The organism is Streptomyces zhaozhouensis, from assembly GCF_900230195.1.
GTDB classification, from domain to species: domain Bacteria; phylum Actinomycetota; class Actinomycetes; order Streptomycetales; family Streptomycetaceae; genus Streptomyces; species Streptomyces zhaozhouensis.
On the sequence record NZ_OCNE01000012.1, the window covers coordinates 1 to 115343 of the forward strand.

104 protein-coding genes, 6 tRNA genes and 2 pseudogenes (1 of these 112 running past the window's edge) are annotated in these 115343 nt (G+C 72.3%); 62 read left to right on the forward strand and 50 right to left on the reverse strand.

What is annotated here, in order from left to right:
• A partial coding sequence (locus tag CRP51_RS17170) for an RHS repeat-associated core domain-containing protein (RefSeq protein ID WP_141514620.1) occupies positions 1-2491 on the forward strand: 2491 nt, incomplete at its 5' end.
• Between the two features lie 59 nt (positions 2492-2550).
• A complete protein-coding gene (locus CRP51_RS17175) occupies positions 2551-3039 on the forward strand; it encodes a CDI toxin immunity protein (RefSeq protein WP_097232116.1) in 489 nt (162 codons plus the stop codon).
• A 279-nt stretch (positions 3040-3318) separates the two neighbouring features.
• Here the strand turns inward: CRP51_RS17175 and CRP51_RS17180 are convergent, their stop codons facing one another.
• Together CRP51_RS17180 and CRP51_RS17185 are read right to left on the reverse strand one after the other, a co-directional pair.
• Positions 3319-5409, reverse strand: a complete 2091-nt coding sequence (locus CRP51_RS17180) for a nuclease-related domain-containing DEAD/DEAH box helicase (RefSeq protein ID WP_097232117.1) — start codon at positions 5407-5409, stop codon at positions 3319-3321.
• Between the two features lie 368 nt (positions 5410-5777).
• Complete coding sequence (locus tag CRP51_RS17185) at positions 5778-6515, reverse strand: GntR family transcriptional regulator (protein WP_097232118.1); 738 nt, start codon at positions 6513-6515, stop codon at positions 5778-5780.
• A 193-nt stretch (positions 6516-6708) separates the two neighbouring features.
• Here CRP51_RS17185 and CRP51_RS17190 point away from each other — a divergent pair, with 193 nt between their 5' ends.
• From CRP51_RS17190 to CRP51_RS17240, 11 genes are all read left to right on the forward strand, one after another.
• Positions 6709-7179: a helix-turn-helix domain-containing protein gene (locus CRP51_RS17190; protein ID WP_342749062.1), complete on the forward strand. Its 471-nt coding sequence runs from the start codon at positions 6709-6711 to the stop codon at positions 7177-7179.
• Entirely contained in the window at positions 7176-7790 is a 615-nt protein-coding gene (locus tag CRP51_RS17195; protein WP_097232120.1) for a DUF6907 domain-containing protein, read from the forward strand. The genes CRP51_RS17190 and CRP51_RS17195 overlap by 4 nt, the downstream gene beginning before the upstream one ends.
• An 11-nt stretch (positions 7791-7801) precedes the next feature.
• The gene (locus tag CRP51_RS17200) at positions 7802-7984 is read left to right on the forward strand and encodes a hypothetical protein (RefSeq protein WP_245880644.1); all 183 of its coding nucleotides are present in this window, start codon (positions 7802-7804) and stop codon (positions 7982-7984) included.
• Positions 7981-8295, forward strand: a complete 315-nt coding sequence (locus CRP51_RS17205) for a hypothetical protein (RefSeq protein ID WP_141514621.1) — start codon at positions 7981-7983, stop codon at positions 8293-8295. The genes CRP51_RS17200 and CRP51_RS17205 overlap by 4 nt, the downstream gene beginning before the upstream one ends.
• A complete protein-coding gene (locus CRP51_RS17210) occupies positions 8292-8597 on the forward strand; it encodes an HNH endonuclease (protein WP_097232123.1) in 306 nt (101 codons plus the stop codon). Before CRP51_RS17205 ends, CRP51_RS17210 begins: the two co-directional genes overlap by 4 nt.
• Before the next feature lie 71 nt (positions 8598-8668).
• Positions 8669-9049 carry a hypothetical protein gene (locus tag CRP51_RS17215; protein WP_097232124.1) on the forward strand — a complete coding sequence of 127 codons (381 nt, stop codon included), beginning with the start codon at positions 8669-8671 and terminating at the stop codon, positions 9047-9049.
• Complete coding sequence (locus CRP51_RS17220; protein ID WP_097232125.1) at positions 9049-9375, forward strand: hypothetical protein; 327 nt, start codon at positions 9049-9051, stop codon at positions 9373-9375. The genes CRP51_RS17215 and CRP51_RS17220 overlap by 1 nt, the downstream gene beginning before the upstream one ends.
• A gap of 89 nt (positions 9376-9464) precedes the next feature.
• On the forward strand, positions 9465-9842 hold the full coding sequence (locus CRP51_RS17225; RefSeq protein ID WP_097232126.1) for a hypothetical protein: 378 nt from the start codon (positions 9465-9467) through the stop codon (positions 9840-9842).
• Positions 9839-10354, forward strand: coding sequence for a hypothetical protein (locus CRP51_RS17230; RefSeq protein ID WP_097232127.1), 516 nt, complete (start codon positions 9839-9841; stop codon positions 10352-10354). The genes CRP51_RS17225 and CRP51_RS17230 overlap by 4 nt, the downstream gene beginning before the upstream one ends.
• Positions 10351-10758, forward strand: coding sequence for a DUF6907 domain-containing protein (locus tag CRP51_RS17235; protein ID WP_097232128.1), 408 nt, complete (start codon positions 10351-10353; stop codon positions 10756-10758). Before CRP51_RS17230 ends, CRP51_RS17235 begins: the two co-directional genes overlap by 4 nt.
• Positions 10759-11486: 728 nt before the next feature.
• A complete protein-coding gene (locus CRP51_RS17240) occupies positions 11487-11780 on the forward strand; it encodes a hypothetical protein (protein ID WP_141514622.1) in 294 nt (97 codons plus the stop codon).
• 1268 nt (positions 11781-13048) lie between these two features.
• Here CRP51_RS17240 and CRP51_RS17245 read toward each other — a convergent pair.
• From CRP51_RS17245 to CRP51_RS17275, 8 genes are all read right to left on the reverse strand, one after another.
• On the reverse strand, positions 13049-14497 hold the full coding sequence (locus CRP51_RS17245; protein WP_097232130.1) for a phage major capsid protein: 1449 nt from the start codon (positions 14495-14497) through the stop codon (positions 13049-13051).
• Between the two features lie 446 nt (positions 14498-14943).
• The gene (locus CRP51_RS28900; protein WP_170970588.1) at positions 14944-15084 is read right to left on the reverse strand and encodes a hypothetical protein; all 141 of its coding nucleotides are present in this window, start codon (positions 15082-15084) and stop codon (positions 14944-14946) included.
• 86 nt (positions 15085-15170) lie between these two features.
• Positions 15171-15605 carry a hypothetical protein gene (locus tag CRP51_RS17250; RefSeq protein WP_097232131.1) on the reverse strand — a complete coding sequence of 145 codons (435 nt, stop codon included), beginning with the start codon at positions 15603-15605 and terminating at the stop codon, positions 15171-15173.
• Positions 15606-15794: 189 nt separating this feature from the next.
• Complete coding sequence (locus CRP51_RS17255; protein WP_097232132.1) at positions 15795-17090, reverse strand: DUF3987 domain-containing protein; 1296 nt, start codon at positions 17088-17090, stop codon at positions 15795-15797.
• A complete protein-coding gene (locus CRP51_RS17260) occupies positions 17087-17587 on the reverse strand; it encodes a DUF2742 domain-containing protein (protein WP_245880645.1) in 501 nt (166 codons plus the stop codon). Before CRP51_RS17260 ends, CRP51_RS17255 begins: the two co-directional genes overlap by 4 nt.
• Positions 17584-17748, reverse strand: a complete 165-nt coding sequence (locus CRP51_RS28905) for a hypothetical protein (protein WP_170970589.1) — start codon at positions 17746-17748, stop codon at positions 17584-17586. Before CRP51_RS28905 ends, CRP51_RS17260 begins: the two co-directional genes overlap by 4 nt.
• Positions 17749-17819: 71 nt before the next feature.
• Positions 17820-18059, reverse strand: a complete 240-nt coding sequence (locus tag CRP51_RS17270) for a hypothetical protein (RefSeq protein WP_097232134.1) — start codon at positions 18057-18059, stop codon at positions 17820-17822.
• Complete coding sequence (locus CRP51_RS17275) at positions 18056-18280, reverse strand: helix-turn-helix transcriptional regulator (protein ID WP_097232135.1); 225 nt, start codon at positions 18278-18280, stop codon at positions 18056-18058. The genes CRP51_RS17270 and CRP51_RS17275 overlap by 4 nt, the downstream gene beginning before the upstream one ends.
• Before the next feature lie 127 nt (positions 18281-18407).
• Between CRP51_RS17275 and CRP51_RS17280 the strand changes: the two genes are divergently transcribed.
• Positions 18408-19112, forward strand: coding sequence for a helix-turn-helix domain-containing protein (locus tag CRP51_RS17280; protein ID WP_097232136.1), 705 nt, complete (start codon positions 18408-18410; stop codon positions 19110-19112).
• Entirely contained in the window at positions 19105-20307 is a 1203-nt protein-coding gene (locus tag CRP51_RS17285; protein ID WP_097232137.1) for a tyrosine-type recombinase/integrase, read from the forward strand. The genes CRP51_RS17280 and CRP51_RS17285 overlap by 8 nt, the downstream gene beginning before the upstream one ends.
• 63 nt (positions 20308-20370) lie before the next feature.
• On the opposite strand, the gene CRP51_RS17290 is transcribed toward CRP51_RS17285, so the two are convergent.
• A tRNA-Arg gene (locus CRP51_RS17290) sits at positions 20371-20443 on the reverse strand.
• Positions 20444-20590: 147 nt separating this feature from the next.
• A tRNA-Ser gene (locus CRP51_RS17295) sits at positions 20591-20680 on the reverse strand.
• Positions 20681-20887: 207 nt separating this feature from the next.
• Here CRP51_RS17295 and CRP51_RS17300 point away from each other — a divergent pair.
• Both CRP51_RS17300 and CRP51_RS17305 read left to right on the forward strand, forming a co-directional pair.
• Complete coding sequence (locus CRP51_RS17300; protein WP_097232138.1) at positions 20888-21313, forward strand: SSI family serine proteinase inhibitor; 426 nt, start codon at positions 20888-20890, stop codon at positions 21311-21313.
• Between the two features lie 114 nt (positions 21314-21427).
• Positions 21428-25300 carry a hybrid sensor histidine kinase/response regulator gene (locus CRP51_RS17305; protein WP_097232139.1) on the forward strand — a complete coding sequence of 1291 codons (3873 nt, stop codon included), beginning with the start codon at positions 21428-21430 and terminating at the stop codon, positions 25298-25300.
• A gap of 106 nt (positions 25301-25406) precedes the next feature.
• Here the strand turns inward: CRP51_RS17305 and CRP51_RS17310 are convergent, their stop codons facing one another.
• The 6 genes from CRP51_RS17310 to CRP51_RS17335 all read right to left on the reverse strand — a co-directional run bounded on the left by CRP51_RS17310 (position 25407) and on the right by CRP51_RS17335 (position 30405).
• Entirely contained in the window at positions 25407-26003 is a 597-nt protein-coding gene (locus tag CRP51_RS17310; protein ID WP_097232140.1) for a SigE family RNA polymerase sigma factor, read from the reverse strand.
• Between the two features lie 386 nt (positions 26004-26389).
• Positions 26390-26677: a hypothetical protein gene (locus CRP51_RS17315; protein WP_097232141.1), complete on the reverse strand. Its 288-nt coding sequence runs from the start codon at positions 26675-26677 to the stop codon at positions 26390-26392.
• A gap of 311 nt (positions 26678-26988) precedes the next feature.
• Positions 26989-27693 carry a hypothetical protein gene (locus tag CRP51_RS17320; RefSeq protein ID WP_097232142.1) on the reverse strand — a complete coding sequence of 235 codons (705 nt, stop codon included), beginning with the start codon at positions 27691-27693 and terminating at the stop codon, positions 26989-26991.
• 25 nt (positions 27694-27718) lie between these two features.
• Positions 27719-28279: a sigma-70 family RNA polymerase sigma factor gene (locus tag CRP51_RS17325; protein ID WP_097232143.1), complete on the reverse strand. Its 561-nt coding sequence runs from the start codon at positions 28277-28279 to the stop codon at positions 27719-27721.
• A gap of 548 nt (positions 28280-28827) precedes the next feature.
• Positions 28828-28915, reverse strand: a tRNA-Ser gene (locus tag CRP51_RS17330).
• Positions 28916-28959: 44 nt separating this feature from the next.
• Positions 28960-30405: a S1C family serine protease gene (locus tag CRP51_RS17335; protein WP_245880646.1), complete on the reverse strand. Its 1446-nt coding sequence runs from the start codon at positions 30403-30405 to the stop codon at positions 28960-28962.
• Positions 30406-30685: 280 nt separating this feature from the next.
• Here CRP51_RS17335 and CRP51_RS17340 point away from each other — a divergent pair, with 280 nt between their 5' ends.
• The 3 genes from CRP51_RS17340 (at position 30686) to CRP51_RS17350 (ending at position 33313) form a co-directional block, all read left to right on the forward strand.
• A complete protein-coding gene (locus tag CRP51_RS17340; RefSeq protein WP_097232145.1) occupies positions 30686-31489 on the forward strand; it encodes a glycerophosphodiester phosphodiesterase family protein in 804 nt (267 codons plus the stop codon).
• A gap of 406 nt (positions 31490-31895) precedes the next feature.
• A complete protein-coding gene (locus CRP51_RS17345; protein WP_342749066.1) occupies positions 31896-32288 on the forward strand; it encodes an ATP-binding protein in 393 nt (130 codons plus the stop codon).
• Between the two features lie 47 nt (positions 32289-32335).
• Complete coding sequence (locus CRP51_RS17350) at positions 32336-33313, forward strand: DUF5926 family protein (RefSeq protein WP_097232146.1); 978 nt, start codon at positions 32336-32338, stop codon at positions 33311-33313.
• A 210-nt stretch (positions 33314-33523) separates the two neighbouring features.
• Here the strand turns inward: CRP51_RS17350 and CRP51_RS17355 are convergent, their stop codons facing one another.
• On the reverse strand, positions 33524-34213 hold the full coding sequence (locus tag CRP51_RS17355; RefSeq protein WP_097232147.1) for a bifunctional DNA primase/polymerase: 690 nt from the start codon (positions 34211-34213) through the stop codon (positions 33524-33526).
• Positions 34214-34658: 445 nt separating this feature from the next.
• Here CRP51_RS17355 and CRP51_RS17360 point away from each other — a divergent pair, with 445 nt between their 5' ends.
• The 4 genes from CRP51_RS17360 (at position 34659) to CRP51_RS17375 (ending at position 40348) form a co-directional block, all read left to right on the forward strand.
• On the forward strand, positions 34659-36062 hold the full coding sequence (locus CRP51_RS17360; protein ID WP_097232148.1) for a PP2C family protein-serine/threonine phosphatase: 1404 nt from the start codon (positions 34659-34661) through the stop codon (positions 36060-36062).
• 124 nt (positions 36063-36186) lie between these two features.
• Entirely contained in the window at positions 36187-37668 is a 1482-nt protein-coding gene (locus CRP51_RS17365; protein WP_097232149.1) for an aminopeptidase P family protein, read from the forward strand.
• A gap of 260 nt (positions 37669-37928) precedes the next feature.
• Positions 37929-39329: a hemolysin family protein gene (locus CRP51_RS17370; RefSeq protein WP_097232150.1), complete on the forward strand. Its 1401-nt coding sequence runs from the start codon at positions 37929-37931 to the stop codon at positions 39327-39329.
• Positions 39326-40348 carry a hemolysin family protein gene (locus CRP51_RS17375; RefSeq protein WP_097232151.1) on the forward strand — a complete coding sequence of 341 codons (1023 nt, stop codon included), beginning with the start codon at positions 39326-39328 and terminating at the stop codon, positions 40346-40348. The genes CRP51_RS17370 and CRP51_RS17375 overlap by 4 nt, the downstream gene beginning before the upstream one ends.
• Positions 40349-40439: 91 nt before the next feature.
• Here the strand turns inward: CRP51_RS17375 and CRP51_RS17380 are convergent, their stop codons facing one another.
• From CRP51_RS17380 to CRP51_RS17390, 3 genes are all read right to left on the reverse strand, one after another.
• Positions 40440-40922, reverse strand: a complete 483-nt coding sequence (locus CRP51_RS17380) for a peptidylprolyl isomerase (protein ID WP_245880655.1) — start codon at positions 40920-40922, stop codon at positions 40440-40442.
• A 438-nt stretch (positions 40923-41360) separates the two neighbouring features.
• Complete coding sequence (gene tatA, locus CRP51_RS17385) at positions 41361-41648, reverse strand: Sec-independent protein translocase subunit TatA (RefSeq protein ID WP_097232153.1); 288 nt, start codon at positions 41646-41648, stop codon at positions 41361-41363.
• A 115-nt stretch (positions 41649-41763) separates the two neighbouring features.
• Entirely contained in the window at positions 41764-42339 is a 576-nt protein-coding gene (locus CRP51_RS17390; protein WP_097232154.1) for a TerD family protein, read from the reverse strand.
• A gap of 123 nt (positions 42340-42462) precedes the next feature.
• Between CRP51_RS17390 and CRP51_RS17395 the strand changes: the two genes are divergently transcribed.
• On the forward strand, positions 42463-42963 hold the full coding sequence (locus tag CRP51_RS17395; protein WP_097232155.1) for a BlaI/MecI/CopY family transcriptional regulator: 501 nt from the start codon (positions 42463-42465) through the stop codon (positions 42961-42963).
• A gap of 7 nt (positions 42964-42970) precedes the next feature.
• Positions 42971-43906 (forward strand): M56 family metallopeptidase, encoded by a 936-nt coding sequence (locus CRP51_RS17400; protein ID WP_097232156.1) that lies wholly within the window; start codon positions 42971-42973, stop codon positions 43904-43906.
• Positions 43907-43942: 36 nt separating this feature from the next.
• Here the strand turns inward: CRP51_RS17400 and CRP51_RS17405 are convergent, their stop codons facing one another.
• Positions 43943-44398, reverse strand: a complete 456-nt coding sequence (locus tag CRP51_RS17405; RefSeq protein ID WP_097232157.1) for a tellurite resistance TerB family protein — start codon at positions 44396-44398, stop codon at positions 43943-43945.
• Between the two features lie 171 nt (positions 44399-44569).
• Entirely contained in the window at positions 44570-45034 is a 465-nt protein-coding gene (locus tag CRP51_RS17410; RefSeq protein ID WP_097232158.1) for an ATP-binding protein, read from the reverse strand.
• Positions 45035-45266: 232 nt separating this feature from the next.
• Between CRP51_RS17410 and CRP51_RS17415 the strand changes: the two genes are divergently transcribed.
• The 10 genes from CRP51_RS17415 (at position 45267) to CRP51_RS17460 (ending at position 57227) form a co-directional block, all read left to right on the forward strand.
• Positions 45267-46073: a hypothetical protein gene (locus CRP51_RS17415; protein ID WP_097232159.1), complete on the forward strand. Its 807-nt coding sequence runs from the start codon at positions 45267-45269 to the stop codon at positions 46071-46073.
• Positions 46074-46218: 145 nt separating this feature from the next.
• The gene (locus tag CRP51_RS17420; RefSeq protein ID WP_097232160.1) at positions 46219-46944 is read left to right on the forward strand and encodes a YcnI family copper-binding membrane protein; all 726 of its coding nucleotides are present in this window, start codon (positions 46219-46221) and stop codon (positions 46942-46944) included.
• A 71-nt stretch (positions 46945-47015) separates the two neighbouring features.
• On the forward strand, positions 47016-47681 hold the full coding sequence (locus CRP51_RS17425) for an SCO family protein (protein WP_097232161.1): 666 nt from the start codon (positions 47016-47018) through the stop codon (positions 47679-47681).
• Positions 47678-48229 (forward strand): copper chaperone PCu(A)C, encoded by a 552-nt coding sequence (locus CRP51_RS17430; protein WP_170970590.1) that lies wholly within the window; start codon positions 47678-47680, stop codon positions 48227-48229. Before CRP51_RS17425 ends, CRP51_RS17430 begins: the two co-directional genes overlap by 4 nt.
• Positions 48226-50088 (forward strand): copper resistance CopC/CopD family protein, encoded by a 1863-nt coding sequence (locus CRP51_RS17435; protein WP_097232162.1) that lies wholly within the window; start codon positions 48226-48228, stop codon positions 50086-50088. The genes CRP51_RS17430 and CRP51_RS17435 overlap by 4 nt, the downstream gene beginning before the upstream one ends.
• A 74-nt stretch (positions 50089-50162) precedes the next feature.
• Positions 50163-51389 carry an iron uptake transporter deferrochelatase/peroxidase subunit gene (gene efeB, locus CRP51_RS17440; protein WP_097232294.1) on the forward strand — a complete coding sequence of 409 codons (1227 nt, stop codon included), beginning with the start codon at positions 50163-50165 and terminating at the stop codon, positions 51387-51389.
• Positions 51390-51432: 43 nt separating this feature from the next.
• Entirely contained in the window at positions 51433-52371 is a 939-nt protein-coding gene (gene pheA, locus CRP51_RS17445; RefSeq protein ID WP_097232163.1) for a prephenate dehydratase, read from the forward strand.
• A 540-nt stretch (positions 52372-52911) separates the two neighbouring features.
• Positions 52912-54189: a serine--tRNA ligase gene (serS, locus tag CRP51_RS17450; RefSeq protein WP_097232164.1), complete on the forward strand. Its 1278-nt coding sequence runs from the start codon at positions 52912-52914 to the stop codon at positions 54187-54189.
• Positions 54186-55103 (forward strand): HAD family hydrolase, encoded by a 918-nt coding sequence (locus CRP51_RS17455; RefSeq protein WP_097232165.1) that lies wholly within the window; start codon positions 54186-54188, stop codon positions 55101-55103. Before serS ends, CRP51_RS17455 begins: the two co-directional genes overlap by 4 nt.
• Positions 55104-55202: 99 nt before the next feature.
• The gene (locus tag CRP51_RS17460; protein WP_097232166.1) at positions 55203-57227 is read left to right on the forward strand and encodes a glycosyltransferase; all 2025 of its coding nucleotides are present in this window, start codon (positions 55203-55205) and stop codon (positions 57225-57227) included.
• A gap of 183 nt (positions 57228-57410) precedes the next feature.
• Here CRP51_RS17460 and CRP51_RS17465 read toward each other — a convergent pair whose 3' ends face one another.
• The 5 genes from CRP51_RS17465 to CRP51_RS17485 form a co-directional block, all read right to left on the reverse strand.
• On the reverse strand, positions 57411-58130 hold the full coding sequence (locus tag CRP51_RS17465) for an ABC transporter permease subunit (RefSeq protein ID WP_097232167.1): 720 nt from the start codon (positions 58128-58130) through the stop codon (positions 57411-57413).
• Between the two features lie 67 nt (positions 58131-58197).
• Positions 58198-59115 carry an ABC transporter ATP-binding protein gene (locus tag CRP51_RS17470; protein ID WP_097232168.1) on the reverse strand — a complete coding sequence of 306 codons (918 nt, stop codon included), beginning with the start codon at positions 59113-59115 and terminating at the stop codon, positions 58198-58200.
• The gene (locus tag CRP51_RS17475) at positions 59112-59996 is read right to left on the reverse strand and encodes an ABC-2 transporter permease (protein ID WP_097232169.1); all 885 of its coding nucleotides are present in this window, start codon (positions 59994-59996) and stop codon (positions 59112-59114) included. Before CRP51_RS17475 ends, CRP51_RS17470 begins: the two co-directional genes overlap by 4 nt.
• A complete protein-coding gene (locus CRP51_RS17480) occupies positions 59993-60988 on the reverse strand; it encodes an ABC transporter ATP-binding protein (protein ID WP_097232170.1) in 996 nt (331 codons plus the stop codon). Before CRP51_RS17480 ends, CRP51_RS17475 begins: the two co-directional genes overlap by 4 nt.
• 45 nt (positions 60989-61033) lie before the next feature.
• A complete protein-coding gene (locus tag CRP51_RS17485) occupies positions 61034-62041 on the reverse strand; it encodes an LLM class flavin-dependent oxidoreductase (RefSeq protein WP_097232171.1) in 1008 nt (335 codons plus the stop codon).
• Between CRP51_RS17485 and CRP51_RS17490 the strand changes: the two genes are divergently transcribed.
• Positions 62040-63017 carry an HAD family hydrolase gene (locus tag CRP51_RS17490; protein ID WP_097232172.1) on the forward strand — a complete coding sequence of 326 codons (978 nt, stop codon included), beginning with the start codon at positions 62040-62042 and terminating at the stop codon, positions 63015-63017. The genes CRP51_RS17485 and CRP51_RS17490 overlap by 2 nt on opposite strands.
• 21 nt (positions 63018-63038) lie before the next feature.
• On the opposite strand, the gene CRP51_RS17495 is transcribed toward CRP51_RS17490, so the two are convergent.
• The 3 genes from CRP51_RS17495 to CRP51_RS17505 form a co-directional block, all read right to left on the reverse strand.
• Positions 63039-63878, reverse strand: coding sequence for a hypothetical protein (locus CRP51_RS17495; RefSeq protein ID WP_097232173.1), 840 nt, complete (start codon positions 63876-63878; stop codon positions 63039-63041).
• 276 nt (positions 63879-64154) lie between these two features.
• Positions 64155-65108 (reverse strand): metallophosphoesterase, encoded by a 954-nt coding sequence (locus CRP51_RS17500; protein WP_097232174.1) that lies wholly within the window; start codon positions 65106-65108, stop codon positions 64155-64157.
• Between the two features lie 152 nt (positions 65109-65260).
• A complete protein-coding gene (locus CRP51_RS17505; protein WP_097232175.1) occupies positions 65261-66385 on the reverse strand; it encodes a LacI family DNA-binding transcriptional regulator in 1125 nt (374 codons plus the stop codon).
• A 299-nt stretch (positions 66386-66684) separates the two neighbouring features.
• Between CRP51_RS17505 and hisC the strand changes: the two genes are divergently transcribed.
• The 5 genes from hisC to CRP51_RS17530 all read left to right on the forward strand — a co-directional run bounded on the left by hisC (position 66685) and on the right by CRP51_RS17530 (position 75710).
• Positions 66685-67809: a histidinol-phosphate transaminase gene (hisC, locus tag CRP51_RS17510; protein ID WP_097232176.1), complete on the forward strand. Its 1125-nt coding sequence runs from the start codon at positions 66685-66687 to the stop codon at positions 67807-67809.
• 188 nt (positions 67810-67997) lie between these two features.
• Positions 67998-69533 carry a cytochrome ubiquinol oxidase subunit I gene (locus CRP51_RS17515; RefSeq protein ID WP_097232177.1) on the forward strand — a complete coding sequence of 512 codons (1536 nt, stop codon included), beginning with the start codon at positions 67998-68000 and terminating at the stop codon, positions 69531-69533.
• Between the two features lie 45 nt (positions 69534-69578).
• Positions 69579-70610: a cytochrome d ubiquinol oxidase subunit II gene (gene cydB / locus CRP51_RS17520; protein ID WP_097232178.1), complete on the forward strand. Its 1032-nt coding sequence runs from the start codon at positions 69579-69581 to the stop codon at positions 70608-70610.
• Positions 70607-74092 carry a thiol reductant ABC exporter subunit CydD gene (gene cydD / locus CRP51_RS17525; RefSeq protein WP_097232179.1) on the forward strand — a complete coding sequence of 1162 codons (3486 nt, stop codon included), beginning with the start codon at positions 70607-70609 and terminating at the stop codon, positions 74090-74092. Before cydB ends, cydD begins: the two co-directional genes overlap by 4 nt.
• Positions 74093-74174: 82 nt before the next feature.
• Entirely contained in the window at positions 74175-75710 is a 1536-nt protein-coding gene (locus CRP51_RS17530; protein WP_097232180.1) for a GAF domain-containing sensor histidine kinase, read from the forward strand.
• A gap of 217 nt (positions 75711-75927) precedes the next feature.
• Here CRP51_RS17530 and CRP51_RS17535 read toward each other — a convergent pair whose 3' ends face one another.
• Positions 75928-77082, reverse strand: coding sequence for a glycosyltransferase family 4 protein (locus CRP51_RS17535; protein ID WP_097232181.1), 1155 nt, complete (start codon positions 77080-77082; stop codon positions 75928-75930).
• A 273-nt stretch (positions 77083-77355) separates the two neighbouring features.
• Between CRP51_RS17535 and CRP51_RS17540 the strand changes: the two genes are divergently transcribed.
• The gene (locus CRP51_RS17540; protein WP_245880649.1) at positions 77356-79290 is read left to right on the forward strand and encodes a polysaccharide lyase family 7 protein; all 1935 of its coding nucleotides are present in this window, start codon (positions 77356-77358) and stop codon (positions 79288-79290) included.
• 58 nt (positions 79291-79348) lie between these two features.
• On the opposite strand, the pseudogene CRP51_RS29585 reads toward CRP51_RS17540, so the two are convergent.
• Positions 79349-79480 (reverse strand): annotated as a pseudogene (locus tag CRP51_RS29585) (aminotransferase class V-fold PLP-dependent enzyme); the annotation flags it as partial.
• 342 nt (positions 79481-79822) lie between these two features.
• Positions 79823-79909: transfer RNA gene (locus CRP51_RS17550), tRNA-Leu, on the reverse strand.
• A 325-nt stretch (positions 79910-80234) separates the two neighbouring features.
• Here CRP51_RS17550 and CRP51_RS17555 point away from each other — a divergent pair.
• The 6 genes from CRP51_RS17555 (at position 80235) to pknB (ending at position 88301) form a co-directional block, all read left to right on the forward strand.
• Positions 80235-81083 carry an FHA domain-containing protein gene (locus tag CRP51_RS17555; RefSeq protein WP_097232184.1) on the forward strand — a complete coding sequence of 283 codons (849 nt, stop codon included), beginning with the start codon at positions 80235-80237 and terminating at the stop codon, positions 81081-81083.
• 10 nt (positions 81084-81093) lie between these two features.
• On the forward strand, positions 81094-81609 hold the full coding sequence (locus CRP51_RS17560; RefSeq protein WP_097232185.1) for an FHA domain-containing protein FhaB/FipA: 516 nt from the start codon (positions 81094-81096) through the stop codon (positions 81607-81609).
• A gap of 40 nt (positions 81610-81649) precedes the next feature.
• Positions 81650-83131, forward strand: a complete 1482-nt coding sequence (locus CRP51_RS17565) for a PP2C family protein-serine/threonine phosphatase (protein WP_097232186.1) — start codon at positions 81650-81652, stop codon at positions 83129-83131.
• 44 nt (positions 83132-83175) lie between these two features.
• Positions 83176-84576, forward strand: coding sequence for an FtsW/RodA/SpoVE family cell cycle protein (locus CRP51_RS17570; protein WP_097232187.1), 1401 nt, complete (start codon positions 83176-83178; stop codon positions 84574-84576).
• On the forward strand, positions 84573-86039 hold the full coding sequence (locus tag CRP51_RS17575) for a peptidoglycan D,D-transpeptidase FtsI family protein (protein ID WP_097232188.1): 1467 nt from the start codon (positions 84573-84575) through the stop codon (positions 86037-86039). Before CRP51_RS17570 ends, CRP51_RS17575 begins: the two co-directional genes overlap by 4 nt.
• Positions 86040-86297: 258 nt before the next feature.
• The gene (gene pknB / locus CRP51_RS17580) at positions 86298-88301 is read left to right on the forward strand and encodes a Stk1 family PASTA domain-containing Ser/Thr kinase (RefSeq protein ID WP_097232189.1); all 2004 of its coding nucleotides are present in this window, start codon (positions 86298-86300) and stop codon (positions 88299-88301) included.
• A 160-nt stretch (positions 88302-88461) separates the two neighbouring features.
• Here the strand turns inward: pknB and CRP51_RS28540 are convergent, their stop codons facing one another.
• Entirely contained in the window at positions 88462-88944 is a 483-nt protein-coding gene (locus CRP51_RS28540; protein ID WP_141514623.1) for a DUF5324 family protein, read from the reverse strand.
• 185 nt (positions 88945-89129) lie between these two features.
• On the opposite strand from CRP51_RS28540, the gene CRP51_RS17590 reads away from it, so the two are divergent.
• Positions 89130-89657, forward strand: a complete 528-nt coding sequence (locus CRP51_RS17590; RefSeq protein WP_097232191.1) for a peptidylprolyl isomerase — start codon at positions 89130-89132, stop codon at positions 89655-89657.
• A 100-nt stretch (positions 89658-89757) separates the two neighbouring features.
• Entirely contained in the window at positions 89758-90636 is an 879-nt protein-coding gene (locus CRP51_RS17595; RefSeq protein WP_097232192.1) for a rhomboid family intramembrane serine protease, read from the forward strand.
• 226 nt (positions 90637-90862) lie between these two features.
• Here CRP51_RS17595 and crgA read toward each other — a convergent pair whose 3' ends face one another.
• On the reverse strand, positions 90863-91126 hold the full coding sequence (gene crgA, locus CRP51_RS17600) for a cell division protein CrgA (protein ID WP_097232193.1): 264 nt from the start codon (positions 91124-91126) through the stop codon (positions 90863-90865).
• Between the two features lie 121 nt (positions 91127-91247).
• Here crgA and CRP51_RS17605 point away from each other — a divergent pair, with 121 nt between their 5' ends.
• From CRP51_RS17605 to CRP51_RS29590, 5 genes and pseudogenes are all read left to right on the forward strand, one after another.
• A complete protein-coding gene (locus CRP51_RS17605) occupies positions 91248-91994 on the forward strand; it encodes a DUF881 domain-containing protein (protein WP_097232194.1) in 747 nt (248 codons plus the stop codon).
• Positions 91995-92093: 99 nt separating this feature from the next.
• Positions 92094-92273, forward strand: coding sequence for a hypothetical protein (locus CRP51_RS17610; RefSeq protein ID WP_097232195.1), 180 nt, complete (start codon positions 92094-92096; stop codon positions 92271-92273).
• Positions 92270-92926, forward strand: a complete 657-nt coding sequence (locus CRP51_RS17615) for an aminodeoxychorismate/anthranilate synthase component II (RefSeq protein ID WP_097232196.1) — start codon at positions 92270-92272, stop codon at positions 92924-92926. The genes CRP51_RS17610 and CRP51_RS17615 overlap by 4 nt, the downstream gene beginning before the upstream one ends.
• Positions 92923-94395: a class E sortase gene (locus tag CRP51_RS17620; RefSeq protein WP_097232197.1), complete on the forward strand. Its 1473-nt coding sequence runs from the start codon at positions 92923-92925 to the stop codon at positions 94393-94395. Before CRP51_RS17615 ends, CRP51_RS17620 begins: the two co-directional genes overlap by 4 nt.
• A 366-nt stretch (positions 94396-94761) precedes the next feature.
• Positions 94762-95511, forward strand: a pseudogene (locus CRP51_RS29590) (class E sortase); the annotation flags it as partial.
• A 6-nt stretch (positions 95512-95517) separates the two neighbouring features.
• On the opposite strand, the gene CRP51_RS17630 reads toward CRP51_RS29590, so the two are convergent.
• Both CRP51_RS17630 and CRP51_RS17635 read right to left on the reverse strand, forming a co-directional pair.
• Positions 95518-96306 (reverse strand): hypothetical protein, encoded by a 789-nt coding sequence (locus CRP51_RS17630; protein ID WP_097232199.1) that lies wholly within the window; start codon positions 96304-96306, stop codon positions 95518-95520.
• A gap of 158 nt (positions 96307-96464) precedes the next feature.
• Positions 96465-96537, reverse strand: a tRNA-Ala gene (locus CRP51_RS17635).
• Positions 96538-96683: 146 nt separating this feature from the next.
• On the opposite strand from CRP51_RS17635, the gene CRP51_RS17640 reads away from it, so the two are divergent.
• Both CRP51_RS17640 and CRP51_RS17645 read left to right on the forward strand, forming a co-directional pair.
• Positions 96684-97247, forward strand: a complete 564-nt coding sequence (locus tag CRP51_RS17640; protein WP_097232200.1) for a helix-turn-helix domain-containing protein — start codon at positions 96684-96686, stop codon at positions 97245-97247.
• Positions 97248-97313: 66 nt separating this feature from the next.
• Positions 97314-98546 (forward strand): serine/threonine-protein kinase, encoded by a 1233-nt coding sequence (locus CRP51_RS17645; protein ID WP_097232201.1) that lies wholly within the window; start codon positions 97314-97316, stop codon positions 98544-98546.
• A 103-nt stretch (positions 98547-98649) separates the two neighbouring features.
• Here CRP51_RS17645 and CRP51_RS17650 read toward each other — a convergent pair whose 3' ends face one another.
• The 11 genes from CRP51_RS17650 to dnaA all read right to left on the reverse strand — a co-directional run bounded on the left by CRP51_RS17650 (position 98650) and on the right by dnaA (position 113099).
• Positions 98650-99915: a hypothetical protein gene (locus tag CRP51_RS17650; RefSeq protein ID WP_097232202.1), complete on the reverse strand. Its 1266-nt coding sequence runs from the start codon at positions 99913-99915 to the stop codon at positions 98650-98652.
• Between the two features lie 290 nt (positions 99916-100205).
• Positions 100206-100343, reverse strand: coding sequence for a DLW-39 family protein (locus CRP51_RS17655; RefSeq protein ID WP_170184714.1), 138 nt, complete (start codon positions 100341-100343; stop codon positions 100206-100208).
• 126 nt (positions 100344-100469) lie between these two features.
• Positions 100470-100543: transfer RNA gene (locus CRP51_RS17660), tRNA-Ile, on the reverse strand.
• A gap of 82 nt (positions 100544-100625) precedes the next feature.
• Complete coding sequence (locus CRP51_RS17665) at positions 100626-101261, reverse strand: DUF3566 domain-containing protein (protein WP_097232203.1); 636 nt, start codon at positions 101259-101261, stop codon at positions 100626-100628.
• A 158-nt stretch (positions 101262-101419) separates the two neighbouring features.
• Complete coding sequence (gene gyrA / locus CRP51_RS17670) at positions 101420-104035, reverse strand: DNA gyrase subunit A (RefSeq protein WP_097232204.1); 2616 nt, start codon at positions 104033-104035, stop codon at positions 101420-101422.
• Between the two features lie 52 nt (positions 104036-104087).
• The gene (gene gyrB / locus CRP51_RS17675; protein ID WP_097232205.1) at positions 104088-106142 is read right to left on the reverse strand and encodes a DNA topoisomerase (ATP-hydrolyzing) subunit B; all 2055 of its coding nucleotides are present in this window, start codon (positions 106140-106142) and stop codon (positions 104088-104090) included.
• Positions 106143-106401: 259 nt separating this feature from the next.
• A complete protein-coding gene (locus tag CRP51_RS17680) occupies positions 106402-106971 on the reverse strand; it encodes a DciA family protein (protein WP_097232206.1) in 570 nt (189 codons plus the stop codon).
• A 40-nt stretch (positions 106972-107011) separates the two neighbouring features.
• Positions 107012-108175, reverse strand: a complete 1164-nt coding sequence (gene recF / locus CRP51_RS17685) for a DNA replication/repair protein RecF (protein WP_097232207.1) — start codon at positions 108173-108175, stop codon at positions 107012-107014.
• Between the two features lie 46 nt (positions 108176-108221).
• The gene (gnd, locus tag CRP51_RS17690; RefSeq protein ID WP_097232208.1) at positions 108222-109100 is read right to left on the reverse strand and encodes a phosphogluconate dehydrogenase (NAD(+)-dependent, decarboxylating); all 879 of its coding nucleotides are present in this window, start codon (positions 109098-109100) and stop codon (positions 108222-108224) included.
• Between the two features lie 97 nt (positions 109101-109197).
• On the reverse strand, positions 109198-110328 hold the full coding sequence (gene dnaN / locus CRP51_RS17695; protein WP_097232209.1) for a DNA polymerase III subunit beta: 1131 nt from the start codon (positions 110326-110328) through the stop codon (positions 109198-109200).
• A gap of 1010 nt (positions 110329-111338) precedes the next feature.
• Positions 111339-113099: a chromosomal replication initiator protein DnaA gene (dnaA, locus tag CRP51_RS17700; protein ID WP_097232210.1), complete on the reverse strand. Its 1761-nt coding sequence runs from the start codon at positions 113097-113099 to the stop codon at positions 111339-111341.
• A 395-nt stretch (positions 113100-113494) separates the two neighbouring features.
• Here dnaA and rpmH point away from each other — a divergent pair, with 395 nt between their 5' ends.
• The 4 genes in view from rpmH to yidC are tightly spaced (at most 25 nt apart) and all read left to right on the forward strand, a layout consistent with a single transcriptional unit that may run on beyond the window.
• Complete coding sequence (rpmH, locus tag CRP51_RS17705) at positions 113495-113632, forward strand: 50S ribosomal protein L34 (RefSeq protein ID WP_097232211.1); 138 nt, start codon at positions 113495-113497, stop codon at positions 113630-113632.
• Between the two features lie 25 nt (positions 113633-113657).
• The gene (gene rnpA, locus CRP51_RS17710; RefSeq protein WP_097232212.1) at positions 113658-114026 is read left to right on the forward strand and encodes a ribonuclease P protein component; all 369 of its coding nucleotides are present in this window, start codon (positions 113658-113660) and stop codon (positions 114024-114026) included.
• A complete protein-coding gene (gene yidD, locus CRP51_RS17715) occupies positions 114023-114340 on the forward strand; it encodes a membrane protein insertion efficiency factor YidD (protein WP_097232213.1) in 318 nt (105 codons plus the stop codon). The genes rnpA and yidD overlap by 4 nt, the downstream gene beginning before the upstream one ends.
• Before the next feature lie 12 nt (positions 114341-114352).
• Positions 114353-115343, forward strand: partial view of a membrane protein insertase YidC gene (yidC, locus tag CRP51_RS17720; RefSeq protein ID WP_097232295.1) — the 5' portion only. 146 nt of this gene lie beyond the right edge of the window; the window shows 991 of its 1137 coding nt (coding positions 1-991); its start codon is at positions 114353-114355; its stop codon lies beyond the right edge, outside the window.

Here is a 115343-nt window from a genome sequence, read left to right on the forward strand (position 1 = left end):
CAACGACAGCTACCAACTCACCGCCGAAACCAACCCCCTCGGCCACACCACCACCCACACCTGGGACCGCTACGACCACACCCTCACCACCACCAACCCCCTCGGCCACACCACCCGCTACGAATACGACGAGCACGGGAATGTGACCGCTGTCGTCCGCCCCGACGGTAGAGAGATACGGGCCGAGTACAACGAGTTCGGTCAGACAACGGAGCTCGTCCACGCAGACGGATCGGTGTGGCGACAGGCATACGACACCGCTGGAAATCGCGTCGCGCTGCTGGATCCCGCCGGGCGTCGCACTCGGTACACCTTCGACGACCACGGAGGTCTGGCGAGTGTCGTCGATGCTGCTGGCAACATCAACAGGATCCACTGCGACGCGGCAGGCCTTCCTCGCTCCTTGACGAACGCGATGGAAAGAGCGACCCGCTATGACCGTGATGCATTCGGCCGGCTGACACGTGTCACCGACCCGCTCGGGGCGACGAGCCACACGGAGTACACCACAGAAGGGAAGCCCCTTCGACGAAGTGACCCGCTAAACGGTGTCCAGACCTGGGCATGGGACGCCGAGGGGAACTGCCTGTCCCACACGGACGAGAACGGCGGGACCACTCATTTCGAGTACGGGGTGTTCGACCAGCTCAAGGTCCAGACCGATCCAGACGGGGCCCGATACGAGTTCATTCACGACACCGAATTGAATGTCATCCGTGTTGCGAATCCCCAGGGGCACACCTGGGACTACACGTACGACGCAGCCGGTCGGTTGATCGCGGAGTCCGACTTCGACAACCGCAGTGTCACCTACGCACTCGATGCTAACGGCGAGTTGCTAGAGCGCACCAACGCGTTGGGTCAAAGCGTGCGGTTTCGGCACGACGTGTGTGGAAATCTGATCACGAAGGCCTCAGCGAGCGAAACCTCCACCTTCGCCTACGATCCGCTCGGTCGTTTGGTTCGCGCCTCGAATACGCACGCGGAGGTAGTGATCGAACGTGACCCAGGGGGCCACATCGTTTCGGAGAGCATCAACGGTCTCAACGTGACCTACTCGCGCGACCGGCTGGGTCGTATGCGCACCCGTACCACTCCTAGCGGTCACACCAGCACCTGGGACTACAACGCATCGGGAATGCCGACGTCCTTGAAGACCGCTGATCAAAATTTGGTATTCAGCTATGATGCAGCGGATCGTGAGATTGCACGCGCCCTCCCGTCCGGGATCTCGCTGAACCACACCTGGGACCCATCTGGCCGTATGGCCAACCAGGTCGTCACCTCCGAAAACCGCGTCATACTGCGCCGTGCGTTCACCTACCGCCCCGACCACTACCTGACCGGCGTCACTGATACGACCGACTCGATAACGCGGTACTCACTGGACGCGGTGGGACGTATCACCGCTGTCACCACTCCCGTAGCGACAGAACGATACGTCTACGACGCGGCGGGTAATCAGCTGGTGAGCCCTCAGGGCGAACACGACTATGACGGTTCGCGCGTTGCACAGGCGGGCGCCACACGATTCAGCTACGACGGTGCCGGACGCACGGTTCTCCGCGTCAAGACCAGAATCTCGAGAAAGCCGGACACCTGGCAGTACACCTGGGACGAGGAGGATCGGCTCACCGCGGTCAGAACCCCCGATGGCGCGATCTGGCGATATCGCTACGACCCACTGGGGCGTCGGATCGAGAAGGAACAGCTCAATGAACAGGGGGAGAGAACCGCTCGGGTCAGCTTTGCGTGGTCGGGCACTGAACTCGTCGAACAGTCCGGCACCCATGGCTGTTCTGACCGCGAAACCGTCCTGACTTGGGACTACCTCGGCCAACGGCCCGTCACCCAGTCGGAAACCTCAACAGAAAGGGAATCAGACAAGCGATTCTACGCAATCGTCACTGACCTGATCGGCACGCCCACTGAGCTCGTTGACACGACAGGAAATGTCGCGTGGCGTTCACAGAATTGCGTACTGGGAACCGACTTTCAGTACGCGCGGGGAGAAGCAGCGAACACACCGCTTCGCTTCCCTGGGCAGTACGCAGATCCGGAGTCAGGTTGGCACTACAATTTCCTGCGCCATTATGACCCGGAAACGGCGCGCTACACGTCCCCGGATCCCCTCGGACTCGGCCCCGCCCCGAACCACTACGCCTATGTACACAACCCTCACACGTGGACGGACCCCCTCGGCCTGGCCGCCCACCCGGCGCGACCTCGCCGCCAACCCGAGCAGGTCACCGAAACGTATGCCGATATCAACCAAGCCCGAAACCGCGCCTTGGAACTCCTGGGCGACATCAACCCACACACGCGGCAACCGTACGTTGGGCGACTTGAGTCCGCCGCGACGCACGGACAGGTGGTCGGGTTCGAAACCGTCGTCGACGGCACCTGGAAGCGCTTTCGCATGGATTACGATCCGGGGAAGGGACCGCACTTCAACGTGGAGATCGGCAGGGGTGCTGAAGGGCAGCGTTGAGCCGTCCCTTGGGAGGGAACCGAACAGGGGATGCTCAACGCGCTGAGTAGGATGAACCGATGACGCCGGCAACCGACCAATACGGCACCTTTCGTCAACGTCTGGATGACCTCCTCGGGAGCCTCAGCGCCGAGGAGCGGGCGGAGGCGATGCTTCTCACTCGCGCCGAAAGCGACCACTTCTACGATATGGGCGTCGCTCGCTTTCCTGTGACTCGCTGGCAGGGCCTGGACTGGGACAACTGCGCACACCTCGCGCAGTATGTGCTCGCCGACCAGGCCGACCCGGAGGATATTCTGCTCGCACGATCTGTCCGGAAGTACATGTCGAGGGATTCCCTCGTCGTCCTCACATGGGGAAACCTCACTATCCCCTCAGTCGCCCTTCCGGCACGAAGCGTTGCCCGGCACGCCGACGAAGTGATCGCGACAAGCGATGACATCTGGCTGTTCGCGATCGACGAGATGATTCTGATCGAGTACTGGCATCACGACCGTGTGACGATCGCCCGAGTTCCTGAATCCGCTGCTCCCCCAGCGCGGCGGTGAGTACGGTCCCACGGGGGAAGCACGTGGTCACCACCGCCGAAGGAGACATCAGCCGCGGTGGGCCGACCGTTCGACGACGGAGTAAACGGTCCCCGACTCACGGCGACGCGGTCGGGCCGTCGAAAGAACTTCGTGCGCCGCAACGAGCCCTCGCTTCCGACGGACTCCGCGCACGACGGTCGAGACGAACTGGTGGTCGCGTCCCACGGAACGACTCCCGACGGCCCGGGCGAGCGATCTCCTCATCCGTCCAGGGCGACGGCAAGAATCGTCCCCCCGTCACCCCGCCGGGTGTCGTCGCACGCTGCCCAGCCAGAGCACGTCCCGCGCCCGCGTCATGGCCACGAAGAGGCGGCTGCGGGAGAGTTCGCGTCGCTCGCGTACCGTGTCCGAGATTTCCTCCTGGGAATCCCGGACACCCACGTGGGCGGTCGCGTCGTGGTCGGGCAGGAACACCCGCTTGAACTCCAGCCCCTTGGCGCGGTGGTAGCTTCCGAGCTTGACGGCCTCGACGGGATTGCCGTCGTAGTGCTCCAGCAGGCACACCCGCATCCCGGCCCGATCGAGAAGCCGCTGGTAGTGGCTGATGGCCCGCACCGAGGCGCAGAGCACCGCGCTGTCGCGGCGGGCGTCGGGCGGCAGGGCCCGCAGCGCGTCCAGAAGGGCTTGGTCGTGCTCGGCCGTTGACGCCTTCACGACGCGAACCACCTGACCGTCGTGGTAGGTCAGGTCGACGTCCCGACGCCCGGGAGTGCGCAGGCCGTCGATGTCCTCGAAGGGGTCGTCGGCGACCACGGCCAGCGCGGCGTCGAGGATCTCCTTGCTGTTGCGGTAGTTGGTGCGCAGCACCTGCCCACGGTCACCGCGGATGTCGATACCCGCTTCGGACAGGCGGAACCCACCCGGATACACGGCCTGTTGCCCGTCCCCCACCAGCAGAAGCCCGTTCGGCGCGTCCCCGACGAGCGCGTGCAGAAGACGGACGCCGACCAGTGTCAGATCCTGCACCTCGTCCACGATGACCGCCGCGTAGGGGCGTTGACCCGTTTCGCGACGGGCTTCTGCCAGGGCGAGCGCGAGCACGTCCTGGAAATCGTGGACCCCGCGTTCGGCGAGCCGGGACTGGTACTCCTCGAAGAGGTTCCACACCGCCCGCCGGTGTTCCCGCCCGAGTCGCGCGCGTCGGCGACGGCGGGACACACCGGCGTACTCCTCGAACGAGGTGATGCCCCGCCCCTTGATGACGTAGTCGATCTCCTCGCGCCAGTATCCGGGGGCGTCGTCGATTTCGGCGAGACAGCTGTCCCTGCCCACGTTCTTCCAGGCGAAGCCGAAGGCGGTATCAACCTTCTCGCCGTTGAGACGCACCCGGACGCCACGGTCCTGGAGGAACTCCTGCGCCCAGGCGTGCAGTCCGCGGAAGTCGACCCTGCCGGCGACCGCCGGCGACATCGTTCTGAGAAAGGTGGCCTGCACCCGGTGCAGATTCCTGGCGAAGGTGATGTAGAGAACGCGGCCGCTGCCGCGCTGGGCGAGATGAGCGGCGCGGTGCAGACCGACGACGGTCTTTCCGGTACCGGCCGGCCCACTGATGCGAGCGGGACCTGACCAGTTGCGCCGCACCAGGGCCACCTGGTCCGGGTGGAGAAACGTCATCCACTGCTCGATCGGGGCGCGCAACGCCTCCTCCATGGCCGCCTCGGTCAGCCCTCGGATGTCGAACAGGCCATCGGCGGGCTCCGGTGCGAACATCCGCCGTTCCGACGCCGGGGGCGCCACGCCCGAGACCTCGTACTCGGGGAAGGCGCGCTCCAGGTGGTCGGCTATGGCACGGACGGAGTCGGCCGGCAGCCGAAGGCGTTCCGACAACAGCGCGGGGCCGACCTCGCGCTCGCCCAGCAGCCGGACGCGCCCCAGTTCGGCGTCGAGCCCGCGCCCGGCGAAGACCATCAGCGGCCGCACCGCGACCGGCGACATCCCGAGCGAAGCCACCGCCGCCTCGGCGCTCCTGGTCACCGCCAGGAGCTTGGCGACGTGCTCGTCGCGGTTGTGACCACCCGCGCGGAGGGTCCCCTGGGCGACCTCGGGGGCGGAACGCCAGTTCTTCACGTCCAGCACGAACACGCCACCGGGACCGACCAGGATCATGTCCACGTTGGCGGCCCGGGTCCCCGGCCACTTCCGGTCCACCAGCAGCCGCCAGCCGCGCTCCGTCAGCAACAGAAGCTGTGCGGCCACGGCCTGCTCACCCTCGCTGGCGGCCTCCCACCTGTACGCCTCCCGCCGAGCCGCCTGCCACTGCTCCCGCAGCAACCGCTCCTGGCGACGCGCTTCCTGAGCCCGTCGCGACGCAGATCCCCCCGCGGCCATGCCCCACCCCTCGTACGTGGAGTAGCGATCATAGGACGGTCAGCGACGGTCCGACAGGGGTGCGTTCCAGGAGGCTCACGGGACGGCAGAGATCCGGGCGACGGGCGCCCGCGCCGTGAACCACTCCCGCGAGTGACGGTTGGCGTCAACCGTGGGCGTCAAGGCCCATGCAAAAAGCCCCGTCGATCACTCGACAGGGCCTTTGAGCTGGTGCGCGCTCGGCAGGATTCGAACCTGCAACCTTCTGATCCGTAGTGAACCTAAAACCGTGCTCACCGTGCATGTGGAGCATGTGAGGCGGCATACGTGCTGGTCAGGGGCCCGTTCGGTGGGCCCCTGACTCATGCGTGTGAGATGAGCGTGAGACGTCAGCTCACGTCGTACTCGGCGGACAGTTGCCGACCGGGGCCGTGGTAGTCGATGGCGAACTCGGTCGGCTCACCGTGCTGGTCCCAGTAGCAGTTCACCAGCGTGAGCACCTCGGTGCCGGCTTCCACTTCCAGGTGCTCCGCGATGTCCTCTGGGACGCGTCGGTTGCCCACGGTGTCCCGCCGCCGGGCCACGCGCCTCCCCGTGCGTTCCTCGATCAGCCCGAAGGTCATCTTGGGGAGCGGCCCGTCGTTCAGCAGTTCCGGCGCGACTTCGGCGATGCCGCCAGCGATCCACGTCGTCGAGACGGCCGCCACGCCCGATGCGTCGAGGTATCGGCGGCGGCGGCGCACAACGTCTTCGCCGGGAACCAGGCCGAGAGCGTCCGCGACTTCCTGGTTGGCGGGCTCCATCTGGGCGCCGAGGATCTCGACTTGCTCGTCGTCTTCGAGGCTCGGGCCGCCGGCTTGCTGGCGGGTCAGGCGCTCCGCACCGACTCGGGCCTTCTTTCGCTCGCTCACGATGGTGCCGACGCCGGGTGTCGCGACGGCGTACCCCTCAGCTCGCAGCACTCCGGGGACACGGGCGGCGGTGCCCCGGCTAACCCCCTCGGTGGCCATGATCTCCGCCACCGAGGGCACGCGGTCCCCGGGCTGAAGCTCGCCGTTCTCGATCCTCGCGATGATCGCGTCCGAGATGCGCCGGTACGGAGCCTGCCCCGAAGGATCGGGAACCATCAAATCATCACCCTTCTAGAATATTCTGGGAAGCCTGTTGACTCTGCGGGGTCTTCTAGAACATCCTAGATGCGTGCCCACCTCCCGGACAGGGAGGAACGGGTCAAACATGTCAATGGCCCCGGCGGGGGCTCGCGGTGTTGCGACCACCGCGCCCGCCAGGGCCGACGCATCTACGAGATGGGACTCTTCGATGCACACCAAGGTTACCGCCCTAAGGGCCCGAGAGGTGGCCGACATTATCGGCACCTCCACCGGGTCCGTGTACGCGGCCGTGGCCGCTGGCGAACTGGACTCCTACCGTGTCGGCACGGGCCGGGGCACCCTTCGTATCCCGCTCTCCTCGCTCCGCTCCTATGCCGAGGCCCGCGGTATCCCGCTCGGTGAGCTGACCGGTGAGCCCCGGTGCCGCCTGGCCAACTGCAACGGGACCATGCACCACGAGGGCACGTGCACCGTGGACTTGGCCGCCACGTCCCTCGGGTACCTGACGCTGGTGTCGTACCCGGACAGCGACCGGCGCGACCTGGACGTGTACAGCCTGATCCAGGACACCATCACCGACTCGGCCGAGGTCCGCGCCTTCGCCACCCAGGTCCGGGAGTTCGCCGACGCGCTGGACCGGGGCGCCGACGAGCTGGAGAAGGCGGGGGCGGCGGCATGAGCCTCACGATCCCGAACCCCACCTTCAGCGACGACGAGCCGGAGCGCCGGCCGTCCGCTACCGAGGGCCTGTCGCTCAGCTTGGCGGAGATCCGGGCCCGCATCACGGGCCGCCGGGTTGCGTACCGCCCGCTCGCGCGGAACACCCCGCCCTGCTACGACCGGAGCCCGGTCGACGCCCTGACCCCGCCGCACGGCTGGCCCTGCCAGCTGCCGATGAACCACACCGGGGACCACCTGCACTGGCACAGCCGTACCGAGTGGCCCAACCCCCAGCCGGAGCCCACCCCGTGCTTCTCATGGTGCGACCACGGCGACGACGCGGTGAGCCCGCAGGAGCACGAGAGCCGCGCGGTGCGCCTGCTCTTCCCCGGCAAGCCCATCAACCTGACCGAGCCCATCTCGATCGCTTCCTTCCACCTGTACGCCGACGACGACTACGGCGAGCCGGCGGGGCTGTCCGCCGACCTGGGGGACGGGACGGACGGCGGGGTGTTGACGCTGGATGAGGCCGAGGAGTTCGCCGCCTCGATGGAGACGGTCGCGGCCGAGGTGCGGCGCCTGGTCGCCGAGGGTCGGAACGGCCGGCGCGAGACGGGCGCGGACCGGTGAGGGCCGGGTACGTGGCGCGGCCGACGGAGGGGGCCGCCGTGGCGGCGGTCTCCCGCTCGGTGCGGCCGGCGCCGGCGCTGCTGGACCTGTTCGAGGCCCTGCGGGTGGCCCACGCCATGCGGGACCGGCACGGGATGCGGCTGGTACGCGCCGCCATCGCCCGGAACGTGAGCACGGTCGGGGGTGCGTCGTGAGGATGTCCCGGCCGGCCGCCCACTTCGTGGGTCTGACCGTCGAGAAGTTGTGGTCCATCGAGGAGGAGCTGGGCGAGCCGGATGACGTGCAGGAGTACTTCGACGACCTGTTGAAGATCCTCGCTCAGTGGCGCAACAACCTGATGGCCGACGAGTGGCGACTGAGGCACTACGGGCGCGACTACGAGAAGGCGCTGAAGGTCGTCTCGGACGTCTGGCTTCAGTGGAACTTCCGACACAAGGGCAACGAGGTGTGGTTGCCGGAGTCGTTCGACCTTCCCGGCGTGCCCCAGAAGGGGGCGGACCGGTGAGCGCGAAGAAGCGCAAGGGCTACCCGCGTCTGACCGGTGACACCCGGCGGCAGATCAGGGCCTACCTGGTCGAGCGGGACGGGTCGCAGTGCTTCTACTGCGGTCACCGGTTCGCCGAGGACTTGTCGGACGTGACGCTGGACCACTTCATCCCCTACCGGCTGTGGCCGGTGAACAAGCCGCGGAACCTGCGGCTGGCGTGCGAGCCGTGCAACAACGCGAAGGCCGACGCCCTGCCGTGGCCGGTGGTGTGGGCGGTGCTGTCCACCTTCCGCCCGGAGAACTTCGAGCCCGCGGCCTGACGGCTGCCTGGCCGTCCCCTCGGGGGCGGCTGGGGAGCCGGGACAGGCCCGGCCGAAGGAAGGAGCCCACAGTGCCCACCCCCAACGAGCAGCAGATCCCCGAGGGCTGGAACCAGCCCCACCTCTCCCCGGCGGCCGTGTTCGCGCCGGACCGCATCACCATCTGCACCACCTACCAGGTGGCCGTGATGGACGCCGGGCAGTCCGCCCGTGACGCGCACCTGGAGGCCGCGCTGCGGCACCTGCGGGCCGCCACGAAGGACGCGGGGACCTCGGCCCCGACCAGCCGCCAGAACCAGGTGCTGGCCGCCATCGAGCGGGAGGCCAGCTACGGCCAGCGGGCCGCCGCCCGCCACGCGGAGACCCTGAGGAAGGCCGAGCGGAAGGACGCGCGCGCCAGCTCCCGGCGGTCCAGCTACCGGCTGACGCTCCCCCGGACTCGGGGGGTCTGATGCTGTTCTTCCCGAAGAAGCGCCCGGCGCGGAAGGACCCCTACGCCGACCCGATCGGCCGAGAGTCCCGCGAGAAGGGCTGGTGCGTCGACTGCCACAGCAGCATCAAGGACGAGTTCTTCATGGTGCACGACCCGGTGTGGGCCAAGGCCCGCATGGAGAACTACGGCGGGTTCCTGTGCGTCGGCTGCTTGGAGAAGCGGATCGGCCGCCGACTGCGGCGGGGTGACTTCACCGACTGCCCGATGAACAAGCCCGACTTCACCTACTTGGACGGCCGGCCCGTCCCGAAGTCCCGCCGGTTGCGGAACCGGCTGGGCATCTGAACGACCGGTGCCCGCCCCAGGGGTGCGATCCCTGGGGCGGGTGGCGGCCCCAACGATCCACGACCACACCAGATCAGGAAGTGGGAGCCATGACCATGTTCTACACCCCCGAAGGCGGGGAGACGACCCTCATTCCCGCCGAGCACGAGAAGGTGCTGGCCCTGTACCGGGACTCCATGCCGCTGGTGTGGGAGCCCCAGTACGTCGGCGACGACATGCTCTACCCGCTCATCGAGGCCGAGGAGAGCGAGGAGCGCGCCCCGAGCCTGCCGGAGCTGGAGCGGGCGGTGCGCGCCTTCATCACCGACGCCCACACCTTCGTGTTCGAGGCCCTGCGCGGGGACAGCGCGGCCGGCCGACTGGCCGCGAAGGACGCTCGCGGCGCCGCCGAGGCCATCCGCACGGCCGTGGAGCGCGCCCTCGGCGCGGTGCTGGCCGCCGACGAGCGGCAGGGGGTGGCGGCATGACGACCCACATCGAGCCGAGCACCGAGGCGTTGCCGGCGGCCTACGGGCCGACGTCGGTCAACGGCTGGTCCGAGCGCGGGCCGCTGCGGGCGGTCGTGCGCGTGGCGCTGGCGCTGGATCGCGACCAGCTGCTCGCCGCGCTCCTCAACCGGCTGTCCGAGCTGGGCGGCCTGGACCTGGAGGCGATGAGCGCCGAGATGATCCGGGACCAGGTCGAGGTGTGGCTGTCCGAGGCGTCCGGCGCCGAGCGGGACGACCAGGCCGACCTGGTGTGGAAGGGCTTCACCGAGCGGCCCGCCGACGAGCGGGCCCTGATCCTGCGGGCCGCCGACGCCATCGACCGCACCTACCCCGGACTGGCCACGCCCGTCGTGGTCGAGGGCGAGGGCGCCGGCCGGACGGTGCGCTGCACCGCCCCCGGGTGCGGCTGGCGGGCCGGAGGCGTCCCGGTCGAGCTGCTGATGAACGACGGCCTGACCCACTTCGAGGACACCCACAGGAGCACGCGATGAAGAAGACCTACACCGGCCGCACCCTGGGCGGCGGCAGGATGACGGTGGAGTGCCCCGACTGGTGCGTCACCGACCACGCCTACTGGGACGACCCGGCCGACGACATGTTCCACTCCACGGAACCCGTCGAGCTGGAGTTGCCCAAGGACCGCGCCGGCTACCGACCGGCGAGCCGGTGGCCGCTGCTCACGGCGGAACTGCGCCAGCACTCCACCACCCCGGGCCCGGCCGGGGTGAGCGTCTGGCTCCTGCCCCAAGACGGGCACACCGACAACTCCGTCGAGGTGGACGCCCGGGGCCTGGACGCCTTCATCGCGCAGTTGGACGCCACCCGCGAGCGCCTGGTCGAGGCCCGCGGACTGCTGGCCCGGATCGACGCCGAGAGCCGCCAGCCGGCCGCCTGAGCCGACCGCCCCCTGACGGGCCGTCCGCACCCTGCCCCTCCCCCAGGGGGCCGGTCGCGGGCGGCCCGTTCGTCGTCCCCGGCACCGCCCACCCCCTTTTGGGAATCGACCTGCGACAACCCACCCCGGATACCGTCGCCCCGGGCGACGGAAACACCCGGGGGACTTGAGGAACGACCTGCGGGAACACGACCCGCTCCGGGGGCGGGCATTTGCGATGCGACCAGCACCGACACTGGCCCGCCAGCGGGCCGAGCACCGCCTCAGGAGAGCGGGTCTCACCCGGCCATCGCCGACCGCCCGCGAACCCGTTCCCGCCCTTTGCCCCCAAGGTCTCCGAGGCGTTCCCGACCCCTCCCCGGCAGACCCCGCGAGAGGCCCACACCCCAATTCCCGACTGGGCTCCACGCCCCTCGGCGACACCCAGCCAGCCGGCCCCGAACCACCCCGCCAGCATCCCGCCCGCTTCCCTTTCCGCCCAAGGGGTGTGCGCCCCACGCAGACCCCTCAGCGACCGCACACCGAGGCGCCCAGAGCCCTTGGGCGTAAAGGGCTCCACGCCCCTCCGGCAGGCGACCGGAACAGCGTGCCGCCCACCCCTCGGCGAACCCCGGCCCCCTGGGCGGAAAGGGCCCCGAGGCTCTACGGCGACCGGTAGCCTGAGCCAGTCAACGTGTCAGCGTGTGGGGCGAGGGGGCGCGGTGCGGAGAGCAGCCGCAGGGTTGGCGTTGAGCGCGGTCTTACTGGGCGCCTGCTCCTCGGGGGAGGAGGAGCCGGAACGCGAGGACATCTCGACCGAAGAACGCGGCTGGCAACTCGCCCAGCTGGAGCTGCAACTCATGACCCCCTCAGAGTTGAGGGAGCTGTGTCGGGTCTACAGGGACGAAGGGGCAGCAGGGCTCCGCGCCCTGCCGCGGGCCTTCGAGGGCGAAGTGATGGACGCCGTGGTTGAGGTCTTCGTGGATGAGGCGGTAGAGAACTGCCCGCCCCCCTCCGACCCGACCGAGGCGGTCTTCCCCTGACAACCGACCTCCGGATGTCCAAGCTGTGAACTCCCCTGTGGCCGGCACCTACGAGGTCTCGCAACCTCGCTGACCAGGCTTTTTGCCAGGTCCGGCAAGAAGGGTGCGGGCTCAGTCCGCACCCTTGAGGCTGTCCGGTTCACCCCGTGATGCCTGCCGGTACGGGGTCGGTACGCCGAACTTCGCCGCAGGTCGCAGACGGGACGAGACCGGTACGCCGTCCCCGGTGGTCGGTACGCGTACCGACCAGACCGCCAGCCGTACCGACCTCGTAGCGGCGAACGTAACGGGACAAGGCGGGCAAGCTGTCGAGGCGATGGCGTGGGGACGCGTGGCGATGCCGCAGGTCAGCGTGGCGACGCCGAGGCGATGAACCCGCCCATCGAGGCGATGCCATCGCCTCGAACACCCCCTCCATCGCCACGCCATCACCTCTCTGACCTGCACCGTCGCCTCTCATCGCCACGCCATCGCCTCGGAGGAATCGGGGCGAAGCGGACCTCGGAGCCGTGGGCCCACACTCGTTCGTCACGTTCGGCTACGGGCGGCATATCGGGGCAAAGCAGGTGCTCGAAGGGGTGCTCGGCGGTGCTCCGTCGCAGGTCAGCGACTGCTCAGCAGGTGCTCAGCGGGTGCTAGGGCGCTCGGGTTGAGCACCCGCTGAGCACCTGCTTGAGCGGCTGTGACCTGCGGTGATCGTTTTCTGAGCACCCCTTGAGCACCCCTTCGAGCGGGGGTCATACCGGGGCATTCCTGGCTGCTATGGGGGTGCTAACGCGCTGCTACCGGGCGCTAAGCCGCAGGTCGCGAGGTGCTACACCCCTGCTAAGGGATCTTGGTTCGCTGCTGCCATAGCAGCGGCATAGCACCTGCCGACCTGGGCTTTAGCACCGGGTAGCACCGCCATAGCAGGACTGCTGCTGCCCGGTATGCCCCGGGATGCACCCCGGACACCTGTCCGGTTTGCCCCGGTCTGCCCCTCGGACAGGGGGGTGGTCAGGGGGTGGACGCGACAGGGACCGTCCGGGCGCCTGTCCGCCCCGCATACCGGGGCATTACGGGCGATGTCCGGGTGACTGTCCGGGGCAAACCGGACAGGTATCCGGGGGGGCGATACGTGCCCGCGTGTGCAGGCCCGCCCGTTGAGCGTGCGCGGCCAGCGCGTTGAACCATGGTCCATGCCCGCGTGTGCGGGCAGGTGGCGGCGGGCGCGCGACGCGAACGCTATCAGTCCAGCGCGCGGGCCCGCCAACCGGCGTCCCCGGGGGTCAGGAGCCCTGCGACAGGTCCACCTCGACGATGGCGGACGGGCGCAGGATCTCCAGTCCGAAGCGGCCTTCGAAGCGGAAGCGGATCATGTTGCGCTCGAAGTCCGAGGCGCCCCGGGTCTGGGGGTCGGTCTCGTCGGGGAAGGCGTTGGGGTCGTACATGTTCTCCGACCAGTCCAGGACGCCTTCCTGGCGGGACTGAAGGCGCGTCTGGGCGAAGTCGGCGAGGAAGGCCGTGCCGGTCGGTGCGGCCTCGGAGACGACGACGGGCACGCCCCACAGGCGGCGGGAGGCGGCGTTGACCGCGGCGACGGGGCCGCCGAAGTAGAAGCGCGCCTCGTTGTCCTGGGTCAGCTCGAACGCCTCCCAGTCGTCGGGGGACATCAGCCAGCCGGCCGTTGCGGCGTAGCCGTAGCGCTCCAAGCGAGTCACGGCCTTCCGGGCGGTCACCAGGATGTCGGTCACGAACTCCTGGTCCTGGTGGCCGGGGACGTTGCTCAGGCCCATGAAGTGTTCGCCCGTGCCGTCCCCGTTGACGATCTCGTCTTCGAGGGCCAGCTCCAGTCCGAGGCGCATCTCCTGGTCGATGAAGGTGCGCAGCATGGCCGCGTCGTCCAAGTCCTGTCGCGGGATCGGCTCCGACAGGTGGGCGATGACCCGCACCCGGTCGTCGATGCGCTCCAGGGTGTAGGAGCTGGTCGGCTTCCTGGCACCCTTGGCCACGACCGAGGCGTTGTTGTCGCGCACGGTCTGCCGCATGTAGGCGAAGTAGCCGGTGCTGTTGTTGACCGGCGGGATGAGCTGACGCAGGGCCAGCACCGGCACGTCCAGGCGCACCGGGTCGGGGTTGAGCGGGACCGTCACCGGCACCGAGCCGGCTTGGACGAGCGCCTTGAAGTCGCCGAACGGGCCGGCAAGGTGCTTGAGTACCTGCTCGCCCCACATCGAGCCGCCGGCCGCCTTCACCCGCGGGTTCAGGTTCGCCTTCGCCCCGCCGCCGTGGGGCTGGCCGGCCGGGACGGTGAACGCCTGGTCGAAGGTGGCCTTGGCCTGCTGCGCCTCGGCGATGTGCTGGTCGAAGCGGTCGACGTCGGCCAGTGCCGACTTAGCGTCGGCTTGCTCCTCGGCGGTCAGCTGCCGGCCGGCGTCCTTGGCCGCCATGACGACATCGTGGGCGTGCTGCCAAGCGCTCTGGCGGCGCTCGTGCAGGTTGCCGCCCTTCCACTCCCTCGGCTGGCTCTTAGCCTCCCTCACGGCCGCCATGTCCTTGGCGCGCGCCTGGATGTTCTTCGTCAGCTCTTGCGCGATCTCGGTTGCCTTGGTCACGGTCTCCAGCTCCATCTCGGTCAGGTCGCGGCCACCCTTGACCGCCTCGGATTCGATCCGGTCGATCGCGGCAATCAGCGCGATGATGTCCGCGCGCGTCTTCCGCAGGAACTCGGGGGTCATCAGCGCCCCCCGTGTGCACGCATAGGCCCTCCAGGGGCGTAGCGGTAGGACAGGGCCCGGGAGCCGTGCGGCTCAACCGGGGGCGCGATTCACACCTCGCTGCCGGGGGGCGGACCTGATCCGTATGGTCTGTCGCGTCGCGATGCGCGCAGACGGCCCGTTCAGGCTGGCCCACCCATTCTACCTCGGATGGGTGACATTCCGTGGCGGTCGTGACGCCGGGTCACAAAAGATAGAAACTCCCCGCAATGTGTGTCTCACCACCTGGGCGGTCTCCATCGCCGCAGGTCAGAGCGATGCGAACGCCCCTACCCCGCCAGAAGTGCTCAGCGCGACGGCGCCGGCGGCCGACCGGTACTGCACCCTGAGGCCGACCTCGGCGCGCGACGACGATACGCAGCTTCCGCCAGCTCGCCCCCCAGCCCCGGGAGTTCGCTCCCGGGGCTTCATCGCGCGCGGCTGGTGCGGCGGCGCGTGGCCCACGCGCGAGCGCGCGCCAGCTCGGCGCGGTGCTGCCGCTGTCGCGCTCGTCGCGCGCGCTCCCGCACGGTGCGGCGCTTGATGGTGTCCTCTTCGTCATGCCACATGTGCTCGTCCTCCTTCCGTTCGCGACGGTGCGATGGGCATGGGGGTGGGTGGGGGCGAGGAGCGGTCCCCCGCCCCCACTCGGGGGTCAGGCCGCGCGCACGGCCGGGTCGGCGTCGGGCAGCTCCCGCCCCGGGGGTAGCAGCTCGACACCCTCGATCTCCCCGGGCAGCCCGGTGATGGCGTCGCCGTACATCTCCCCGGCGTCCACACCGATCGGGTAGGCGCACCCGTCGCCCGTGACGACCCATCCGGCGATGGGCTCCACCACGGCCTGGGCGCCGTCCCGCCACCACACCGCGCGCCAGCCCTCGGCGGGCAGCGTCCCGACGATGGTGTCCACGGCATCGAGGCGAACGAACCCGCGCACGCCACCGGCCGCCCTCAGCTGACCAGTAGCGGTGTCGACCACGAGGGCGTCACCGGTCTCCGGGTGCCAGCCGACGACATCCAACGTGGTGTCGGGCTTGCCCTTCTCGCGGGTGAACCGGGCGACGTACCCGGTCTGGTTGAAGCGGCTCACTGCTCCTCCTTCGGTAACGGTGCGTGTGCACCACGGGGATTGAGGGGGATGGTGGGGGCTGACCTACGAAGGAAGGCGAAGTAACGAACTATGCAGGTCAGCCCCCATCTACTTCTGGGGCTTCTTTCGTCGGGACGAACTAAGGCGAAGAAAGCCCCGCACGAACATGCAGGTCACGGACTTCCTTCGTTACTTAGCCTTCCTTCGTCGTAGCCCCACCACTGCCCTGCCTGCCGTCGGCTTCCGCCACTCCTCGTAACCACCGAGGGTCAGCAGATCGGCCCACAGGGAATCGATCTGAGCCTTCGTCCGGTTGCGTCCGAAGCACTCGGCCACCACCCCGGTCCGGCTCACCCCGGCGTCTCCGGCCGCGTCGACGAACGCCTTCAACCGGTCCAGGTCCGGGTTGCCCGAGCTGTTGCCGAACACCCACCAGGCGGAGTCCTCGGCGTAGGACCACATGGCCTCGGCCGCCTGAAGGTGGGGCAGGTCGATCCGGTCCGAGCCGTCCAACAGCGCGGCCGTGACCGACAGCCGAAGCACCTGGGGCGCGGCGCGCGCGACGACCTGGGCGACGGGGCCATCCCCGGCGTGGTCGGCCGCCAGCCGTGCGTACAGGGCGCGCCAGTGCTTCGCTGCCGCCGGGGTGCGGGTCATGCGGCCGATGTGCCGGGCCTTGTCGAGCGCGGCGCGCAACGTGGCGCCCATGGAGCGCAGTTCGTCGTCCCCGAGGTCCCCGCCGTCCGGCAGGAGCTTCGAGCGGCGGGAGAGCACCGGCAGGTAGCGGTTCATCGTGCCGCCGGCGCGCTCGGCCTCGTTCAGCTTGGCCCGCAGCTCCGTTGGGGTGATGTGGCCGACGATCCCGATGTGCGGGTCGGTGGCGACCTTCGGCCGCATGGTCATCGTGCGCAGCGTCCCGCCGTCCCACGCCTGCCGGATCGTCGGCAGCAGCGTGTTGCCTTTCCGCTTGCCCTGGGCCAGCACGGAGGCGAACTCCGACTCCATGACCAACAGCCGCTTGTCCGGCACGCCTTCGTCGAAGTCCGACCCGTCCGGGTCATCCCCCGCACCGTCCCGAACCTGCTGGATCAGACCCTCAGCCGACGACAGGCCACCCATGATCTTCTCGCCGCAGAACTCGGGGTCGGCCTCCTTCAGCACGCGCCGGACCTCGGCGAAGGAGGTGCCCTTCATCCCGCCAGCCGTCCGGCCGATCACCAGCGTCCACACCCGCGCCCCGTGCTCCACACCACCGGTCAGCACGTGCGGCCGGGCGCCGATCATCGCCCCGGCGGCGGTGTAAAGGGTGAACAGCATCGCCGCCGGATCGGCCTCGGTGTGGGGGAGAATCGCCTGCACGATCTCCCCCGGCGTGCCGTGGAGCGCGGCCGGCGGCAGCGTCGGCCACGGGCGGCCGGACTCCGAACGCTCCGGCTCCTCGGGCTCGGGCGGCATCAGCAGCCGCACCGTCGGATCGAGGCTCACGCGGCCTCCCGCATCTGCTTGGGGACTTCACGGCTGGGCAGGTCGACCTGCCCTCCGTCGATCAGGTGGCGCCACCACCCGGGCCGCCCCGGAATCGCGATCGGCGACCACCCCGGGGTGGCCACCACCTCGCGGATCGGCCCGTACCGGCGCCGGCCGACGATCTCCGCGAACGTCGGCCACCGGGACAGCTGCTCACGCCGCAGGAACCGCGCCGCCTCAGCATCCGCCGGCCCGAACACCGCGCCGTACCAGGCGTGCAGGTCGCTCTCCGCCAGCTCATCAAGGCGGGCCTGGTCGTCGACGTGCCGGCGCCACGCCTCGGCCGCCACGATCAGCGCCGCCGCGCGCCGCGGGTCCTCCCCCGCCAGCCGCAACCACTCCGGGGAGCCGTACTCCGGCAACCCGGCGCCCTCGGGCAGTTCGGCGAGAAGCCGCGTCACCTGCGCCTGCGCCCACAGCGCGGCAACGTCCGCCGGGCGCGTCCGCGCGCTCACCGCGGCTCACCCCCCTCGGGGTAGAACCGGGTACGGATCTCCCACAACTGCCAGCCCCGGGCGGCGCACCGCGCGGCCTCCGCCCGCACCTCGGCCAGCGACAACCCGAAGGGGTTCGCCGCGAGCTGCTGACGCGCCGCCCGCCGGGGCGGTACGCTCACACCAGACCCACCCGCCAAGTGGTCGCCGAGAACGCCCGGGGTAGCCGCCCCGGGCTTCTCCATGTCTCGGGTCATGCCGCCGCCCGCCTCTCGCCAGAGAGCACGGCCACCAGGTCGGCCGTGATGACTCGGCGCGTCTTTCCGAACGGCAGGAACTCCACGGGCGAGGCGTCGTTGCGCATGAGGGTGTGCAGGTGGGATGGGGACACCCCGAGCGCCCGCGCGGCTTGAGTCACGCTCACGGTGGCCGGCCACTTCCTCACCTCGGCGAGCGTCGGCGCCTTCTGGATGTGCTGCTTCCCGGTGGTCATGCGGCAGCACCCCCGAGCACGGTCTGGTCGTCGAGCCACGCTTCGATCGCGCCACGCCGGTAGTAGACGCGCCCGGCTCGGCTCGGCGAGGTCTTGATGTAGGCGGGGCCAGTTCCACGCCAGCGCCGCTCGGCGAGCGACTGGGGGTTGATGAACAGGGCGGGGTACTCCTCGCACACCTGCTTGGGGGTCAGCAGCTCGGCCGCCGCTTCCTTGGGCATTGGGGCTCCATTCCGTCTCATGCGTTCCCATCGTGCAGCAATTAATACTATGCTGCATCGCATGAGACGGATGGTAGCCGACAACAAGGCAGATAGAAGCACCCAACGACGACTTAGTCTGTTGCCCATGAGCGAGCAGCAGCGCGGACGCCGCGCCATCGAGGCGGGACCGACCGGCAAGACCGTGGCCGCGAACATCGCGCGCCTACGGAAGGCTCGGGGACTGACGACCCGACAGCTGTCCGCAGCGCTGGAACGAGCTGGGCGACACATCCCTGCCTCGGGCATCACACGCATGGAGAAGGCCGAACGTCAGGTCACCGCCGATGACTTGACTGCGTTCGCAACCGTGTTCTACGTCTCACCGGCCGCGTTGCTGCTCCCGCCGGTGGACGACCCTGCGAGGATCACGGAGATCACGGGTGCTGGGGAAGTCCCGGCAGACGTGGCTTGGGCGTGGGCCTTCAACGAGCGCCCTCTGCGTCTCCCGGACGGAGACACGCGAACTGTCCTGCTGGAATACGAGCTATACGGGCTCCCTCCCGGGCGCCGCTCCTTCACTCCGGCCGCTGGCGCCCGCGATGTCGTCGAGGTTGGGGCAACGGCTTATGGCCTCCAGCCCGCACCGGGCCCCGGCGCGCGCCCCATCGCTGCACTCGGGCGGAAGCGCCTCCAGTTCGAGGACTGGATGACCCGCGCCGATCAAGGGGATCGGGGTGAGCTGCTGCGCACCTTCAGAGAGAGCGACCCCGAGGTATTCGAGCCGCAGGTGACGGAGTGGCTGGAGGAGCGCGGGCTTCTGTCCACCCGAGAGGTGAACACGGATGGGTGACCCGATCAAGAAGGTCGTGCTGAAGGACGGGACGGTGCGCTGGCGGTTCGTGGTGGACGTCGGCCAGGGTGAGGACGGGAAGCGGAAGCAGCTCACCATCACCAGGGACAACAAGACCGAGGCGAAGAACGAGCGGGCCCGCATCCTGCACCAGCGCGCCACGGGGACGTTCGTCATCCCGACGAAGACGACGGTCGCCGAGTGGGTCGACGTGTGGCTCGCCACGGCGACCCGCGACGTCGAGGCGAACACCAAGCGCTCCTACGAGGACGCCATGCGGTACGTGCGCACCCACCTCGGACACAAACCCCTTCAGCAGCTCACCGAAGAGGACGTCGAGGGCCTGGTCGACTGGATGCTGACCAGCGCCCGCCGGATCGGTGGCAAGCCGGGGACCGGCGTCGGGGTGCGCACCGTGCAGCTCACCCTCGGCCGGCTGAGGGCCGCCCTCAACCTCGCGATCCGGCGGCAGCTCGTCGCGCGGAACGTCGCCGAGTTCGTCACGATCCCCCGGCAGGCCCGGAAGGAGCACCGGGCGAAGCAGAAGGCGCGGAAGCCCTGGACGCAGGCCGAGGTGCAGGCGTTCCTCACCGGGGTGCAGGACGACCGCCTGTACGCCGTGATGCTGCTGTCCCTGATCGGGCTCCGGCCGGCCGAGGTGTGCGGCCTTCGGTGGATCGACGTGGACCTGGGCGGCGGGGCGCTGTCGGTGGAGATCACGCGGACGCTGGCCGCCGGGCAGGTGGTGGAGAAGGACGCCAAGTCCGAGGCGGGCGAGCGGCCGTTGCCGATCCCCGCCCCGGTGCTCACCGCGTTGAGGGTGTTCCGGCTGCGCCAGTTGGTCGAGGAGAAGGAGGCGGGTGCCGGGTACGAGGGTTCGGGCCTGGTGGCCGTCGATGAGCTGGGGCGCCCCTTCAAGACGGACAAGCTGCGGCGTGAGGCGTACAAGCTCATGGCGCGGGTCGGTGTGCGGAAGGTGCGCCTGTACGACGCCCGGCACGCCTGCCTGTCGTGGATGGCGAACAACGGCGTACCCGACACGGTGGTGTCGGCCTGGGCCGGCCATGCGGACCTCGGGTTCACCAAGCGGGTCTACGTCCACCCCGACCCCGAGAGCCTTCGGGCGGGCGCGGACAAGCTCTCAGAGCTGCTGTCGCGGCCGGCTCTCCCAGTCGCCGATTCGGACCCTGTGTGAGAAAACGTGAGATGAAACGGCGAGAGCCCCTTCCCGCCTGAGGCGAAAAGGGGCTCTGAGCTGCGCGCTCGGCAGGATTCGAACCTGCAACCTTCTGATCCGTAGTCAGATGCTCTATCCGTTAAGCTACGAGCGCTTGGCGGCGGGCTGGGGGCCCGTTCCGACGAGGGATACGTTACAGGATCGGGGGCCCGGGGGCGAAATCGTTCTGGGGTGGGGGGCTGACCTGCGGAAACGGCGTCGGCCCCGGTCCTGGGGACCGGGGCCGACGGGAGCTGCGCGGCGGAGGCTCCGGGATTTGAACCCGGGATGGGGGGTTACCCCAAACCGCATTAGCAGTGCGGCGCCATAGACCAGACTAGGCGAAGCCTCCTGGCACCACGGCCGATAGCCGGGTGCGAGGAAATGATGCCACAGCCCGAACGGCCGCAGCCAATCGGTTGCCAGCGTAGGTGCTCCGATCGCGTGCGTCGAGTTGCGCAACGTGTGGCGTCCCGGAGCGTTAGCAGTGCGGAGCACGCGTTACCCGGGTGCCCCACCGCAGCCCATGCCCGCACTCGACGCCTACAGGAGCGTTCCCATGTCGCGCAGGACTCTTGCCTCTCTGGCCCTGGTCACCGCCTCGGTCGCCGCCGCCTTCTCGGCCTCCGGGCCCGCCGCCGCCCGTTCCGTCGAGGCGCCGGGGGCCGACCGGCTGGTGATCTCGGTCTCCGGGGCCGGTGACGCCGACGGCACCTTCGAGCTGACGTGCGCGCCCGCAGGCGGCACCCACCCGCGGGCGGGCGACGCCTGCGGGCGGCTGGCCGAGTTGGACGCGCCGTTCGCCTCGGTGGAGGAGGGGACGGTCTGCACGTTCCTGTACGGCGGCCCCGCCACGGCGCGCGTTACGGGACAGTGGAGGGGTGAGCGGGTGGACGCCGAGTTCAACCGGGACAACGGCTGCGAGATCAGCAGGTGGGACCGGCTGGTGCCGGTGCTGCCCGGGGTGGACTCCGGCGCGGCCTGAGGGCGGCTCTCCCGGGCCTCTCCGCGTGGGTTGCGCCTGGCCGTAGACTCCCTCTATCGACACGCACGGCTTACGTGCACCTGGAAAACGTGGGTCAAGGGAGGAACCGACGTCGTGAGCAGCAGGCCAGCGAGGGGCGCTGCTCGCCTCGCCGCCATACTCGACGCGCTGCCCGACGCGCTGTTGCTGGTGAACGGCAACGGCACCGTCGTCAACGCCAACGCCATCGCCATCGAGACCCTTGAGGTCCCGGGGGCGCCGCTGATCGGTCGCGGACTGCTGGACATCGTGCCCGACTTCGACCCGCGCAGAATCCCGGGCTCCATGCGGCGCCCGGAGGAGGACCCCAGCGTCAGAACGAAGCCCACGCGGATGGTGGCGCGCAGGACCGACGGTTCCGAGCTCCAGGTCGAGGTGACCAGCGCGGGCCTCAACTCCCAGCGCACACCCTACGCTTCGGCGATCGAGGCGGCGTTCGCCGACGACCACGCGGGCGAGGAGCTGTTGGTACTGGTGGTACGCGACCTCACCGGAACCCTGGACACCGAGGCCGAGCTGGTCAGGCAGCAGCGGCAGACCGAGATGATCCTGCGCGCCGCGTCCGAGGGCGTGGTCGGCGTGGACACGGCGGGTCGGATCGTCCTGGTCAACCCGGCCGCCGCGCAGATCCTCGGGCACCGGGCGAGCCAGCTCGGGGGGCAGCTGCTCCACCCGTTGGCGCACCACTCGCGGGCGGACGGCACGCCGTTGGCCTTCGAGGAGACCCCGCTCCACGACACGCTGATCTCCGGGCGGAAGCACCGGGTGCGCGGTCAGGTGCTGTGGACCAGCGACGGCCGTCCGGTCCCGGTGAACATGACGACGGCGCCGGTGCGCGACGGCGACCAGCTGGTGGGCGCGGTGCTCACCTTCCTGGACCGTCGCCCGTACGACTCGCTGGCCGCTCGGCACGCGCAGCTCCAGTCGGTGTTGCGGGACGGGCTGCGCGGCCCGCTCGACCAGTTGCGCGGCGAGTTGACGGCGCTGGCGTCGGATCCGGCCGGGCAGCTGTGGCCGGAGGCCAACCAGGTGCTGCACCATCTGGCCGCCGGTTACGCGCGGATGACCACGTTGGTGGACAACGTGCTCGGGTACCAACGGCTGGACGAGGGCCGGGAGAAGCTGGCGCTGAAGCGGGTCTCGTTGGACACCGTGGTGGCCGCCGGTGTCGAGGGGGCGACCGAGCTGATCGGGCCCGGGCGCGCGCAGTTCGCGGTGCACGCCCCCCCGATCGAGGCCGAGGTTGACCCCGAACGCATGGCGCAGGCGCTGGCGCATCTGATCGCGGATGTGGCCGGAGTGGACGCGACCGGTCAGGCTCCGACGACGACGGTCGGGGACTCCACCATCGTGGTCGCCGCCGCCCAGCGGGGCGAGGTGGTGCGGATCGAGGTCCGGGGCCCCTACCCCGGCGGGAACCCGGTCCACGAGCCGATCGTGCGCGGCATCGTCCGGCAGCACGGCGGCGTGCTCCAGACCCACGAGGTGCCGGGGCAGGGCGGGGCCTCGGCGTTCGTGTTGGAGGTCCCGCTGGCGGCCGGCGGCGGCAAGGCCCCGCTGGTGGCGCCGGCCGGGAGCCGGGACGCCAGCGGCGACACCACGGTGATGCCGGTGCCGGCGGAGCCGGCGCGGGGCACCGAGCAGTCCGCGCCCCACGGGAGCGGGAACGAGAACGGGAGCGGCGACGGGGCGCAGGGGAACGGTGCCGGGCCGGCGCCGGCCCGGCGGCCGGCCGCCGCCATCGAGCCGGTGCCGGACACCGGCTCGGGGCGCCGTCGCCGGCGCGCGGCCGACCAGTCCACGCCCCCCGGCACTCCGGTGCCGGTGAACGACCCGTCGACCCCGCCGGGGGGCATCGGCGTCGCCGACGGCACCAACGGCGCGGGCGGGCACGGCCGGCGCCGCCGTGCCCTGGCCCCCGCCGAGGACCCGTCGGCGGCGGGGCAGTTGGCGCCCGCCGCCGATGCGCAGCCGCAGCCCCAGCCCGCACCGCAGGCGCAGCCGACCGGGCGGCGGCGCCGGGCGTTGCCGCCCAGGGACGACGAGGCGGAGGCGGTCGGCGAGCCGATCGCGCTCGGTTCGCCGACCGCTGCGGCGGGGCCCGAGCCGGGCGAGGCGTCGCCCGTGCAGCAGCAGGGGCAGCCGACCGCACAGGGGCAGCCGACCTCCCAGGGAGAGCAGACCCCACAGGGACAGCAGGGGACGCAGGGACAGCAGGGGACGCCCGTTCCACAGGGGACGCCCGTGCCGCACGGGGCGCCCGTCCCGCAGGGACCGGGGGTTCCGCAGGGACAGGGGCCGGGGGCTCCGCAAGGACCGGGGGCTCCGCAGGGGCCGCAGCCGGTCGACGGCCGGCCCGCGCTGCCGACGCGGGGCGCGCCGGTGCCCGCCGAGCCGGCGCCGACCTCCTACGACCTGCCCACGCCCGTTCCGCCGGGGCAGCCCGTTCCGCCTGAGCAATCCGTTCTGCCGGGGCAGCCCGTTCCGCCTGGGCAGGCGGTCCCGCCGGGGCAGCCCCTCGTGCCGGGGCAGATGCCCCCGGGGCAGTCGGAGTTCGAGCAGGCGACCGCCGCGCAGGAGCCGCCGGTGCACGGCCCCGCCCCGCAGGAGACGGCCGACCCGCAGGGCCAGGCCGAGCAGGCGCCCCCGCCGGAGCAGGGGGCGGCGGCCGAGGAACCGGCGCCCGTCGAGCACTCGGTGGTCGCGGCCAGCCCCATCCTCGACGGCAGCATGGCGCCGGCGCCCGCGCCCCAGCGCCCGCGCGCGTTGCCCATGCCGGGCAGCGAGCGCGCGCGTCCCGAGCAGCACGCCCCCGGCGTGAGCGTGCAGACGCTCGGGCAGGGCGTTCCGGTGCCGCCGCAGGTCAGGGCCATCGGTCCGCAGCAGGCCCCGGAAGCGCCGGGGCAGGGCCCCGGGCAGGCGCCCCCGGCCGTTCCGGCGCAGCCCGTGCAGCAGACGCCGACCCGGCGGCGCAAGCTCGCCGCGCCGCCGTCCGACGACGACCCCCGTCTCAACCGCCCGGCGCCCGCCGGCGCCGCTCCCGCGCCGCCCGCGCCGGCGGAGGCGCAGGACCGGGGGCGTGAGTACGCGATCGGCGCGCCGGCTGCCGGCACGGCCGAAGGGCCTGAGCCGCTGGACGGCCCGAACGGCGCGGTCGAGGTGACCGAGGCGCAGGGCGAGCACGGCGGCGCGCTGCGTCAACAGGGCCCCGCGGACGACGAGTTGCCGCCGGAGCCGTTGGACAACCCGCGTCGGCTACTGGTCTGGCCGGAGCCGGACGTCTCCACGCAGCAGGCGCTGACCGACCGTGGCTACCGGCCGGTGATCGTCCACTCGCGGGAGGAGGTCGACGCGCAGATCGCGGCGTATCCGGCCGCGCTCTTCGTCGACCCGCTGACCGGGCCGATCACCAGGACGGCGCTCCAGTCGTTGCGCGCCGCCGCCGTGGCGGCGGAGGTGCCGGTGCTGGTGACGGCGGGGCTGGGGCAGGCGAGCCGGGAGGCGGCCTACGGGGCCGATCCCGCGGTGCTGCTGAAGGCGTTGGCCCCGAGGGACAGCGAGCAGCATCCGCCCAGGGTGCTGCTGGTGGAGGAGCGGCAGGTGATCGCCGACGCGTTGGCGGCCTCGCTGGAGCGGCGCGGGATGCAGTCGGCGCACGCGCCCTCGGACGCGGCGGCGATGGAGCTGGCGGCCCAGCTGCGGCCGAACCTGGTGGTGATGGACCTGCACCAGGTGCGCAGGCGGCGGGCCGGCATCATCGACTGGCTGCGCGTCAACGACCTGCTGAACCGCACCCCGTTCGTGGTCTACACGGCGGCCGACATGGACCCGGCGCAGCTGCCCCAGCTGGCCTCGGGGGAGACGGTGCTCTTCCTCGCGGAGCGTTCGACGCAGCCGGAGGTGCAGGCCAAGATCGTGGACCTGCTGACGAAGATCGGCGCGCACTGACGGGAGCGGACCGAAGCGGACGGACGGGCCGTGCGCGAAGAACGGCGCGGGCTGACGCGCGAGCGGCGACCACCGTGCCGGCGGATGCCGGACCCGGTGGTCGCGCTCAGGCGGCCATGGCGCGTGCGTCCTCGCGGGCGGCCACCGCGCGCTCGGTGAGCGACTCGGGGGCCTCAGGCCGGGTGACCGCGGCCAGCTCGCCGTCCTCGCGGAGCTTGGCGAGGGCGCGGGAGACGGCCGACTTCACGGTGCCGACGGAGACGCCGAGCAGCTCGGCGGTGGCGGCCTCGCTCATGTCCTCGTAGTACCTCAGCACGACCATGGCGCGCTGACGGTCGGGGAGGCGGAGCACCGCCTGCCACATCGCGTCCCGGACCGCCTGCTGCTCGGCCGGGTCGGGCTGCGGCAGCGGGTCGGGCTCGGGCAGCTCGTCGACCGCGTACTCGTCGACGCGGCGCTTGCGCCACTGGGAGGTGCGCGTGTTGACCAAAGCACGCCGAACATAGCCGTCCAGCGCCCGGTGATCCTCGATCCGCTCCCAGGCCAGGTAGGTCTTGGTGAGCGCCGTCTGCAGCAGGTCCTCGGCGTCGTTGGGGTTGGAGGTGAGCGAACGGGCGGTGCGCAGCAGCACCGGGCCACGGGCCCGCACATAGGAGGTGAACGTCAGCGGCGAGACCGGCTGGACTGTCCTGGGCGTGGTCATGTCCTACAAACTAGGAGACATCGCCCGCCAGCGGATCGGCCCCAGGTCGCGATGGCATCTCCCCCCCAGGGTGTAGAAGTGGGGCTGGCTCCACCTCCCCAGGGTGGAGGGGATCTCCTCCCGACCCTCAGGGCGGCTCAGGGATTCACCTGATACCACCGGGGGGTTGGGGCTCGGTGTCGCCGTCCGCGGGAGAACGCGCGGGGAACACACGACGAACGCGCGGACGCACCGGGCGGTGCGTCCGCGCGTCGAGTGGTCCCGACCGGCCTACGACGGCGCACCCCGGACGCCGTCGCCCCGCCGGTGGGGCGGCTCACCGGCGGCCGGGAACGGCCCGCCGGTCCGGGGGGAGGACGCTGGGAGGGCGCCCTCCCCCGGGAGGCTTAGAAGACGTCGAGCAGCAGGGTGTAGTACGTGTTGTCGGACTGGTCGATGACGGTGACCCCCGACTCGCTGACGTTCGCCGTGTTGCTCTCGTTGCTCGCGCCCAGACCGGCCGCCGCCTGCTGGGTCTCCGAGTAGTTGCCGGTGTTGTCGTCACCGACGCCGCTCGCGACACTGCCGGCGATCGCGTTGTCGTCGGCGGCGAGGGCGACGCCGCTCGCGGCGCCGAGCAGCAGGGGCGCGGCGGCGAGGCTGACGAGAACGCGGGCGGTGCGGATGCTTGCCATCTGATTCCTCCATGGGACGTGTCGAGGTGCTCTGGCACGGCAGTTGGCCTGACTGCCGAAGACGGTCGCGATGTCGTGAGACCAGAGTTGCCCAACGGGTTTCCGGAGGAACCGGGTTCGGGGGGCTATTCCCCCGCAGGAGGGAGGCGCCGGGACGAAACGTTCCGGCGGAGGGGGTCACGTCTTCGAACGACGCGGCGGACGGGACGGCGCGGCGGACGGGACGGCGGGACGCGGGGGAGACCGCAGGGCGTGGCGAGGGCGAACGAGGGGCGCGCGGTGGGAGGGGCGTGGGAGGGCGCCGGGCCGGGTCAGCCGGCGGCCGTCAGTTCCTCGATGCGTTCGGCGAAGTCCGCGGCGGGAAGGGGAAGCTCGATCTCGTCCACGAAGTGCACGGCGTCCGGCAGATAGTGGATGACGGCGGAGGCCGCCTCCGTGAGGTAGTCCTCGCCGCGGTGCAGCAGGGCGAGAACGCGCAGGACCAGGCCGGGGCTGCTGCCGTCGGGCAGCTCGTCGTCGGCGGGGTGCGGGTGGTGGGCGGGGTCGGCCTGGCGGTGCCACAGCTCGGCCTCCCACTCCTCCCCGAGGGTGAGGTGGTGCAGGTAGAGGCAGTAGGCGGCGGCGCCGTCGCCCGCGCCGGCGGCGAACTGCCACCAGAAGCGGGCCGAGTCCTCCTGCCCTGCCAGCTGGAGGGCGCACCCGAGTACGCGCGCGCCGTCCGGCTGGGGAATGCGCCGGCCGAGGAAGGCGGCCATGTGCTGGAGCGCGCCGTTCTGCTCGACCACGGTGCGGCAGAGGATCTCCAGCAGCGAACGCGCCTCGGCGTCGCCGGAGACGCAGGTCCCGGCGGGAAGCCTGGCCAGCAGGGCGCGGTCGGCCTCGCGGTCGCCGCGCGGGCAGGCGTCGAGCTTGGCGGCGATCCGCCGCTCGGCCTCCTCGATCTCCTGCTGGCTGTAGGTGTGGGGCCGACGGGCCAGCACGGCGCGGGCGAGCAGCTGCTCGATGGTGACCGTCATCGTGACCCGACCTCCTCCCGCGCGTTCACTCGCCGACGTCCGACGGCTCGATCCCCAGTGTCTCCTTCAGCCGGTGCCTGGCGTAGCGCGCCGTGGAGCGCACGCCGGGAACCGTCAGTCCCAGGATGTCAGACGTATCCTCGGTGCTGTAGCCGAGGCAGTAGCGCAACACGATCACGTCGTGCTGCCGCTCGGGCAGCTCGCTGATCGCCTGGTAGAGGCTGAGGCTCTCCTCCAACTCCCCTATCGGGTCGAGCGCGTTGTGCAGCGCCTCCGTCTCGAACGCCGCCGTGTCCATCACCACCGGACGGCGGCCCCTGGCCTTGGCGGCCTCGACGGTGCGGCTCTTGAGGACGGCCCAGGCGTAGCCGGCGGGGCTGTCGACGCGCAGCGCCTCGGCCCAGTCTGCGGCCAACTGCTCGAACGCGTGGTCCACCGTCTCCTCGGCGTGCTCCCGGTTGCCCAGGTAGAGCTCGGCCCAGCGCACATAGGCGGGCCGGTACATCTGGTGGAAGGCGCGGAAGTCCGCCGGCAGCGGGGCGAGGGGCGCCACGGCGGCGCGTCGCGGGGGTACGGCCTCGGTCATCGGTGGCTCCTCTCGGCGCGTCGGTGACGTCGGGCCGTCCGTCGGTGCGTCGGCACCCCACCGGACGGGCCTGTCTGAGGAGCGAGCGATGCGTTCACGGACCTCCGGGTCCTCTCGTCGTTGTGTCGGGGAAAACCGAGGCGGCGCCCCCGAGAAGCGCCAGCGTGCGCCCCTTGGGCGAAGTGGGTCGGCCACCGGTCGGCGGGGCCTCGCCGTCGTGCGAAGGGCCACCCGCCGCGACACCGGGGCAGGCGCCCGTCGATCCGGACGCTCCGCTTCGTCCCGCGGCGGGACCAGAGCCTCGAACCGTCTACCCGAACGCCAAGGAGGCTAGCGGTCCCCGACCCGGGCTGCCAACCTCAGAGCGCCACGACCCACGTGGGATCGGTCACCCATGGTCCGGCGCGTGAACTGCCCCGGCTCACGCGGGTGTTGCGCGGGGCGCGCGGAGGTGGTGAGGCGCGGGGCGGATGCCCGCCACCAGGAGCGGCGAGGGCGGGCGGCCCCGCTCGGGGCCGCCCCCTCGGCGTCACTGTCGCTGTCCACTGCGGAGGCTGTGGGATTTGAACCCACGGTGAGGGGTCACCTCACGACGGTTTTCAAGACCGTTCCCTTCGGCCGCTCGGGCAAGCCTCCCGGAGCGCCGGTCGCCCGGCGCACTCGGACAGCCTAGCGGTTTGTCACTGCTCTCCCACGCGCTCGCCCAGGACGATCGTGGTCGTCTGCTCCTGGCCGTCGCGCTCGTAGGTCACCTCCACCGACTCGCCCGGCTGGTAGGTCCAGATCTGGCTGATCAGCGTCGGTCCGCTGTCGATGACGCGGTCGCCGAAGCCGGTGATCACGTCGCCCGGCTGGAGGCCGGCCTCGGCGGCGGGGCCGCCGGGGGTGACCGGGTCGCTGCCGTCGCCGGTGGAGTCGACGATCTTGGCGCCGCTGCCCTCCGCCGCCCTGTTGTCCACCGAGGCGCCGATGATCGGGTAGACCGCCTCGCCGTGCTCCATCAGGTCCTCGGCGACGCGGGTGGCCTGGTTGATCGGGATGGCGAAGCCGAGGCCGACGCTGCCGGCCTCGCCGCCGAGGCCGCCCGTGGTGGAGCGGATCGCCGAGTTGACCCCGATGACCTCGCCGTCGCCGTTGAGCAGCGGGCCGCCCGAGTTCCCCGGGTTGATCGAGGCGTCGGTCTGGAGGGCGTTCATGTAGGACGCGTTGGCTCCCTGACCGTCGCTGGAGGCGACCGGCCGGTCCAGCGCGCTGAGGATGCCGGTGGTGACCGTGCCGGAGAGGCCGAACGGCGCGCCGATCGCGATCGTCGAGTCGCCGACGGCGACCTGGTCCGAGTCGCCCATGGGCAACGGGGTCAGCTCGCGGTCGCCCGCGTCGACCAGCCGCATCACGGCGACGTCGTACCCCTCGGCCCGGCCGACGACCTCCGCCTCGTAGCTCTGGCCGTCGGAGAAGGTGACCGAGACGTCGCCGCCGTCGGCGGCGGCGGCCACCACGTGGTTGTTCGTCATGATGTGGCCCTGGTCGTCGTAGACGAAGCCGGTGCCGCCCGCGGACTCCGCGCCGTTGCCCGCCTCGATGGTGACCACGCTCAGCAGCGCCGTCTCCGCTATCCCGGCGACGGAGTCGGGCTCCCTGGGCGGGGCGTCGCCGCCGGTGCTCGCGGTCTGCGAGGTCTCGTCCCCCGCGGTCTCGTCGGCGACCCAGTACCCGACGCCGCCGCCCACGCCGCCGGCGACCAGGGTGGCCACGACGACGCCGATCAGCAGGCCGTTCCTCCGGCGTCTGGGCTCGGGGGGCTGCGGGGGGAAGGCCCAGGAGCCGGTGGCGGGGGGCGGCGCGGCGTGGCCCTGGTCGGGCGCGGGGATGCCGGCGCCCTCGGTGCGCGCCGTCGCGGGCGGCGGCGGGGGCGCGGAGAACTGGCCGGTCGTCGCGGGGAACTGCCCGGTCGTCGCCGGAGGCCCCGACGGAGGGGGGCCCGCGGTGGAGGGGGCGGCGGCCGGGGGGCTTCCGGCCGGCGGCTGGGGAGGGGCGGGCGGCGGGGCCGCGGGCCTGGCCACCTGCTCCGGCGCACCGTCCGCCGGCCCGTCCGGCCTGCCGGGACCTTCGTGCTCGGTGCTCACTGCACACACTCCTTGGGGCGTCATCTCGTACGCGGACAGCTGCTTCGGGCAGCTTGTGTCCCGCAGTCTTGCCCATGCCCTGTCAGACGGGCGTAAACGACCGTGCGTCCGTTTCAGCGCCTGTTTCTACGTCGGATGCGATCACCTCCGACCGCATCCGGCCCAGTTTCCACGCGCTCACGACCATCAGGGGACCATCGCCGACCATCGGGCACCGGCCGCCGAACGGCCGTCGAGCGCTCCCCTCGGCCACCCCCGGGCGTGCTCCGTTCGTGGCACCATGGCGCGGGTGACCGCCCGTGACCGCATCGCCGTCATCGCCCACCGGGGGGCGTCCGAGGACGCCCCCGAGCACAGCCTCGCGGCCTACCGCCGCGCGATCGAGGACGGCGCCGACGGGCTGGAGTGCGACGTCAGGCTCACCGCCGACGGCCACCTGGTCTGCGTCCACGACCGCCGGGTCAACCGGACGTCCAACGGGCGCGGCGCCGTCTCGGCGCTGGAGCTGGCCGAGCTGGCCGAGCTGGACTTCGCCGCCGGCCACCCGCCGCTCGGCGACCGGGGCGAGGGCGAGGCGCCGGACACGGTCGACCCGGAGCGCAGCGCGGTGCTCACGCTGGAACGGCTGCTGGAGCTGGTGGCCTTGGCCGACCGGCCGGTGGATCTGGCGATCGAGACCAAGCACCCCACCCGCTGGGCCGGGCAGGTGGAGGAGCGGCTGCTGGAGCTGCTGGCCCGGCGGCCGGTGCCGGGCGAGGTGCGGGTGATGAGCTTCTCCGCGCGCTCGCTGCACCGGGTGCGTCGCGCGGCGCCCGGACTGCCCACCGTCTTCCTGATGCACTTCGCGCTGCCCCGCCATCGCGGCGGGCGGCTGCCCGCCGGGGTCGCGGTCGCCGGGCCGAGCGTGCGGATGCTGCGCCGCGACCCGGGCTACGTCGCGCGCGCCAGGGCAGCGGGCCATTCCGTTCACGTGTGGACCGTTGATCGTCCCGAAGACGTCGAACTATGTGCGGAGTTGGGCGTAGACGCGATCATCACCAATCGTCCGCGGACCGTCGGGGAACAGCTCGCCCGGCTCCGCTGACGCGTGCCGGATCCGCGCGCCCCACGCGCGCACCAGCGGCGCACACCGTGGAACGCCGAGCAACACCGCGGAACGCCCTCGAACAGCGAGCAACACGTCGGCACCATCGCGGAACATCGAAGAACAAATCGCGACGGCAAACAACGCCAAGTAACGTCAAGAAGCATCAACGAACGCTCTTCCGCCGCCCCGGACACGGCCCCCGTTGATCCGCGTTGATGCCGCATTCTCACCCCGTGTGCCCCGGCGCATTCGCTTCGTATCCGATCATTACGAGTACGTCAACGGATCTCACATGGCCGGTTTCCGGTGTGTTCCCAGAGGGCATCGATCCTGTGGCGTGGGGCAAAAGGAGGTTCCGGGGGTGGCGTTCGTGGTCACACAGCAAGTGCCAAGGACGTCGTCAATGGCGGTGCTCCACGGCCCTACCGGCGTGGGGATCGCACGACGACGATTGCGATCGGAATTGCAAGAGAATGGCGCTGAGGAAACGATCATCGATGATGCGATGTTGATCCTTTCCGAACTCCTCAGCAATTCCTACCGACATGCGCGCCCGTTGGACGACGGGCAGTCGATCAGGGCGGGCTGGTGCCAGGAGCCCGACGGCTCGGTCACCATCTCAGTCACCGACGGCGGCGGCCCCACCAGGCCCCGGCTCAGCTCCCCCTCCGTGACGGCCAGGGGCGGGCGGGGGCTGACGATCATCACCTCGCTCTGCCGGTCCTGGGGCGTGCGCGAGTCCGGCGCCGGCTCGGCCGTCACCGTCTGGGCGGTCCTCGCGGCGCCGGGAAGCTAGGCTCGCCGGACGACCAGAGCCCAACGCACGCAGGAGAGCCGTCCGTCATGGCGAAGAAGCGCCGTCAACACCCCCAGAACGCCGCCGCGACCAGGCCCGGAGCCACCTCGGGAGAGATTCCCGCGGTGGGCGCGCGGGAGCCCTGCCCCTGCGGCTCGGGCCGTCGCTACAAGGCGTGCCACGGCCGGGCCGCCGCGCAGGCGGCGACCGAACTGGTCCGCCGCCCCTTCGAGGGGCTGCCGAGCGAGTGCGACTGGGTCGCGCTGCGCGAGTTGGTGCCGGCGGCGACCGCGCCGCTCACCCTGAAGGACGGACTGCCCGCCGACGTGCCGTCCGTCACCCTGGGCACGGTGCTGCCGATGGCCTGGCCCGCGCTGCGCCGCGACGACGGCTCGGTGCTGCTGGCCATCCAGAACGACACGGCGACCGGTGACCTCAGCAGGGACCTGGCCGACGTGCTCGGCCGCGCGCTGACCACCGAGCCGGGGAACCCGGTCCCGTCCGGCCGCACCGACCCCGAGGGCCCCCGCCTCCAGGACCTGTTGGACCTGGAGGCGCCCTTCGTCCCCGAGGTGCGCGAGGGCTTCGAGTTCTGGCTGGACGACGCGCAGGCCGCGACCCCCGACGTCGCCGCCTCGCTGGAGCGCGCCAACGAGGCCGCCACCCCGACCGCCCGGCTGACCGGCGTCGACGCGGCCTACTGGTGCCAGACCCCGGAGCGCAACCACCTGCGCTGGGTCATGGCGCACCCGGAGGACGCGCTGCTGGACGCGTTGGCCAGGCTGCACGCGGCGGGCGCCTCGTCGCTGGGCGAGGAGACGCGGCTGGTGGGCTCGTTCCGCGCGCACGGACTGACCGTTCCGGTCTGGGACCTGCCGAGCGGGATGGGCGCGGAGGAGTGCGAGAAGCCGGCGACCGCGTTCGGCGAACGGCTGGCGGAGGCGCTGGCCGCGGGAACGCCGCTCTCGGCGGCCGAACGGCGGGCGCGCAGCGGGCTCACCAACCGTCAGATCACCCTGAACTGACGCGCGAACCCGCGCCCGCGCGAGTGATTCCAGTCACAACTCGCCGGGGAATTCGGGAGTGGGACCCCGGGGTCGCCATCGCGGGATTTGCGAATCCCCGATGACTTGTTACCTTTTCAAGTGGGCCCGGTCGCTGGTGCATCCCCCGTCGCCAGCGATCGGGTCCTTTTGCTGCCCGGATCCCCGCCGCCACCGGCCCCCGTTCACGGCTCAGTAGCTCAGCCTGCTGCCCTGGTCGGGTGCGCTGCGGCCGGCCTCCACCAGCACCTCGATCAGCTCGGCGACACCCGGCAGCGAGCCCCCGGCCGCGCCGGCCGGCGCCGGCTCCCGCACCCAGGCCACCGGCCCCCTGCCCAACGCCGACGGCGGCAGCGGGAGATAGCCGCCCTCGCCGTGGAACCGCAGCGAGCTGGGCACCTCGTCCCCCGCGTGCAGCAGCTCGCCCAGCTCGGGAAGCGCGTACGACCGCACCAGCAGCGCCCAGCGCGTCGGCGTCGCCACCACGGGACCGCGGCCCAGCCCCCCGGCATCCAACGCGGCCAGCGCGCCGGGCCCGGCGACCGCGGGGATGCTCACCGCGCAGGGGGCGCTCCCCCCGGTGGCCAGCAGGATCGGGGCGGCGGGCCTGGCCGTCCAACGCCAGCGCGTCATGCGGGGGTCGTCGGTGGCCGCCAGCAGCTCGGGGTCGTCCGGGTGGGCGCCGGGCACCGGGCAGTCGGTGCGCGCGCAGCGGCAGCTCCCGTCGGGAGCGGAGCCCACGCCGGGCAGCACCGGCCAGCCGCGGGCCGCGCAGTCGAGAGCCGCGTCGCGCAGGGCCGGGCCAAGGTCGGCCCAACGGGCGTCGTCGCCCAGGCCGTTGTCATCTTCGTTGGTGCGTCGCTCTCCGAGGATCTCGCGCATCAGCGCCCGTTCCCTTCCTTCGCGGGTCACTTGGCCTCACGTGGAACTCAGATCACCGTACGTAGCGGGTCGCGCTGGCGAACCGGCGGGCCATCGCCCTGGCCGCCTTCTTCCGGTAGGACGCCGGAACTCAACGTGCCGTTCCGATATGTACCCAGTATGCACCCGCGTCGTTCAACCCGACGTCCGAGGTGGGTGGCCTCAGTGGACCCCGCGCCGGACCATGTGCCCGCCTTTTTTCGCCAATCTCCGCCACTTCGCGCCAAACCGATCACGGCTCGGCCTGTCGCGCGCCGAACGCCGGTGGCACCTGGGCATCATCCGACGCGGCAGGACACCCAGGACACCACGTCCGCCGCGTCCCCCGGGCCAGGCCCCTCGATCGGACGGCCACGGGGACCGGCGGCCGGCGGCGCGGCACGCGCCCCGACGAAAGCCCTCCCACATGAGCACCCCACCCTCGTCGACGTCACCGAAAGTGGCCGGAATCCACCCCCCGTTCCCCCCGGTGTCGCACACTCCCACGCCCCCGCCCAGGAACACCGGCCCCGCCGGCCCCGGTCGTCCCCCCGACACCGCCGAGCTCAGACTCGCGGGATGGATCTCGGACCTCACCGTCCTCCAGGAGCTCACCGAGCGTATCGGGCGCACCAGCACGCTCCGTGAGGCAGTCGAGGAGACGCTGCGCGCCGGCGCACAACTCCTCGGCGCGCGCCGAGGGCTGCTCGCCCTGCGCGGGCAGCCCGAGGCGGGCCGGCCGCCGGGCGCCGAGCGGCTGGTCGGCTTCGGCCTGGAACGGGCGGAGCTGGGCCAGTGGGAGACGGTCCCCCGCGCCTCGGCCTGCCACACCCGGCTGATCGACGACGCGGAGCCGCTCCGTGAGATCGGCCACCCCGACCTCGCCGTCGCCGACGGGCTGCACCCGCGCCACCGCGCGGTGGCGGCCGGCACCGGCTGCGCGGCCAGCTACGCGCTGCCGCTCACCACGGAGGCCGGCGACCCGTTCGGCGCCGCGCTCTGGCTCTTCGACCGGCCGGGCCAGCCGGAGTCGCGGCAACGGCGGCTGCTCGCCCGTTACCTGCGGCACGCCGCCGGGCACATCGCCGGCCGCCAGGAGCTGGCCCACGCCCGCGAGGCGCTGGCCACGGTGCGGGACGGCCTGCTGCCGGCGCGGCTGCCCCGGGTCGCCGGGGTCACGCTGGCGGCGCGCCAGCGGCCCGCGCCGCGCGGCGGCCCGGCCTGCTGGGACGCGCTGCCGCTGCCCGACGGCGGGCTCGGCCTCGCCGTCGGCGCCGCCTCGGAGGCGGGCCCCGCCGCGCTCGCGGCGATGGGAAGGCTGCGGGCCGGGCTGCGCGCGTACGCCGTGATGGAGGGCGAGGACCCGGTGGCCGTCCTCTCCGACCTGGAGCTGCTGCTCCGGCTGACCGAGCCGGGCCGGCCGGCCACCGCGCTCTTCGGCTACGCCGAGCCGGCCACCCGCCGGCTGGTCCTCGCGTCGGCCGGCCACCCTCCGCCGCTGGTGCTCGGGGACGGGCACGCGACCTACGCGGAGACGGCGCTCTCCGCGCCGCTGAACATGCTGAGCTGCTGGGAGGCGCCCAGCGTCGAGCTGGAACTCGCGCCCGGTGAAACGGTCCTGCTGTATACGGAGGGGTTGCTGCGGAGGGTCGGTGGGCCGTTGGACGGCGCGTTCACCGGGCTGCGGGCGGCGGCGCTCTCCGCGCCGGCCGCGGTCCGGGCGGACCCGGAGGCGCTGCTGGACCACCTGCTGTGCGCACTGCCCGCTGAGGCCGCGGGGGCCTTGGGGGCGGCCGGGGACACGGTGCTGCTGGCGGCGCGGTTCGACTGACCGTCGGGGCCGGATATGGCGGGGGAACACGCTGTCGCCGCCGAGGCCACCGTCCTACGATGGAAATCAGCCAGGTACTGGAGCAGCGTGAGCGCGGCGCGAGGCGCCGTGGAGGAGGCCCGAGGTGGCGGAAGAGCAGGCGGCGACGGCGGAGTCGGCGGCCGAGGAGTCCGGGACGGCGACGAAGACGACGGACAAGGCGCGGAAGAACGGCGTCGCCAGGGGCGTCTCCGACGAACTGGCCGAGAACATGAAGCAGGGCTGGGCCGACACCGAGCGCACCGACCTCGCCCCCATCCCGCAGGCCGAGCGGACCGCCGCCCGCCGGGCCGCGCTGTCGGCGCGGTTCCCGGGCGAGCGGCTGGTCGTCCCGGCCGGGCGGCTCAAGACCCGCTCCAACGACACCGACTACCCGTTCCGCGCCAGCGTCGAGTACGTCTATCTCACCGGCAACCAGACCGAGGACGGCGTGCTCGTCCTGGAGCCCACCGGCGACAGCGGGCACCAGGCCACCCTCTATCTGCTGCCGCGCTCCGACCGGGAGAACGGCGAGTTCTGGCTGAGCGGCCAGGGCGAGCTGTGGGTGGGCCGGCGCACCAGCCTCACCGAGGCCGAGCGGCTGTACGGCGTGGCCGTCGCCGACGTGCGCACCGTCCCCGAGGTGCTGCGCGAGGCGACGGGCCCGGTGCGGCAGGTGCGCGGCCACGACTCCGGCGTGGAGGCCGCGCTGACCGACAAGGTCACCGCCGAGCGCGACGAGGAGCTGCGGGTCTTCCTCTCCGAGATGCGACTGGTCAAGGACGAGTTCGAGATCGCCGAGCTGCGCCACGCGTGCGCGGCGACGGCGCGCGGCTTCGAGGACGTGGTGCGGGTGCTGGACCGCGCCCAGGCCACCTCCGAGCGGTACATCGAGGGCACCTTCTTCCTGCGTGCCCGCGTGGAGGGCAACGACGTCGGCTACGGCTCCATCTGCGCCGCCGGACCGCACGCCACCACGCTGCACTGGGTGCGCAACGACGGCGCGGTGCGCGACGGCGAGCTGCTGCTGCTGGACGCCGGGGTGGAGACCAACGAGCTGTACACGGCGGACATCACGCGCACGCTGCCGATCAACGGCCGGTTCTCGGATCTCCAGCGGAAGATCTACGACGCGGTCTACGCGGCCCAGGAGGCGGGCATCGCCGCCGTGCGGCCGGGCGCCAAGTACCGCGACTTCCACGAGGCGGCCCAGCGGGTGCTGGCCGAGCGGCTGGTGGAGTGGGGTCTGGTCGAGGGGCCGGTGGAGCGCGTGCTGGAGCTGGGGCTCCAGCGCCGTTGGACGCTGCACGGCACCGGCCACATGCTGGGCCTCGATGTCCACGACTGCGCGGCGGCCCGCAGGGAGACCTACGCCGACGGCACCCTGGAGCCGGGGATGTGCCTGACCGTAGAGCCCGGCCTCTACTTCCAGCTCGACGACCTGACCGTGCCCGAGGAGTACCGGGGCATCGGCGTCCGGATCGAGGACGACATCCTGGTCACCGAGGACGGCAACGTGAACCTCTCGGCGGCGCTGCCCCGCACGTCGGACGACGTCGAGGCGTGGATGGCCGAGCTGCGTGGATGAGCGGAGCACGGGGCGGGACGCGGGTCGGAACGAGCCGTGGGGTTGAGCGAGACCCGCCCAAGACAACCCGCAGGTGTCAAGAGGGCCATTTGGGGTACAGCCTGGGAACACGGACGCGCGGGTACGCGTTGACCGAGTCAGCACCCCCTGGAAGGAGAGCTCGTGTCCGCCCAATCGACGGACCCTGACGGGCATAGTCATAGTCCCAGACCACCTCGCCCGCATCTGAGGCATCGCGGCACACGGCGAGGTGGTGTCAGTTGAGTGCCGCACTCGGTCTACTCGCCGTTCTGGTGTTGACGGCGGGTACCGGTTACTTCGTCGCCCAGGAGTTCGCCTACGTGGCGGCCGACCGGCTGGCCCTCGCCCGTGAGGCCGCCGCAGGCGACAAGCGGGCCGCCCGCGCCCTGAAGGTGCAGGAGCGGCTCTCGTTCATGCTCTCCGGGGCGCAGCTCGGCATCACGGTCACCGGCCTGATCGTCGGTTTCCTCGCCGAGCCCGCGCTCGCCGCGATGCTCGACCCGATGCTGACGGGTGTCGGCGTGCCCGAGGCCGCCGTCAGCGGCGTGGCGCTGGCCCTGGCCTTCGCGCTCGCCACCGCCATCCAGATGGTCCTCGGCGAGCTGGCCCCGAAGAACATGGCGCTCGCCGTGCCGGAGCGGCTGGCCAAGGGGCTGGCCGTTTCGACGCTGGCGTATCTGCGGGTCGCGGGGCCGCTGATCCGGGTCTTCGACGCCTCGGCCAACCGGCTGCTGCGCCGGGTCGGCATCGAGCCCGTCGAGGAGCTGCACCACGGGGCGACCCTGGAGGAGCTGGGCCATCTGATCGACGAGTCCCACGAGCACGGCCAGCTGCCGCGTGCCACGGCCGAGCTGCTGGACCACGCGCTGGAGTTCTCCGAGCGGACCCTCGCCGAGGTGATGGTGCCCCGCGTCGAGGTGAACTCGGTGCGTTCCGTCTCCCCCGCCGCCGAGGTGGTGGAGCTGATCAGCAACCACGGCCACACCCACTACCTGGTGATCGGGGACCGGATCGACGACATCGTCGGCGTGGTCGGGGTCCGGGAGCTGATGCGGCTGACCCCGGAGCGGATCGGCAAGCGCACGGCCGGCGCGCTGGCGCGGCGGGCGGTACTGCTGCCCGACACGCTGCCGCTGCCGGGCGCGATGGAGCAGATGCAGGCGGCGGGCGAGGAGTTCGCCGTGGTCCTGGACGAGTACGGCGGGCTCGCCGGCATCGTCACGCTGGAGGACATCGCCGAGGAGCTGGTGGGCGAGATCGCCGACGAGAGCGACCTGGTCGAGGAGCTGGCGGTGCGCGACGGCGACGGTTGGCTGGTCGACGCCGGCCGGCGGGTGGACGAGGTGGCCGAGGCCACCGGGATACCGCTGCCGGAGGACGAGTCCTTCGAGACCGTGGCCGGTCTGGTGATCGAGCACTGCGGTCGCTTCCCCGAGGTCGGGGACCGGATCGAGGTGACGCTGGTCGACGGCCGGCGCGCGACGTTGGAGGTGCTGGCGTTGGACCGCAGGGTCCCCGCCCGGATACGCCTGGAGTCCTCGGCCGCCGGTCCGGAGCCGACGGCGAACGGCGAGATCGAGCGGGCCGAGGTGGTCGAGCAGGCCGTGCCCGTGCGTGAACGAGAGGGGCAGCCGTCATGAGCCCCGGCATGGCAGCCCTGGTCACCGTACTGCTGCTGATCGGCAGTGGCTTCTTCGTCGCCGCCGAGTTCGCCCTGGTCGCCGCGAAGCGGCACCGGGTGGAGGCGGCGATCGCCGACGGTCGGCGCGGCGCCAAGGCGGCGCTCGCCGGGATGCACGAGCTGTCCCTGATGCTCGCGGGCGCCCAGCTGGGCATCACCGCGTGCACGCTGGGGCTGGGCAGCATCTCGAAGCCGGCGATCTCCCACGAGGTGGACCCGGTGCTGCACAGCCTGGGCCTGCCGAGCGGGCTCTCGTACGGCATCGCGTTCCTGCTGGCGATGTTCGTGGTGGTCTTCCTCCACATGGTCATCGGTGAGATGGCGCCCAAGTCCTGGGCCATCTCGCACCCCGAGCAGTCGGCGATGCTGCTGGCGCCCGCGTTCCGCGCGCTGGTGCGGGCGGTCCGGCCGCTGATCTGGGTGTTGAACAAGATCAGCAACGGGCTGGTCCGGCTCTGCCGGGTGACCCCGCGCGAGGAGCTGACCAGCGTCCACGACCGGGAGCAGCTGACGCACCTGGTCGTCGAGTCCCAGCGGCTCGGGCTGATCAGCGAGGCGGACTCGGGGCTGATCACGCGGTCGTTGACCGAGCCGCAGTCGCCGGTCGGCGCCTTCCAGGTGCCGGCGCGGGAGATCGTCTCGGTGGCGCCGTCCGCGAGTGTGGAGAAGATCCTGGCCGTCGCCTCGGCCAGCGACCACACCCGGCTGCTGGTCCTGGAGGGCGAGCGGGTCGTCGGCTCGGTGCACGCCAGGGACGCGGTGGTGGCCAGGGCACGCGGCCAGCGGGTGACCGCCGGCGAGCTGGCCAGGCCCGTTCCCGAGCTGACCGCCGACGACACCGTGGACTTCGCGGTGGAGCAGTTGCGGCAGCGCCGCGCCTCGCTCGCGGTGCTGCGGGACGCCGACGGCGGGTTGACGGGGCTGATCAGCCTCGACGACCTGCTGGTGCGCCTGATGGCGCCGCAGCCGGCGGCCTGAGGGGCCGGCCGGAGCGCGTAGGGCGGACGGCGAGGGCCGTGGTCTCCCCCGGGGGAGGCCACGGCCCTCGTGCGTGCGGTGCGGGTCGGGGTCAGCCGATGGTGACCGACTCGATCACCACGTCCTCGGCCGGCTTGTCGTTGGGGCCGGTCTCGGTGCCGGCGATGGCGTCCACCACGGCCTTGCTCTCGTCGTCGGCGACCTCGCCGAAGATGGTGTGCAGGTTGTCCAGGTGCGGGGTGGACGCGACGGTCACGAAGAACTGCGAGCCGTTGGTGCCCGGCCCCGAGTTGGCCATGGCCAGCAGGTAGGGCTCGTCGAAGGCCAGGCCCGAGTCGAACTCGTCCTCGAACTGGTACCCGGGACCGCCCATGCCGGTGCCCTCGGGGTCGCCGCCCTGGATCATGAAGCCCTCGATCACCCGGTGGAAGATCGTGCCGTTGTAGAGCGGCTCGCCGTCCTCCTGGCCCTCCCACGGGAGGGAGCCGTCGGCGAGGCCGACGAAGTTGGTGACCGTCAGCGGGGCCTCTTCGGGGAAGAGGGTGAGCGCGATGTCGCCCTCGCTGGTGTGCAGGGTGGCGCTGGTCGCGTCCGTCGGCTCGACCGCCGCCGGGCCGGCGAGGCCCTCGCCGCCCTGGTCGGCCCCGTCGCCCTCCTCGGGGGCGGTGGCGTCCTCGGACGGGGAGCTTTCGCCGGCGTTGCCCTCCTGGCCGCCCTCGTCGTCGTCGGAGTCAGAACCGCACGCGGTCAGCAGCCCGAGGCAGAGCAGCGCCGTGGCCAGGCGCCGGGGAGTGCGGTTCATCACGTGCCTTCCAGTCTGGGGGGACAGGGTGGTGCGGAGCTCAGGGTCGCGCCGGGACACAGCGCGACAGGCTCATCATGCCCCACGTGCGTCCCACCGGACAGGGGTCGATCACGGCACCGGGGTGGACGGCCGGGCACGCCAAGACGCCCCCGACCGAAGGCCGGGGGCGTGGGTGCTGGCCGGTGGGAACCGGGGTCGGCGGCCCGGTCAACCCTGCTGCTGGCTGGTCGGCTTGGGCTCGTCGACCGGGCGGGCGCTCGTCACGTCGCCCGGCGCGGCCTGGATGGTGCGCGGCGCCGGAGTCTCCTCCGGCTGCGCGGTGCCGGCGTCGGCCTGGGACTGCTTGCCCTCGGACTTCATGGCACTGGTCTCGCTCTTGAGGATGCGCGCCGACTTGCCCAGCGACCTCGCGAGGTCGGGGAGGCGCTTGGCCCCGAAGAGCACCAGCACGATGAGCGCAAGGAGCAACAGCTCCTTGAGTCCGATCTGACCCATGGTCCAACCTCCGAGGACGATTCAGCAGGTTCCGCACCTTCCGCCACGGTAGCGCGTCGGAAGTAAAGAGAACAGGAGTCCCTCCCCGGCAACCTTCCCGGGCACCGGGACCCCGTCAGACGTTCACCCCGAAGTCGCTGGCGATTCCCGCCAGGCCCGAGGCGTAGCCCTGACCGACCGCGCGGAACTTCCACTCGCTGCCCCTGCGGTACAGCTCGCCGAAGATCATCGCCGTCTCGGTGGCGGCGTCCTCGCTCAGGTCGTAGCGCGCGATCTCGGCGCCGTCGGCCTGGTTGACCACGCGGATGAACGCGTTCTGCACCTGGCCGAAGCTCTGCCGGCGGGCGTCGGCGTCGTGGATGGAGACCGGGAAGACGACCTTGTCGACCTCCGGCGGCACGGTGGCCAGGTTGACCTTGATCGCCTCGTCGTCCCCGTCGCCCTCGCCCGTGAGGTTGTCGCCGGTGTGCTCCACCGAACCGTCGGGGCTGGTCAGGTTGTTGTAGAAGACGAAGTGGCTGTCCGACAGGACCTTGCCGTTCTCCCCGCAGAGCAGGGCGCTGGCGTCCAGGTCGTAGTCGGTGCCGGTGGTCGTGCGCACGTCCCACCCCAGGCCAACGATGACGGCGGTCAGCCCCGGCGCCTCCTTGGTCAGCGAGACGTTGCCTCCTTTGGAAAGGGTTACTCCCACGTTCTCCTCCTGAACTAGCTGTTCTGCCCCCGCCCCGGCGCACCGTGGGCGCTGTTCGAAAATCTACAACACTGTAGAAGGTCGGTGACGGCCCTGAACGGGGCATACCCGGGCGTCGTTACGATGACCCCCGGGCGGCAGTGGGGAGTGGTGGCGTTGGCAGCGACAGCGGATCCGGGGCACGGCCAGCGCAAGCGCGGCCGTGGCGAGTTGGAGGCCCAGGTGCTGGCGACCCTGCGGCTGGCGCCGGGGCCGGTGACGGCCGGGTGGGTGCGGGAGCGGCTGCCGGACGCGTTGGCCTACAGCACGGTGATCACGATCCTGACCAGGCTGCACGAGAAGCACGCGGTGCGCCGCGAGCGTTCCGGGCGCTCGTTCCTGTGGACGCCGGCCGCCGACGACGCCGGGCTGGCCGCGCTGCGGATGCGGCGGGTGCTGGAGGGCAGGGCCGACCGGGACGCGGTACTGGCCAGCTTCGTGACCGCGCTCTCCCCCGACGACGAGCAGTTGCTGCGGCGGCTGCTCGGGTCCGACTCCCTGCCCGCGCTGTCCGCTCTTCCGGGACTTCCCGAGCCGGGGGAACCGCCAGGGGTGGACGAGCTTCCCGAGCAGCGGGCGGAGTGAGCTCGCCATGGGGTGGATGGTGCTGCTGCCGCTGGTGGCGCCGCTGAGCGCGCTGCCGCTCGGCCGGCTCGCCGAGCAGTGGTCGCACCCGCGGGGCGCGGCGCGGCTGCTGACCGGGGCGTCCGTGGTGCTGGCCGGGTGCAGCACGCTCTCGCTGGTGCTGCTGGCGGTCGTCGGCACCGCGCAGCTGCCGGGGAACCCGCTGCCCGACAGCTGGTCCGACCCGGAGGTGCGCGAGGCGGTGCCGGGCCCCGACGCGCTGGGCGTGGTGGCCCTCGCCGTGCTGGGGTGGACGCTGCTGGCCGTCGGCGACGCGCTCGTCCGCCGGGCGCTGGTCCGGGGGCGGCTGCGCCGCGCGCTGGCCGCGCTGCCGGCCGACGCCGACCCGGCGCTGCTGCCGGACGAACGGCCCTACGCCTACGCCGTGCCCGGCGGGCTGCGGCGGCCCGGCCGGATCGTGGTGTCCACGGCGATGCGGGCCGGCCTCGGCGCGGACGAGTACCGGGCGCTGCTGGCCCACGAACGCGCGCATCTCGCCGGTCACCACCACCGTTACCTGCTGGCCGGCGAACTGGCGGCGCGCGCCCACCCGCTGCTCGCGCCGCTGCGCGACGCGGCGGCCTACGCCATGGAGCGGTGGGCCGACGAGGACGCGGCGCGGGCCGTCGGCGACCGCGGGCTGACGGCGCGGGCCGTCGGCCACGCGGCGCTCGTCGGGCACCGGCCGGCGCCCGGCCTCGCCGGCTTCGCCGCCGGGCCGGTGCCGCGGCGGGTCGCGGCGCTGCTGCGGCCGCTGCCGCCCACGGCCGGCTGGCCGCCGCCGACCACGCGGGCGGGGGCGGCGGCGCTGGTCGCCGCCGCGGGCACGGCCGCGTCCGCGCTGTCCGCGCTGAACGCGGCCGTCACGCTCTTCCTCGTGCTGAAGGCGGCCACGCCGCTGTGAAGCGGCGCCCCGGGCGGGCGCCGCGTCGGCTCCCGGTCAGAGGTCGAACTCGGCGGGCGGCAGCCCCAGCTGGTGGCACGCCTCCCTGACCACCGCGCGCTCCTCCGCGTCGAACGTGCCGTCTGCGCCGCCGATCACGATGCCGATCTGGACGACGGCACGCGCCTCGGCCGGCTTCTTCGCGGCCTTGGCGATCTCCTGGAGGACGTTGATCTTGCCCAGGTCGAAGTTGGTGATGAGCTGGTTGAGATAGCCGTCGAAGCGGCGCTGGAGGTCGTCGGCCGGGAAGTTCTGCAACACCTCGTTGCTGGAGATCAGCTGCGCGACCCGCTGGCGCTCCGCCGGCTCGATCGAGCCGTCCGCCGCCGCCACCAGTGCGCACATCGCCATGCTCGCGTCGCGGAAGGCACCGCTCTTGAGGTCGTTCTTCTTGGCGTTGAGCTGCGTCTGCATGGTGGACGCGGATTCCTTGATGCGGTCCCACAGGGCCATTGGCACTCCCAAGACGAGAAAGTCTGCATCGGGGAGAACGCGGCAAGGGGGTGGGACGTTCCGCCGTGTCCGCCGGTGGCGGGCCGCGGACGGCAGCGGTGCCGGGCGGCTCGGGCGCGCGGTCGGCCAACGGGCCGGTGGGCGGTCACCCGCGCCCCGAGCGGGAGGGCGCTATGACGCGCGAAGCAGCGCCGCGTCCTCGCGCCATTTGAGGATCTTGTCGAAGGTCACGACCGCACCGCCGCTGCCCGGTTGGTTGCCGAAGCGGACGCGGTCGGAGAGGGCCTCGATCAGCAGGAGGCCGCGGCCGCCGGGGAGGAGGCCGGTCAGCTCTCCGGGCGCCGGGGGCGCCGGGGAGGGGACGGAGCCGGCCGGGTGGGCGGCGAAGCCGGGGCCGCAGTCGGTGACCTCGATGCGGCACATGTCGCCGTGGATCGAGGCGGTGACCCGGTAGACCTCGGAGAGGCCGCCGCCGTGCTGGACCGCGTTGGAACAGGCCTCGGAGAGGGCGACCGACAGTTCGTGGGAGATGTCGCCGTCCACGCCCGCCGTGTCCATCGCGCCGAGAAGCAGCCGACGGGCCAGCGGAACGCTGGCCGCGTCACGGCGGAGTTGCAGAGACCACCAGATGCTCATGCTCCAGCCTCCCGGCCACGACTCGACATATCCTTAGGTATTGCCTACCCACCCGTCCCGTAAGCGTGTGATTGACCCAACACACCCCATTCGGCGGATGTCTCGGGAAGACGCCGGCCGATATGGCGGAGCCCCGGCTCGGATGACGAGGGGCACTTCTGTGCGAGCGTCTCCCCTCCGGCGCCTCCCCTCCCGGTGGCTCGCCGGCGCCCGGTGAGATGATGGCGCCGCCATGCGTGCCGGAGCCGATCTGCGACTGCTGCGGGCCGCGGTCTTCGCCGCGGCCTGTTCCGCGCTGGCCGCCGCCGGGCACGTGCTGGGCGGCGGGGCGCGCGTCCCGCTCTGGGCCGTGGCCGCCGGTGCCCTGCTGACCTGGACGTTCGCTCTGGCGTTGGCCGGCAGGGAGCGGCGCTCCTGGCCGGGGATCGCGCTGGCGCTGGCGCTGGCGCAGTCGGCGCTGCACCTCTTCTTCTGTCTCGCCGGGCACGTCGGGACCGCCGGCGGGCACCCGGGCGGGCACGGCCCGACCGGCGAACCCGCCGAGCTGGCCGCGCGGCTGCTGTGCGGGGATCACGGCACGATCTCCCCGGAGCGCGCGACCGCACTGCTCGACGACGCCGGGCTTCTGCCGCCCCCGTCGGGCGCCGGCGCGGTGGCGCACGGAGGGGGCGGCTGGGGTGAGGCCCTGCTCGACGGGGTGGCCACCCTGGGCTCCTGGCCGATGCTGCTCGGCCATCTGCTGGCCGCGTTGGCCGCCGGCTGGCTGCTGCGGCAGGGCGAGGCCGCGCTCTGGCTCGCGGTGCGGCTCGCCGCCGAGCTGCCCGCCGCCCCCCGCTGGGCGCGCCGGCTGCTCACCGCGCTGCGGCTGCTGCTGCGGCTGCCGCCGCTGACCGGCTCCGCGCCGCGCGCGCTGCCGGGGGCGCGGCACCGCTGGCCGCACCCGACGCCCGCCACGCGGGGCACGGTGCTGCCCGACGCGGTCGTGCGGCGCGGGCCGCCGGCCGGCGGCGAGGCCCGTTCGTTCACCCTGGCGGCCTGACCGCGTCCCGTTCCCCCCGGCGTAGCGCCGAGGGAGGGAGGCGGGCTTCCGGCCGTCTCCCCTTCCCTTTGGCATCGGCCCCGCTCGGGGCCCGCGTGGGCGGCTCGACGCGCGCCCGCGCCTCACCGTGGAGTGAACAACAACCATGAACAGCATTCGCCAGGTCGCCTCCGCCACCGCCGTGGTCACCGGCGCCCTCGCCCTGCTCGCCGTCGCCGGGCCCGCCCAGGCGCACGTCGGGATCGACCCGTCCGAGGTCGAGGCGGGCGGCTACCAGGTGCTCAACGTCAAGGTCCCCAACGAGCGGGACGACGCCTCGACCGTTGAGGTCGAACTGCACCTGGACACCGAGCACCCGCTGAGCACCGCGATGCCGCAGCCGGTCCCCGGCTGGGAGATCGAGGTGGAGACCGCCGAGCTGGACGAGCCGGTGGAGGTGCACGGCAACCAGCTGACCGAGGTCCCCAGCGTGATCACCTGGTCCGGCGGGGAGATCGCGCCGGGCACGTTCCAGCAGTTCCCGCTCTCCGTCGGGCCGCTGCCCGAGGACGCTGACCACCTGGTCTTCAAGGCGATCCAGACCTATGACAGCGGTGAGGTCGTCCGCTGGATCGAGGAGCCGACCGAGGACGGCGAGGAGGCCGCGGAGGACCCGGCGGCCGTGCTGCGGCTGACGCCGGCCTCGGGCGAGGGCCACGGCGCCGACGAGATGTCGGCGTCGGGGACGGACGACGCGCCGGGCGAGGAGCGGGCGTCGGCCGACGAGGGCGGCGGGTCCGACACCACGGCCAGGGTGCTGGCCGGCGTCGGGATCGCGGTCGGCGTCGCCGGCGTCGTCTTCGGCGTGCTGGGCAACCGCCGCCGCGCCTGATCCCCCACCGACCACGCCGTGGGGCGGGTCATCCCGCCCCACGGCCCCCAACGCACGGAAACGTTGAGCCCATGCGCACACGCACCAGCATCCGTTCCGGTCTGCTCGGGGCCGCCGTCGTCCTCGCCCTCACGGGCTGCGGGGGCGGCGACAGCTCGTCCGACGGCGAGGACAACCCGCCGGCGGAGGTCTCCGAGACCCGCGCCGAGGACGAGGGAACCGTCCTCGACACCCCCTTCGAGAAGCCAGAACTGGTCCTCACCGACACCGAGGGCCAGCCCTACGACCTGGTCGCCGAGACGGCCGGCAAGCCGACGCTGCTCTACTTCGGCTACACCAACTGCCCCGACATCTGCCCGTTGACCATGGGCAACATCGCCGTGGCCGCCAGCGGCCTGACGCCCGAGCAGCGCGAGGAGCTGCGGGTCGTCTTCGTCACCAGCGACCCGGAACGGGACACCCCCGAGTCGCTGGGGCCCTGGCTGGACTCGTTGGACCCGGAGTTCATCGGTCTGACCGGGGACTTCGACCAGATCCAGACGGCCGCCAGGTCGGTCGGGGTCGCCATCGAGCCCTCCTTCGAGGAGGAGGACGGCTCGATCGTCTCCACCCACGGCACCCAGGTGGTGGCCTTTCTGCCGGACGACGACCTGGGCCATGTCCTCTACATGGAGGGCGTCACCGCGGAGACCTTCGAGCGCGACCTGCCGAAGCTGATCGAGGGGGAGTTGCCGTGACCGGCGCCAGGCGCCTGCCGTGGGCGCTCGTGCTGGCGGGCGCGCTGCTCGCCGGCTGCGGTGGCGGGGACGGCGACGACGTGGGCGGCGAGGGGGGCGCGCCGGAGTTGAGCGTCACCGGCGCCTACCTTCCGGAGCCGGTCAACCCGGAGGTCGCCGGCGGCTTTCTGACCGTGCGCAACGCGGGCGGCGCCGACGACGCGCTGGTCTCGGTCAGCAGCGACCTGACCGGGTCCGTGGAGATGCACGAGACGGTGGACAACGCGATGCGGCGGGTCGAGGAGCTGCCGATCCCGGCCGGCGGCACCCTGGCGCTGGAGCGCGGCGGCAGCCACCTGATGTTCGTCGACCTGGCGGAGCCGCCGGTCGAGGGGGACGTGGTCACGGTCGAGCTGCGGTTCGAGGTCTCCGAGCCGCTGACCGTCGAGGTCCCGGTCGAGTCCGCCACCCACACCGGGGGCGAGAACGACCACGGCGACCACGGCGACCACGAGGGCCACGAGGGCCACGGCGAGGACGGGGAAGCGGGGGAGGAGAACTCACCATGATCGCCGCCGTCTCCCGTCCCCTGGGCGCGCTGCTGCTGGCCGTAGGCACGCTGGCGGCGCTGCTGGTCGGGGCGCAACCCGCCGCCGCGCACGCGTCGTTGACCGGCACGAGCCCGGGGGACGGCGAGGTGGTGGCGACCGCTCCGGCCGAGGTCGTGCTCACCTTCTCCGAGCCGGTCTCCGTCGGCGAGGACTCCCTGCGGGTGCTCGACCCGGACGGCGCACGCGTCGACACCGGCGAGGTGACCCGCGGGGCCGGCGGCGCCGAGCAGACGCTCGGCCTGGCCGACGATCTGGGCGACGGCACCCACACCGTCGCCTGGCAGGCGATCTCCAACGACGGGCACCCCATCAGCGGCGCGTTCACCTTCTCCGTCGGGGCGCCCTCGGAGACCAGCGTCGACGTCGCGGGGAGCAGCCCCGACGGGGGCGCGGTGGGGCTGCTGCACGACGCGCTGCGGTACGCCGCCTACGCCGGGTTTCTGCTGCTGGTGGGCCCGGCGGTGTTCGCCCTGGTCTGCTGGCCGGGCGCGGCCGGGCGGCGCGCGGTGCGGCGGACCACGGTCGTCGGCTGGCTGACGCTGGCGGTGGCGACGGCCGCGCTGCTGCTGGTGCGGGTGCCGTACACGACGACGGGCCGGCTGGGCGACGCGTTCGACCTGGACGGCATAGCCGACGTGGTGGACTCCCGCGCGGGGACGGCGCTGCTGACCCGGCTGGTGCTGCTGTCGGCGGCGGCGCTGCCGGTGGCGCTGCTGCACGGGCGGTACGCCCGCGCGGTGGCGGCGGGCGACGCGCGGCTGGCGCGCGACCTGCGGTTCGGCGTCGGGGTCGGCGGCGGGGCGCTGGCGGTGGGCCTGGCGGCGACCTGGGCGACGGCGGAACACGCCGCGACCGGGCTCCAGACCGAGGTGGCGATCCCGGTCGCCATGGTCCATCTGCTGGCGACGGCCTGCTGGCTGGGCGGGCTGGTGACGCTGCTCGTGCTGCTGCGCGGCGCGGAGGGGCCGCCGCCGGCCGCCGCGGTGCGCCGCTACTCGACGGTGGCCCTGGCGGGTGTGGCGACCCTCGCGGCCACCGGTCTGTACCAGAGCTGGCGGCAGGTCGGCTCGTTCTCCGCGCTGACGGGAACGGACTACGGCCGGCTGCTGATCGTCAAGGTCGTCGTGGTGGCGGTGCTGCTCGGCGTCGCCTGGGGCTCGCGCCGCTGGACGGGGGCGCTGAGGGACGACGACGACGGCGCCGTGCGCCGGGAACGGGACCGGGAGCGGGTGGCGGAGACCGTTCCCGAGGAGGACCCGGAGCGCGCGCGGCAGTTGGCGCGGCAGCGGGTGGCCGTGGAGCGGACCAGGCGGCGGCGCGAGGAGGGGCCGGAACGGGCGGGGCTGCGGCGTACCGTGCTGGTGGAGACGGGCGTGGCCGTGGTGCTGCTCGCCGTCACCACCGCGCTGACCGGCACCCCGCCCGCCCGTGGCGAGGGCGGTGCCTCGACGGCCGCGTCCGACTCCGGCGGGGCCGCCGAGCGGCCCGCGCCGCTGGAGGTCGCCTACGACACCGGGGGCGCCGAGGGCGTCGCGACGCTGGAGCTGGCGCCCGGGACCGTCGGCGAGAACACCCTGGAGATCGCGCTGGCCGACGCCGAGGGGCGGCCGGCCGAGGCCGAGGAGCTGAGGGTCAGCCTCACCCTGCCCGAGGAGTCCGTCGGCCCGCTGCGCGTGGAGACCGAGCCGGTGGCCGAGGGACGCTGGCGGGCGACCGGCGTCCAGCTGCCGCGGCCGGGCGAGTGGGAGCTTGACCTGACCCTGCGCACCTCCGAGGTCGACCAGACCACCGAGACGACCACCCTGACCGTCCCGTGACCGGGTCCTGGCGGGGCACCGAGGCCGTGGAAGAGGACGGGGCCGTGGAAGAGAACGAGAACGGAGGCGGCGCCATGACCGCACGCACCTACTCCCGCCGCCGGCTGCTCGGCACGGCGACGGCCACCGGCGTCGCGGGCCTCGCCGCCGGGGCGACCAGCGGCGCGCTGGGGCACGCCGCCGCCTCCGAGGGCGAACCCGCGCTGAGCACCCTGGGCAGCGCGGCGGTGCCGTTCCACGGCACGCACCAGCCGGGCATCACCACGCCGATCCAGTCGCGTTCCCACCTGCTCGCCCTCGACCTGGCCGAGGACGCGGGGCGGCGCGGGGCGGCGGCGCTGCTGCGTCGCTGGTCGACGCTGGCGGCGGAGCTGATGGCCGGCCGGCCGGACGAGACGGGGACGGGCATCGCCGACGACGCGGGGCCGGCGTCGTTGACGCTGACCTTCGGCTTCGGGCACAGCTTCTTCGACGCCACGGGGCTGACCGCGCTGCGCCCTGAGGCGTTGCGTCCGCTGCCCGCGTTCTCCAACGACGCGCTGGACGAGGGGCGTTCGAACGGGGATCTGTGGGTGCAGATCGGGGCCGACGACCCGCTGGTGGCGTTCGGCGCGCTGCGCGCGGTGCGGCGGGCGGCCGAGGGCACGGCGCGGACGCGGTGGCAGATGAACGGCTTCCACCGCAGCCCGGGGGCGACCGCGCGGCCGATGACCGGGCGGAACCTGATGGGCCAGGTCGACGGCACCAACAACCCGACGCCCGAGGACCCGGAGTTCGAGCGGCATGTCTTCGTGCCGTCGGACGGCGAGCCGGCGTGGATGGCGGGCGGCTCCTACGCGGTGGTGCGGCGCATCCGGATGCTGCTGGACGACTGGGAGGGGGTGACGGAGGAGGAGCGCGAGCGGGTGCTCGGCCGGCGGCGCTCCGACGGTGCCCCGCTGACCGGCGGGGACGAGACGACTCCCGTGGACCTGGAGGCCACGGGGGCGGACGGCGCCCCGGTGATCGCGGCCAACGCGCATGTCCGGGTGACCGCGCCGGAGTCCAACGGGGGCGCCACGATGCTGCGGCGCTCGTTCTCCTACCACGACGGGGAGCGCGAGGACGGGAGCCAGGACGCCGGGCTGCTCTTCGTCTGCTGGCAGGCGGACCCGCTGCGGTCGTTCGTCACGGTGCAGCGGAAGCTGGACCGGGGCGACGCGCTGAGCGCCTTCCTGCGGCACGAGGCGAGCGGGCTGTTCGCCGTACCGGGCGGCGCGGCGGAAGGCGAGTACGTGGGGCAGCGTCTTGTCGAAAGCTGAAGCGCCGTCCCGGACGGCGTCCCGACGGGACTACCGTGACGCCATGACTTCTGCGAGCCGCTACACCTATCTCGGCCCCGAGGGGACGTTCACCGAGGCCGCCCTGCGCACGCTCCCCGAGGCGGCGACCCGCGCGCTGGTGCCGATGATCTCGGTGCCGGCGGCGTTGGACGCGGTGCGGGTGGGGGAGGCGGCCGGCTCGCTGGTGCCGATCGAGAACTCGGTGGAGGGCGGCGTCACCTCGACGGTGGACGAGCTGGCCACGGGACGGCCGTTGATGATCTACCGGGAGGTGCTGCTGCCGATCGCGTTCGCGCTGCTGGTGCGCCCCGGCACGGCGCTGGAGGACGTGAAGACGGTGACCGGGCACCCGGTGGCGCAGCCGCAGGTGCGCGGCTGGCTCGGGAAGCATCTGCCGGAGGCGGTCTGGGAGTCGGCGGCGTCCAACGCGGACGGCGCGCGTCTGGTGCAGGAGGGGCGGTACGACGCGGCGTTCGCCGGGGAGTTCGCGGCGGCGACGTACGGGTTGACGCCGCTGGTCACCGGCATCCACGACGCGGACAACGCGACGACGCGGTTCGTGCTGGTGGGCAGGCCGGCGCGCCCGGCGGCGCCGACGGGCGCGGACAAGACCTCGGTGGTGCTGTGGCTGCGGGACGACCATCCGGGGGCGCTGCTTGACGTCCTCCAGGAGTTCGCGACCTGCGGGGTCAACCTGACCCGGATCGAGTCGCGCCCCACGGGGCGGGGCATCGGTCAGTACTGCTTCTCGGTGGACTGCGAGGGGCACGTGTCGGACCGCAGGGTCGGGGAGGCGCTGATGGGGCTGCGGCGGCTCTGCTCGGACGTGCGCTATCTCGGCTCGTATCCGAGGGCCGACCAGGTGCGGCCGGTGGTCGGCGAGGGGACGCGGGACGAGGACTTCCTGACGGCGGCCGACTGGCTGACCCGCTGCCTGGACGGGCGCCCCGGGCCGCTCTGACGCGGCGGTGTGCCCCATCGGGTGCGGGGACGCGCTGGCCTGTGGACTGTTCGGCGGGTTATCCACAGGCCACCCGCCGTGGCTGTGTATAAGTCGGCGGAGGACCGGGCGGAGAGAAACGGGCATTAGCCCCATATGCGGATACTGTGCACCATGGAGCCCATCGCACAATGAGCCGCTTTTCGTCACCCGAATCACTCTGAATAACTCCTGAGAGCGAGCGAGTTTCCCAGGGATTCTCTCAGATTCCCCCGGAAGTGCGAATGAGCGCGGTTTGCGTGGGGAATTATCCGCCGCACACCGAAGGGCCCGGAAGGCGCCACGCCGTTCATCCACAGCCCGGCCCCCCAGCCTGTGGATAACTCGGCCGAGGCGGTGGACAGACGGGGGAAGGACGGCCTCACCACGCCCCCGAACGGGACCGGAGGCGGGCGCGGCGGCGTTTACCGAACCCGGTCACCCCTTCCGGCAAATCGGGCTTATCGCCCCCCGGGGCTTTTTCGTTTCATCGCCCCGAGACGGCCCGGTAGCCTGTCGGACGTGATTGACCTCCGACAGCTCCGCGAGAACCCGGACCTGGTGCGCGCCTCGCAGCGCGCCCGTGGTGAAGACGTCGACCTGGTGGACAGGCTCCTGGCCGCCGACGAGCGGCGGAGGTCGTCCGGATCGCGCTTCGACGAGCTGCGCGCCGAGCAGAAGCGGCTGGGCAAGCTCATCCCCCGCGCCGAGGGCGACGAGAAGGCCGAGCTGCTGGCCCGCGCCGGCACCCTCTCGGCCGACGTGAAGACCGCCGACGCCGAGCGCGACGAGGCCACCGCCGAGGCCGACGCGCTGCTCCTCCAGCTGTCCAACGTCGTCCACCCCGCCGTCCCGGTCGGCGGCGAGGACGACTACACCGTGCGCGAGACCGTCGGCGAGATCAGGGACTTCGCCGCCGAGGGCATCACCCCGCGCGACCACATGGACCTCGGGCAGGCGCTGGGCGCCATCGACACCGAGCGCGCCGCGAAGGTCTCCGGCTCCCGCTTCGCCTATCTGCGCGGCCAGGGCGCCCTGCTGGAGCTGGCCCTGGTCAACGCGGCGATCGCACAGGCCACCGCCGCCGGCTTCGTGCCGATGGTCACCCCCGCCCTGGTGCGCCCGCGCGCCATGGAGGGCACCGGCTTCCTCGGCCAGGCGGCGCAGGACGTCTACCGGCTGGAGCAGGACGACGCCTACCTGGTGGGCACCTCGGAAGTGCCGCTGGCCGCCTACCACATGGACGAGATCATCGAGGCCGACCAGCTGCCGCTGCGCTACGCGGGCCTCTCCCCGTGCTACCGGCGCGAGGCCGGCTCCTACGGCAAGGACACCAAGGGCATCTTCCGGGTGCACCAGTTCACCAAGGTCGAGATGTTCTCCTTCGTCACGCCCGAGGAGGCGGAGGACGAGCTGGAGCGGCTGCTGGACTGGGAGAAGCAGTGGCTGACCTCGCTGGAGCTGCCGTTCCGGGTGATCGACGTCGCCAGCGGCGACCTCGGCGCCTCCGCCAGCCGTAAGTACGACTGCGAGGCGTGGTTCCCCGCCCAGGGCCGGTACCGCGAACTGACCTCGACCTCCAACTGCACCGAGTTCCAGGCGCGCCGGCTCCAGGTGCGGATGCGCGAGGGGGGCCGCACCCGGCCGCTGGCCACGTTGAACGGCACGCTCTGCGCGGTCTCCAGGACCATCGTCGCGCTCCTGGAGTACCACCAGCAGGCCGACGGCTCCGTGCATGTGCCGCAGGTGCTGCGCCCCTACCTCGGCGGTCGCGAGCGGCTGGAGCCGGTCGCTCGATGAGCCAGCCGCGTTCCGAGCCGGCCGCCGCCCCCTCCGCCCCGGCGGAGGGGGCCGTGCCGGCCCAGGCGGCGCCCGCCGCCGGCCCGTTCCCCTACCGGCTGATCGCCACCGACCTCGACGGGACGCTGCTGCGCTCCGACGAGTCCATCTCGCCCCGCACCCGCCGGGCGCTGCGCGCGGCGGTCGCCGCCGGCGCGCTGCACATCGTCGCGACCGGGCGCAGCGTCGCCTGGACCCGGCACATCCTGCGCGACCTGGGGTACGAGGGGCTGGCCGTCTGCGGGCAGGGCGCGCAGCTCTACCACGCGGGCGAGGACCGGCTGGTGACGTCGGTGACCCTGGACCGCGCGCTGGCGCGCGCCGTGGTGGGACGGCTGGAGACCAGCCTCGGCACGCTGGGCGTCGCCGCCAACCGCGACGGGCTCGACGGGCAGGTCGTCGCGGACGAGCGCTTCCACATCGGCCCCGGCAGCGGCTTCGGCGAGGAGTCCGGGTCCGAGGGGCTGTGGCGGTCGCGGGACCGGGCGGCGCTCTTCGAGGAGCCGCTGATCAAGCTCTATCTGCGCCATCCCACGCTGGACGACGACGCGTTGGCCGCCGCGGCGCTGGCCGAGGTCGGCGACGCGGTGGGCGTGATCGTCTCCGGCGAGGGCCTGGTCGAGGTCGTGCCGGCCGGGCTGAGCAAGGCCACCGGCCTCTCGCTCGCCGCCCGCCGGATGAGGGTGCGGGCCGCCGACACCATCGCCTTCGGCGACATGCCCAACGACCTGGCGATGTTCGCCTGGGCGCGGCACGCGGTGGCGATGGCCGACGCCCACCCCACGGTGAAGGCGGCGGCCGACGAGGTCACCGAGGGCAACGACGCGGACGGCATCGCCCTGGTGCTGGAGAGGCTGCTCGGCGCCGCGAGTTGAGCGCCGGCGCGCGCCCTCGGGCGCACGCCGGGGAACCGCGGGACCCCACGCCCCGTCGAACCGCCAGTAGCGGTGTGGTGACCAGCGCCGGGGGGCCCTGTGAAGATCGTCTTTCTCCTCAACAACGCCTACGGGGTGGGCGGCACGATCCGTTCCGTCGCCAACCTCTCGGCGGCGCTCGCCGAACGCCACGACGTGCGGATCGCGAGCCTCTACCGCTCCAGGACCACGCCGAGCCTCGCCTTCGCGCCAGGCGTGCGGATCATCCCGCTGATCGACCTGCGCCCCGACGCCGCCGACGCCGCGGGCCAGGGCCCGGAACCGGCCGAGCCGAGCACCGTCTTCGCCGACCTGCCGATGAACTACGGCCGGGTCGCGCCCTCCGGGCTCAGCGACCGGCGCATGGGCGACTTCCTCGCCAAGGTCGACGCCGACGTGGTGATCTCCACCCGCCCGGTGCTCAACGTCTATCTCGCCCGCCTCGGCCAGCCGCGCTATCTGCGGATCGCCCAGGAGCACCTCACCCACGACGCCCGCTCCCGGCGCGCGCGGGCCGTCCAGCTCGCGGCGGCCCGGGAGCTGGACGCGCTGGTCTGTGTCTCGAAGACGGACGCCGAACGGTACGCCGAGGCGCTGCGCGGCTCCCCGGTGCGGGTCGTCAACGTGCCCAACTGCTCTCCCGCGCCCGCCGTCCCGCCGGCCGCCGGCGACTCGCGGATCATCGTGGCGGCCGGCCGGCTGGCGCCGGTGAAGCGCTACGACCGGCTGATCGACGCGTTCGCCGAGCTGGCGCCCGAGTTCCCCGACTGGCAGCTGCGGATCTACGGCCGGGGCGCGGAGCGCGACGCCCTGCGCCGGCGCATCGGCGAACTCGGCCTGCACAACCGCGCGCGGCTGATGGGCGCCGCCTCACCGATCGAGACCGAGTGGGTCAAGGGCGCGGTGGCGGCGGTCTCCTCGGACGCCGAGTCCTTCGGGCTGACCCTGGTGGAGGCCATGCGGTGCGGGCTGCCCGTGGTGGCGACCGACTGCCCGCACGGGCCGGGCGAGATCATCACCCACGGCGAGAGCGGGCTGCTGTCGCCGCTGTCGGGCGGCAGCGCCGCGCTCGCCTCGGCGCTGCGGCCGCTGCTGGCCGACGAGGCGCTGCGCCGCCGGCTGGCGGCGCGCGGGCGCGCCTCGGCGGCGGCGTACGCGCCGGGGGTGATCGCCGCGCGGTACGAGGAGCTGTTCCACGCGTGGGCGCCAGGCGCCTCGAAGGCCGGGCCCGGCGAGGCCGTCGGGCGGCTCGGCAGGCTGCGCCGCCTGTGGCGGCCGACGGCGGGCCGGCCGGGCGGCCGGCCGCGCGGCCTCGCGGAGAGCACGGCGGACGGCGGGCTGCGGGTGTCCCTCGACGGGCACTCGCTGCCGAGGGGCGTCGGCACGCTGCTGCTGCGGCTGCGCCACGACCCGGCGGGTCGGGAGCTGGCGCTCCCGCTGCCGAGGGTGCGCGGCTCGCGGCGGGTGGAGCTGACGCTCGACCGCGAGACGCTCGAACTCGCCGAGGGACGATGGGACTTCCTCGTCGCCGCCGGCCCTCCGGGCGCGGCGGGGCGCGCGCGGCGCGTGGCCGCGGAACAGGTGCGCCAGGCCGCCCTGGTCCACGCGCCGCCGCGGGTGGACGGGCGCGGGGTGAGCGCGTGGATCCCCTACCGCACGAAGGACGGCAACCTCACGGTCCGCGCGTGGCTGCGCCCGGCCCACGCGGAGGTCGACGAGGTGCTCCTCGGGGACGACGCGTTCGTGGTGCGGGTGACGCCGGTCGGCCCCGAGCGCGGCCCCGGGGGCGCCGGGTGGCGGGCGGTGGGGGAGAACGGCGGGTCCAGGGTGGACCTCGGTTGCTCCGTCGAGGGCGACCGGTTGGCCCTGACCATCCCGTTCGAGACGGCGGCGGCCGCGCCGCCCGGCGACTGGCGGCTGGTGCTGCACGCCCCCGACGGTACGGCGACCCCCGCGTCCCGCATCGGCGGCGACGTCGCGGACCGCCGCGCGACGGATGTCTTCCCGCCGCGCTCCCACGCGGGAGCCGCCCTGCGGCTCCGCTTCACCCTCGACCACGACCTGGTCCTCACGGTCGGCGCGTAGCGCCCCCGCAGGGTCCAGGGGCGCGGGGAACCGCGCGGGTGACCGTTGGCGGCTGGTAGACGACACCGGACGTGGCTGGTCCGGCCCGGTGGTCGTCCGCGGCCCGCCACTGATACTTCGCGCAGTTCCCCGCGCCCCCTGGTCCGCGTCGGCGAGGCAACGCGAGAACCACCGGCAAGGTGCCTAGTCCCCGGTCACGGTCATCGCCGTCAGGCGGCGGATCGCGTACCAGGTGCCCAGGGCCGTGGCCGCGGCCAGCAGGACCAGCGCCAGCGGCAGCGCCACGTCCGACGTGACGTCGGCACCCGAGGCGGCGATGCCCTCGGCCAGGGACAGCGACCACTGCTGCACGCTGAGCGTGCGCACCCCGGCCAGCGTGCTGCCCAGCAGCGCCTCCCAGACCAGCGCGTAGACCAGCCCGAAGACCACCGCGTTCCGCGAGATCGTGCCCAGCAGCAGGAAGATCGCGCTGTAGGCGACGGCGGCGACGGCCGCCGCCACGGTGTAGGCGGAGGCGATGCCCTGGCTGTTGCCGTTGAGGATCAGCCCGGACACCAGGATCGGCGCGGTGGTGAACGCGATCGTGACGGCGATCGCGACGACCAGCTTGGTCAGGATGATCGTGCGCCGGGGCAGCGGCTTCGCCAGCAGATAGACGATCGAACCGTCGTCGATCTCCGGGGCGATGGCGCCGGTGCCGGCGACCACGCCGATCAGCGGGACCATGGAGGCGAGGGCGAACCCGCCCAGCACCTCGACGGCCGCGCTGTCGTCGGCGCCTCCGATGAGCCGGACGGCCAGCGAGATCGACAGCAGCAGCGCGGGCAGCGCGATCAGTATCAGCACCCGGCGACGGCCGAGCAGGGCCCGGTACGTGAGCCGGGCGACGGTGTGGTTGTACATCGCGGTGTGGCTCCTTAGCGGCGATGCGCCGAATCGGCGTGGCGGGGACGGAGTTGACGCATCGTCGTCACGATCCCACCAGGTAGGAGAAGACGTTCTCCAGGGACTCGTCGGACGGCGCGACCGTCAGCAGCCTGATGTCCCGTTCCCTGGCCAGCGAGGGCAGCCGCTCGGTGAAGCGCGCGAAGTCCACGGCCTCCACCCGCAGGGCGTCCTCGGCCCGGTCCACCTCGATGCCGGTCGTCGACGCGTCGGCGATCAGCGCGGCGGCCAGCGCCCGGTTGTCGCTGGAGCGGATGAGATAGCGGTGCGGCCGGTCGGTCATCAGCCGGCGGATCTTGCGGAAGTCGCCCGACGCCGCGTGCCGGCCGGCGACGATCACCTCGATGTGGCTGGCGAGCTGCTCGACCTCCTCCAGGATGTGCGAGGAGAACAGGACCGTGCGGCCCTCCTCCCCCATCTTGGCGAGCAGGTCCATCAGTTGGAGCCGCTGCCTGGGGTCCATCCCGTTGAACGGCTCGTCGAGCAGCAGCACAGAAGGCTGGTGGACCAGCGCGGAGGCCATCTTGACCCGCTGCCGCATCCCCTTGCTGTAGGTGTCGATGCGGCGGTCGGCGGCGTGTGTCATCTCGACCGTGGCCAGCGCCTCGGCCGCCGCGGCCTTCGGGTCGGGCAGGCCGTGGAGCTCGGCGTTGGCCAGCACGAACTCGCCACCGGTGAGGTAGTCGTACATTCCCTCGCGCTCGGGGACCAGGCCGATGTGCCGGTAGCTCTCCGCGTTCCGCCAGATCGGCCGCTCGTCGAGGGTGACCGTGCCGGCGGAGGGGGCGAGGAAGCCGCTCATCATGTTGATCAACGTGGACTTGCCGGCGCCGTTCGGGCCGAGCAGCCCGGTGACCCCGGGGCCGATCGTCATGCTGACGTCGTTGACCGCGACCACGTTCCCGAACCAGCGGGAGGTGTTGTCGATGTGCAGAGTGGTCACAGCCCGGCCTTTCGGTAGCGGCGTCCCAGCAGCAGGTAGCAGGCGACGGTGACGAGGACCGCGGTGGCCAGCAGGGCGACCCCGGCGACGTCGGTGGGCGGCTCCTCGAACGGGTAGCTCGACGTGCCGCCGAGGAAGGCGGACTGGATGCCGTCGACCACCGAGCCGGGCGAGAAGATCCCGATCCAGCCGAGCGCGTCCTCGCTGCCGGCGTCGTAGGCGACGGCCTGGAGGGCGGTGACCGCGAAGTACGGGATGGTCAGCACCCCGATGACGGCCGCCACGCCGAACCCGCGGCGCGGGGTGAGGCTCGCGACCCACAGCGCGATCGCCGCGTGCAGCAGGGCGAAGACCACGGATATCACCAGGCCCTGGGCGAAGCCCTTGGTCTGGTCGGCGAAGCCCAACTCGGCGAGCAGCCCGCCGATGTACGCGATCACCAGCGGCAGCGCCACGAAGAGGAAGATCGCGGAGCTGAGCGCCGCGTACTTGGCCGCCACGTAGTCGCCGCGCTCGATGGGACGCGAGAAGTACAGCGGGGTGACCTTGTACCGCAGGTCGAGGGAGACCATCTGCGGGGCGGCCAGCGCGATGTAGAGGCCGACGATCGGCTGCATGAACAGCGCGTAGCTCGTGTACTCGATCGGCAGCTCGTCCAGGCCGACGAACGCGGCGATCGCCACCATCACCAGGGCGGGCGCCGCCATGATCCCGAACAGGCCCATCGGCAGCACCTTGGAACGCGCCGAGCGGCCGAGGCCGAACGAACCGCGCAGCGAGTGCGTGAAGAGCGCGCGCCTGGCGTAGGAGATCCCCAGCCGCTCGCCCGTGTAGGAGCGGTAGCCGATGTTGTGGATCCGGGCATCGGTGCCGGTGCTCATCGCTTGACCTCCGCGCTGGTGACCTCGGCCGTCTGGTCGGCACCGGCGTCGGGGCCGCGCCGGAACACCTCGGCTATCTCGTGCCGGCCGCGCTCCATCCGGACCAGGCCGAGACCGAGCTCGACCACGGCGTCCCTGACCTTGTCGTAGACGCCGTCGTCGGTGATCTCCAGGTGGAGCTGGCGCCCGGGTGCCGTCACCGCCTCGATGCCGGAGGCGGCGAGCGCGGAACGCAGCGCCGCGGCACCGTCCGGGTGCGCGTCGCTGTCGGTCACCTCGACGGCGAGGGCCGCGGTGGCCTCGACGAAGCTCGCCGTGGTCTGCGAACGCAGCAGCTTGCCGCCGTCGATGACCACGATGTGGTCGCTGGTGCGCTCCAACTCGCGCAACAGGTGCGAGGTGACCAGCACGGAGATGCCGAAGTCGCTGTGGACGCGCCGGATCAGGCCCAGCATCTCGTCCCTGCCGACCGGGTCGAGGCCGTTGGTCGGCTCGTCGAGCAGCACCAGCTTCGGGTCGTGCACCAGTGCCTGGGCCAGCTTCACCCGCTGCTTCATGCCCGTCGAGTAGCCGCCCATGGGACGGTACCGCTCCTCGTAGAGCCCGACGTGGCGCAGGGTGTCGGCCGTCCGCTCGCGGGCGGCGGTGCGGGGCAGCCCCGACATGGCGGCCATGTGCACCACGAACTCGGTGGCGCTCACGTCGGGCGGCAGGCAGTCGTGCTCGGGCATGTAGCCCACCTGCGCCCTGATGGCCGCGCCGTCGGCGGCGGAGTCGAGGCCGAGCACGGCGGCCGTGCCCTCGGTCGCGGGAGCCAACCCCAACAGGATCTTGATCAGGGTGGACTTGCCCGCGCCGTTGGACCCGACCAGGCCGGTCACACCGGGCTGGATGTCGATGGTCAGGCCGTCCAACGCGGTCACCCGGGGGTACCGCTTGGTCAAGCCGTTGGTTTGAATGACGCTCACGAGGACGACGGTAGTCGCGACCATCGTCGCGCGCGTCAGCCTTCGGTAGCTGGTCCCGTGCCGGGGCCCCTAGGGGCCTGTCACGGCCGGTCGCCCGGAAACGGATGCCGCGGCTCCGGCCGCACCCGCTGTGACCTGTGCCATTCCCTCCAGCGCGATCTTCTCGAACGTCTCAGGGTCGGCGGCGAAGATCGAATCCTCGATCGGCCAGTGGACCACGAGTTCGTCGAAGCCCAGCTCGCGCACGCGCCCGACGTGGTCGACGAACGCGTCCACCGAGTCCAGCGTCGCCACCCCCGCCGGCCGGTCGCCGGCGTCCAGCAGCACCCGCCGCAGGTCGCCGGGGCGCCGGCCGCTGTCCTCGCAGACGCTGTCCAGCACCTCGACCTGCCGGGCCAGGCCGGCCAGGTAGTCGGCCGGGCTGGCGTCGTCGCCCAGGGTCTTGGGGTCGCCCGTCGTCACCCAGCCCTGCCCGTGCCGCGCGGCCAGCCGCATCCCGCGCCGCCCGGCGGCGGCCACCAGGAACGGCAGCCGGGGGCGCTGCACACAGCCGGGCTCGTTGCGCACCTCGCGCGCCGAGTAGAAGTCGCCGCGGTAGGAGACGCCGGTGACCGCGCCCTCCTCCTCGCCGCCCTGGCACAGCACCCGGTCGAGCAGCCGCAGGAACTCGGCGAACCGGTCGGCGCGCTCCCTGGGCGACCACGCCTCTTCGCCCAGCGCGGTGGCGTCGAAACCGGTGCCGCCCGAGCCGATGCCGAGGGTGACCCGGCCGCCCGAGATGTCGTCGAGGCTGAGCAGGTCCTTGGCCAACGGCACCGGGTGGCGGAAGTTGGGCGAGGTGACCAGGGTGCCGAGCCGCATCCGCTCGGTGACCACGGCCGCCGCCGTCAGCGTGGGCAGGGCGCCGAACCAGGCGCGGTCACGGAAGCCGCGCCAGGAGAGATGGTCGTAGGTGTAGGCGGCGTGGAAGCCCAACTCCTCGGCACGCTCCCAGCGTTGACGCCCGCCCTGGTCCCAGCGGTGGACGGGCAGGATCACGGTGGAAAGCCGCAGTGCAGGCTCGGGAGGAACAGCCATGAGCAGCAAGCGTAGGGCCTCGCCGGCCGTTCCAACGCCGCTTCTCAACAATGCGCCGGTCGGCCGCCCCCACGAGGGGCGCGGACGCCCCCAAGCCGGCCAGGACCGGGTGCCGCCGGCGGGCATATGCTGGGTGATCGTGCCAGAGACCGCGCCCCGGCGCCCCCGACTGATCGCTTCCGACCTCGACGGGACCCTCCTCCGCGACGACAAGACCGTCTCGCCCCGCACCGCCGACGCCCTGGCCGCCGCCGAAGCAGCCGGTGTGCGGATCGTCTTCGTCACCGGCCGCCCGGCCCGGTGGATGGGCGTGGTCAGCGCCCATCTGGACGGCCACGGCCTGGCGATCTGCGGCAACGGCGCCGCCGTCGTCGACCTGCGGGACGGCGGCCGGCTCGTCGAGGTGCGGCCGCTGCCCAGGGAGAACGCCCTCTCCGTGGTCCACGCGCTGCGTTCCGCCGCGCCGCGCACCACGTTCGCCGTGGAGCGCAGCGTCGGCCTGCACCAGGAGCCCGGCTACCCGCCGATGACCATGGACCCGGCGATCGAGGTGGCCCCCGTCGAGAAGCTGCTCGCCGAGGGCGAGAGCTACCGGGGCGCGCCGGTGCTGAAGCTGTTGGCACACCACCCGACCCTCGACCCCGACGCGTTCCTGGAGTTGGCGCGCCGGACGACCGGCCGGTGGGCCGAGTCGACGCGCTCCAGCCCCTCCGCGCTGCTGGAGATCAGCGCCCCCGGCGTCAGCAAGGCCACCACGCTGGCGCTGCGCTGCGCGCGGGACGGCATCGAGCCGGAGCGGGTCGTCGCGTTCGGGGACATGCCCAACGACCTGGAGATGCTGGGCTGGGCAGGCGCCGGCTACGCGATGGCCAACGCGCACCCGGCCGTGCTGGCGGCCACCGAGCACCGCGCGGGGAGCAACGAGGACGACGGCGTGGCCCGCGTCATCGAACGGCTGCTGCGGCTCCCGGAGTGACCCGGCGGGCGCCGGCCGGGGTCAGGGCTCCTCGGAGGGTCCGGTGAAGTCGGGCCCCGCGTAGCCCGGCCGCGCGTAGTCCGGGTGGTAGCCGGGCGCCCGGCCCTCGCCCGGCCTCCCGCGCGCCTCCGCGTCCCGCGCCTCGCCGCCGCTGGAGAACTCCGGGCTGCTGAAGTGCGGACTGCTGTAACGCAACCGCGGCGTGCGCCCCTCAGCGGGCGGCGCGTCCGCTAACTCCCGCCGCAGCAGCGGCGCGAAGCCCTGCTCCAGCAGCGCCCGGCGCCACGCCCCGCGCGCCGTCGCCACCTCCTCGGTCAGCGCGGCGCCCGGCGCCGGCGCCGAGGCCCGGATCGAGGTGGCGCCGTTGCGCAGCGCCGCGACCCACAGGGCGCCCACCGCGACCAGCGCGCCCCCGGAGGCCAGCAGCGCGAACGCCCAGCCGACCGAACGCATGGGCGCCGCGACCGACGGCTCCGGGCTGGCCAGCCGCAGCGCGTAGCCGAGCAGCAGGAACACCAGCGCGCTGGAGCCGGCCAGGACCGGGATCAGCGCGAACGTGACCAGCAGCCCCCCGGCGCCGCCGCGCCGCTTCGCCGTCCCGCCGCCTTCCCCACGCAGCGCGACAACGCCGCGCTCACCCTGGTCAGCAGCGCGTTGCCGGTCGCGGAGCGCGGCGAATCTTCGGTACTGGGGCTCGGCGGCCGTGAGGATCTCCGGCAGCGCGGCGAGGGCGGACTCCCGCAGCGCCGCGAGGCGTTCGGGGTCGGCGCCGGTCGACGCCCGCGCGGCGCGCAGCGCTTCGTCGAGCACCTGCTCGACTTCGGACCGGTCGCCCGCCGGCAGTTCGACTGGGCTGTTCATGGACGCCCCCAGATCCACTCAGGCAGAGAGCTGTTGAACGACGCTCGTTCGCACGGGGGTCGCGCCAACGGGGTCGTTGAGCAACGAAGGTCGTTGAGCCAGAAACCAAGATGGTAGAGCGCGGCAGGCGTTCGCGACAGGAGGAAAGCGCGAGTCGGCGGCGCCCCGGCTCGCCCGCGTCGAAGCGTCCCCTGCCCGCACACACGCCGTCCACACCTCCCGGGCGAAGCCCGGTCGGTGCTCGCGCGCCCCCGGGCGCCCGCCGGCGGGTCCGGCTCAGTCGGGCAGCGGCAGCCGTGCCACCAGCAGCCGGCCGCCCATGGTGACCCCGCCGTCCATGGCGATCGCCAGCGACTCCGCGTAGACGTGCGGCCCCTCGATCCGGGGCGGCGCGTCCTCGCCGTCGCCGTCCGGATCGGAGTCGGCCCCGCCGGTCTCCCCCGTCAGATAGGGGATCGGGCTGTGGCCGTGGACCACGCGCTTGCCGCCGAAGGTGTCCAGCAGCTCGCGCACCGCGCTCGGCCCGTCCTCGTCGCGGAAGGCGAAGCGCTTGGTGAACTTGCGGAACAGCTCCCAGGTCTCGCCGACGTCGTTGCGCTGCAACGCCTGCCAGATCGCGTCGTTGACGTCGTCGACGGCGCTGCCGTAGTCCAGATAGGACGAGGTGTCGGAGTGGACCAGCAGATAGCCGTCCTCCACCGCCATCGAGTCCAGCCGGGACATCCACTGGATGTGGTGGTCGCGCAGCCGCTCCATGTCGGTGCGCTGGCCTCCGTTGAGCATCCAGGCGGCCTGGAAGGACGCGGTGCCGGCGGCCGAGTCGACCGGGGTGTCGGCGAACCTGCTGGCTCCGAGGAGCAGCAGCTCGTGGTTGCCCAGCAGGGCCTTGCAGTATCCGCCGGACGCGGCGGCCTCGGCGGAGAGCCGCATCACCAGGTCGAGCACGCCGACGCCGTCCGGGCCCCGGTCGGTGAAGTCGCCGAGGAACCACAGCCGCGCGTTCCCCGCGGCCCAGCTGTCCTCGCTGTCCGTCAGGCCGGCCTCGCGCAGGGCGGCCTTCAGCTCGTCCAGATAGCCGTGCACGTCGCCCACGACATAGAGCGGTCCGACGCCGCCGTCCAGGACGGGGATGTCCGGCAGGGTGGGCGTATACAGGTCGGGAGCCGCCCCGGCGCCGCCCCCGGGCGTGCCGTGTCCCGCCGCCGGTCCCTGGTCGGCCCCCTGAGTCATCGACCCCTCCACCACTGCGCGCCGCCTCCACCTGCGGGACCCGGACGATCGGGCCGGGTCCCCATGCCGTTCGCCCATCATAGGAATCCCGGTGGCCAGTTGTGACACACCTGGGGGAGACCGTTGCCAGGCCGCTAACTGTTTACCCGAAACTACCGTTCGACGGCAGGGGGCTTGCGGGGGGCTGCCACAGTCGCTCGTTCGGTGCGGCGCGCCCCCGGTTGGGAGGACGCGCGGACGAGGAGTTCGGTTGGCATCATCCCGCACTGCGGGCCACGCGGCTCGGTTCCCTCGATCGCGTCGATGAGCAGTTGGATCACCGCCGTGCCGATGCGGGCGGGCTGGAGGGAGAGGGTGGTGACCGGCGGCTCGGTCGCCGCGTAGACGGTGGACTCGCTACAGCACACCAGCAGCAGGTCCTCGGGAACGCGCAGGCCGTAGCGGCGCGCGGCGGCCAGCAGGTCGGTGCCGTTGGGGTCGAAGAGCCCGTAGACGGCGTCGGGGCGGTCGGGGCGGGCCAGCAGCCGGTCGGCGGCGATGGCGCCGGCGCAGGGGTCGTGCGCGGGGTACGCCTCGTAGACGGGCTCCTGACCGGCGCGTTCGCACCAGTTGAGATAGGCGGTGGTGGACAGGCGGGTGTAGGTGTCGGTGCTGGTCCCGGTGAGCAGGCCGATCCGGCGGGCGCCGGCGGCGGCGAGGTGGTCGAGCAGCCCGGCGACGGCGGCCTGGTGGTCGTTGTCCACCCAGGCGGTCACCGGCAGGTCGCCGCCCGGCTGGCCGTCGGAGACGACGGGGATGCCCTGCCGCACCAGCTCGGTGACGACGGGGTCGTGGTCGGAGGGGTCGATCACGACCGTGCCGTCGAGCGCGACGTTGGACCAGACGTCGAAGTCCCGGTGCTGGGACGCGGCCGGCAGGATCACCAGCGCGTACCCGCGGGCCAGCGCGGCGGAGGTCGCGGCCCGAGCCATCTCGGCGAAGTAGGCGAACTCGGTGAAGGTGAACGGTTCTTCGCCGTAGGTGGTGACCGTGAGCCCGATCAGCCCCGACTTCCCGGTGCGCAGGGTGCGCGCCGCCGCCGACGGCCGGTAGCCCAGCCGGTCGGCGATGGCGCGGACGTGGCGGCGGGTGGTGTCGGGCAACCGTCCCTTGCCGTTGAGCGCGTCGGAGACAGTCGTGATCGAGACGCCGGCCGCTGCCGCCACCTCACGGATGCCCGCCCTGCCGCTGGTACGGCGGCCCTTGGCCCGTGGCGCCGGATACTTCGCTGCTGTCATGGCGACCTGATCGTAGGCCCGGGAGCGACCGCCGCTCCGAGCCCGAAAGCCCTGGCGAGCAGACGTTTCTGCATGGTCAACACGGCGCCGGCGCCTGGGATCGGAAGACCCGCCAGGTCAGGCAGCGCGGGTTCGACGACCAGCCCTCCGGCACCGCGGAGTGGACGGCCCGCTTTCAACGCGGGACGGCTCACTCGATCGAGTGGAGCGCGTCGGGCAGCACGGGGGCGCGCGAAAGCCGCTGTGCGCTGGGCCGACAGGGGGGTGGCGGAAGCGGGGCGCGCCCTTAGGGTGAACGGGTGACCGCTTACTCTTCCTCCTCCCAGGCCGCGGGCCCCGAGCCGGCCACCGGCGGAAGCCCCCGGCTGCGCGCCGCGCTCGACGGCCTGCCGGCCTACGTCCCCGGCCGCGCCGGCGCCGCCACCGGCCGCACCTTCAAGCTGTCGTCGAACGAGAACCCCTACCCGCCGCTGCCCGGGGTGCTGGAGACGGCGGTCGCCGCCGCCGGCGCGCTCAACCGCTACCCGGACCTGGCCAGTTCGGCGCTGATCGCCGAGCTGGCCGAGCACCTGGCGGTGCCGGCCGACCATCTGGCCGTGGGCACCGGTTCCGTCGGCGTGGCCCAGCAGCTGGTGCAGGCCACGGCGGGCCCGGGGGACGAGGTGATCTACGCCTGGCGGTCCTTCGAGGCGTACCCGATCGTGGTCCAGATCTCCGGCGCGCGCTCGGTGCGGGTGCCGCTGACCGCCGACGAGGAGCACGACCTGCCGGCGATGGCCGAGGCGATCAGTGACCGCACCCGGCTGATCTTCCTGTGCAGCCCCAACAACCCGACGGGCCCGGCGCTGCGCCGCGACGCGCTGCTGGACTTCCTCGACCGGGTGCCGTCCGACGTGCTGGTGGTGCTGGACGAGGCGTACCGCGAGTTCATCCGCGACCCCGAGGTGCCGGACGGCGTCGAGATCTACCGGGACCGGCCCAATGTCTGCGTGCTGCGGACCTTCTCCAAGGCGTACGGGCTGGCCGGGCTGCGGGTCGGCTACGCGGTGGCGCACCCGCCGGTCGCGGCGGCGCTGCGCAAGACGGCGGTGCCGTTCGGCGTCAGCCAGATCGCGCAGGACGCGGCGATCGCCTCGCTGCGTGCGAGGGACGCGCTGCTGGAACGGGTGGAGTCGCTGGTCGCCGAGCGCACCCGGGTGGCCGAGGCGCTGCGTGCCCAGGGGTGGAAGGTGGCCGACTCCCAGGCCAACTTCGTCTGGCTGCGGCTGGGCGAGGCGACGGCCGACTTCGCCGCCCGCTGCGAGGCAAGCGGCGTGACCGTGCGGCCGTTCGCCGGGGAGGGCGTGCGCGTCACGGTCGCCGAGCCGGAGGCCAACGACCTGGTCCTCGCGGTCGCGGAGCAGTTCCTGGGCGAGCGGGCCTGACCACCGCCGGGTAGCCGCCGGGCGGGTGAGGGGCGCGCCGAGCGACCGCCCCTCGCCCTCTCCCCAAAAGACCCCTTCTGACCTGCGGCTTCACAGAAAGCACACCCCCCGTACGGGTGAGTGCGGAGCGCGGAGCATAATGGCTTGTGAATGTGAATACGTTCACAAGCAACCGCAGGAGCGGCACCATGGAACTCGCGCTCGCGCCGGAGACCCTGGCCCGGTGGCAGTTCGGCATCACGACCGTCTACCACTTCCTCTTCGTCCCGCTGACCCTCTCCCTGGCCAGCCTCACCGCCGGTCTCCAGACCGCCTGGGTGCGCACCGGCAAGGAGAAGTACCTCAGGGCCACCAAGTTCTGGGGCAAGCTCTTCCTGATCAACATCGCGATGGGCGTGGTCACCGGCATCGTGCAGGAGTTCCAGTTCGGCATGAACTGGTCCGACTACTCCCGCTTCGTGGGCGACGTCTTCGGGGCACCGCTGGCCTTCGAGGCGCTGATCGCGTTCTTCTTCGAGTCGACCTTCATCGGCCTGTGGATCTTCGGCTGGGACAAGCTCCCGCCCAAGCTCCACCTCGCCACCATCTGGGCGGTCGCCGTCGGCAGCGTGCTCTCCGCGTACTTCATCCTGGCCGCCAACTCCTGGATGCAGCACCCGGTCGGCTACCGCGTCGACGAGGAGACCGGTCGGGCGGAGCTGACCGACATCGTGCGGGTCCTGACGCAGAACACCGCCGTCGCCCAGTTCGCGCACACCATCACGGCCGCGTTCCTGGTGGGCGGCGCCTTCCTGGTCGGGATCTCCGCCTACCACCTGCTGCGCCGCCGGCACGTCGCCGTGATGCGGACCTCGCTGCGGCTGGGGCTGGTGACGATGGTGGTGGCGGGCGCGCTCACCGCCTTCAGCGGTGACCGGCTCGGCAAGATCATGTACGAGCAGCAGCCGATGAAGATGGCCGCCGCCGAGGCGCTCTGGGAGACGGAGGCGCCCGCGCCGTTCTCGCTCTTCGCCGTGGGCGACGTGGACGCGGGGCACAACGTGGTCAGCGTCGAGGTGCCGGGACTGCTGTCGTTCCTGGCGCACGACAACTTCAGCGACCCGGTGCCCGGCATCAACGACACCAACGAGGAGCTGCGGGAGGCGTACGGCCCCGGCGACTACCGGCCGAACATCCCGCTGGCCTACTGGAGCTTCCGCTGGATGATCGGCTTCGGCATGGCCTCGGTCGCGGTCGGCGCGGCGGGGCTCTGGCTGACCCGGCGGAGGTTCCTGCTGGCCGAGACGCTGCGCACCGGCGAGGACGAGGTGCCGAGGCTGGCGCTCACCCGCCACCTCCCGCTGGGGCCGGCGCTGACCCGCTGGTACTGGCGGATCGCCACGCTGACCATGCTCTTCCCGCTGGTCGCCAGCAGCTGGGGCTGGATCTTCACCGAGACCGGGCGCCAGCCCTGGGTGGTGTACGGGGTGCTGGAGACCGCCGACGCGGTCTCCCCCGGCGTCTCGACCAGCGAGGTGATCACCTCGCTGGTCGTCTTCACCGCGCTCTACGGGCTGCTCGCCGTGATCGAGGTGCGGCTGATCGTCCGCTACGCCAAGGCGGGGCCGCCCGAGCTGACCGAGGCGGACCGCCATCCGCCGACCCGGATCGGCGGACCGCCCTCGCTGCCGGGGCCCCGCCAGGACGCCGGATCCGAGGACCGCCCCATGGCCTTCTCCTACTGACCGCCCACGGACAACGCCACATCGACGCGCGAAGGAGCGTCCGGGATGGAACTCCACACCCTCTGGTTCGTCGTGATCGCCGTGCTGTGGGTCGGCTACTTCTTCCTCGAAGGGTTCGACTTCGGCATCGGCGTGCTCACCGGGACCCTGGCCAGGGACCGGGCGGAGCGACGGGTGCTGATCAACACCATCGGCCCGGTCTGGGACGGGAACGAGGTCTGGCTGCTGACCGCGGCCGGCGCCACGTTCGCCGCGTTCCCCGACTGGTACGCCACCCTCTTCTCCGGCTTCTACCTGCCGCTGCTGCTGATCCTGGTCTGCCTGATCGTGCGCGGCGTCGCGTTCGAGTACCGCGCCAAGCGGCCCGAGGAACGCTGGCAGCGGCGCTGGGAGCACGCGATCCTCTGGTCCTCGCTGACGGTCTCGGTGCTCTGGGGCGTCCTCTTCGCCAACATGGTGCGGGGCGTGCCGATCGACGCCGAGGGCGAGTTCGCCGGTGACCTCGGCGACCTCCTCTCGCCGTACGCGCTGCTCGGCGGCGCGGTGAGCCTGGCGCTCTTCACCCTGCACGGCGCGCTCTTCGCCGCGCTGAAGACGGTGGGCGAGATCCGGGAGCGGGCGCGGCGGCTCGCCGGCCGGCTGGGGTGGGGCGGCGGTGCGCTGACCGTGGGCTTCCTCGGCTGGACGCTGGCCGAGGCGGAGCACGGGCGCGGGGCGCCGGCGCTGGTGGTCGCCGTGCTGGCGCTGCTGGGCGCGCTGGTGGCCAACGCCCGGGGGCGTGAGGGCTGGGCGTTCCTCAGCTCGGGGGTGCTGGTGGTCGCGGTGGTCGCGCTGTGGTTCCTGACGCTCTATCCCCAGCTGATGCCGTCCTCGCTGGACCCGGCCTGGTCGCTGACGGCGGCCGAGTCCGCGTCGTCGCCCTACACGCTGCGGATCATGACGTGGTGCGCGGCGTTCGCGACTCCGGTGGTGCTGCTCTACCAGGGCTGGACCTACTGGGTCTTCCGCAAGCGGATCGGCACCCACCATCTCGCGCCCGCCGCCCACGGCGCCGCCGACACCGGGACCCCGGCGTGAGGCCCGTCGACCCCCGGCTGCTGCGCCACGCGGGCGCGGCCCGCCGCCTGCTGGTCGCCTCGGTGCTGCTGGGCGTGGCGGAGGCCGCACTGCTGGTCGCCCAGGCGCTGTTGCTCGCGCGGCTGATCGCGGGCGCGGTGACCGCCGGGCAGGGGCTGGACGCCCTGGGCGGCACGCTGGGGTGGCTGGCGGCGACGGCACTGGTGCGCGGGCTCGTCGGCTATCTCAGGGACTGGCTGGCGCACCGCACGGGCGCCTCGGTCACCTCGCGGCTGCGGCTGCTGCTGCTCGACCGGGCGGCGCTGCTGGCGCCGCACGGCCTGGCGGGGCGGCCGACGGGGGAGCTGACCACGCTGGCCACCCGGGGGATCGACGCGCTGGAGGAGTACTTCGGGCGCTATCTGCCGCAGCTGGGGCTGGCGGCGGTGGTGCCGTTCGCGGTGCTGGGCTGGGTGGCGACCGAGGACTGGGTGGCCACCGGGATCATGCTGGTGACGCTGCCGCTGGTCCCGCTCTTCATGGTGCTGATCGGCTGGGCGACACAGGCCCAGACGGACCGGCGCTGGCGCCAACTGGCCCGGCTCTCGGGGCACTTCCTGGACGTGGTGGCGGGGCTGCCGACGCTGAAGGTCTTCGGCCGGGCCGGCGCGCAGGCGGAGAACATCCGCGCCATCACCGACTCCTACCGGCGGGGAACGCTGCGCACGCTGCGGATCGCGTTTCTCTCCTCGTTCGCGCTGGAGCTGCTGGCCACCCTCTCGGTGGCGCTGGTCGCGGTGAGCGTCGGGATGCGGCTGGTCAACGGGGGGCTGGGGCTGGAGACGGCACTGGTGGTGCTGGTGCTGGCCCCCGAGGTCTATCTGCCGCTGCGGCAGGTGGGGGCCAGGTTCCACGCGGCGCAGGAGGGGTTGGCCGCGGCCGCCGAGGTCTTCGAGGTGCTGGAGACCGCCCCGCCGGCCGACGGCGGGGCACCCGTTCCGGCGCGCCCCGAACTGCGGCTGGACCGCGCGACGGTGCGGTACCCGGGGCGGTCGGACGAGGCGCTGCCGGCGACCAGCCTGCGCGTCGCGCCGGGGGAGACCGTCGCGCTGACCGGGCCCTCGGGCAGCGGCAAGTCGACGGCGCTGCGCGCGCTGCTGGGCCTGGTGCGGCCGGAGTCGGGAAGGGTGCTGGTGGGCGGGGCCGAGCTGGCCACGCTGGAGCTGGCCGCGTGGCATCGCGAGGTGGCGTGGGTGCCGCAGCGACCGCTGCTCTTCGCCGGCACCGTCGCTGAGAACGTGCGGCTGGCCCGACCGGAGGCGGGCGACGCCGAGGTCGCGGCGGCGCTCGCCGAGGCGGCGGCCGGGGAGCTGGACCCGGCGCTGCCCCTGGGGCCGGGCGGCGCCGGGCTCTCCGCCGGGCAGCGCCAGCGGGTCGCGCTCGCCAGGGCGTTTCTCGCCGACCGGCCGATCCTTCTGCTGGACGAGCCGACGGCCGCGTTGGACGGGCCGACGGAGGCGGCGGTGGTGGCCGCGATCCGCCGCCACGCGGCGGGGCGGACAGTGGTGCTGGTCTCGCACCGGCCGGCGTTGACGGCCCTGGCCGACCGAATGATTCACGTGAAACATCGCCCTTCCGAGACCGCGCCCCCGCCCGCGCCCCGGCCCCCGGCCGGCGAGGCCCCGGAGCCGGCCGACGCCGACGCCCCGGCCGCGCCGGCCGCGGCGGGGCCCTCGGCCGCCGAGGGCCCGGCGCTGCGCTGGGCGCGGGGGCTGGCGCGCGGCGGGCGGGTGCGGTTGGCACTGGCCATGGCGTTGGGGGCGCTGGCCATGGGCAGCGCCGTCGGGTTGATGGCCACCTCCGGGTGGCTGATCTCCCGGGCCTGGGAGCAGCCGCCGGTGCTCTATCTGTTGGTCGCGGTCACCGCGACCAGGGCCTTCGGCCTGGGGCGCGCCGCCTTCCGCTACGCGGAGCGGCTGCTCGGCCACGACGCCGTGTTGCGGCTGCTGGCCGGTCTGCGGGTCACGGTCTACCGGCGGCTGGAGCGGCTGGCACCCGCCGGGCTGGGCCGGGCGGGCCGGGGAGACCTGCTCTCCCGGGTGGTCGCCGACGTGGACGCGCTCCAGGACTACTTCCTGCGCTGGCTGCTGCCGGTGACCGTGGCCGGCGGTGTCGGGGTCGCCTCCGTGCTCTTCACCGGCTGGCTGCTGCCCGCCGCGGGGATCGCGCTGGCCGTCGGGCTGCTGCTGGCCGGCGTCGCGGTGCCGGCGCTGACCGCCGCACTGGCCCGGCGGGCGGAGTCCCGGCTGGCGCCGGCGCGCGGGGCGCTGGCCGAACGGGTGGTCGACCTGATGACCGGCACCGACGAGCTGCTGGTGGCCGGGGCGCTGCCCCGGCGCCGCGCGGCGTTGGCCGCCGCGGACCGGGAGCTGACCGGTCTGGCCAGGCGCTCCGCCGGGGCCACCGCGCTGGCCGGCGGACTGACCGCGGTGATCACCGGGGCCACGGTCGCCGCGGCCGGCTGGGCCGGCGTGCCGGCCGTGGCCGGGGGCGAGTTGGCGGGCGTCTGGCTGGCGACGGTGGTGCTGGTCCCGCTGGCCGCCTTCGAGGCGGTGGCGGGACTGCCGGCGGCGGTGCAGCAGCGGCAGCGTTCCCGCCGCGCCGCCGAACGGGTGCGGGAGGTGCTGACCGCCCCCGAGCCGGTGCGCGAGCCCGAACGTCCGGCGCCGGCACCGGACGGCCCGTTCCCGCTGCGGCTGCGCGGACTGACCGCGCGCCATCCGGGGCGGCCGGCGCCGGCGCTGCGCGGTATCGATCTGGAGCTGACGGCGGGCCGGCGGATCGCCGTCGTCGGTGCCTCAGGCGCCGGCAAGACGACGCTGGCCCACTGCCTGCTGCGCTTCCTCGACCCGGAGCACGGCGTCTACACCCTGGCCGGCGTGGAGGCCACCGCCCTGCGCGGGGAGACGGTCCGGCGCTGGGTCGGCCTGTGCGCGCAGGACGCCCATGTCTTCGACAGCACGCTCCGGGAGAACCTGCTGCTGGCCCGCCCCTCGGCGGCGGAGGCCGAGCTGCGCGCCGCGCTGGGCCGCGCCCGGCTGCTGGCCTGGGTCGACTCCCTGCCCGACGGGCTCGACACCCGGGTGGGCGAGGGCGGCGCCCGGATCTCCGGCGGGCAGCGGCAACGGCTCGCACTGGCCAGGGCGTTGCTGGCGGACTTCCCGGTGCTGGTGCTGGACGAGCCGGCCGAACACCTGGACCTGGAGACGGCCGACGCCCTCACGGACGACCTGCTGGCCGCCGCCGAGGGCCGCGCCGCCGTGCTGATCACCCACCGGCTGGCCGGCATCGACGCGGTGGACGAGGTGCTGGTGCTGGAGGCCGGCCGGGTGGTGCAGCGCGGCGCCCCCGCGGAGCTGGCCGCCGTCGACGGCCCCTACCGGGCGCTGCTCGACCGGGAGGCCGCCGCGACACGCGCGCCCGAGCCGGTGGGCGGCCGTTGACCTTCGCCCGGCGACGGCGCCGTGGACCCCGCCGCACCGCTCCCGACTTTCGCGGATGAAACGGACTCCTTACGCTGCTGTCATGCGGCAGGTGGCGGAGCCGCTGAGGGCCCTGGCCGTCCTCGGCGGTGACAACGAGCCAGACGCCGTGCCGGCCCGGGCAGTCCGGGCCGCCGCGGAGGCGACCGGCGCTGGCCACGCCGCCCTCGCCGTGCTCAGCGACGACGGGGAGCGCATCGACCGGCTGCTCACCCACGGCGAGGCGCCCGTGCACGACCCCGAGCCGCTGCTGCACGCGCTGCTCGACGGCCGGGGCGCCCGTCCCTCGCCCGACACCACGCTCTGGGCGCCCGTGCTGGTGCACGGGGCGAAGTCCGGCGCGCTGTGGCTGACCGACCCGCCGGACGGGGCGTTCACCGAGGCCGACCGCGCGCTGGTGCGGGTGCTCGCCGCCCACGCCGGCCTCGCGGTCGGCAACGCCAGGCTCCACGAGGCGGTCCGCCAGCAGGCCCGCTGGCTGGACGGCAGCCTGGAGCTGTCCACCTCGCTGCTCTCCGCAGAGCCGGAGGACAACGCCCTGGCCGTCGTCGCCGAGCAGGCCAGACGGCTGGCCAGGGCGGCGGTCGGCGCGGTGCTCGAACCGAACGGCGAGGACGGCCTGACCGTCGTCGCCGTCTGCGCCGACGACCCCGGCGGACTGCTGGGGTCCACGGTCCCCGCCGACTCCCCCGCGTTGCGGCAGGTCCTCACCGGCGACCCGGTCTTCCGCGACCGCCCCACCCCCGACGCCGCCCCGCTGCTGGGCCTGGGCTCCCCGGACGGCCCCCACATGCTGCTGCCGCTGACCAGCGACGACACCACGCTGGGCGTGCTCTCGCTGGCCAGGACCCCGGACGCGCCCCCCTACTCGGTGCCGGAACGCGCCAACGCCACCCAGTTCGCCCAACAGGCCGCTCTCGCCCTGCTGTTGACGCGGGCACGCCGCGACAGGGAGCTGCTTGCGGTACTGGAGGACCGCGACCGGATCGCCCGCGACCTGCACGACCTGGTGATCCAACGGCTCTTCGCCGTCGGCCTGATCATGGAGGGCGCGCGCCGGGTCACCTCGTCCCAGGACGTACGGGACCGGGTCGACCAGGCGACCACCGAGCTGGACGCCACCGTGCAGGAGATCCGCACCGCGATCTTCTCGCTCCAGCAGCACCCGGAGGACGCGCCCACCGGGCTGCGCACCCGGGTGCTGCGCGAGACGGGCGCGGCGGCCCAGCTGCTGGGCTTCCGGCCGGCCGTCTCGTTCGTCGGACCCGTCGACTCGGTGATCGAGGAGGGCGTCGCCCGCAACCTGCTGGCCGCGCTCCGCGAGGGCCTGTCCAACGCGGCCCGCCACGCGAACGCGTCCCGCGTCGAGGTGACCGTCAACGCGCGCGCCCACGGGGACGACGGCCAGGACGCGGTGCGGCTGACCGTCGCGGACGACGGCGTCGGGATGAACGCCGGCGGCCGGCGCAGCGGGCTGCGGAACCTGGCCAGAAGGGCGGAGTCCCTCGGCGGCACGGCCACGGTGGGAGCCGGCATCGGCGGCTCCGGCACGACGCTGACCTGGCAGACCCCTCGCTGACCCCCTCCGGGGGTTCGCCGGAACGACCACCGTCACGGTCGGCCCCGACGGACCCCCTCCGGGGATTCGCCGGAACGACCACCGTCACGGTCGGCCCCGACCGTCGTCGTCCGCACCCCGCCACCCACGCACCGCGGGCGAGGACGACCGCCCACCCGGGCCGGCAAGCGCCCAAAGTCGGCCAACCCCCGCCATCCCACCGAGGACGACCGCCCGGCTAACCGACGCCGCGACGCTGTCGCGCGCGCTTCGCCGGCAGGCACCCCAGTGCCGTGTAGACCGCGAGGCACTCGCCGGCCGCCCGTTCCGCCGAGCCGGCGGCGCGCATGTGGTGGCGGGCCGCACGGCCCAACGCCGCGCGCAGCTCCGCGTCGACCAGCAGCGCCTCGATCGCGCGGGCCAGCGCCGCCGGTTCGCCCGGCGGCACCAGGCAGTGGGCCGCCTGCCCCGGCGGCAGCAGCTCGCCCGCGCCGCCCACGTCGGTGACCACCGCCGGGCGTCCCACCGCCATCGCCTCCAGCGGCGCCAGCCCGGCGCCGCCGGCCCGGGTCGGCGAGACCACCAGGTCGGCGGCGACGAACCACGGCGCCGCGTCCTCGGTGTGACCGGTGAAGAGGACCTCGGGCCCGGCCGCCCGGCGCAGCGCCGCCCGTTCCGGCCCGTCGCCCACCACCACGAGCCGCGCCTCCGGCACCCGGGCCCGCACCCGGGGCCAGGCCCGCAGCAGCACGTCCCGGCCGCGCGCCGGCGTGAGCCGCCCGACGCACACCACCAGCGGCGCCCGCTGCGGCAGCCCGTGCACGGCGGCCAGGGCCGCCCGCGACTGGCGGCGGGCCACCTGGTCGCCTGCCGGAAGCCGTTCCGGGTCGACGCCGGTCCGCACGACCGACATCGGCGCGGTGAGGCCGGCCCGTTCGCCGGCCACGCGCTGCTGGTCGCTGGCGCAGAGCACCCCGTGCGTCCAGGCGGCGGCCCGGCGCTCCCAGCGACGGGCCAGCGGCGCGCCGACTCCGCCCGCCGACTCGAACGACCAGGCATGGGGCTGGAAGACGGTGGGCAGCCGCCCGCGCAACGCCAGCCGGCCGGCCAACCCGGCCTTGGTGCCGTGCAGATGGACCACGTCGGGTGCGGCCCGCCGCAGCGCGCGGCCGGCGCAGTAGACCTCCCAGGGCAGGTTCCCCGTCGGGCCGCGTTCCGCGAGCCACAGCCCCACCCGGGCACCGGCCGCGCCGGCCTCCCGGGCGAGCGTTCCGCCGGTGGGGCAGAGCACCACGGGGCGCATCCCCGCGAGCCGCTGCGCGCGCACGAGGTCGGCGACGACCCGGGCCGCCCCGCCGTTCGTCGGCTGCACCAGGTGCGCGACGGTCAGCACGCGCGCCCCGGAGCCCGCTCTTCACACCCCATGACGAAGCCTCCACGCTCGGTAACCATCAGGCGGTGAGCAACCCTGACAGAAACCCATGGGGAAATCACGAGAACGCGCAGAAAACAAGCAGAAAAGGCCATTCTGCGATGACCAGACCGGTTATCCCCCGAACGGCTCGCGCGGGGCCGCGCCCCGCCGTTCCGTCCGGGACCCCTCCCCGCGTGCCCTCCCTAGCATCGCGCCTCGACAGCACCCACCGCAGCAGGAGGAGGACTCTCCGTGAGGAAGAAACGCCCCGCCAGGGCCGTGCGCCGACGAGGCGGGCCACTGGCGCTCACCGCCCTCGCGGCGATGGCCGCCACGCTGGTCGTGCCGACGACGGCGTGGGCGGCCGAGGAGAACATCACCCCGGACGCCGATGCCGTGACGGCCAGCACGAGCGATGAGAACGGTCCCGGGAACGCCGTCGACGGCGACCTGACCACCCGGTGGTCCGGTGAGGGGGACGGTGCCTGGCTGCGGCTCGACCTCGGCTCCACGGCGACGGTCAGCGAGGTCAAGCTCGCCGTTCACCAGGGCGCCGACCGGCGCAACGTCTTCGAGCTCCAGTACTGGGACGGCTCCGGCTGGGTGACCGTCCACGAGGGGGAGACCAGCGGCACCGGCACGGGCCTGGAGTCGTTCACCTTCGACCCGGTCGAGACCTCCCGGATGCGCTACCTCGGGCACGGCTACGAGGGGGACGGCGAAGGCGACTGGAACAGCCTCACCGAGGTCGAGGTCTGGGGCACGCCGGGCGAGGACGACGACGGCGGCGGCGGCGCCGAACTGCCCTCCCGGGTCCTCGACCTGAGTGACTGGAAGGTGACGCTGCCGACCGGGGACGACGGGGACCCGACCGAGATCTACCAGCCTGAACTGGACGAGTTCGCCCACGACCCGTACTTCCGGGTCGGCGACTCGGGGGACACCGTGCGCTTCCGTGCCCCCGTCAACGGCGTGACCACCGGCGGCTCCAGCTATCCGCGTTCCGAGCTGCGGGAGATGGAACCCGGCGGTGGCGACGAGATCGAGTGGTCCTCGACCTCCGGTACCCACACCATGACGGTGAGGGAGGCGTTCACCCATCTCCCCGAGGAACGGCCGCACGTCGTCGGGGCCCAGATCCACGGCGGCGACGACGACGTCACCGTCATCCGCCTGGAGGGCTCCGAACTCTGGATCACCGAGGGCGACACCCGGCACCACCACCTGATCACCGACGACTACGAGCTGGGCACCGTCTTCGAGGTGTCGTACGTGGTCAGCGACGGCGAGATCGAGGTGTACTACAACGGAGAGCTGGAGACCACGCTCGACCACTCCGACTCCACCAACTACTTCAAGGCGGGCGCCTACACCCAGGCCAACTGTGGCAACTCCTCGCCCTGCGACGAGGACAACTACGGCGAGGTCGAGATCCACGAGCTGACCGTCACCCACCAGGACGAGGACCAGTCGGGCGACGGGACCGAGGCCGCCGTGCGCCACGGCTGGGGAACCCCGCTGCCGGTCTCCGACGAGTTCGACTACGAGGGCCCGGTCGATCCCGAGCGCTGGGCCGTGCCCTCCGGCGAGTTCGGCGGCACCGAGGGCTGCTGGGAGGGTCACGCGGGCAACGGCCGCCGCTGCGCCAAGAACAGCGTGGTCGAGGACGGCGTCCTGACGATCACCGGCGAGGAGAACGGCGACACCGGGTGGCTGCGGCAGCGGTACGACGCCCAGTACGGCCGCTGGGAGATCCGTTCCCGGTCCCGCAACACCGGCCCCGAGGGCGGGCTGTACCACCCGCTCCACCTCATCTGGCCCACCTCTGAGGAGCGGCTGGAGGACGGCGAGTACGACTGGGTCGAGTACACCGACCCGGACGCCGACTGCGTCTCGGCGTGGATGCACTACCCGGACAGCCCCTCGGACGAGAAGGAGCACTTCGAGCACTGCCCGGTGGACATGACCGAGTGGCACAACTTCGCCTTCGAGTGGACGCCCGACGAGGTGGTGGGATACGTCGACGGTGAGGAGTGGTTCCGCATGGCGGACGGCGCGGACTCCTCCCGCGGCGACATCCAGGACATGCCGTCGGGACACCTGAACATCCAGCTCGACAACTTCACCGGCGAGTCCGGCCTGCGGCCCGCCGAGTTCGAGGTGGGCTGGGTGCGCGTCTACGAGTGAGCGGACCGCCCGCCCCGGCAGGGCCGGGGCGGGCGGGGCCGCCGCGCCGGCCCTGCCACGTCGCGCCGGCGCCGGCCAGGTGAGGTGGCGCGGCGTCCAGCCGGTCGGAGCGCCCGGCCAGGACACCGGGGCCGAACGGGGCGTGGAGTCCGTGCCCGGAGAACGCCACCCAGGCCACATCCCAGCCGGCGGGCGGCGCGGGACGGACCACGGTGTTCGCGGACATGGGTGTCTCCTGCGGGGCTCGGCGGTGGGGGTCACGGCGCGCCAGGTCAAGGCGCCGCAAGCGCGGGTGTGACGCTTTTCATCATCGCGCTCGTGATGCCCCCCCTGCGACCACGGTCGCGGCGACGGGCGCCCGCCGGAGCGAGGTCCTGGGGATGAGGCCCGAGGACTTCCGGACTGACGACTGGCGAGCGAGCAGGATCACGTGTCGTTGGTCACGCGGAAAGTTACCAACGGGTTGGTCACGCGGTTGGTCACGCAGCCCTTCTGGAAAACAGAAAAACCCCAGATAAACTGGGGTTCTCTCTGGTGCGCGAGGGGGGAGTTGAACCCCCACGCCCTTTCGGGCACTGGAACCTGAATCCAGCGCGTCTGCCTATTCCGCCACCCGCGCAAGCACCTTGTCGTCCGTCTCTCCCTGCCCCCGCGAGGACCGGAGCGCCTTCCGACACCCAGAAGGCTAGCACGCCCGCAAGGGTGCCCTCACACGCCTTTTCGCACCCCCGTCCGCACCCCGCGCCCCCGCGCTGACCCGCGCACCGCCCCCGTCCCTCCGCATCACCTCCCGAGATGCGCGACACTGTTGCAAGCTCCCCCCTACGATCCGGGAGGGAGCCCCGGTGTCCAGGTGGGAACCACCTGGGCGTCTCGCGCGTGGATACGATCAGCTAGCCCTACCACTTCAGCCGCGTGCCGGGACAACGGAGAAGGAGGTGCACATGGGAGTACTGAAGCGCTTCGAGCAGCGGCTGGAAGGCCTCGTCAACGGCACCTTCGCCAAGGTCTTCAAGTCCGAGGTACAGCCGGTCGAGATCGCCGGCGCGCTCCAGCGTGAGTGCGACAACAACGCCACCATCTGGAACCGTGAGCGCACGGTCGTCCCCAACGACTTCATCGTCGAGCTGAGCACCGGCGACTACCAGCGGCTCAGCCCCTACGCCGGGCAGCTGGGCGACGAACTGGCCGGCATGGTCAAGGAGTACGCCAAGCAGCAGCGGTACACGTTCATGGGGGAGATCCGCGTCCACCTGGAGCAGGCCGAGGCGTTGGACACCGGCCTCTACCGGGTGCGCAGCCGCACGCTCGCCGCCTCGTCCTCGGGACAGGGCGCGCCCCCGCCGCCCTCGGCCCCGACCTATGGCGGACCGCCGCAGCAGCAGCCGTTCACCGGCTCCCCCGGCTACCCGCCGCCCGGCGCGCCGCCGCGCCCGCCCAACGCCCCGCCCGGGGCACCCCCGCGCCCGCCGAACGCGCCCTCGGCGCCCTACGGCCAGTCCGCGCCGGGCCGCACCCGCCGCTGGGTCGAGATCAACGGCACCCGCCACCAGATCTCCCGCGGCTCCCTGGTGATCGGCCGGAGCACCGAGGCCGACGTGCGCATCGACGACCCCGGGGTCTCCCGCCGGCACTGTGAGATTCAGGCCACCGAACCGCCCTCCGTGCGCGACCTCGGGTCCACCAACGGGATCGTGGTGGACGGACAGCACACCAAACGCGCTACGCTCCGCGACGGCTCACGGATCGTCGTGGGCAGCACCACAGTCATCTACCGGCAAGCCGAAGGGTAAGCGGGGGGCAATGTCAGAGCTGACCCTGACGGTCATGAGGTTGGGCTTCCTGGCCGTCCTGTGGCTGTTCGTCATCGTGGCGGTCCAGGTGATCCGCAGCGATCTGTTCGGCACCCGGGTCACCCAGCGCGCCGCCGTCCGACGCCCGGACCAGGCGGCGGCGCAGCGCCGACCGCAGCAGCAACAGCAGGGCCAGGCCAAGCCCGCGGGGCGCGGCAGGCAGCGGCGCGGCGCCCCGACCAAACTGGTCGTCACCGAAGGTTCCCTGACCGGAACCACTGTCGCCCTCCAGGGGCAGACCATTACGCTCGGCCGGGCACACGACTCGACCATCGTGCTCGACGACGACTATGCCTCCGGCCGCCACGCCCGGATCTATCCGGACCAGAACGGCCAGTGGATCGTCGAGGACCTCGGCTCGACGAACGGCACCTATCTCGACCGAGGCCGACTGACCACCCCGGTCCCCATTCCGCCCGGCGCGCCGATCCGGATCGGCAAGACGGTCATCGAGCTTCGGAAGTAGGTCCGATCACAATGACGACCGGAGGGTGGGAGAGGCGCGCATGAGTTTGTCACTGAGATTCGCCGCCGGCTCCCATGTCGGAATGATCCGGGCCCACAACGAGGACTCCGGTTACGCCGGCCCCCGCCTGCTGGCCATCGCGGACGGCATGGGCGGCCAGGCCGCGGGCGAGGTGGCCAGCTCGGAGGTCATCTCCACCCTGGTCCCGCTCGACGACGACATCCCCGGCTCGGACCTGCTGACCTCGCTGGACGCCTCCGTCCAGCGCGCCAACGAGCAGCTGCGCGGCATGGTCTCGGACGACCCCAGGCTGGACGGGATGGGCACCACGCTCACCGCCCTGCTGTGGACCGGCCAGCGGATGGGCGTCGTGCACGTCGGCGACTCCCGTGCCTATCTGCTGCGGGACGGCGAGTTGACGCAGATCACGCAGGACCACACCTGGGTCCAGCGGCTGGTCGACGAGGGGCGGATCACCGAGGAGGAGGCGACCACCCACCCGCAGCGTTCCCTGCTGATGCGGGCGTTGGGCAGCGCCGACCGGATCGAGGCCGACCTCTCCATCCGCGAGGTGCGCCCCGGGGACCGCTATCTGCTCTGCTCGGACGGCCTGTCCGGGGTGGTCAGCCTGGAGACCATGCGGGACGCCATGGTCACCAACGCGGCGCCGCAGGACACCGTGCGCGAGCTGATCGAGCTGGCGCTGCGCGGCGGCGGCCCGGACAACATCACCTGCATCATCGCCGACGTCGTCGACATGGACAGCCAGGTCAGCGACACCCTGACCATGCAGCTCTCGGACGCCCCGCAGATCGTGGGCGCGGTCGCCGAGACGCAGGCGCAACGTTCGTCCGGCACCCCGCGCACCCCGGCGGCGCGCGCCGCCGAGCTGGGACGGCAGCAGCCGCCGCCGGCGGCGGCCGGCGGCGCCCAGGGCTCGCCCGACCCGACGACGGGCGTCTTCGGCCAGCTCTACCCGGACGACGAGTACGTCACCCAGCGGCCCAAGCGCCGCCCGGTGCGGAACTGGCTGCTGGTCGGCCTCGCGGTCGCGGTGGTGGGCGGCGGGCTCTACGCCGGCTACCGCTGGACGCAGACGCAGTACTACGTCGGGGTCAACGGCGACCACCTCGCGCTCTACCAGGGGTTGAGCCAGGGCCTCGGCCCGCTGGACCTCAGCAGCGTCAAGGAGGACCACCCGGAGATCAGGGTGGACTCGCTGCCCGCCTACCAGCGCAGCCAGGTGGAGAACGACATCTCCGCGGACAGCCTGGACGACGCCAGGGCGCAGCTGGGCGAGTTGGGCGCGCAGGCCGAGGTCTGCGACCTGCTCGCCGAGCAGTCCGAGGCCCCAGAGCCGCAGCAGCCGGAAGAGGAGCAGCCCGACGGGGAGCAGTCGGGCGAGCAGGGGACCGAGGGCGGTACCCCGGGCAAGGAGGACCCCGACGCGCCGACCGAGGAGCCGCAGGGTCCCGAGTTGACCGAGGAACAGCGCGAGTTGGCCAAGCAGTGCGGCACATAGTGAGCGTCTAGTGCGCGTCGCAGCGGACCGAGAGACCTGAAGGCATGAGCAGCAACAACAACACGACCGTCTCACCCGGCGGCCTGCCGAGCCGCCGGAACACCGAGCTGCTGATGCTGGTGTTCGCGGTGGTCATCCCGGTCTTCGCCTACGCCAACGTCGGCCTGGCCAAGGACGGGACGCTGCCCGCCGGGATGCTGGGCTACGGCCTCGGTCTCGGCCTGCTGGCCGGTGTCACCCACCTCGCGGTCCGCCGCTGGGCGCCCTACGCCGACCCGCTGATGCTGCCGCTCGCCACCCTGCTCAACGGGCTCGGCCTGGTGCTGATCTGGCGGCTCGACCAGGAGCCGACCATCACCACCGACGCGTTGGGCGGCCCGATGGCCCCCAACCAGCTGATGTGGTCGACGGTGGGCGTCGCGCTCTTCATAGGGGTGCTGCTCCTGCTGAAGGACCACCGGCTGCTCCAGCGGTACACCTACATCTCGATGGTGGTGGCCCTGGTCCTGCTGGCGCTGCCGATCTTCGTCGGCAAGGAGATCAACGGCGCCCGGATCTGGGTGCAGATCCCGGGCGTCGGCTCCCTCCAGCCGGGCGAGTTCGCCAAGATCGTGATCGCGATCTTCTTCGCCGGCTACCTGATGGTGAAGCGCGACGCGCTGGCCCTGGCCAGCCGCCGCTTCATGGGGCTGTACCTGCCCCGGGGGCGCGACCTCGGCCCGATCCTGGTGATCTGGGCGATCAGTCTGCTGATCCTGATCTTCGAGACCGACCTGGGCACCTCGCTGCTCTTCTTCGGCATCTTCGTCGTGATGCTCTACGTGGCGACGGAGCGCACGAGCTGGATCGTCTTCGGTCTGCTGCTCTCCGCCAGCGGCGCGGTCTTCGTGGCCAGCACCAACGCCCACGTCGGCGAGCGCGTCGACAACTGGCTCAACCCGCTGGACCGGGCCGCCAACGACGGGGTCACCGAGACCGCGCAGGCGATGTTCTCGTTCGGCTCCGGCGGCCTCTTCGGCTCCGGGCTCGGCCAGGGGTACTCGCGGCTGATCAGCGGCATCGCGCCGAAGAGCGACTACATCCTGGCCACGGTCGGCGAGGAGCTCGGCCTGGCCGGGCTGATGGCGATCATCATGCTCTACGCGCTGCTGATCGAGCGCGGGATGCGCACCGCGCTGGCGGCCCGTGACCCGTTCGGCAAGCTGCTGGCGATCGGCCTGGCCGGTGTCTTCGCGATCCAGGTCTTCGTGGTCGCCGGCGGCGTCACCGCGCTGATCCCGCTGACCGGCATGACCATGCCGTTCCTGGCGCAGGGTGGTTCCTCCGTGATCGCCAACTGGGCGCTTATCGCGCTCCTACTGCGCATCAGCGACACTGCCCGCAGACCCGCGCCCGCGCCGGCGCCCTCCCTCGACTCCGAGATGACTCAGGTGGTCCGTCCATGAACAAGCCGATGCGCAGAGTGGCCGTGTTCTGCGGGCTGTTGATGCTGGCGCTGCTGGTCCGGGTGAACTACATCCAGTTCGTCCAGGCCGACGAGTTGCAGAGTCACGAGGACAACCGCCGGGTCGCCATCGAGCGTTACTCCAACCCGCGCGGCGACATCATCGTCGACGGCGAGCCGATCACCGGCTCCGAGGAGACGGACGACGCGGACTTCCGCTACAAGCGGACCTGGGAGGACGGCGAGATCTGGGCGCCGGTCACCGGCTACGCCTCGCAGGCGTTCGGCACCAACCAGCTGGAGTACGTCAACGACTCGATCCTCACCGGCGACGACGACCGGCTGTTCTTCAACAACACGATCGACATGATCACCGGCAAGGACCAGCGCGGCGGCGACGTCATCACCACGCTCAACGGCGACGCCCAGCGCGCCGCGTTCGAGGGCCTGGGCGACCGCAAGGGCGCGGTGGTCGCGCTTGACCCGCGCTCGGGCGCGATCCTCACGATGGTCTCCACGCCGTCCTACGACCCCTCCTCGTTCGCCGGGTACGGCGCGGAGGACGGGGAGGCGTGGACCGCCCTGGAGAGCGACGAGGACAAGCCGATGCTCAACCGGGCGCTGCGGGAGACCTACCCGCCCGGCTCCACGTTCAAGGTGGTCACGGCCGCCGCCGCCCTGGAGAGCGGCCTGATCGACGACATCGACCAGGACACCGAGTACGAGGACCCGTACATCCTCCCGGACACGGACAACGTCCCGCTGGACAACCAGGTCCCCGGCGTCTGCGCCGACGCGAACGTCCGCGAAGCCATGCGTTACTCGTGCAACAGCGTCTTCGCCGGCCTGAGCAACGACGTGGGCAACGAGGACATGATCGAGATGGCCGAGCGCTTCGGCTTCAACGAGGAGCACTTCGTCCCGGTCCGGAGCAACGCGAGCATCTACCCGGAGGACAACCGCCCGCAGAACGCGATGGCCGGCATCGGCCAGGCGTCGAACCGGGCCACCCCGCTCCAGATGGCGATGGTGGCCAGCGCGGTCGCCAACAACGGCACGCTGATGTCCCCCTACATGGTCGACCAGCTGGTCGCCCCCAATCTGAACGTCATAGAGCAGCACGACCCGGAGGAGCTGGGCGAGCCCGTCTCCGGGGACAACGCGCGGGAGCTCCAGGAGGCGATGGAGGAGGTCGTCGAGGCCAACAACATCGACCGCGGCTCCATCGACGGCGACATCCGCATCGGGGGCAAGACGGGTACCGCCCAGCGCGGTGAGAACAACTCCGAGCCGCCCTACGCGTGGTTCATCTCCTACGCGATGACCGACGAGGGCTCCCCCGTCGCGGTGGCCGTGGTGGTGGAGGACGAGGAGGTCGACCGGAACGAGATCTCCGGCAGCGGCCTGGCCGCGCCCATCGCGATGGACGTCATGGCGGCCGTGCTGGCCGACGACCAGGAGTGACGGCCCCGGTCGCCCCGCGCGGGCGCCGGGCACTCCTTTCCACGCCCCGGCGGGCAACCGGGAACCACCGAACACACGTCATATCCGGGACCGGCCTTGGGTCCGGTTGCGGTGTTGGGCGATACCGGTTGGATATCGGCCGCCCACCGCCACCCGGTGGGTTCATCCCCGCCGGGTACCGTAAGCCAGGGTCTGGCTCCCCAAGCCCGAGTACGACCAGGGGGGCGCGGCCGGGACCACACGGAGAGGGCTGGAAACATGGATGAGCCGCGTCGCCTCGGCGGGCGGTACGAGCTGGGCCAGGTGCTGGGCCGGGGCGGAATGGCCGAGGTCTACCTGGCTCACGACACCCGGCTGGGTCGCACCGTCGCGGTCAAGACGCTCCGTGCCGACCTCGCCCGCGACCCCACGTTCCAGGCCAGGTTCCGCAGAGAGGCGCAGTCGGCCGCCTCGCTGAACCACCCGGCGATCGTCGCCGTCTACGACACCGGCGAGGACTATGTCGACGGGATCTCCATCCCCTACATCGTGATGGAGTACGTCGACGGTTCGACGCTGCGCGAGCTGCTGCACTCCGGGCGGAAGCTGCTGCCGGAGCGGGCGATGGAGATGTGCATCGGCATCCTCCAGGCGCTGGAGTACTCGCACCGCAACGGCATCGTCCACCGGGACATCAAGCCGGCGAACATCATGCTGAACCGCACCGGCCAGGTGAAGGTGATGGACTTCGGCATCGCCCGCGCCATGGGCGACTCCGGCATGACCATGACCCAGACCTCGGCCGTGATCGGCACCGCGCAGTACCTCTCCCCCGAGCAGGCCAAGGGCGAGACGGTCGACGCGCGGTCCGACCTGTACTCCACGGGCTGTCTGCTCTACGAGCTGCTGACCGTGCGCCCCCCGTTCCTCGGTGACTCGCCGGTCGCGGTGGCCTACCAGCACGTGCGGGAGGAGCCGCAGCCGCCCAGCGTCTTCGATCCGGAGATCACCCCCGACACCGACGCCATCGTGTTGAAGGCGCTGGTCAAGGACCCGGACTACCGCTACCAGTCGGCGGACGAGATGCGCGCCGACATCGAGGCCGCGCTGGACGGGCGCCCGGTCGGCGCCGCCGCGGCGATGGGCGCGGCGGGCTACGGCTACGACGACCGCCCCACCACGATGCTGCGGCCGACCGACCCGGCGACCACGATGATGCCGCCCGCGGGGGACTCCGACGGGTACAACGACGACTACGGCCGCGCCGACCGCCGTCAGGGGAGCCGTCACACCTCGACGATCCTGCTGGTGCTGGCCGGCATCCTGGTGCTGGTCGGCGCCGTGCTGATCGGCCGGGCGATGTTCTCCAACGATCCGCCCGAGGGCTCGCTGAAGGTGCCGGACCTGGCGGGCGAGTCCGTCGAGGCGGCCGAGGAACGGCTGGACGGCCTCGGCTTCGCGTCCACCGTCGGGGACCCCGAGCCCTGCGAGGAGGAGAAGGAGACGGTCTGCCGGACCGACCCGGAGTCGGGGACCGAGCTGAAGGAGGGCGACACCGTCACGGTGATCCCCTCGGACGGTCCCGCGCCGGTCGAGCTGCCCGACGTCGTCGGCGACGCCTACGAGGACGCGGAGGCCGAGCTGGAGGAGCTGGGTCTGACCGTGCGCCAGGAGACGGAGGAGGCTCCGGACTCCGAGCCGGGCACGGTGCTCTCCCAGGACCCGGAGGGCGGCGTCGAGGTCGAGGCGGAGAGCGAGGTCACGCTGACCGTCGCCACCGCTCCCGAGCTGGAGTCGGTGCCGGACGTGGTCGGCAAGCCCTTCGAGCAGGCGCAGTCCGAGCTGACCGCCGCCGGGTTCACGGTGACCCGGCAGAACGCGACGGACGACTCCAGGACGGAGGGAGAGGTCATCAGCCAGGACCCGGGCGCCGGCTCGCAGCAGGAGCCGGGCGGTCTGGTGACGCTGACCGTCGCGATGCCCTCGCAGGAGACCGAGGAGCCGCCGGAGGAGACGGAGGTGCCCAACGTCGTCGGCCAGAACCTGGAGCAGGCGCGGGGCACGCTGAACGGCGCGGGGTTCCAGCAGGTCAATGTCCAGGGGCCCGACGTCCCGCACGCCCTGGTGGTGTCCATGGACCCGCCGGCCGGCCAGCCGGCGGCGCCGGACACCCCGATCACCCTCACCGTCGTCGACCCGACCAACCCGGGTGACCAGGGCGGCCAGAACGGCGACCCGGGCGGCGGCCCCGGCGGGGGCGGCATCTTCGGGATGGGCGGCTGACCCCTACCGAGGCGGCCTGAGGACAGCGGCCGCACCTGACCGTTCCCGAGCGGTCGGGAACGGTCAGGAACGGACCGAAAGCGAACGGCGAGCGGGTGCGAGCCGAGGCGGCGAAACGCCTCGGCCGTGCCCGCTCCGTCGTGTGCGGACCCGGTGCGGCTCAGCCGAGCGCCTGCTCCTCGGGCTCGGTGGGGATCTCCGTCGCCGGGGAGGGCTCGACCAGCCAGTCCGGGTCGGTCTGGGCGCTCCACCACTTCCAGGCGACGAGCGCGCCGCCGGCCACCAGCCCCATCAGCCCGAGCCGCCTGACCATCCGCCCGTTCCTCGCCTTCCGGCGCCGACGGCGGGCGGTGTGCCGGATCTCCTCGGCCGTGAGGTCGCCGCGGAGCGCGGCGACGGCGGCGGCCGAACGCAGCGCCGCCTTCTCCCGCGCGGGGCCGGCGGCCAGCCGGGCCTGCTCCACGCGGGGGACCCACTGCTCCTCATACTGTCGCCGGGCCTGGGTAGCAGCCCGAGAGGCGCGAGGGGCCACGTAGGCACGGGCCTGGTGCGCGTAGCGTGCGGCGTTCTCCCTGGCGGAGAGCGCGTAGGGAAGCACCGCGTCGCCCGCCTGTCGAACAGTTGCCTTCCCGTTCCGGGTCACTGTTTTCGCCTCCTTGGTAATCTTTCGTGGCGGTTTCCCGCTGACTACTCCTCTTGTCCACTCGTGCGCAAATCATGCCGGGTACGCGGGGATTCAGCACGCGAAAGGGCCATCCGGGGGCATGGCGTGTCGGCGTTCCGTGGCAGGATCGGTGACCGTCATTGAACGTAGACGGAAGGTAGATCGTGGCTGAGCAGCTCTATGCCACCCTGAAGACCAACCGAGGCGACATCGAGGTGCGGCTCTTCCCCGACCACGCGCCGAAGACGGTCAAGAACTTCGTCGAGCTCGCCGAGGGCAAGCGCGAGTGGCTCAACCCGGCCACCGGGCAGAAGTCCACCGAGAAGCTCTACGACGGCACGGTCTTCCACCGGGTGATCAGCGGCTTCATGATCCAGGGCGGCGACCCGCTGGGGAACGGCACCGGCGGCCCGGGATACAAGTTCCAGGACGAGTTCCACCCGGAGCTGTCCTTCGACCGCCCGTACCTGCTGGCCATGGCCAACGCGGGTCCCGGGACCAACGGCTCGCAGTTCTTCATCACCGTGTCGCCGACCACCTGGCTGACCGGCAAGCACACCATCTTCGGCGAGGTCACCGGCGAGGCGGGGCAGAAGGTCGTGGACGCGATCGCCACCACCGCCACCGACCGCAACACCGACCGTCCGGTCGAGGACGTGGTGATCGAGTCGGTCACGATCGAGAGCCGCTGACCGGAAGTCCGCTTTCCGGGAACGAATCCGGCCCCCTGTCCGTAGGATCAGGGGGCCGGTCTCTCATCGGCTCGGGGCACGCCAGCGGGGAAGGGACACCATGGCCCAGCAGCATCCGCAGCCGGGGCTCGCCCGCTGCTACCAGCACCAGGACCAGGAGACCGGCGTCCGCTGCACCCGCTGCGACCGCCCGATCTGCCCCTCCTGCATGGTGGAGGCCGCCGTCGGCTACCAGTGCCCGCGGTGCGTGCGCGGCGCCGCCGGCGCCACCAGGGCCGCCCGTCCCAGGACGCTGGCCGGCGGCCGCGTCACCGGGGACGCGGGGATCGTCACCAAGATCCTGCTCGCGATGAACGCGGTCGTCTTCCTCGCGGTGCTGGCGCGCGGCGACGAGATGGTGATCGACCTCGGGATGCTCGGCTACGCGACGGACGGCGGCACGTTTCTCGCGCCGAACTGGATCGGCGTGGCCGACGGCGAGTGGTACCGCCTGCTGACCTCGGCCTTCCTCCACCAGGAGATCTGGCACTTCGGGTTCAACATGCTGGGCCTGTGGCTGCTGGGGCCGCCGCTGGAGAGCGCGCTCGGCCGCGTGCGCTTCGTGGCGCTGTACCTGCTCTCGGCGCTCGCCGGCTCCACCCTGTCCTTCGTGCTGGCCGACCAGACCCAGCTCTCGCTGGGCGCCTCGGGCGCGATCTTCGGCCTCTTCGGCGCCACGGCGGTGCTCGCCCGCCGGCTCCGTTACGACATGCGACCGATCCTGCTGCTGCTCGCGGTCAACCTGGTGATCACCTTCGCCTGGTCGGCGATCGCCTGGCAGGCGCACATAGGCGGACTGGTCGCCGGCGTCGTGATCGCGAGCGGGCTGGTCTGGGCTCCCCGCCGGCTGCGGCTCCCGGTGCAGATCACCGTCTGCGCGCTGGTCGCGCTCACCCTCCTGGTCACGTGCCTGATACGCGCGAACCAGCTGGTGGGCTGAGCCTAAGGTCAGACTTATCCACAGCCGGTGGAGGATCTTGTGCACCCTGTGGACGACTCGCGACCCTCACCGTCACGACGGGCGTTTCCGCAGGAGAACAGGGGTGCGAGGGGTTCGAACGCGGGCGCGGCGCGCCGCAGAACACACAGGGTTATCCACAGATCTTGCGATGTTCAAGCAACCTGTGGATAACCCTGGTGAGGAGAGCCGCCGGACGCGCGTCCGGTCATTTCCACTGGGTGGAGACCACGAACCCCAGCGCGATGAAGCCGAAGCCGACCACGATGTTCCAGTCGCCCAGCGCACCGATCGGCAGGTCCGCCTTGGTCATGTAATAGACCACGATCCAGGCCAAGCCGATACCGAACAGCGCCAGCATCAGGGGGGCGACCCAGCTGCGCCCCGAACGCATGTCGAGCTTCGTCGTCGCCCGCTTCTCCGGGGGCGCGTAGCTGTCGTCCTTCTTCTTACGGACCCGAGACTTCGGCACGAGAGAGACTCCTGTCGATCGCGCTGCGCAAGGCGCTACCTGGTCGCGCTCCGAAGCGCGTAGCTGTGGGATCGTCGGCTAGCGTAGTCCTTCCGCGGCTGTTTAAGGAGACCAGGGTACGGTGAGGAATTTCCCCTTCCGCCGGGCCCGGCTCGGCACGGTCGCCGTCTTCGCCCTGGCGGGGCTCCTCTTCTGGGTGAGCTTCACCGTCTCGCGCGGCAACAACATCCGCACCGACGACTCCCTGCTCCAGATGTCCGACCTCATCCGGGAGCGGGAGCGTGGCAACGACGCCCTGGAGTCGTCGGCGGCCCGGCTCCGTTCCGAGGTGGAGGCCCTCACCGAACGGGACGCCGGCGCCGACCCCGAGCAGTCGCTGCGGCTGGACGCCACCGAGACCGCCGCCGGGCTGCACGAGCTGACCGGCCCCGGGCTCACCGTGACCCTCACCGACGCCCCGGCGGACGCCGAGCCGCTGGTACCCGGCGCCCCCGAGCCGACCCCCAACGACCTGGTCATCCACCAGCAGGACCTCCAGGCGGTGGTGAACGCCCTGTGGGCGGGCGGCGCGGACGGGGTGCGCGTCATGGACCAGCGGCTGATCTCCACCAGCGCGGTGCGCTGCGTCGGCAACACCCTGATCCTCCAGGGCCGGCTCTACTCCCCGCCGTACACCGTCACCGCCGTCGGCTCCACCGACCGCCTGCGTTCCGCGCTCGACGAGTCCCCCGCGCTGCGCAACTACCGGCAGTACGTGGACGCCTACGGCCTCGGCTGGGACGTCGCCGAGCACGGCTCGGTCACCCTCCCCGGCTACGAGGGCGGCGTCGCGCTGCGGCACGCCGAGCCACTGGAGCCCGGGGACTGACGCCGGGAGCCCGGGGATTGACAACGAGCCCCGCGCGCCCGTGCGCCGTCGTCGTACGCTTGGGGCACGCGGCGTCGCACGAGATGGGGACGGGAAGCCATGTACGGGTGGATCTGGCGACACCTGCCGGGCAACACGCTGGTCCGGGCGGTGCTCGCGCTGGCTCTGGCGCTCGGCGTGGTCTACCTGCTCTTCCAGTACGTCTTCCCGTGGGCCGAGCCGCTGCTGCCCTTCAACGACGTGACCGTGGACGACGCCCAAGGGGGGACCGACAGGTGAGCGCCACCCGCATCCTGGTCGTGGACAACTACGACAGCTTTGTCTACAACCTCGTCCAGTACCTCTACCAACTCGGTGCCGAGTGCGAGGTATCGCGCAACGACGCGGTCGAGACCGGTCATGTCGCCGAGGGCGGCTTCGCCGGGGTGCTGATCTCCCCCGGGCCCGGCACCCCCGAGCGGGCCGGAGTCAGCGTCCCGATGGTGCGGCACTGCGCGGAGAACGGAGTGCCGGTCTTCGGCGTCTGCCTCGGGATGCAGGCGATGGCCGCCGCCTACGGCGGGGTCGTCGGCCGGGCGCCCGAGCTGCTGCACGGCAAGACCTCCGAGGTGGTCCACGACGGCTCCGGCGTCTTCGAGGGACTGCCCTCGCCGCTGACGGTCACCCGCTACCACTCGCTGGCCGCCGAGGAGCCGCGGCTGCCCCCGGAGTTGCTGGTCACCGCCCGCGCGGGCGACGTGGTGATGGGCCTGCGCCACCGTGAACTCGCGGTGGAGGGCGTGCAGTTCCACCCCGAGTCCGTGCTCACCGAGGGCGGCCACCGGATGCTCGCCAACTGGCTGGCGCGCTGCGGCGACGCCGGCGCCGTGACGCGATCCCACGGGCTCGCCCCGATCGTGGGCCGGACGGGCCAGCAGGAGCCGGCGGCGTGAACACGTCGCGCCCGGGGGCGGGCGCGGAGTGGGACCCCCAGCGGGAGCCCTACGCGGACGACCCGTACCTGGCGGGAGAGCGGGGCGGCTATCCGGCGGACCCGTACCAGGCGGCCGTCGACGCGCTCAACGACCCGTTGGGCGACCCGCTCCCCGGCCAGCGGCCACCGGGGCCCGTGACCGACATCCCCGGCGACGGTTACCCGGCGCACGGGCCGGCACGGGTCCACGGCGGCCAGGGCGGGCACGAGGCGTACGGGGGCCAGCCGGGCGACGGCTACCCGGCGGGGCCGGGGGAGTTCGCGCACGGGAACCACCCCCCGGGCAACCTCGCGCCGGAGGGATACGACTACGAACCGCCGTTCGACGCCCCCGGCGGGCGACGGCCCGCGCGGGAACCGGACCCCGAGACCATGGGGCTCCAGGTGCCGTCGCGCGACGCCGGGGAGCACGACCCGGAGACCGTGGGGCTCCGGCGCCCCGACGACCTGCGCCCGCGTGCCGGGACGCCGGCCGAGGACGGCCCGTCGGCGCCCGAGGGCGGCGGCCGGGCGGCGCGCAGGCGCGCGGCGCAGCGCGCGGCGGAGCCCGAGCCGGCGGCCGCCGGCGGGCGCGCGGCCCGGCGCAGGGCCGCGAAGGGCGGCGGGCGCCGGGGCGGGGCCGAGCCGGCGGCCGCGTCCGCCGCGACCGCCGCGACCGCCGAGGCGGAGCCCGAGGTCACCGGAGGCCGCGCGGCGCGCCGCAAGGCGGCGAAGGCCGCGGCCAAGGCCGCCAAGCAGACCGGCACCGCGATCAGCAACTTGATCGGCGAACTCTTCATCACCACCGGCGTGTTGCTGCTGCTCTTCGTCGTCTACCAGTTGTGGTGGACCAACTACGAGGCGCGGGCCCACGCCAACAAACAGGCCACCGAGCTGGAGGAGCGCTGGAACTCCGGGGGCGACGGGGAGCGGGAGGAGAACCGCGACCCCGGCGTCTTCTCGGCGGGCGAGGGGTTCGCGATCCTCTACCTGCCGACGTTGGACGTGCGGGTCCCGGTGGCCGAGAGCGTCGACCCGGCGAGCGTGCTGGACAACGGCATGGTGGGGCACTACACGGAGGAGGACGGCCTTCCCACGGCGATGCCCTGGGACGAGGAGGGCAACTTCGGCCTGGCCGGCCACCGCAACACCCACGGCGAGCCGTTCCGCTACATCAACAACCTGGAGCCGGGCGACCCGATCGTCATCGAGACGGAGAGCACCTACTACACGTACGAGATGCGCAGCCGGCTCGACTCGACCTCGCCGTCCAACATCGAGGTGCTCGACCCGGTGCCCGAGCAGGGCGGTTTCGCGGAACCGGGCCGCTACATCACGCTCACCACGTGCACCCCGGAGTTCACCTCGACCTACCGGCTGATTGTCTGGGGAGAGCTGGCCGAGGAGAGCCCCCGTTCGGAGGGGAAGCCGGACGCCCTCGTCAACTGACCCAAGACGCGCCCGAAGACGCGACCGAAGACACGACGAAAGACGCGACGACTGCGGAGGACACCGGCGGTGCCGGAGGACAAAGAGAACCCGACCCCCGAGGGGGAGGCCAGCGCCTCCGCCGGTGCGTCGGACGACAGGACCGACCAGACCGACCAGACCGACCGGCCGGACGCGCGCGACGAGCCGGACGCGCGCGACGAGGGGGACGACTCCCCGGAGAACGAACCCCCGGAGAACGAGGCGCCGCCCGCGGACGAGGACGCCCGCCAGGCCGACCGGACCGACGAGGCCGACCGGACCGACCGGACCGACGAGGCCGACCAGACCAACCGGGCCGACGAGGCCGGGGACGCGTCCGATCCCGACGGGGGACCGGCGCCCCGCCCCGCCGGTCCGAGCCGCACCAGGCGGCGCGTCGCCGCCGCCGTCGGCGTCTTCGGCGAACTCCTGATCACCGCCGGCGTCGTCCTCGGTCTCTTCGTCGTCTACTCGCTGTGGTGGACCAACGTCATAGCCAACAAGGAAGCCTCCAGGGACAGCGACGCCGTGCGCGACAGCTGGGCCGCGCAGCCGGAGGAGGACGCCGACGACACCACGCCGCCCCGGGAGTTCGAGCCCGAGGACGGCATCGGCTTCCTGCACGTCCCGACCATGACCGGCAGCGAGATCCTGGTGAAGGAGGGCACCAACCCCGACACCCTCAACGGCGGCGTCGCCGGCTACTACACCGACCCGGTCGCCGCGGCCATGCCCTGGGACGAGGAGGGCAACTTCTCGATCGCCGCGCACCGCGACGGACACGGCGCGAAGTTCCACGACATCCAGGACGTCGAGGAGGGCGACCCGATCGTCTTCGAGACGAAGAACACCTGGTACATCTACCGCACCTACGCCGTACTGCCGGAGACCTCCAAGTACAACGTCGAGGTGCTGGACCCGATCCCCGAGGAGTCGGGCGCGACCGAGGCCAACAGGTACATCACGCTCACCACCTGCACCCCGGTCTTCACCTCCCGCCACCGCTACATCGTCTGGGGCGAACTGGAGCGCACCGAGCATGTGAACGCGGACCGCACGCCCCCCGAGGAGCTGCTGGCCGCCGCGGAGGACTGACCCGGCTCAGCCCTGGTCGCGCGCCAGACCGCTGCCGTCGGCCTCCATGGAGTACCGCCAGCGTCCGTCGCCCACGAGGGCGAACTCGATCCGCACGGGGCCGTTCCGGGCGCCGTCCTCGCCCCAGGTGCGCCGGACATGGATCTCGGTGGTCCCGGCCGGCTCCTCCCCGTTCTCGGCGACGTACTCCGCCGTCGCCCGCTCGTGCGCGGGCAGGATCTCGTCCCACGCCACCTCGTCCATCGAGAACTGCTGGCCCGCCGAGGACGGTTGGACGGCGTCGTTGCCCCGCCCCGCTTCGGTCACCTCGCCCTGCTGGTAGCCCCGCAGGCGCACCTGCCACTCGCCGGGTTCGACCGGCGCGCTCGCCCACACCGCCGACTCGTTGATCGTCACCTCGGTGACCCGCCGATGCCCGGCACGGTCGCCGAGCGCGGCCAACGCGTCCTCCAGCGCTTGGGGCTCCCGCAGGTCGACGGTGGGCTTGTCGTCCCCGATCGCCCGCACGCCATCGACGACCTCCCCCCGGGACGGGTAGACGGCCAGCAGCAACCCCAGCGTCAGCACCAGCGCACGCCCGACAGCCGAACCGGCCCCGCCCCTCCCCGGCAGCTCCAGCCTCCGCCCCGTCACCACCCGAGTGAGGACCCAGACCCCCGCCAGCGCCATCCCCACCAACGCCGGCCGGTTGTCGACTCCCGTGCCGCCGATGAAACGGGCGATCATGCCGCCGGCGATCAGCCCGACGCCGAGGAGCACGACAGCCGCCCCCAGCGGCCGCACCAAACGGTTCATGCCCCTATGCTGCCCGCGACGTTCCCCTACCGATCACGGAAACTCCCCCGCGACACCGTGGGCGGGGATGGTCGGCCCGGTGCCGACACGACGCCGGCACCGTCCGTGAAAAAAGCTCCCCTGCCCCGCGTTTCCGCAGGTCAGGAGAGCTTTCACAGTGGAGCCTAGGAGAGTCGAACTCCTGACATCCGCCATGCAAAGACGGCGCTCTACCAACTGAGCTAAGGCCCCTGGCGTGCCTTCGGGAAGGCCGTAGCCAAGATTACCCAATCTTCTCCCATGAGGCCGACCGGGTATCGCACCGGGGAAGACTCCCTCCGTAGGATGACGCGCAACTTCGCTCACGTGAAGCGATCAGGGGAGACAGGGGACACAGGATGGACGCGGTCCAACAAGAGTCGACCGAGAAGGCCAGGGAACAGCAGACCACCTGGTACGGCGAGCCCCTGGGAACGCTCTTCCGTCGGCTCATCGCCGACCTGGGGCTCAATCAGGCGCGGCTCGCGGGTGTGCTCGGTCTCTCGGCACCCATGCTCTCCCAACTGATGAGCGGCCAACGCGCGAAGATCGGCAACCCGGCCGTCGTCCAGCGCGTGCGCGCCCTCCAGGACCTCGCCGCCGAGGTGCGGGCGGGCAGGGTGAGTGCCGCCGAGGCGACCGGGGCGATGGACGACATCCGTCGGACGGCGGGCGGCAACGTGCTCAGCCCCGCCTCGACGACCACCCGTTCCAGCGGGGCCTCGGCCGTTCCCGCCAACCCCAGCAAGCGGGTGGTGCGGGAGATCCAGGCGCTGCTGCGCTCGGTCTCCGACGCCGCCGAGATCCAGAGCGCGGCCCGGCTGCTGGGGGACAGCCACCCCGAACTCGCCGAGTTCCTGCGGGTGTACGGCGTCGCCAGGACGCGGGAGGCCATCGAGCACTACGAGAGCCACCAGGGCTGAGCGCCCGCCCCCTGCCAACGGGCGGCGCCCCACGACGATGTACGGAAGCGGATCGGACACGAGGGCATGGGCGAGATCTTCGCGGGTCGGTACGAGCTGGTCGACCCGATAGGACGCGGCGGCGCCGGAGCGGTCTGGCGCGCCTTCGACCACCGGCGGCGCCGTTACGTCGCCGCCAAGGTGCTGCAACAGTCCGACGCCCACACCCTGTTGCGTTTCGTCAGGGAACAGGCGCTGCGCATCGACCACCCGCACGTGCTCGCGCCGGCGAGCTGGGCGGCCGACGACGACCAGGTCCTGTTCACCATGGACCTGATGGCCGGCGGTTCCCTCTCCCATCTGATCGGCGACTACGGACCGCTGCCGCCGAGCCACGTCTGCCTCCTCCTCGACCAGCTGCTGGCCGGGCTCCAGGCCGTGCACGACGAGGGCGTGGTCCACCGCGACATCAAGCCGGCCAACATCCTGCTGGAGGCGACCGGCACCCACCGCCCCCACCTGCGCCTCTCCGACTTCGGCATCTCGATGCGGAAGGGCGAGCCACGGCTCACCGAGACCAACTACGTGGTCGGCACGCCCGGTTACTTCGCGCCCGAACAGCTTGAGGGCGCGGAGCCGGACTTCCCGGCGGACCTGTACGCGGTGGGGCTGGTCGGCCTCTACCTGGCCACCGGCGTCAAGCCCGACTCCCAGGCGCTGATGGAGCGTTACGCGGGCGGGATGCCCACCGCGCCGAAGGGCGTGCCGGACGCGCTGTGGCAGGTGCTCGGCACGTTGTTGCAGCCGGCGCCCGAGGCGCGCTTCCGGACGGCGACGGGCGTGCGCCGGGCGCTCGCCTCGGCGCGCGAGCTGCTGCCGGACTCGACGTTGGAGCGCGAGGTCGTCGAGGTGTTCGACCAACTCGGGCCGCTGCCGGCCGGGTTCGGCCCGCAGGGGCCGGAGCGCGGTGCCGGCGCGGGGGGCGGCGCCGAGCGGGAGGCGACCGACGACGCCTCGGAGACCGGCAGTTACCGGATCGCGCCGCCCAGCTCCCAGGGCCCGCGCGGCGGTTCCCTGCCGACGCCGCCGATGGGCGCCGGGCCCTCGGGGGAGACCTGGGGCGGGCAGGAGACCGCGGACGTGCCGCACACGGCCGCCGCCCCCACGCCGACCACCGTCTCGCCGACCACGCCCCAGGGCACCACGGGCCCCATGCCGGTGCGCCGGCGCCCGGGGCCGCCGCGCGCGGTGGCGATCCCGGTGCTGCTGCTGGCGGCGGTCTGCCTCGGCTACGGCGTCTGGTCGCTGCTGACGGCCTGAACGGACCGCCCGGCCCGCGCACCCCGGGCGTTCCACGCGATGCGAGCGGCCGGCGGAGGCCGCTTCGGCGGCCGGCCCAGCCGGCCCCGCCCTGCCGGCCCGCTCAGCCGGCCCAGGGCGCGGGCCCCGCGGCGGCCAGGGCGCGGCGCCTGCCGATCAGGTACCAGGCGCCGATGCCCAGGCCGAGCGCCAGCCCGACGCCGACGGAGAGATAGCCGCGCTGCCGCTTCTCGTCGCTGGCGCGCTCGGCCGCCAGCTCCTCGTCCGTCTGCCCCTTCGCGGCCTGCGAGACCATCTCGTCGGAGACGCCGAAGCCGGCCTCCACCGCGTCGGTGGCGTAGGACGGCCCCGGCTGGGCGTCGCCGAGCACCGACACCCGCAGGGTCGTCCCCACCGGGTCCTCGGTGACGTCGGCGACCTCGGGGCTCAGGGTGACCAGCAGGTAGTACCAGCCGGCGAACGCCATCCGGTCGACGCCTTCGGTGTCCTCGAAGCGGTTGCCGTAGTGCACGCCGGGGGTGAGCGCCTCGATGCTCAACTGCTCGCCGTCGTAGTACTCGGAGAGCGGGTCGTCGACGCGTCCCGCCGCCGGGTTGTACAGCTCGGCCCGCACCTCGCCGTAGGCCGAGGAGAACTCCTCGGCGTCGGCGGCGTTGCCCATGTCGAGTGTCAGCGCGAGCTGTTGGCCCCAGTCCAGGGGCACGCGGTAGGCGCGCGTGGTGCCGGCGGCTATGTCGTCGCGCCAGACGCCCTCGCCGATCGGCTGGGCGTCGTTGAAGCCGGTGCCGCCGGAGACCCGGACGGCCTCGCCCCCGGGCGGGGCGGGCTGCTCGCTCTCCCAGCTGTCGACGGGCGGCGCGGACTCCGGGAGTTGGCTGAGCCTCGGCTCCTGGCCGAAGCGCAGCTCGATGGGCCACTCGCCATGGTCCGTGCCGTCCATCCTGGTCACGGTGTACAGATAGGTGCCGGCGCGCTGGCAGTCGGCGCCCTGCGCCACGACCCGCCCGGCCCAGACGGTGATCGGCCGGGGCGGCGCGTCGGAGCCGGTGCCGAACCGCCGGTCGCCGTCCGAGCAGGTCTCGTTGTCGGTGGTCAGCAGCTCGACCTCGACGCCGTCGCTGGCGCTGACGGCGGCCCCGTGCTCCGGCACGACGACCGTGGTCAGATAGGCGCTCGATCCCTCGTCGAGGTCGACCGCGTAGTGCAGCGTCTCGCCGGGGGCCAGCCGGTCGGTGTAGATCCCGCCGGGCTCCAGCTTGGGCGCGTCAGCGCTGCTGGCCGCGCCCTCGACGGCGCGGGCTTCGGGGGCGAACGCGTAGGACGTCGACGCCGGGACCTCCGCGGCGACCGTGGTCGCCGACGATCCCACGAGCAACAACGAGCAACCGACCGCCGCAACTCCAGCGCTGGCGCGCATTCTTCCCGTCCCCCGCTCTCCGGCGCGACCGCCGGGTCCTTCCCTGCCGTCCACCAGCACCGTACGAGTTCGCGGTCGCACACAGAACTGCGTACCGTGTCACGGTCCGGCCACAACCCGGGGCCCGCCCCCGCCCCACCCCGCGGGACGCCGAGACAGCGAACCGCCCCCGGGCCCACCGCCGTCGGGCGGCAGGAACGCGGAGGCGGCATGAGTCCAGTGTCAGTCCGTGGCGCGGCGCCTCAGGCGCCCGTGGAGCCGGCCGGCACGGAGTCGGTCGCCTCCGTCCACAGATCCTGCTCGGCCTTGTCCGCTTGGATCTGGCGGTAGACCAGCAGCCCGCCGATGGCGGCCACCGCTACCAGGAGGAGCTTCTTCACCGCGCTACCTCGTCCTTCTTAACGTGATCGGACCATTGGCGCCCGATGATACCTTCGCGAAACTCGATGCCATCGGCCGCTACGTCAAACGGCCCCGGTCACTGTGGACCGGGGCCGTCATGACGGTGGGGCTAACAGGACTTGAACCTGTGGCCTCATCCTTATCAGGGATGCGCTCTAACCATCTGAGCTATAGCCCCGCGTGCTCCGCAAGGCTAGCGCATGGCCGCCCCCGCGCCCAAATCGGAAAGCGGGCCCGACGAACGGGCGGCGGGCGCCGCCTCACTCGTCCTCGGCGAGCGTCACCTCGACGCCGCCGACGAAGCCGGCGGAGAGGTTGTAGAGGAAGGCGCCCAGCGTGGCCAGCGCGGTGGCCAGCACCACGTCGATCACGGCGATCACCGAGGTGAAGATCAGCACGCGCGGCAGCGAGAGGAAGGACTCCAGGTCGAATCCGCTGTCGTTGTCGGTCTCGGTGGCCTGGGTGATCGTTTCGCCGATGGTGGAGAAGACCCCCATGCCGTCCATCACCATCCACAGCACCGAGACGGCGATCACGGTGCAGATGCCCAGGGCGATCGAGAGCAGGAAGCTGACCTTCATCACCGACCACGGGTCGGCCTTGGCCACGCGCAGCCGCGCCTTCCGCACCCGGGGCACGGTGCGCGCTCCCGTGCGCGGGCGGCGCACGCCGCCGCCCTGGGTGCTCGGTCCCGAGGCGCCGGGCGCGGAGCCCGTGCCGGAGCCGGAACGCTGCTGCGTGGGCTGCTGTCCGACGGTCGGCGCGTTCCCGGGGGGCGCCGGGGGCGTCGGATACGCCTGGGGCGGGTGGTAGTGCTGCTCTGCCGGGGTGCCGTATCCCTGGCCCTGCGAACCGCCCTGCGAGTGCGAGGAGTCCGCGGGTCTGGCACTGGTCATCGTCGTTCCCCCATGGGAAGGGTCGCTAGCGGATTCCTGGGCCCGGGGAGCACCGTCCCCGTGGCCCGAGCCGTGGCCGCCCCCGGCGGGATGTCGGGGGGACGCGGCGTTCGTTCACTCCCGCCGCCCCCGGGGGCGCCCACGGCTCCACTCACGTACTACTCCTCGTCGGCGACGGGCGCGGCGCCCGCGGCGGGCTCCGGCCTGTCCTCGGCGACGGACTCGGCGACGGACTCGGCGTCCGTGTCCTCGGCGTCGACCTCCTCGGCCTCCCGACCCGCCTCGGCGTTCCGCGCGATGCCCACGACGGCGTCGCGCTTGCCGAGGTTGATCAGCTGGACGCCCATGGTGTCACGGCCGGTCTCCCGGACCTCGTTGACCCGCGTGCGGATCACCCCGCCGCCCAGCGTGATGGCGAGGATCTCGTCCGTCGGGTCGACCACCAGGGCGCCCACCAGGGAACCCCGGTCCTCCACGATCTTGGCCGCCTTGATGCCGAGACCACCGCGGCCCTGGACGCGGTACTCGTCCACGGGCGTCCGCTTGGCGTAGCCGCCGTCGGTCGCGGTGAAGACGAAGGTACCGGCTCGGACGACATTCATCGAGAGCAGCTCGTCGCCCTCGCGGAAGCTCATCCCCTTCACGCCCGAGGTCGCGCGGCCCATGGGGCGCAACGAGTCGTCGGTGGCCGTGAAACGGATCGACTGGGCCTTCTTGCTGATCAGCAGCAGATCGTCCTCGGGCGAGACCAGCTCGGCACCGATCAGTTCGTCGTCACGTCCGTCCGGCATCTCGCGCAGGTTGATCGCGATGACGCCGCCCGAGCGGGGCGAGTCGTAGTCCTTGAGGACGGTCTTCTTCACCAGGCCGGACTTGGTGGCCAGCACCAGGTACGGCGCCGCCTCGTAGTCCCTGACCGCGAGGATCTCGGCGATCTGCTCGTCCGGCTGGAACGCCAGCAGGTTGGCCACGTGCTGCCCGCGCGCCTCCCGCCCGGCGTCCGGCAGCTCGTACGCCTTGGCGCGGTAGACCCGCCCCTTGTTGGTGAAGAAGAGCAGCCAGTGGTGGGTGGTGGAGACGAAGAAGTGGTCGACGATGTCGTCCTCGCGGAGCTTGGTGCCCCGCACGCCCTTGCCGCCCCGCTTCTGCGCCCGGTAGTCGTCGGTCTTGGTGCGCTTCACATAACCGCCACGGGTGATCGTGACGACGATGTCCTCCTCGGCGATCAGGTCCTCGATGGACATGTCGCCCTCGAAGGGCACCAGCTGGGTGCGCCGGTCGTCGCCGTACTTCTCGACGATGGCGGCCAGCTCCTCGCCGATGATCTCCCGCTGCCGCTCGGGCGAGGCGAGGATCGCGTTGTACTCGCGGATCCGCGCCTCCAGCTCGTTGCGCTCGGCGGTGATCTTCTGGTGCTCCAGGGCGGCCAGCCGGCGCAGCTGCATCTCCAGGATCGCGTTGGCCTGGATCTCGTCGATGCTCAGCAGCCCCATCAGGCCCTGGCGCGCCACGTCCACCGTCTCGCTGCGCCGGATCAGCGCGATGACCTCGTCGATCGCGTCCAGCGCGGCCAGCAGGCCGCGCAGGATGTGCGCCCGCTCCTCGGCCTTGCGCAGCCGGTAGCGGGTGCGCCTGACCACCACGTCGATCTGGTGGGCCACCCAGCAGCGGATGAACGCGTCCAGCGACAGGGTGCGCGGCACGCCGTCGACCAGCGCCAGCATGTTGGCGCCGAAGTTGGTCTGGAGGTCGGTGTGCTTGTACAGGTTGTTCAGCACGACCTTGGCGACCGCGTCCCGCTTCAGCACGATCACCAGGCGCTGGCCGGTGCGCGAGGAGGTCTCGTCGCGGACGTCGGCGATGCCGTTGACCCGACCGTCCTTGACCAGCTCGGCGATCTTCTGCGCGAGGTTGTCCGGATTGACCTGGTAGGGCAGCTCGGTGACCACCAGGCACTGCCGGCCCTGGATCTCCTCGACCTCGATGACGGCCCGCATGGTGATCGAGCCGCGCCCGGTGCGGTACGCCTCCTCGATGCCCTTGCGGCCGACGACCAGGGCGCCGGTCGGGAAGTCGGGGCCCTTGATCCGCTCGATCAACGCTTCCAGCAGCTCGTCCGGATCGGCGTCCGGGTGCTCCAGGTACCACTGGGCGCCGGCGGCCACCTCCCGCAGGTTGTGCGAGGGGATGTTGGTCGCCATGCCGACCGCGATGCCGGCCGAGCCGTTGACCAGCAGGTTGGGGAAGCGCGACGGCAGCACCGTCGGCTCCTGGTTCCGGCCGTCGTAGTTGTCCTGGAAGTCGACGGTCTCCTCGTCGATGTCCCGGAGGGTCTCCATGGCCAGCGGGGCCATGCGGCACTCGGTGTACCGCATGGCGGCGGCCGGGTCGTTGCCCGGGGAGCCGAAGTTCCCGTTGGAGTCGACCAGCGGCATCCGCATCGCCCAGGGCTGCGCCAGCCGCACCAGGGCGTCGTAGATGGAGGTGTCGCCGTGCGGGTGGTACGTGCCCATCACGTCGCCGACGACGCGGGCGCACTTGTAGTAGCCGCGCTCGGGGCGGTAGCCGCCGTCGTACATGGCGTAGAGCACGCGCCGGTGGACGGGCTTGAGGCCGTCGCGCACGTCGGGGAGCGCCCGGGAGACGATCACGCTCATCGCGTAGTCGAGGTAGGAGCGCTGCATCTCGGTTTCGAGCGTCACCGGCTCGATCCGCAGCGCGCCCGGGTCTGTGCCCTCGGGGGTCGGCGGGGTGGGGGGGGTCTCGTCGGCCATTGCTGTGGGTCCGATTCCTTTCAAACGGCGGTGATGGGCCGGATGGCCGGCGTCAGATGTCCAGGAACCGGACGTCCTTGGCGTTGCGCTGGATGAACGAGCGCCTGGCCTCGACGTCCTCGCCCATCAGGATCGAGAAGAGGTCGTCGGCGGCGGCCGCGTCGTCCAGCGTGACCAGGCGCAGCACCCGGTGGGCCATGTCCATGGTGGTGATCCGCAGCTCCTCGGCGTTCATCTCGCCGAGGCCCTTGAACCGCTGGATCGAGTCCTCCTTGATCCGCTTGCCGCGCTCGCGGCCCAGCCGGATCAGGCTGTCGCGCTCGCGGTCGGAGTAGGCGTACTCGAACTCGTCGCGGCCCCACTTGATCTTGTAGAGCGGCGGCTGGGAGAGGTAGACGTGGCCGGCCTCGACCAGCGGGCGCATGAAGCGGAACAGCAGCGTGAGCAGCAGCGTGTTGATGTGCTGCCCGTCGACGTCGGCGTCCGCCATCAGAATGATCTTGTGATAGCGGAGCTTCGAGATGTCGAAGTCCTCGTGGATGCCGGTGCCGAAGGCGGAGATCAGCGCCTGGACCTCGGTGTTCTGGAGGACCTTGTCGATCCGGGCCTTCTCCACGTTGAGGATCTTGCCGCGGATCGGGAGGATCGCCTGGTACTGCGGATCGCGGCCGGACTTGGCGCTGCCGCCCGCGGAGTCGCCCTCGACGATGAAGATCTCGCTCTTGGTGGCGTCGTTGGACTGGCAGTCGCTGAGCTTGCCCGGCAGCGAGGCCGTCTCCAACAGGCCCTTGCGGCGCGTGAGGTCGCGGGCCTTGCGGGCGGCGACGCGGGCGGTGGCGGCCTGGATGCCCTTGCGGATGATGTCCGCGGCCTCGGTCGGGTTCCGGTCGAGCCAGTCGGTGAAGTGCTCGTAGACGATCCGCTGCACGAAGGTCTTGGCCTCCGTGTTGCCCAGCTTGGTCTTGGTCTGGCCCTCGAACTGCGGCTCGCCCAGCTTCACCGAGATGATCGCGGTGAGGCCCTCCCTGATGTCCTCGCCCGTCAGGTTGTCGTCCTTCTCGCGCAGCAGCTTCTTCTCCCTGGCGTACTTGTTCACCAGGGCGGTGAGCGCCGCCCGGAAGCCCTCCTCGTGGGTGCCGCCCTCGTGGGTGTGGATCGTGTTGGCGAAGCTGTAGACACCCTCGCTGAACTGGGTGTTCCACTGCATCGCGATCTCCACGGAGATCTTGCGCTCCACGTCCTCGGAGTCGATCTCGATCACCGAGGCGTGCACCGGCTCGCCCTTGCGGGAGTTGAGGTGGCGCACGAAGTCGGAGATGCCGCCCTCGTAGTGGTAGGTGACCCGGCGCGGCTCGTCGTCGGCCGGCGCCGCCGAGTCGGCGCCCGAGGTCTGCTTGGCCGCAGCGCGCTCGTCGGTGAGGCTGATCGTGAGCCCGCGGTTGAGGAAGGCCATCTCCTGGAAGCGCCGGGAGAGCGTCTCGAAGGAGTAGTCGGTGGTCTCGAAGATGTCGCCGTCGGCCCAGAAGCTGACCGTGGTGCCGGTCTCCTCCGTCTCCTCGTGCCGCGCCAACGGGGCGGTGGGGACGCCCGTCACGTAGTCCTGGGTCCACCGGTGGCCGTCGGTCCTGACCTCGACCTCGACCCGCGTCGAGAGCGCGTTGACGACGGAGACGCCGACGCCGTGCAGACCGCCCGAGACGGCGTAGCCGCCGCCCCCGAACTTGCCGCCCGCGTGCAGCACGGTGAGCACGACCTCCAGCGCCGGCTTGCCCTCCGAGGGGACCATGCCCACCGGGATGCCACGGCCGTTGTCGACCACGCGGATGCCGCCGTCGGCCAGGATCGTCACGTCGATCCGGTCCGCGTGACCGGCGAGCGCCTCGTCGACGGAGTTGTCCACGACCTCGGTGACCAGGTGGTGGAGCCCGCGTTCGCCGGTGGACCCGATGTACATGCCCGGCCGCTTACGGACCGCGTCCAAGCCCTCCAGCACCGTGATCGCGCTGGCGTCGTAGGAGGGGGGAACGTCCGTCGAATCGGCGGAGGACGAGATGTTCTGGTTGGCATCGCCGGAATCGGCCACGAAGCGCCCTTTCTGGCACAGCACAAGCCGGCTCCGACTCTGGGGAGCGGCTGCGTCGTTCGACATGGTCCGCAACGGGGCGGTGCTTCTCAGTCTACCGCTAGCGCGAACCGTAACGGCGGTTTGCCGGGCTCTCAGTCCGCATGTGCCGCCCTCAACCCGCCTCCGACGACTCCCCATATGTGACCGGGGCCCCTGATCCGTTCACAACGGCGCTCAGCGCTTCCGCCTGTCAACCGCCGGGGACGTGACCGGGATCACTCCGGATGACCCGCGTCCGGCCCTACCCGTAGGTGTCTCCCGGCCCTCTGGACCCGGGAGCGCGCAGGCGTCCCGAGGGCCGCGCGGGGGCCGTCGGACCCTTCACCTTGATCAACTTCACGGTGCCCCGGCCGAGATCGTCGTTGAGCCGTGCCAGCAGCTGGGGCGCCAGAAGACGCAGCTGGGTGGCCCACGCGGTGGCGTCGCAGCGCACCGTCAGCACCCGGCTCTCCTCGTCGTAGCTCTCCGGGGCGCAGTGCTGCGCCACCTCGGGCCCCACCAACTCCGGCCAGCGTCCCAGCACTCCGCCGACCGCCAACGGCATCTCCCAGCCGCGCTCCTCGGTCAGCCGCGCCACGGCGGCGCCCAACGGCAGCGGATCGCGTCCGCCGGCGCGCGCGCCGGAGCGCAACCCGCCACGGCGCGCGTCCCTGCGCTGCCGCACAAAAGCGCCGCGCTCCCGCGCGCGCTCCTTCGCGGCGCGCAACGCGACCCGCGCCAGGTCGACACCGGTCGCCTCCGCCGGCTCCGGCCTCGCGGGACCGTCCGGGGCGGGCGCCCCGCCGCGCGCCGCCTCGCGCGCGCCCTCCACAGCCGGTGGACGGCCGCCCGCCTCCGGCCGGCGCCCCGGCTCAACCGGCCACGACACGGGCCACCTCCCCGTCGGCGACCTCGAAGCGCGCCCCGTCCAGGATCTCCGGCACGTCCTCCGGCACCGCGGCCGTGACCAGGACCTGCTCGGCGGAGGCCACCAGCTCGGCCAGCCGGTGGCGCCTGCGCGCGTCCAACTCCGCGAAGACGTCGTCCAGCACCAGGACCGGCTCGGGCCCCTCCTCGCGCAGCAGCCCGTACGAGGCCAGCCGCAGCGCCAGCGCCAACGACCAGGACTCGCCATGGCTGGCATACCCCTTCGCCGGCAACGCGCCGAGCCGCAGCAGCAGATCGTCCCGGTGCGGCCCGACCAGGGTCACCCCGCGCTCGATCTCCCGCTTCCGTGCCTCGGCCAACGCCCCGGCGAGCAGGGCCACATACCCCTCGCGGTCGTCCGGCGCCGGACCGGCGGCCGCGCCCTCCCCGGCGCCCTCGCCGTCCGTCGAGGCCCGGTACTCCAGCACCACGGGGCCGCCGCCGGGCGCGACCTCCTCGTACGCCTTGTCGGCCAACGGCCGCAGCGCCTCCAGCAGCCCCAGCCTCGCCCGCACCAACTCGGCACCCACCCGGGCCAGATGCTGGTCCCAGACGTCCAGCGTCGACAGGTCCATGCCGCGCCCGCCGTGGCGCCTGGCCATCGCGGCGGACTTCAACAGCGAGTTCCGCTGCTTCAACACCCGCTCGTACTCGGCGCGCACGCCCCCCAGCCGGGGCGCGCGCGCCGTCACCAGCTCGTCGAGGAACCGTCTGCGCTCCGCCGGGTCCCCCTTGACCAGCCGCAGGTCCTCGGGCGCGAAGAGCACGGTGCGCACGATGCCCAGCAGGTCGCGGGGGCGGACCTGGTTCGAGCGGTTGAGCCGGGCCCGGTTGGCGCGGCCCGGGTTCACCTCCAGCTCGACCAGTTGCTGGCGCTCCCCCTCGCGCACCATCGCGCGCAGCACGGCGCGCTCGGCGCCCATCCGCACCAGGGGCGCGTCCGAGGAGACGCGGTGGCTGCCGAGGGTCGCCAGATAGCCGACGCCCTCGACCAGGTTGGTCTTGCCCTGGCCGTTGGGCCCGACGAAGCAGGTGACGCCGGGCCCCAGCTCGACCTCGGCCCGGGCGTAGGACCGGAAGTCGGCCAGCGACAGATGTGTCAGATGCACGGCGGTGGCCCAACCTCCCCGATCGCTCCGCCCGTTGCCGCGTCCGCTACGAGGAGCTCCGCACGGCGTGGCCGCCGAACTGGTTGCGCAGCGCGGCGACCATCTTCATCTGCGGCGAGTCCTCCTGACGCGAGGAGAACCGCGCGAAGAGCGAGGCGGTGATCGCCGGAAGCGGCACCGCGTGGTCCACCGCCGCCTCGACCGTCCACCGGCCCTCGCCGGAGTCCGCGGCGTAGCCGCGCAGCCGCTCCAGGTGCTCGTCGTCGTCGAGCGCGCGCACCGCCAGGTCCAGCAGCCAGGAACGGATCACCGTGCCCTCCTGCCAGGAACGGAAGACCTCGCGGACGTCCGTGACCTCCTCGGCCGCCTCCAGCAACTCCCAGCCCTCGGCGAACGCCTGCATCATCGCGTACTCGATGCCGTTGTGCACCATCTTGGCGAAGTGACCGGCACCGACCTTGCCCGCGTGGACCGCGCCCGCCTCGCCCGGGGGCTTCAACGCGTCGAAGACCGGCTGGACACGGGCGACATGCTCCGCCTCGCCGCCGTACATCAGGGCGTAGCCGTTCTCCAGGCCCCAGACGCCGCCGGAGACCCCGCAGTCGACGAAGCCGATCGACTTCGCGGCCAGCTCCTCCGCGTGCCGGGCGTCGTCGGTCCAGCGGGAGTTGCCCCCGTCGACCACCACGTCGCCGGGGGAGAGCAGCTCGCCCAGCTCGTTGACCACCGACTGCGTCGCCTCGCCGGCCGGCACCATCAACCAGACCACGCGGGGCGCGGCCAGCGCGTCCACCATCTCGCGCAGGCTGTGGACGTCGGCGGTCTCCGAGTCGGGGGCGTACCCCACGACGGTGTGTCCGGCCCGGCGGATGCGCTCGCGCATGTTGCCGCCCATGCGGCCGAGGCCGACGAGACCCAGCTCCATCAGGACTCCTTCGTAGCGTTGTTCCTGAGGCCGAGCCTACGCCCGCCCCCGCGCGCACACCTGCGGGGGCGGGCGCTCAAAAGCGCAGATCAGCGCGTCAGCCGCTGAGGCGGACCGGCATGATCAGGTACTTGTAGCTGTCGTCCGCCTCCGCGTCGACCGCCGGCCGGCCGCTGAGCAGCGCGGGCTTGGTGGAGGTGGTGAACGAGAGCTGGGCGACCGGGGAGTCGATCGCGCTCAGTCCCTCCAGCAGGAAGCCCGGGTTGAAGGCGATCGAGATGTCGTCGCCCTCGAGCTGCGCGTCCACCCGCTCCACAGCCTGTGCGTCGTCGCTGGAGCCTGCCTCCAGGATCAGCACGCCCTGCTCGAAGTTGAGCCGGACCGGGGTGTTGCGCTCGGCGACCAGCGAGACGCGCTTGACCGCCTCGACGAACGGCGCCGTCTCGATCACGGCGACCGAGTTGAACTCGGTGGGGAAGAGCGTGCGGTACTTCGGGAGGTCACCCTCCAGCAGCCGCGTGGTGGTGCGCCGGCCGGCGCCCTCGAAGCCGATCAGGCCCTCGCCGGCACCGGAGCCGGAGAGCGCCAGCGCGACCGTGTCGCCGCCGCTGAGCGACTTCGCCGTGTCCAGCAGTGTCTTGGCGGGCACCAGGGCGACGGCGGAGATGTCGGCCACCTCCGGCTTCCACAGGAACTCCCGCACCGCGAAGCGGTACCGGTCGGTCGACGCGAGCGTGACCGTGTCGCCCTCGATCTCGACCCGGACGCCGGTGAGCACCGGCAGCGTGTCGTCCCGGCCGGCCGCGATGGCCACCTGGGAGACGGCGGAGGCGAAGACCTCGGCCGACACCGTGCCCGTGGCCGTGGGCATCTGGGGCAGCGCCGGGTACTCCTCGACCGGGAGGGTGTGGAGGGTGAACCGCGAGGAACCGCAGACCACCGTGACCCGCACGCCGTCGGTGGAGATCTCCACCGGGCGGTTGGGCAGCGAACGGCAGATGTCGGCCAGCAGCCGGCCGGAGACCAGGACCGTCCCCTCGTCCTCCACGTCGACCTCGACGGAGACCCGCGCCGAGACCTCGTAGTCGAAGCCGGAGAGGCTCAGGGCGCCCTCCTCGGCCTTCAGCAGCAGCCCCGCGAGCACCGGCACCGGCGGCCGGGCCGGCAGGCTGCGGGCGGCCCACGCCACCGCCTCCGCGAGCACATCGCGTTCCACCCGGATCTTCACTTCAGCCGCCTCCCGCAGTTGCTGGCCGCTCGTCGCCTTCGACTTCCTGTTGGGCCACCAGTCTGACGCACGGCACTGACAGTAGGTGCTTCGGCGAGTCAAATCGAGGCGCGCCGGGTAGGACCTGCCCGGGCCACGTTGTGCACAGCCCCCACTTCGAAACGAGTCTCCCGGCTTATATCCGTAGTCGTAGTAGTAGGGCCTGTGGAAACCGTGGATAACCCTGATTCCCCTGGTCAGCGCCGGTTTTTTGTGCACAGGCCCTGTGGGCGCAGCGGTGGATGAAGCAGCACCTCCTGTGGACGGCGGCGCGTTGTGCACAGGCCATCCCCAGGTCGACCCGAGTTCTGCACAGCTCCGTCCCCAGTTTCGGAGCCCTTACCCACAGGCCCGTCGGCAGCTTCCTGTGACCTGATTCACTCGACCCGGTGAGGCGGCGCGTTAGGTTGCCGAACAGTGGATAAACCTGTGGATTGGCTGTGCACAACTCCCCGTTTCCTGTGGGTAGCTGGCCTCCCCCGGTGGACAACGCCGAACGGCCCCGGAGGGCCCGGAGGTTCGTCCACAGGTTGTGGAAGCTCGTGCTCCACACATCCACAGGCACCTGACCTGCGGAACTCCCGTTCTCTCCGGCCGTCTGTGGACGGAGTTCTGGACGACACGCCAACCTCACAGGGTGTGGATGGCGACAACTCGCCGAATCTGTGGGAAACCCGCGAAACCATGGTGGCTCAGCTCGCTAATCGAACAGGCCCCGGGAGACGAAACCTCGGCGACGCCCCGGTGAACCACCGCCGCGCGCCCGCCCGTCGACACACAGCGCCACCGGGGGCCACGGCGAACGGCCCCCCGAGAGGCGCGGGGCACCGTTCCGGGGGCGCGCGAGACCGCCCCGGGAGCCGCCGGCGCGGGCGCCGGCGCGGCGGGGCGGAAGGGGGCGCAGGGGAGGCGGGGAGGAGGCGGGAGGAGGCGGGAGGACGCGGACGGGGAGACGGCGAGGAAGGCCGCGCTCAGCCGTTCTTGATGCGGTTGGTCAGCTCGGTGACCTGGTTGTAGATGGAGCGCCGTTCGGCCATCAGCGCCCGGATCTTGCGGTCCGCGTGCATCACCGTGGTGTGGTCGCGACCGCCGAAGTGCTGGCCGATCTTCGGCAGCGAGAGATCGGTCAGTTCCCGACAGAGGTACATGGCGATCTGTCGGGCCGTGACCAGGATGCGACTCCGCGAGGAGCCGGCCAGGTCCTCGATGGTCAGCCCGAAGTAGTCCGCGACGGCCGAGGTGATGGCGTCCGCCGTGATCTCCGGGGTGGCGTCCTCGCCGCCCGGGATCAGGTCCTTGAGGACGATCTCCGTCAACCCCAGATCGACGGGCTGGCGGTTGAGGCTCGCGAAGGCGGTGACCCGGATGAGCGCACCCTCCAGCTCCCTGATGTTGCGGGAGATCCGCGAGGCGATGAACTCCAGCACCTCCGGCGGCGCGTTCAACTGCTCCTGGACCGCCTTCTTCCGCAGGATCGCGATCCTGGTCTCCAGCTCGGGCGGCTGGACGTCCGTGATCAGGCCCCACTCGAAGCGGTTGCGGAGCCGGTCCTCCAGGGTGATCAGCTGCTTGGGCGGCCGGTCGGAGGAGAGCACGATCTGCTTGTTGGCGTTGTGCAGGGTGTTGAAGGTGTGGAAGAACTCCTCCTGGGTGGACTCCTTGCTCGCCAGGAACTGCACGTCGTCCACCAGCAGGATGTCCATGTCCCGGTAGCGCTTGCGGAACGCGTCGGCCTTGCCGTCCCGGATCGAGTTGATGAACTCGTTGGTGAACTCCTCCGAGCTCACGTACCGCACCCGGGTCCCCGGGTAGAGGGAACGGGCGTAGTGGCCGATGGCGTGCAGCAGATGGGTCTTGCCGAGCCCGGACTCGCCGTAGATGAAGAGCGGGTTGTACGCCTTGGCCGGCGCCTCGGCGACCGCGACCGCGGCGGCGTGGGCGAAGCGGTTGGAGGCGCCGATGACGAAGGTGTCGAAGAGGTACTTCGGGTTCAGCCGGGCGGTCGGCTCCCCCGGCCCGGTCGCGGGCGCGGGCTGCGCGGCCAACGGCCCCGGCGCGCCCCCCGCGGGACCCGGCTGGCCGCCGCCCTCGTAGCGGCGGTACCGCTGCTGCTCGCCGTAGCGCGGCTCGGCGCCGTACGAGCGTTCGCCGTACCGCTGCTCCTGGTACGACTGCTCGCCGAACTGCCGCTCGCCGTATGTCTGTTCCCCGTAGGAGTCGCCGTACGAGGAGCCGTCATAACCCTCCGGCCTGCCGTAGGAGGAGTAGTCACCGTGCGGTTGACGCCAGCGCGGGCTCTCCTGCGGCGGCTGGTGCCGCTCCGGGTAGGCGGGGCGCACGTCGGGCAACGCGCGCCCCGGCTCCTCGCGGTACCCCTCGTCGGCGCGCGGCTCGACCCGGTGCGCCTGCTGCTCGGGAACGGTGGGGGCGGCCGGTGCCGGCGCGGGCGGCGCCGGGTCGGCCGGCGGCGCGGTCACGGTGATGGCCAGCCGCACCGGCTGGCCGCACTCACGGCTGAGCGCCTCGCTGATCAGCGGCGCGAGCCGCCCCTCCAGCACGTTCTTCGCGTACTCGTTGGGCACGCCGAGCAGCGCGGTCCCGGAGACCAGCGCCAGCGGCTGGCAGTCCTGGAGCCAACGGTGGTCCTTGGACTCCAGCCGTTGGCCGTCCGAGAGCATCGTCGTCAGAGCCCGCGGCCAGACCGCTGCAAGGTCCGCTGGAAGGTCAGCCACGAGGCACGCTCTCTCACTCGCAGGGGTGGCGCTCAGGGGGTCGCGCTGGGTTGGCGGGCACCTGTGGGTGTGACGCCGGGGGCGATCGGGAAAGATTCGGAGTTCAGCCACGTTAGTCAGCGCGAGGCGCGCGCATCAAGTCGTTGTCCACAGGCTGTGTACAAGGATGCGCCGTCCGAGTTTGACCTGTGGCGCGCCGCGCGCGTACCGTTGCCAGGTCGAGTCGTCGATGGCTGCTGCCGCCTGCCTCCGATGGCCCGCCTCCGACCAGAGGTGTTGAGCGGCTGACTCGGGCGTTGCGATTGCCCTCGCGGGCGCACGGTGACAGCCAGCGACGGTCCACATCTGTCTCGGCCTTTCCATGCCGGTACACCGAAGATCTCTGGAGTCCCCGAGTGAGCAAGCGCACTTTCCAGCCGAACAACCGGCGCAGGGCCAAGACCCACGGCTTCCGGCTGCGGATGCGGACCCGTGCCGGCCGCGCCATCATGGCCAACCGTCGTGCCAAGGGCCGCGCCCGGCTCTCGGCCTGAGTCTTACGACCACAGGTCCCATGCGGTGCTGCCCTCCGAGAACCGGCTGAGGCGGCGCGAGGAGTTCGCGGCCGCGATGCGGCGAGGCCGGAGGGCCGGCCGCCCACACCTCGTCGTCCATCTGACCGAGGGATCGGACCCGCACGTGGCGGAGGGGACACCCCCTCCGCCACGTGCGGGTTTCGTCGTGAGCAAGGCCGTGGGAAACGCGGTGGCCCGCCACCGCGTCCAACGCCGTCTGCGCCACCTGGTCCGCGCGAGGCTGTCCGACCTGCCCGCCGGTAGCCTGGTGGTAGTGCGGGCCCTGCCGGGCGCGGAGCGTGCCGCGTTCGACCAGCTGGCTCGGGAGCTGGACGCCGCACTGGAGCGGCTACTGGGAGGGGTACGCGGATGAAGTACCCGCTGCTGCTGCTGATCAAGCTGTATCAGTGGACGATCAGCCCCCTCCTCGGACCGGTCTGCCGTTACTATCCGTCGTGTTCTCACTACGGATACGGCGCCATCGACCGGCATGGCGCGCTCAAGGGGACGGCCCTGACCGCCTGGCGCATTCTGCGCTGCAACCCCTGGTCTCCGGGCGGAGTCGATCACGTTCCGCCGCGTAGGCGGCCGGTCTGGCACCAGGCGCTGCGCGACCGACTGCGGCACCGGCCGCTCAACCCCGCCGCCTCTCCCGGGGGTGCCCCCAACAATGCCCAAGGAGCCTGATCCGTGGACACGATCAATTCGATCCTCAGTCCTCTGTATATCGCCGTTTCGTGGATCGTCGTCCAGTTCCACAGCCTCTACAGCCTGATCTTCCACGAGGACAGCGGTTGGGCTTGGGGGCTGTCGATCGTCTCCCTGGTGGTCGTGATCCGGATCGCCCTGATCCCGCTCTTCGTGAAGCAGATCAAGGCCACACGCAACATGCAGGCGCTCCAGCCGCGGATGAAGAAGATCCAGGAGCGCTACAAGAACGACCGGCAGCGTCAGTCCGAAGAGATGATGAAGCTGTACAAGGAGACGGGTACCAACCCGCTCGCCAGCTGTCTCCCGATCCTGGCGCAGTCTCCGTTCTTCATCGCGCTCTTCCAGGTGCTGAACCACATCGCGAGCAACAAGACCGTCGGCGTGCTCAACTCCGACCAGGTCGAGTCGGCCCGTGAGGCGACGATCTTCGGCGCCCCGATCGCCACCCGCTTCATGGACAGCGCCGCCAAGCTCGCCGAGCTGGACGCCTCGCAGGGCACCGTCCGCACCGTCACCATCATCATGATCGTGCTGATGTCGGCGTCGCAGTTCTACACGCAGCGGCAGCTCATGACGAAGAACGTCGACCTCACGGTCAAGTCGCCGTTCATGAGCCAGCAGAAGATCCTGATGTACGTCTTCCCGCTGATGTTCGCCGTCTTCGGTGTGAACTTCCCGGTCGGCGTCCTGATCTACTGGCTGACCACCAACGTCTGGTCGCTGGGTCAGCAGATGTACGTGATCACCAAGAACCCCACCCCCGGCAGCCTCGCCTTCGAGCAGCGCCAGGAGCGGTTGCGCAAGAAGGGGAAGCTTCCGAAGGAGGACGAGGCCGAGCAGAAGTCGGCCGAGGCCACCCGGACCGTCCGCAACCAGCGCAAGCGCCAGACCCGCTCCCAGCGCCAGACGGGCCCCACCGGGCAGCAGCCGAAGAAGCAGGCGGCCTCCTCGCACTCGCTGGAGAAGCCCGAGTCGGGCG

Bases quoted from the DNA above. Each gene is read 5' to 3' on its own strand.
- CRP51_RS17285 (WP_097232137.1), top strand. From the start codon at position 19,105: ATGGGTGACCCGATCAAGAAGGTCGTGCTGAAGGACGGGACGGTGCGC.
- CRP51_RS17415 (WP_097232159.1), top strand. From the start codon at position 45,267: ATGCGTGCCGGAGCCGATCTGCGACTGCTGCGGGCCGCGGTCTTCGCC.
- CRP51_RS17190 (WP_342749062.1), top strand. From the start codon at position 6,709: ATGCACACCAAGGTTACCGCCCTAAGGGCCCGAGAGGTGGCCGACATT.
- pheA (WP_097232163.1), top strand. From the start codon at position 51,433: ATGACTTCTGCGAGCCGCTACACCTATCTCGGCCCCGAGGGGACGTTC.
- CRP51_RS17220 (WP_097232125.1), top strand. From the start codon at position 9,049: ATGCTGTTCTTCCCGAAGAAGCGCCCGGCGCGGAAGGACCCCTACGCC.
- CRP51_RS17640 (WP_097232200.1), top strand. From the start codon at position 96,684: ATGGACGCGGTCCAACAAGAGTCGACCGAGAAGGCCAGGGAACAGCAG.
- CRP51_RS17475 (WP_097232169.1), bottom strand. From the start codon at position 59,996: ATGAGCACCGGCACCGATGCCCGGATCCACAACATCGGCTACCGCTCC.
- CRP51_RS17400 (WP_097232156.1), top strand. From the start codon at position 42,971: ATGGGGTGGATGGTGCTGCTGCCGCTGGTGGCGCCGCTGAGCGCGCTG.
- pknB (WP_097232189.1), top strand. From the start codon at position 86,298: ATGGATGAGCCGCGTCGCCTCGGCGGGCGGTACGAGCTGGGCCAGGTG.
- CRP51_RS17340 (WP_097232145.1), top strand. From the start codon at position 30,686: ATGGCGCGGGTGACCGCCCGTGACCGCATCGCCGTCATCGCCCACCGG.
- CRP51_RS17505 (WP_097232175.1), bottom strand. From the start codon at position 66,385: ATGACAGCAGCGAAGTATCCGGCGCCACGGGCCAAGGGCCGCCGTACC.
- CRP51_RS17395 (WP_097232155.1), top strand. From the start codon at position 42,463: ATGACCCCCGGGCGGCAGTGGGGAGTGGTGGCGTTGGCAGCGACAGCG.
- CRP51_RS17410 (WP_097232158.1), bottom strand. From the start codon at position 45,034: ATGAGCATCTGGTGGTCTCTGCAACTCCGCCGTGACGCGGCCAGCGTT.
- CRP51_RS17560 (WP_097232185.1), top strand. From the start codon at position 81,094: ATGTCAGAGCTGACCCTGACGGTCATGAGGTTGGGCTTCCTGGCCGTC.
- CRP51_RS17530 (WP_097232180.1), top strand. From the start codon at position 74,175: ATGCGGCAGGTGGCGGAGCCGCTGAGGGCCCTGGCCGTCCTCGGCGGT.
- CRP51_RS17345 (WP_342749066.1), top strand. From the start codon at position 31,896: ATGGCGGTGCTCCACGGCCCTACCGGCGTGGGGATCGCACGACGACGA.
- CRP51_RS17595 (WP_097232192.1), top strand. From the start codon at position 89,758: ATGGCCCAGCAGCATCCGCAGCCGGGGCTCGCCCGCTGCTACCAGCAC.
- cydB (WP_097232178.1), top strand. From the start codon at position 69,579: ATGGAACTCCACACCCTCTGGTTCGTCGTGATCGCCGTGCTGTGGGTC.
- CRP51_RS17630 (WP_097232199.1), bottom strand. From the start codon at position 96,306: ATGAACCGTTTGGTGCGGCCGCTGGGGGCGGCTGTCGTGCTCCTCGGC.
- CRP51_RS17195 (WP_097232120.1), top strand. From the start codon at position 7,176: ATGAGCCTCACGATCCCGAACCCCACCTTCAGCGACGACGAGCCGGAG.
- CRP51_RS17270 (WP_097232134.1), bottom strand. From the start codon at position 18,059: ATGACCACCGGGAAGCAGCACATCCAGAAGGCGCCGACGCTCGCCGAG.
- CRP51_RS17495 (WP_097232173.1), bottom strand. From the start codon at position 63,878: ATGAACAGCCCAGTCGAACTGCCGGCGGGCGACCGGTCCGAAGTCGAG.
- CRP51_RS17180 (WP_097232117.1), bottom strand. From the start codon at position 5,409: ATGGCCGCGGGGGGATCTGCGTCGCGACGGGCTCAGGAAGCGCGTCGC.
- CRP51_RS17225 (WP_097232126.1), top strand. From the start codon at position 9,465: ATGACCATGTTCTACACCCCCGAAGGCGGGGAGACGACCCTCATTCCC.
- CRP51_RS17350 (WP_097232146.1), top strand. From the start codon at position 32,336: ATGGCGAAGAAGCGCCGTCAACACCCCCAGAACGCCGCCGCGACCAGG.
- CRP51_RS17280 (WP_097232136.1), top strand. From the start codon at position 18,408: ATGAGCGAGCAGCAGCGCGGACGCCGCGCCATCGAGGCGGGACCGACC.
- CRP51_RS17480 (WP_097232170.1), bottom strand. From the start codon at position 60,988: ATGGTCGCGACTACCGTCGTCCTCGTGAGCGTCATTCAAACCAACGGC.
- CRP51_RS17325 (WP_097232143.1), bottom strand. From the start codon at position 28,279: ATGACCGAGGCCGTACCCCCGCGACGCGCCGCCGTGGCGCCCCTCGCC.
- gyrA (WP_097232204.1), bottom strand. From the start codon at position 104,035: ATGGCCGACGAGACCCCCCCCACCCCGCCGACCCCCGAGGGCACAGAC.
- CRP51_RS17175 (WP_097232116.1), top strand. From the start codon at position 2,551: ATGACGCCGGCAACCGACCAATACGGCACCTTTCGTCAACGTCTGGAT.
- CRP51_RS17490 (WP_097232172.1), top strand. From the start codon at position 62,040: ATGAGCAGCAAGCGTAGGGCCTCGCCGGCCGTTCCAACGCCGCTTCTC.
- CRP51_RS17455 (WP_097232165.1), top strand. From the start codon at position 54,186: ATGAGCCAGCCGCGTTCCGAGCCGGCCGCCGCCCCCTCCGCCCCGGCG.
- CRP51_RS17405 (WP_097232157.1), bottom strand. From the start codon at position 44,398: ATGGCCCTGTGGGACCGCATCAAGGAATCCGCGTCCACCATGCAGACG.
- CRP51_RS17275 (WP_097232135.1), bottom strand. From the start codon at position 18,280: ATGCCCAAGGAAGCGGCGGCCGAGCTGCTGACCCCCAAGCAGGTGTGC.
- CRP51_RS17230 (WP_097232127.1), top strand. From the start codon at position 9,839: ATGACGACCCACATCGAGCCGAGCACCGAGGCGTTGCCGGCGGCCTAC.
- efeB (WP_097232294.1), top strand. From the start codon at position 50,163: ATGACCGCACGCACCTACTCCCGCCGCCGGCTGCTCGGCACGGCGACG.
- CRP51_RS17420 (WP_097232160.1), top strand. From the start codon at position 46,219: ATGAACAGCATTCGCCAGGTCGCCTCCGCCACCGCCGTGGTCACCGGC.
- CRP51_RS17565 (WP_097232186.1), top strand. From the start codon at position 81,650: ATGAGTTTGTCACTGAGATTCGCCGCCGGCTCCCATGTCGGAATGATC.
- CRP51_RS17435 (WP_097232162.1), top strand. From the start codon at position 48,226: ATGATCGCCGCCGTCTCCCGTCCCCTGGGCGCGCTGCTGCTGGCCGTA.
- CRP51_RS17185 (WP_097232118.1), bottom strand. From the start codon at position 6,515: ATGGTTCCCGATCCTTCGGGGCAGGCTCCGTACCGGCGCATCTCGGAC.
- CRP51_RS17245 (WP_097232130.1), bottom strand. From the start codon at position 14,497: ATGACCCCCGAGTTCCTGCGGAAGACGCGCGCGGACATCATCGCGCTG.
- CRP51_RS17570 (WP_097232187.1), top strand. From the start codon at position 83,176: ATGAGCAGCAACAACAACACGACCGTCTCACCCGGCGGCCTGCCGAGC.
- CRP51_RS17425 (WP_097232161.1), top strand. From the start codon at position 47,016: ATGCGCACACGCACCAGCATCCGTTCCGGTCTGCTCGGGGCCGCCGTC.
- CRP51_RS17665 (WP_097232203.1), bottom strand. From the start codon at position 101,261: ATGACCAGTGCCAGACCCGCGGACTCCTCGCACTCGCAGGGCGGTTCG.
- CRP51_RS17300 (WP_097232138.1), top strand. From the start codon at position 20,888: ATGTCGCGCAGGACTCTTGCCTCTCTGGCCCTGGTCACCGCCTCGGTC.
- CRP51_RS17315 (WP_097232141.1), bottom strand. From the start codon at position 26,677: ATGGCAAGCATCCGCACCGCCCGCGTTCTCGTCAGCCTCGCCGCCGCG.
- CRP51_RS17320 (WP_097232142.1), bottom strand. From the start codon at position 27,693: ATGACGGTCACCATCGAGCAGCTGCTCGCCCGCGCCGTGCTGGCCCGT.
- CRP51_RS17515 (WP_097232177.1), top strand. From the start codon at position 67,998: ATGGAACTCGCGCTCGCGCCGGAGACCCTGGCCCGGTGGCAGTTCGGC.
- CRP51_RS28900 (WP_170970588.1), bottom strand. From the start codon at position 15,084: ATGTGGCATGACGAAGAGGACACCATCAAGCGCCGCACCGTGCGGGAG.
- yidD (WP_097232213.1), top strand. From the start codon at position 114,023: ATGAAGTACCCGCTGCTGCTGCTGATCAAGCTGTATCAGTGGACGATC.
- CRP51_RS17235 (WP_097232128.1), top strand. From the start codon at position 10,351: ATGAAGAAGACCTACACCGGCCGCACCCTGGGCGGCGGCAGGATGACG.
- CRP51_RS17645 (WP_097232201.1), top strand. From the start codon at position 97,314: ATGGGCGAGATCTTCGCGGGTCGGTACGAGCTGGTCGACCCGATAGGA.
- gnd (WP_097232208.1), bottom strand. From the start codon at position 109,100: ATGGAGCTGGGTCTCGTCGGCCTCGGCCGCATGGGCGGCAACATGCGC.
- CRP51_RS17310 (WP_097232140.1), bottom strand. From the start codon at position 26,003: ATGACCACGCCCAGGACAGTCCAGCCGGTCTCGCCGCTGACGTTCACC.
- CRP51_RS17465 (WP_097232167.1), bottom strand. From the start codon at position 58,130: ATGTACAACCACACCGTCGCCCGGCTCACGTACCGGGCCCTGCTCGGC.
- CRP51_RS17375 (WP_097232151.1), top strand. From the start codon at position 39,326: ATGAGCCCCGGCATGGCAGCCCTGGTCACCGTACTGCTGCTGATCGGC.
- CRP51_RS17360 (WP_097232148.1), top strand. From the start codon at position 34,659: ATGAGCACCCCACCCTCGTCGACGTCACCGAAAGTGGCCGGAATCCAC.
- CRP51_RS17485 (WP_097232171.1), bottom strand. From the start codon at position 62,041: ATGGCTGTTCCTCCCGAGCCTGCACTGCGGCTTTCCACCGTGATCCTG.
- CRP51_RS17355 (WP_097232147.1), bottom strand. From the start codon at position 34,213: ATGCGCGAGATCCTCGGAGAGCGACGCACCAACGAAGATGACAACGGC.
- tatA (WP_097232153.1), bottom strand. From the start codon at position 41,648: ATGGGTCAGATCGGACTCAAGGAGCTGTTGCTCCTTGCGCTCATCGTG.
- CRP51_RS17555 (WP_097232184.1), top strand. From the start codon at position 80,235: ATGGGAGTACTGAAGCGCTTCGAGCAGCGGCTGGAAGGCCTCGTCAAC.
- CRP51_RS17610 (WP_097232195.1), top strand. From the start codon at position 92,094: ATGTACGGGTGGATCTGGCGACACCTGCCGGGCAACACGCTGGTCCGG.
- CRP51_RS17500 (WP_097232174.1), bottom strand. From the start codon at position 65,108: ATGACTCAGGGGGCCGACCAGGGACCGGCGGCGGGACACGGCACGCCC.
- CRP51_RS17575 (WP_097232188.1), top strand. From the start codon at position 84,573: ATGAACAAGCCGATGCGCAGAGTGGCCGTGTTCTGCGGGCTGTTGATG.